The following is a 115,343-nucleotide window of genomic DNA, read 5'->3' as shown; positions in this document are numbered from 1 at the left end:
TACCAATGCTTATCAGCAACATTGCTATAAACTTCACCAAAATTACGCATAAATACCGAAAACTACTTTTTCACTACCACTTTTACCAAGGGGGATAGATGGCTAGCAGATTACCCTTAACTAAAGGGGAAGCCGAGAATTAGATGGATTATCAAGGAAAATACACTTTAGGAGAATCTAAAAAAGAGCGCGAATAAATAACAGATAATCCACTAGAAGCCTCGTTCAAATTTTTTATTTTTTGCGACATGAATTTATACAGTGCTAACTCACTCAAAGTTGAACTAAACCAGAGAGGCTGCCGCCTGACTCCCCAGCGAGAAACTATTTTGAGTGTCTTTCAAAATCTGCCCCAAGGCAATCATTTAAGTGCCGAAGAGTTATACAAGACTTTGCAGAATAAAGGAGAACGAATAGGCTTGTCTACTGTCTACCGAACCCTGCATTTATTAGCAAGAATTGGAATTTTGCGTGAACTAGAATTAGCAGAAGGACACAAACATTACGAACTGAATTTTCCCGAATTGCACCACCACCACCACCTGGTTTGCATTCAGTGTCACAAAACCTTTGAATTTAGCGATGAATCCATTTTAAAAATTGGCAAAAAGCAAGTTGAAAAAGCTGGGGTCGAACTGCTTGACTGTCAATTAACTGTGCGAGCTGTTTGTTTGGAAGCGCTGCGGGAGGGATGGCCTTCTTTGGTGCCGAGTAATTGGTTGTGTCCGAGGTATCATTCAAAAATTGAGGAGGAAATTAGTTGAGTTGGATAAAATACATTTGGGTAATGGGGAATTAGTAATTGGTAATTGGTAATTGGTCACTATTGAATTCAGGTAGGGCAATCGCGTTGCAAGTAATGCTAGCAAAGTGATTCTTAGGAAAGCAATCTCACCCATTGAAAACTCGCCGTCTTTCCCTTCCCCTTAATACCGCTCCAAAGAATGTTAGCGAAGAAATTATTAGGAAAGCAGTCTCACGCATTCAAAACTTGCTGCATTTCCCTTCCCCTTCCGTCAAGCAACCTCAGAATCGCCACGTTGGTGTTCCATCCGAAATATGTTAGCGTACAAACTAGCCACAATCTGTTTGCCTTCCTGCGTCAACTGCAAGTAACCTAGAGATTCGCTGATCTGAGGATAAATGCCACTCCAGTAAAACTTAGAGTAGCTTTGCAGCAAATCACCCGGATGTCGATAGCCCAAAACTTTAGTAGCACCGCTTTCTTCCAACTCATAAAACAGCGCGCCAATTTTCTGCAAATATTGCGGGTTGCTGAGCTGACCTATCAAGTCAGCACCGCGCACTAAACTAGAATAATTACCTGCATCCTCGTCAGTGTTACCGTCAAGCACCGAGAAACGAGTCTGTTCTATGTTCTGCTTAATTATCTCAGCATTAATTAGCTTGTGGTTGCCGAAGCGCTCGTCAATGAACAATTTAGCTCTGTCAACTCGGTAAGGAGCTAAGCTAGCCGCTGTTGCACCGGGAGCCAGTGCAATTCTCATGCCATCTTTTCCCGTAGCATACAATCCTTCTGATTCTTGGTCTTGCCGGCAAACTCCTTTGACATAGCCGATGTCTTGGCACAGCAAAGAAATGATGAAGTGCAGCCAATCTTCGCAGGAAACTCCGCCCTTGCGAATGTGTTTTCCCCGCAAGATTTCTTGCCCGACTAAGCTAATGCAAATGGCGTGTTCTACATTGTGATAAAGAGCGTCGCTGTTGGCGATGTTTTCTAACGCCATTGCCCCCACCCAGGCAATAATGTCAGCATAGTCTGATTTGTAGCCTCCGTAAGTGCGGCTGTACCCGTTCTGAAGTTGTTCGATGAAAGCCTCGATCAGCAGTTCTGTCGAATTAAACATACCCTGTCCTTTTACCTTAATATTTCTTTTTAAGTTAAGAGCGGTGCATCTATATGGGGAACCCTCTAATTTTGAGGAGATTTTAGCTCACAACTCATTCACCCCGCGTGCGTTGTGAGCTGTGGGTGGCAGGTGGGTGGTAATCTCAAAACTCATTGACGCAGCTACGCCTGGTGAGTCACCAAGCAATCTCGCGCCCTGAGTCAAAATTCCCAAGTAACTCAGTCCATCACTGACACCCATCCCCGCCGTACTGCATACAGCAGCCTGCTGACAATTTTTCGCTCCTCTGAACTTTTTAAACTGTGAGAATTAATTGCGTATTGAATTTGCTGGAACACAGTCCGATCGATCTTACCGGATTTCCAAATGTTCAAGTAAAGTTCGGAAATTTTATATTCAGGAATATAAGCTTTGGTTGTCATCTGCTGTCAACTCAATGTATATTTCTTATTATCCGGCAATTTTAGATAACTTTATGTGATGTAGATCGGCTATAGACTGTGATGCGATCGCAGGCAGGAGTTAATGCACTTCTCCTCACAATCGTAATTTGATCGAAAAAGCGCGATATTGCGATCGTCATAAATTTTGCTGACGGCTGTGACAATCATCATAGTTGCGCCTAAATTAGATGTCACATACCATTCTCCCGTTGCGCTCGCCCCTGGACAACTTGCAGCAAGGAAGGAATTTTGATCGCGGGTCGCGCAAATTTCTTGCCAAAGAAACACCCGTCGTGTACAATATAGAGTCTGGTATCCTCACTTACCCATAATTATTTTCATTCATCCCGTCCCCCCAGAGGGGAAGGGACTTTCAGTGCGGATACACCCAAATCACTATATTCAGCAAAAAGCTAGAAATGCCGTAACTCATGCCCACTATTCAGCAACTCATCCGTTCAGCACGGGAACAAACGCAGAAAAAAACCAAATCGCCAGCTCTCAAGAGTTGCCCCCAGCGCCGCGGAGTTTGCACCAGAGTGTACACGACCACCCCGAAAAAACCCAACTCGGCGCTGCGGAAGGTGGCTCGGGTACGGCTGACCTCTGGTTTTGAAGTGACCGCCTACATCCCAGGGATCGGTCACAACTTGCAAGAACACTCGGTAGTAATGATCCGGGGCGGTCGGGTAAAAGATTTGCCCGGAGTTAGATACCACATCATTCGGGGTACATTAGACACCGCTGGGGTGAAAGACCGCAAGCAGGGTCGTTCCAAATACGGGGCCAAGCGTCCTAAAGAGAAAAAATAACACGGAACTCGCCCGATCGTCGGGGTTGGGAAGCAAAAATAAATCCGATCGCGCCGATCAATTGCACCCTCGATCGTCATAAATCGAGATGTGACCCAAAAACCCCAAACTCAATCATTCAAAATCAAAAATCCCAAATAGAACTATGTCTCGCCGCACAGTTATTCAAAAACGTCCAGTTCCACCAGATCCAACCTACAACAGCCGGTTGGTAAGCATGATGGTGAGACGGATCATGCAGCACGGCAAAAAATCCGTTGCCTCCAGCATCGTCTACGACGCCCTCAAAACCATCCAAGAGCGCACAGGGGCTGAACCGTTAGACTTGTTTGAAAAAGCAGTCAAAAACGCGACACCCCTGGTAGAAGTCAAAGCCCGCCGGGTAGGTGGCGCCACCTACCAAGTGCCGATGGAAGTGCGTTCCGATCGCGGTACCACCCTCGCCCTCCGCTGGCTGATCAGATTTGCCCGCGCCCGCACCGGCCGCTCGATGGCAGCCAAGCTAGCCAACGAACTGATGGATGCAGCTAACGAAACAGGCAGTGCTATTCGCAAGCGCGAAGAAACACACCGCATGGCTGAAGCTAATAAGGCTTTTGCTCACTACCGCTACTAACTGCAACATCGGGCATGGAGAAGAGCGCGATCGTGCGGTATAAAAGCATCGGGTGAGAAATTGGAAAGTGTAAGTTTTGAGTGTTGAGATTGCTTCTCTTGGCGCAATTGCGATTCGTGAAGCAAACTCAAAACTCCTAAAATCAAAATTCACGCACTCAAAATTCACGCACTCTCTGAATCCTCCATGTCGCATCCTTAATATTTTTGTAAACAAATTTTGCAAAAAATATTAAAATGTAACAATAAGCTCCAGAGACTTTTGTAAGTCGCTGGGGAGTGCAAAATAGGGTTACTGTGTAGTATAATAGTATTATAACAGCAACACAAGATTAAGGAGGTAGCTGTGGCACGTACCGTCCCGCTAGAAAAAACTCGCAACATCGGCATCGCAGCCCACATCGACGCGGGCAAAACAACAACAACTGAAAGAATTCTGTTCTATTCAGGCATGGTTCACAAAATGGGTGAAGTGCACGAGGGAACAGCAGTCACTGACTGGATGGAGCAAGAGCGGGAGCGGGGAATTACGATTACTGCCGCTGCTATCACCACCAGTTGGAAAGATTACAAAATCAACATCATCGACACTCCCGGACACGTAGACTTCACGATCGAAGTCGAACGCTCGATGCGAGTGCTCGACGGAGTGATCGCAGTGTTTTGCTCGGTAGGGGGAGTGCAGCCGCAATCCGAAACAGTTTGGCGACAAGCCGACAGGTACAAAGTACCGAGGATCGTGTTCGTCAACAAAATGGATCGGATGGGCGCAAACTTCTACAAAGTCTACGGCCAAATTCGCGATCGAATGAGAGCGAACGCTGTACCCATCCAAATCCCGATCGGCAGTGAAGAAAACTTCCGGGGAATTGTAGACTTAGTGCAAATGAAAGCCTATATCTACAACAACGACATGGGAACCGACATCGAGGAAGTAGAAATCCCCGATGAAGTAAAGGATCTAGCCGTAGAATACCGCACCAAGCTGATCGAGTCGGTAGCAGAAACCAGCGACGCCCTGACGGAGAAATACCTCGAAGGCGAAGAGTTAACGGAAGACGAAATCCGCTTGGCCCTGCGTCACGGCACTGTCGAAGGTACGATCGTCCCCATGTTGTGCGGTTCGGCCTTCAAAAACAAAGGCGTTCAGTTGTTGTTGGATGCAGTCATCGACTACCTGCCGTCGCCATTGGAAGTTCCCCCAATTCAAGGACTCCTGCCGAACGGCGACACCGCAGAACGATTTGCAGACGACGGCGCGCCCCTGTCAGCCCTGGCATTCAAAATCATGGCTGATCCCTACGGTCGGCTGACCTTTGTTCGCGTCTACTCCGGTATCCTCAAAAAAGGAACCTACGTCCTGAACTCCACCAAAGACAAAAAAGAGCGGGTTTCTCGCCTAATTGTACTCAAAGCGGACGATCGGATAGAAGTTGAGGAACTGCGAGCCGGAGACTTGGGAGCAGCCTTGGGTTTGAAAGACACCTTCACCGGCGACACCCTCTGCGAAGAAGGAGCGCCAGTGATTCTGGAATCTCTGTTTATTCCAGAGCCAGTCATCTCGGTGGCTGTCGAACCCAAAACCAAACAAGACATGGAGAAGCTCTCCAAAGCCCTCCAGTCACTCTCGGAAGAAGACCCCACCTTCCGAGTCAACGTTGACCCAGAAACCAACCAGACAGTCATCGCCGGCATGGGCGAACTGCACCTGGAAATCCTGGTAGACAGGATGCTGCGGGAATTCAAAGTAGAAGCCAACGTGGGTCAGCCACAAGTAGCCTACCGTGAAACCATTCGCAAATCCGTCCGCGCCGAAGGTAAATTTATCCGCCAAAGTGGCGGTAAAGGTCAGTACGGTCACGTCGTGATCGAACTAGAACCCACCGAAGTCGGAAGCGGGTTTGAATTTGTCTCCAAAATTGTTGGTGGCACTGTACCCAAAGAGTACATCGGCCCGGCAGAACAAGGGATGAAAGAAGCCTGCGAATCAGGTATTGTAGCAGGATATCCCGTGATTGACCTCAAAGCTACTATGGTAGACGGGTCTTTCCACGACGTAGACTCCTCAGAAATGGCATTTAAGATCGCCGGTTCAATGGCGATCAAAGAAGCCGTCATGAAGGCGTCGCCAGTGCTGCTAGAGCCTATGATGAAAGTAGAGGTTGAAGTTCCCGAAGATTACATCGGGAACGTCATCGGAGACCTCAACTCGCGTCGGGGTCAGATCGAAGGTCAAGAGACGGATCAGGGGATAGCCAAAGTTTCTGTAAAAGTTCCACTAGCAGAAATGTTTGGTTACGCCACCGACATCCGCTCGAAAACCCAAGGTCGAGGCATCTTCACAATGGAATTCAGCCATTACGAAGAAGTGCCGCGAAACGTGGCTGAAGCCATTATCGCTAAGAACAAAGGAAACTAATGATTTTAGATTTTAGATTTTGGATTTTGGATTAAATCCAAAGTCTAGAATCTAAAATCTAAAGTCTAAAATCGCTAAAAGAAACAAGGAACAGATCAAGAATGGCACGCGCAAAATTTGAACGGAATAAACCCCACGTAAACATCGGCACGATCGGTCACGTTGACCACGGCAAAACAACTTTGACCGCCGCGATTACGATGACTCTCTCTGCACTAGGCCAAGCAAAGGCTAAGAACTACGCCGACATCGACGCTGCGCCAGAAGAAAAAGCACGGGGTATTACGATTAATACTGCTCACGTGGAATACGAAACCACAGGTCGGCACTATGCCCACGTAGATTGCCCCGGACACGCTGACTATGTGAAAAACATGATCACCGGTGCAGCTCAAATGGATGGCGGCATTCTAGTAGTGTCAGCAGCAGACGGTCCCATGCCTCAAACTCGCGAACACATCCTGCTAGCTAAGCAAGTTGGCGTTCCCAGCTTGGTTGTGTTCTTGAACAAAGAAGACATGGTGGATGATGCTGAACTGTTGGAATTGGTAGAACTGGAAGTTCGCGAACTTTTGAGCTCTTACGATTTTCCGGGCGATGACATCCCCATCGTCACAGGTTCGGGATTGAAAGCTCTCGAAGCGATGCTTGCTAATCCCAAGACTGTCAAGGGCGAAAATGAGTGGGTTGACAAAATTTACAAGCTGATGGAAGAAGTAGATGCTTACATCCCCACCCCAGAACGCGAAGTTGACAAGCCTTTCTTGATGGCAGTTGAAGACGTATTCTCGATTACTGGTCGGGGTACTGTCGCCACAGGCCGGATCGAGCGCGGAACCATCAAAGTCGGCGAAACAGTCGAATTGGTGGGTCTTAAGGACACTCGCAGCACTACAGTGACTGGTGTGGAAATGTTCACCAAGTCTCTGGAAGAAGGTTTGGCCGGCGACAACGTTGGTCTACTGCTGCGGGGGATTTTAAAGGCTGATATTGAACGCGGAATGGTGATTGCCAAGCCGAAAAGCATCATGCCTCACACTCAGTTTGAATCTGAAGTGTACATCCTGAAGAAGGAAGAAGGCGGCCGGCACACGCCCTTTTTCTCTGGATATCGCCCTCAATTCTACGTCCGTACCACTGACGTGACCGGCACGATCGCACAATTCACCGCTGATGACGGTAGTGAAGCAGAAATGGTGATGCCCGGTGACCGGATCAAAATGACTGTTGAGCTGATTCACCCGATCGCGATCGAACAAGGAATGCGCTTCGCTATCCGCGAAGGCGGCCGCACCGTCGGCGCCGGCGTTGTTTCCAAAATCCTTAAGTAGGAATCCCATAACAGCTTAAATAGCAGAAAAGCCACCAAATTTTATCAGGCTTTTCTGCTATTTAGTGATTAGTTATTACTCAGGAGTCTGCTGTTAGCAGTTAGCCCAAAAACAACTGCAAATAGACGACAGACGACAGACAACAGACAATAAACAACAAACTGAACCTCGAAAATTCAAGAAACAAAAATGGCAACAATTCAACAGCAAAAAATTCGCATTCGCCTCAAAGCTTTCGATCGCCGAATTCTAGACGCATCCTGCGAAAAAATTGTAGATACAGCAAATCGGACAGCAGCCACAGCGATCGGCCCAATTCCCCTACCGACAAAACGGCGGATTTACTGCTTGTTGCGATCGCCCCACGTAGACAAAGATTCTCGCGAACACTTTGAAACCCGCACGCACCGCCGCATCATCGACATTCACCAGCCATCGGCCAAAACAATTGACGCTTTGATGAAACTGGATTTGCCCGCCGGCGTAGATATCGAAGTCAAGCTGTAGATTGAGTTATCGAAAACTCGGAAAGAAGGAACAAAGATTAAAGAAATTGTTCCTTCTTTTTGTTGAAATTTTCTTAGTCATGAGTTATTAGGTATTAGTTATTAGTTAATAATTAGCAATAATTTCTGAGCCGGAACGAACTTAAACAATTATTCTTAATTAAGGCGCGACCACTACAAAAACGCTCCTTTAGCAGTCGCTATCATCGCCTTGGGACTCACTTAGTTTAGCAAAAAGGTATATTTAACATTTTGACAAAATAAGGCCTTTGTCAAGCTGCCAGCACCGGATATAGCTCGCCATCGCTTCCGTTGCCACCGAAAAAGCCCGATCGCTCCTGCCCCGGAATTGCCTTTCATCAGTTAAAGTAAGAAAAAGAAGCGCAAGTACCGTCACTTTTGACCGACAATGGCATCCTCTTCCTCTGTAGCAGTTCGCGAACTCCCCTTATTTCCTTTGCCGGAAGTGGTTCTATTTCCAGGTAGACCCCTGCCGCTGCAAATCTTCGAGTTTCGCTATCGAATCATGATGAATACGATTCTGGAGGGCGATCGGCGTTTCGGTGTTCTCATGTGGGACCCCAACCAAAACAAAGTCTCTGCCGTTGGCTGTTGCGCCGAAGTGATTCACTGCCAACGCCTGCCCGACGATCGCATGAAAATTATGACTCTCGGACAGCAGCGGTTCCGAGTGCTAGACGCCGTTCGAGAAAAACCGTATTTAGTCGGTCTAGTAGAATGGATGGAAGACGAACCGCCGCAACAAGACCTCAGACCTTTGGGAAAAGATGTCGAACAACTGCTGAGAGATGTAGTTCGCCTCTCCAGCAAATTGATGGATCAGCCGATCGACCTGCCCGAAGACATTCCCAGTTTGCCTACAGAATTGTCCTACTGGGTAGCCAGCTACCTTTACGGCGCAGCGACAGAACAGCAAACTCTTTTAGAATTGCAAGATACTGCTGCGAGATTGGAACGCGAAACCGAAATTTTGACTTCTACTCGCAATCACTTGGCAGCGAGGACTGTACTTAAAGATACCCTCAAGTAGTTAATTTGCCTAGGAAAAAGCACGATCGGTTTGACCTAAAGTGAAGAAAGAATTACACACAAATCATTCGATTTTCGATTTTTGATTTTCGATTGACTGATGAACTCAGGGCTTGGATCGCGGGCATACAGTTCCATTCTTTTTTGGAACAGGTATCTGTTTAATTCTTAACTTCAAACAGGTTGGGATAGGTTCCTTATAGCAGTAAATGCTTGTGTTAGACAATCACGACCAACCGAAACCATACGATGCAGTTAGAGGCGGTCAACTGCCACCTCCTGTGGGCGGTGTAGTGCTCGGCGGACTAGCAGGAGTTAAACATCGGCTGTCTAGTTCTGTCAGCGAACATCGAATCGCCGCCTTGAGAGAGACATTGAATTACGGCGATGCAGGCTTAAAAATAGTCATCAAGATTTGTCAAAGCGAAACAGGGCCAGTGCAGCGGGCAGCCTGCGATTTGCTTCGACAAAGGCTGAATTCGATCGCCCGCGAAAAATTACAGGCCTTTGTAGCTTCAAGTTCGGATTCACAAGTTAAGGTAGACAGCAAGGTAGACAGCACTGAAAAAATATTAAAGCACTCATCCGGTGCCGTCTCAGAAAAAAATTACGATCGGCAAATGTCCGAAGCACAGTTAATATTTGAGACAATTACGCAGCAGATGCAACCAAATTTGTTGCTGTTAGAAGCACTGGTAGCCTCTGTAGAACGCGAAGAATTTACCAGCGAACTGATGAATCTTTGGGAACTATTAATCTTAGAAATTCAGGAACCTCTCAAAGAACTGCGTCAGGCTGTTGGCAGTGCGATTTCCGCCCAACTGCGGATTCAGTGGCTGTACAATCAAGCTGAATCTCAAGCCAACCAGTGGCAGCAGCGAGCTTTGCTAGCTCTTCAGACACAGGATGAGAATTCAGTCCGCCTCGCCGTGGTTCGCAAGCAGGTTCAATTCGATCAGGCTGCAGAACTAAAAATTGACTTAGACTACCAAACTGTGCGAGTAGAAAATCTCAACCGCAACTTGCTGGCTTTGGAAAGTAAGATTGCTCAAGCTAATTCCAAGAAAGAGATCCTCAAGATGCAGCTTCATTTTGCTAAGGTACAGCAGCAAATAGACTTCACTTTCAGCCAAGTCAATAGTATATTTTTTAGTCCTTAGTTGTCGGATTCTCCGGTTATATATTGCCTGATATCAAACTTGTCTGACGCAAAAATGTATAGCCCCACTTAAAATTGCCTCATCTAGCTTAGCTCCCTCAAGATTAGCACCGCATAAAAATGCGCCGCTCAAATTAGCACCGCTCAAATCAGCTTCTCTCAAATCTGCGCCTTCAAGGTTACTTTCACACAAAAAAGCGCCTTTCAAGTTGGCTCTTCTCAGACTTGAGCCCCGCAGTTTTGCCTCGCTGAGATTTGCTTTTTCGAGGTTTGTATTGTCCAAGCAAGCATCTAAGAGATTCGCTTCCATCAGGTTTGCGGCGTACAAAGATGCTCCGCTCAAATTAACACCAATCATTTTGGTGTCGCTCAAGTTGGCGTTTTCCAAGTTTGCCTCAATCATGTCCGCTCCTGTTAATCGTGCGAAACTTAGATCGGCTCGGCTCAGGTTGGCCCCATTGAGTTTTGTCATCACCAGGCAAGCATTCTTGAGCTTGGCAGCTATTAAGTTTGCCCCCCTTAAGTTTGCCAAAGCAAAATTTATTTCTTTGAGATTCGCGCAGGCTAGATTAATATGAATTAGGAAAGCTTCTCGCAAAGAAGCCTCTTTCAAGTTTGTTTCATGAAAATTTCTTTCTCCGGCTGCGTATCGCTTGAGAAGTTCATCAGCATTCATCTCACCAGCCTCCTAAGCTTGACTTAAAAAGTATACTACATAAAATAAAATTATACTACTGACAGTACATTGTAGCAACCAAAGATTTTTAAAGTTTCTGTGTGATTTTTTAATTCTTCGAGTGCCGATCGAACAAATCCTTGGCAGGCGTTAGCCTCAACGTCCATAAAGAAAATATATTCTCCGAGCGATCTTTTAGTCGGTCTAGATTCAATCCGACTTAAATTAATACCGCGACTGGCAAATACTTGCAAAGGTTTTACCAGTGCTCCGGGCATATTGGCAGGTACGCTAAAAGCTAGTGAGGTATGGGTGCAATTAGACGGTGAAGCATCGAGGATCAACTTAGAAGCAGATTGTGTAATGGATTTAATGGATGAGCGCTCCCCTGATTCTACGTTAGCGATTTCTCCCCCACTCCTGCTGAGTACCCAAAATCGAGTGTAATTATCGGGATAATCATTAATGGGTTGAGCTAACACTGGCAAATGGTAAAGTTCAGCAGCTCTTGGCGAAGATATCGCTGCAACATTTGTATCTTCCAGATATTGCAATGCTTCCGTGGTAGAATTCGCCGGAATTAATTGAGCTGAGGGAATAAACTGCCCCAACCATACCTGACACTGAGCTAACGCTTGCGGGTGAGAGTAAACTTTTTGAATCTCGTTAAAATTTTTGGCATTAGACACCAGGGCGTGGGAAATTGGCAAAACTAAGGCGTGTTGAATGCGGAGTTGATCGAGTCGCCACAGTGTATCTAAGGTGACAGTCACGCTGCCTTCGATCGAATTTTCGACAGGTACAACTGAATAGTCAACCTGCCCTACGGCAGATGCCTCTAGCGCTTGGGAAATGGTGGAATAAGGACACAGGGTGCATTCCAAGTTAGTTTCTTGGCTCAACCAATTGACATAAGCTAGAGCCGCTGTTTCTGCATTTGTACCAACAGGGCCGAGATGTGCGATCCTCTTCGAGGGCTTCGCTAGCGAAATTTTCATTTAGAGGCAATTTTAGGTTACAAATGTTTGCTTTACTCTCATCAACTAGGAAGTATGATGAAAAATTAGCGATGTCCCGAAAGCTTTTATCAGTGATTTCTCCCATGACATTGCTGGGCGCGCGACTTAGTGCGCTACGTATGTCACCTTAAAAAAGGTGATAGTTTATTAAGATATGCTTAGGAATCCTATATTTTGATATTTTCTCATGTATATCCGCTTTAATTCTTCCCAATCCGTTGAGATCGCCGTACCAGACGAACGGGTCCCCATTCAACATTATCTGCGCCAACCGAGGCGACTGGTCAACGCCCTTGTCGATCAAAGTCGCACAGAACAGCTAAGCGATGACTGTTTCCGCCTGAAAATGCGACCGTTACAATTTATGATGCTGAGCATTCAACCCACAGTAGACATGAGGGTGTGGGCTGAGTCGGATGGCACAATCAATTTGGAGTCCGTCGGGTGCGAAATTCGTGGCGTGGGTTATATCAACGATCGCTTTGCTCTCAATCTCAAAGGAAAGCTTTGTGTACACCAAAGCAGCGGGGTAGCATACTTGAAAGGAAAAGCGGATTTGGAAGTGCAAGTAGAATTACCCCCGCCGTTTTGGCTGACGCCCAAACCCATTTTAGAAGCAACGGGGAATGCTTTGCTCAAGAGCGTACTGCTGAGCGTCAAACAGCGGTTGATGTACCAGTTGCTGTCCGATTACCGCCGCTGGGCAACCAGCGAAAGTGAGCTAATATCGCTCGATATCCCCCCAATCTTATCTTTAGAAGGGTGAAATCCTACTAGAGTTAAACTAAATCGCCAAATAGTTTGCCAAACTTGTCCATAATTTACCAAGCAAGGAACTCTAGGTAAGCTTAATAATGTTTGCTATAAAATGAGCGCTAAAATGGAATAACTGGGGATCGGAGCTTTGTTGGAACTAGCCTGCAAGAGATAGCTGCCGGTCACTCAAGATCGGTTTGAGTCAGCCCTGCAAGTTCATCGTCTTCGATGATTCCCACGCCCCCAGGCCAAGCTGTTGACCTGTCTTTTGAAACTTCGTCCTGTTGGCGGAGCTCGCGCTGTGGCGGCTTGATTATTTTGCCCGGTTGATTCGCTGCGCCCACCCGAATCCTGATTTTTGGCCCGGAATTGCCCAAGCGAATTGTCATCCCGTCCACAACTGACACCTGAGCGATCGGTCTATCATCTACATAAGTGCCGTTAGCACCAAAATTAATAATTTCCCAACCATTGGCGTGATTCCACAGCTGTACGTGGTGGCGGGAAACTACAGCGCTGTAAATAATTACATCATTGTCGTTCGATCGACCGATCCGAACCACCGCTTCTGATTCAAAACACCAACTTTGAACTGGGACAGACTGGATAGGATGTAAAAGAGTTAAGGTAATCACTGATGTTTTGACACTCCACCGCCAGACAGAAACGGGGATACTTCCAGAGAGATTTTTTGGGAGAAAACTGCAAAAAATTTGCTTTTTAAAGGCGTCGTCAGTGCGGCACTATTCCCTCTATCTGCCGTAAAAGTCGAACTTTTGCCGGCTTGAGGCATTGCCACCAACTTTTGAGGGTTAGCTTTTGGCGCAGGCGCAAATTTTTGCTGTCCTCGGTAACAACCACACACGATGTTATTAATCGGGTGAACTTCCCAGTGATGGACAGTGGTTAAAACCGCTTGATTAATTTGGTCTGTGAGGAGGCGATTGTGCCGATGGGTGAGCCGCTCAATTCGATCGGCTAAATAATCCTTTTCCCGCTGATGAACCAGAGAATTTAACTCAGACCCGTGCTGGTTGCACCGCTGATTCAAGTTCTCGATCGGGCGACAGTCAACGACCGACGAATCGCTGTTTGAAAAGAAAGAAGTTAACCAATTATTAATCCTGGGGTCTCTAGATAAAATACTTGTTGGTTGTATCAAACAGCCTAGGTCTTTTTGAGTTGCTAACATTTTCCTTATTGATGCGATATCTTTAAAATACAATGCTTTGAGTAGCACTGGAATTTTGAGCGACAACGCATCAATCTCTGATAGCCAAAATACAGATCGACCTTCCTCGCGCGCGCCGCCCCAGAATGTGCTAGGCAATTAGTCGCAGGGCGAGCGGGAAGGCCCAACTTCAGCTCAAATCTGACTCGGGCGGCTCCGGGTTGGGATCGGGCGGGACAGACTCTTGCCTTTGCCGCTTCAACTCTGCAACTTTTTCTTGAGCTACATCCCTGACTTCTAGAGCTTTATCTTGGAATTTTTCCGCCAGACTTTGAGCGCCCCGCTTCACACCTGCCACATTTTTGAGAGTTCTGTCGAAATCTTCATGTAAAAACTCTGCTACCAGACCGACTTTTTTGTGCAGTCCCTCCGCGTACTGCACTGGCTCCGATACAGCAGCTTCAGAGACGATCGCTCGCTTGCTGCCGATAGTCGAAATAGCTGCCACAGGTAACAAGTAAATGTCGTCTAAAACACCGCGCCAGCCGCTCGATTTAAATAGGTAGTGGGTGACTGAACCCGTGCGGACATCAAATAGGTAGTCAACCACTGCACCTGCCTTATTCCCAGCGTCCGTGAGCACCTCAAGGCCGATCGGACAAACAGCTTGTTCCGGCTGATGCAATTCCGGCAGTTCCGGGTTAATGGTGACAAAAACATTTTCCCCCACCGTATCAACTTGCGCCCAAGCGAACCAAGTTTTTTTGCTGCCCAAAAGTCCCGACTTGCAAGTAAAGCCGATCGCCCGCTGGGAGTGAGCATCGAGCCAAACTCGATCTACCCTGCCGACCTCTTCCGCCGTTCTGCGGTCGATCGTGCGTCGGTTGAGCAGTTCGCTGCGCCTAACAATCTGTGGTGATGTACTCATAAATAAACTCCTGAGTGCCGCCTTTGAAAAATGTCGATCGTCCAAAGAAGCCGATTTAATATTCTTCTTCCGAATAATGGCGATTATTATCTGCCTCGGTTAACTCCTCCTCTTCCCTGGAAGTGCCAACTTCTTTTTGGTCGGGAACAGGAATCGTGCTAATGTGCACGCCGCCCGAGGGAGCGTTAATTTCCTTAGCCTCCCTGGGCTTGACGCTAATTTGTCCTAACTGGACTGAGGACTGATTCGGGCCTACGTTGATTTGAATTTTCGGACCTGAGCGAGCCAAGTGAACGATCAGACCGTCCACAATGGGAACCTTAGCAATTGGCTTACCATCGAGGTAAGTGCCGTTGGTACCTAAATTGATCAGTTCCCAAGTTATGCCGCTGCGCCGCAATTCGATGTGGCGACGAGAAACCACAGCGCTAAAAAGAACGACGTGGTTTTCGGTCGAGCGCCCGATCCGGACGACCTGCTCGTCTTCAAAGATCCAACTGCGGACGGGTATAGACTGGAGTGGATGTAGCAAGGTCAGCTTAATCACATTGGCAGCATTGAGTTTTGGTAGAGCGCCTCAAGATGCGATTTTAGATTTTAGACTTTCGATCGCCCAATCCAAACTCGCTCTAAGAGATTTGAAATAAAAACGTAACCAGGTCTCCTTTGCCCAGAGAGATGCGGTCTCCCGGTCGTAACCGATGGCGGTTTCCCTTGGGTAACGGAGTATTGTTGACGTAAGTGCCGTTGGAACTGCCTACATCTTCTAGGTAGCAAGCATCTCCCTCCACCCGGAGATTTGCGTGTACCCGAGAAACTATCTCAGAATTAGCAAATCCCGAAACATCTATATCCGGCGGCACTAAGTCATTTGGCTTGCCTATGTGAACCACAGACAGACTGTGAGGCAATTCCATCGGCGTATTTGTCTGAACGTGTAGCAGCCGCGCCGACTGCTGTTGCAGTTGAGTTTTAGCTACACCTGCCGGCTGTGGACCCGGAACCGGAGGAGAGATATTTACTGGTGTTGCCACCGATTCAGTTGTAACAGGAACCGAGGGCGATGGCGGGGGATCGGGAATCGTCGGAATGCTGGCGGGAGTTTTTTCCAAGTTAAGCCCCTTATTAAGGGTAACTAGAGGTTCCATTGCCATCAGGGGATCGGGTGGGACTAAATCAGGCGCCGGTGACGATACCACTGTGGGGCCTACAGGCGAGGGGGACGGTACTGTCCCCTCAACTTCTGGAACTATGGAACCCGGACGCAAGTTAAAGCCACACTGACCGCAAAATGCTGCATCTGTCTGAACTGCTGCACCGCAGTTCGAGCAACTTGCGGTAACAGGTAAAGGCGTGTAGCAAGCCTCACACTGGCTGGCCCCGTCGGGGTTCTGGTGATTGCAATTGGGACAGACAATCATCGATTTCTCCTTGCTATCGGCCAGATTTTCAAATCAGCCTCATAAAAATACTCGTGTATATGGTCAAATTTTAACTTTAACCGCCACAATTCTTATATTGCTTCGCTAATACTAGCAACTGAGCTGACGCCGTGACGTTAGCTGTGATGGGCAAGATTGAGTTAGTGATAATGCTGACTGTGTTGGCACGCTTGCGGCTCTGTCGGCTATTTTACGGAGGAGCCAGCAGCCGCATCGAGCAGCCACCAAAGCTCGCCTTCTGGTTGAACGAGTCTGGCTGGATAAGTCATTTCGTCGGCTGCTGGGGCAAAAATTTGAGCTAGGGCGGGTTGTTTGCTGGCTCCTGCGACCATGAAGATGACGCACCGGGCCCGGTTGATTAAGGGGACTGTAAAGGTAATACGGGGTTGACCGTCTTTGTTGCCCACAGTTACTAGGGCGTCGCGGACTTCCAAGGCTGCTGTGCCGGGAAATAGAGATGCTGTGTGGGCGTCGTCTCCTATGCCCAATAGAATGATGTCGAAGGCAGGAAACTCGCCCTCGGATACTTTGAAGAACTGCTGCAATTCGGTTTGGTGCGCCGCAGCGTCGGCTGCGGGGTCGCCGGCGCCTGTGGGCATGGGGTGGATGTTGCTGGCGGGGATATTTACTCGATCGAGCCACGCGAGGCGCGCCATTTTTTGATTGCTGTCTGGGTGTTCTGGGGGAACGTAGCGTTCGTCGCCCCAGAAAACGTGAATTTTGTCCCAAGGCAGGTTTTGGGCTGCGATCGCTCTGTAGAGCGGTTCTGGTGTGCTTCCGCCCGCTAAGGCGATCGTACAAAGTCCGCGTTCTGCTATGGCTTGTGAGATTGTCGACAGCACAATTTCCAGCGATCGATCTATTAGTTGTTCCCGATTTGCTAATACTTCAACTACTTTTTTCATTAATTTCCTCTCAACTTTCCTTGGGTGTTGTTCTCAGCAATTGCCAATTTTACCTTGACATTTTGGTTTGAGGTCGATCTGCTGACAGACTCGGCAGACAGGACACCGCATCCCATAATATTTTATCATCTTATGCCCCTTGATTTAAGGCAAGCAAGACATATTTATACCAGTGCTTTATGGATATTTTCACCGATTGCATTGAGCTTTCGCAACTTTCAATCAAAATTTTGATCTTAGTCGGAGCATTTCTGCAGAAAGTAAAAAGCGTTTTTTGGGAGTGCGATCCGTCCCGCACAGCAAAGTCTATAAATATAGCGAGCCGGACGATCGCACACCGACAGTAAAAGTAAAACCGAGATGCTCCCGATCGCGCTTACCCCGGCATAGCAAAAATAATCAAGATTGATGTGGTAGACTAGGAAAAATAGTTTTAAATCCGCACGCTCGGATGAAAGCAAAACTATGTCAATTTTTAAGCGATTTCCTACATCTGTCCGCTATCTAATAGCGCGGTTGCGCCACTGGACCCAACCGGCGGTTTGGGCTCCCTTAGCCGTGCTGTGTGCGGGGGGGTTATTTATCTGGGAGGTCTCTGTAAACCCAGAAAGGTTGAGCATAGATGGCGAAGAAGAAGTAGCCACAAACAATCCAGCTTCGCTATCGGGACTATCTGCTGAAGATACCGCGATTGCGGCTGAAATCGACAGCTCACCAGTGCTAGTCAATCAGTTTAATGGCTCTACTGCTTCTGAACTGAACTTGTTAAATTCATCAGTAGTAAAAAGCCAAGGTTTATTCGAGGAACTTCGAGATCGGGGCTTAGAAACTCCTCAGCCATATTCCGCCCCCAAGCGAGTAGGAAGCAGCGGATTTTTCTCCTTGCCAAATTTAGCAAATCCTGCTGTCGAGACCGGAAACAATAACCCCCAAAATTCCAGCTTGCCAAGTTCCAACGCAACATCAGCATTGAGTTTATCTAGCAGTGGGAGACTGACTTCCGGGATAAAAACGATCGAGCCTGAGTCTGAGGGTACAGCGACAGCAACTTTATCGCAGGCGGCGAGTAATGCTAATTCAGGTAAACAAAAGGAAAATTCTCTGCCTTTGAGTCCGCTGCAAGCAGCTATGAAAAAATACGTCGTTGCTAACACTTCGGCAACGGCGGCTTCGGTTGAGAAAACAGCAGACTCGGCTACATTGCTCGATCGACCGGCTTCCGATCCGGCTGCAGTAAATGCGACAAATTTGCTCCCAACGACCGCTACAGCTCAAAGTAGAGCAAATCCTGTGAATGTTCCCACAGCACTTTCCCCACTTGTGGCTCCGACAAATACTGTGAGCAAGGAATCTCAAGAATTCTTACAACCGACAGCTACAGTCCCTGAACCATTGGCGGGGTTAACTTCCCGATTACCGACCCTCCCCGAAATTAATGCAGGGGCTCCAACGGTGGCTTTGCCAAAAAACCCCTACCAAACTAATTTATCGGGTTCAGGATTTGCACCTGAAGTTCAACCTGTGGCATTTCCAGTAGCCCTACCCTCGCCAACACCTCTACTGCCAAATGTCGCTCCATCTCCCTTTCCAAGTGGGATTGGGGGAAGCAAGATAATTAGCCCTCAATTCTCTCCCAATTCAGCCAATTCTCAATTTCAAACACCTCCACCGAGTCAGCTTAATTTGCCTGATCCACCTAACTTTGGAGTTGTTCCCCAAAATACAAATCAGGGCGTGCAGCCCATTCAACCTCAAACTTTTGCTACACCCCGCTCCCTGGCTCCAGGACGCTACATTGGCGGTGGCGAAATCAATACTTTTTCTAATCCTTAAAATGAAGGCAATTCGGTCATGAAAACGATATTATCAATTCCCAAGACTTAGGCTACGCGGTTCATGACCTTCGACTTCGGTTCTCCTCAGCGTAGTCGAAGGGAAGGGAGCCGAAGGCAGTGGAAGGGCAGTACAAGTTCCGAATTACCCATTCTCAATGTTAGCGGTAAAACTTACCTAGCGGCAGCCCGCACCAACAACAATCCCCCGATTCCCAAGCCAAACATAATCGGCAGCCAAGCCGACAGAATCGGAGTCAAAACAGCTTTCACGCCCATAGAACTGGTCATGAAAGAAAATACGTAGTAAGTGAAAATCACAACTACGCTAATACCAAAACTCGTTCCTCGACCGGAGCGGCGCGGTTGAGTTCCCAAAGCTGCTCCCACTAAACCAAAGACCATGCACACGAAAGGAAAAGCATATTTTTCTTGAATTCGCACCTTTAATTTGCGAATTTGCGGTTCGTCGCCACTGTTTTTAATGATATCCAAACGCTCTAAAGCTTGGGCAATGTTCATTTCCTTGAAATCCCGCACTCTAGCCGCTAAATCTAAGGGCGTGCGGGGGAGCTGCAATTGCTGGTGTTGAAACCTAACTATATTCCGGTAAGAGCCATCAGGAGCTACTATATAAGCGGTTCCGTTGAAAAAATCCCAGGTATTTTCTGAGGGATTCCAAGTAGCTGATTCTGAAGAAACGATTTGATTGAGGCCTGGGGTAGAGCGATCGATAATTGTTAAACCTTTCATTTGCTGGCCGTCAAATTGTTCTGCATAAAAAAAGCGGGCCAGGATTTCGTCGCCGCCTTTTTCGGGTTTGCGAAATTCTGTGTAGATAATATTTCTATCTTGAAATGTCGGTTTTTCTCGCTTCAGGGCTCTGTCTAAAGTCACAGTAGCTCTGTAGCTGGCGGCGGGTACAACTAACTCTTGCAAAGCAAAGGTGAAGCCTGCAACAACCAAACTCATTATCACAGCAGGCAGTATCAATCGGTATACGCTGACTCCGCAACTGCGGAGGGCGATGAGTTCGCTGTCGCTGGACATTCGGCTGTAGGCCATTAAGGTTGCTAGCAGCATCGACATCGGGAAAGCCAATACTACAAAGTAGGGAATTTGCAGGAGAAAAATTTCTATGGCTGCGCTGTAGGGGAGGCCGGATTCTGCTACTCTGCGGACTAATTCAAATAAAGCTCCAACTGTGACGGCGACGGATGTAAAGAGTCCGACGCCAAAGAGAAATGGCCCGATTAGTTCTTTGGTAATGTACCAGTCCATTACTGAAATTCTCGGCAGCCAGTTGATGGGATTCAAAGAATTGGATATTGCTATTTTCATAGTTTGGGCTTTTTGCAGTTTGCTCCTCAATCTAACATCTCAAATCTAAAATTATGGCCATGGGGAATGCCTTCAAAAGACTATCGCACGAAGTTGTCACCTAAGTAATACTGTCGCACTAAAGGGTTGCTGTAGAGTTCTTCTTCCGCCCCGGAGGCTAAAATTTGACCGTCTCGCATGATGTAGGCTCGATCGGTAATTTCGAGGGTTTCTCGGACGTTGTGATCTGTGATGAGGATGCCGATTTTACGATCGCGCAGTTTAGCAATAATGGTTTGAATTTCGTCTACGGCGATTGGATCGACGCCTGCAAACGGTTCGTCTAAAAATAGGAACATGGGCCCGTCTCGCCCTGCGGCTAATGCTCTGGCTAGTTCAGTCCGTCGCCTTTCTCCCCCCGATATTTGAATTCCCAAACTAGATGCTATTTTTTCTAAGCGAAATTCTTGCAATAGGAAATCGACTCGATCGCGCCATTCCCAGCGCGGCACTTGAGTTTGTTCTAGGACTAACAAAATGTTGTCGCGCACGCTCATGTTCCGGAAAATGCTTGCTTCTTGAGCGAGATAGCCAATTCCCAAATGCGCTCGCTGGTGCATCGCCAATTTAGTGATGTCTAAATCGTTTAGCCAAACAGTTCCTTGATTTGGTTTTTCTAATCCGGTTGCTATGTAAAATGTTGTGGTTTTGCCGGCACCGTTGGGGCCGAGCAGTCCTACGATTTCTCCTTGGCTTACCGAAAGATTGACGCGACTGACTACATTGCGTTTTCCGTAAGATTTGTGAATATTTTCGAGTACAATTTTCATTTTCGCCGAGGCAACCTCTACAAGCTAAATTTCAGACTGCGGGTTTGTGCGATCGAGTCTCTAATTTTAATTTTACCTTTTCAATTTTGTTAGTCTTATAAAGACGAAATTTCGCATCTATCCCAAGTAGTATGTTTTGGCTGAGGCGAAATTTCGCTGCTGCGAGCCACTGTTACCGGGGGGCTGTAGTTGGACGTTGGGAGCCAACTGCATTTTGGGCTGCCGCATCTTGTTCCGGGGCAACCAGATAGACAGATTCTACCTGTCCTGGGTTGTCTGGCAGGGCAATAAACCGCCCTTCGTCGATGAGGTATGTTATGGTTTCGCCGCGCAGGCTGTTGCCCTGCTGCAATACGTAAACATCTCCGCTGAGAATGATGCGGCGCTCGCGGCTGAAGTATTGAGCTTGAGCTGCGGTTGCTTGTATTTGGCGGGCTGGATAGTTGATTTGGACGTTGCCGCGGGCTGTCACGATGCCTGTTTTGGAGTCGGCTTCTTGAATGTCCGATCGCACGCTGAGAGTGCGGGGCGGCCCGGCTTGCGGGTAGGTGGGAGAGGCGATCGCGCCTGCCAGAGTGAGGGGCAAAAGCAGCGATAATCCTTTGAATATTCGGGAATTGAGTAGTTTAGCGGAGGGCATCATAAGCTTGGAGCCTCAAAATTTGTGAAATTGCTGAAGGGCACGATCTCCAGTTAGGTATTTTATCTTAACGGCCAGAAAGATTTTCGCGCTTGTCGATCGATTGACCCGAGAGTCTCAACCAATTATCCTAGCAAGACAACAGCGAATTTAATTCGCTATTTTGCTGAGTGGCTGCAACTGTCTTAACCGGGAACTGGCAAGATGCTTGTTCCACAGCCAATCAATCTGCTTGTACAGCGGGCAAGAAAGGCAGCCCTCCTCTGTGTAAAGGCCAAGTCTGCTGCACACCCTAATACCAACATTTATTTAACCTTTATTTAACTTTTTGGTACTTTTATAATTCGCGGCAATTGTAAGCCTGCCACTTCTCTACCTGCGAACAACGGTACAAATTTAGCTACTTCTTCCGGGCCAGCTTGTTGCAAAGCGCTCAAAAGTTTAGCACTTTTTCCGAGCAACTCTTCAACGGCAATTCCGGCATAACTCGGCTGATAATAACTGAGCCGATTTATTCCTTCTCCCAGCAAGATTACTGCACCGCGCCAGTTTTGATTTCCTAAGTGATAAAGCGCGACCGCAATTTGCAATATTCCCTGATAAAACTTTTTTTGTGGCTCGCCTGCTTCCATCCACAAAGCCTCTAAAGTATCGTGACAAGCGTAAAATTCTTGGCTGTTAAACTGTTCGATACCTTGGCCAAATTCGAGCGGGATTTCCTCTGTCATTCGATTGGGGATTGGGGATTTTCTATGGCGGATGTGTGTTTGAGTAGGCGGCGATCGATTGTTTTTTAATAGCTAAGTCTTAAAAATAGGAAAAATCACGACCTGTTTTCAAAACTACTGCCATTTAACGACCGCCTACTTAACCAATTACATAGTGTCTCTGACAGCTTGAATTTGATCCATTCCTATTTCCTGAGTAGTTCCCGCGAAATCGTTATCTGGCGTCAGAAATAACATACAGTGACACTCTTTGCGCTCGCGCATGGGAATGCACGGACAGTTCCAGTAGGCGGCTTTTACTTCGGCTTCTTTATCTTCGTAATGGCGACAAGGGCATAAGGGAGCGCCTAGTTCATCCTTGTGTTTTGCTAGTCCTTCTATGACCACAGCAGTGACAGAAGGTTCAGAACAAAAGTAAGTTCCGGTGCGCTTGGCGTAGGTTTCGGAGAAATTCTTCATCGCCTCCAAAGTTTTTTCGTTGGAGAGTTTAGATTTTTCTGTTGTGTTCATAGTTTAGGATCGGAGTTGAGGATGCTACGAGCTTTTGACAATTGTAGCGCAGAATAGGATTTTAAACACTTGTATATTTCTGTTTACTTACAAGGAGGAAAACCTTGACAAAGATTGAGTTTTAGGTTGTTGGTTTTTTAGTGGTTTTTGTCTATCCCGGACGGTGCGCGAAACTGGCGGCAGACCTGGTTTTTGGAGTACCCAAAAGATTGGGGCGGTCCATCGCCCTCAACAATCATCCCCCAAAGGGGATAAAAATCGGATAAAATAGCACAGCCCTGTCCCTGTTAGTGACATCTGATGGCTACTTCGCCGAACTGAACCGGCATCCGCGATCTAAAATCTTCTCCGTCTGGGCTGATTTGGCGGGCGGGCACCGAGTTAGTCGGATTAGTGTTTGAATTGGCTCCCCGCGCTGCTAGCTATCTGTACGCGCAGTATGCTATAGGTTTGCACGCTTGGTTTTTAGGTCAAGTACAGCAAACTGACCCGGATTTATCGCAACTTTTGCACGATGAACAGTCAGAAAAAGCCTTTACTATTTCGGGATTGGAAGGTGATTTGCTCCCTGGTGGCAAAGAATTTCAGCTTTTGGGCGATCGAATTTATCGCTGGTACGTAACAGGACTTTCAAAGCCAGTAGTGCAGTGGCTGAGTCAGTGGCTGCAAAATTTGCCCGAAGAGATAGATTTGCGAAATTCTCCCGTGCTAATTCGCTCTTGGGATATTGCTTTTGTGCCCACAACTTACCAGCAATTATTAACAGCAGAACCCCCATTTTCGCCAACCATCAAACTTAGTTTTGTTACTCCTACAAGCTTTCGTAGCAAAGGTCATCACTTCCCTTTGCCAGTTACCGAAAATGTTTTTCACAGCTATTTGCGCCGCTGGAATAACTTTTCGGTGGTAAATTTTGACCAAGCAGAATTTTTGAATTGGATTGATGAAAATGCAATTATTAGCCGCCACAAATTGGAGTCGCAAAAGGTAGCGGCGGGCAAAAAAGGCATGGTAACCGGGTTCACTGGGGCTGTGGAATTTGGGCTAGTGCGATCGGCTCACAATCGTCCTGATTTTGTACAATTATTTTATGCTTTGGGGCGGTTAGCGCCTTATTGCGGCACGGGCCACAAAACAACTTTTGGATTGGGACAAACGCGATCGCAATGGTTGACAGAAGCGCTACCTGAAGTATCGATACAAAGTGTATTGGCGGCGCGAATAGATGAATTGACACAGAAGTTTATGGCGCACAGAAAGCGTACAGGCGGAAGTCGCGCTGCTGAGATTGCTGAAACTTGGGTGACGATTTTGGCGCCCCGGGAATTGGGGGAATCTTTGTTGGATATTGCTGCTGATTTGGAAATGCCTTATGAAACTGTGAAAACTTACGTGAAGTTGGCAAGAAGGGCTTTGAAAGTGGAAGATTAGAGGGCATGGGGCATGGGGCATGGGGCATGGGGCATTGGACATTGGGAATGACTGTTGAATGTTGACTAATGACTGATGACTAATGACTCTTAGTAAATAGATATATGTCGTCTTGCTGATATTTGAGTTGAAATTTAGGGTTGTTTTTTAGTTTAGTTATGAGGTTTTCCATAAAAGCTCGATCGCTCATCCAGCCAGGATATCTGAGGTTCAGCAATACATAATCAAATTCTGCGAGATTTGCAGGCGGCGCGTTAGCCTGAGTTAATCTTACTACAGGGCGGTGCGCTAAGTGCGGAGCAATCTGAGCATTTGTTAAAACACTGCCTTTGGTTTCAACAAGAGAAATTGCTTCTCTGGTAGCGGGCAAAGTGTCGATCCCATTTAAATAAATAGTCCAAAAATAGCCGTATTTCGCTAAAGCTAAGAAAGCAATCAACGACCAAATTACAATGACTCTAGGCAATGGATAGTTAGGAAGTGGCAATCTATCAAATATTGTCTTTCCCTTTTGCTGATTGCTATATGCTAAACTGGAAATTACGGCCACCAACAAAAACGGCAATATCGGCACAGAATATTGATGAATTAAATCCCGCTGAGCGGGGATATCCGAAAGAATATTCATCGCCAACATCGGCACAGCACTAATTAAAGATGACAGATGACGCGGGGACAGCCACCAAATTACTGGTAATAGCAATAACGCTAAATATTCAAAAGTTTCTAAAGAAAAGAAACGCCCTAAAACTATATTGGGTTTCACTATTAAATTAATAGCAATTTCCAAAACCGAGTTTCCCAAATATTGATATCGCCCGATTCCCGCGTGTTCTCTTCCCTGATTAAAATACGGTATAACTGCCTGAGTAACTACCAGGAACCAGCCCGCGCCTAGAAATAAAGCTATGAGTCCACAATTGCGTTTTTTGTCAAAACACAATAACCACAAACCCATCGCAGCCACAGTTAAAGATAGCACGGCTTTGCAGCTCAAAACTAATACAATCGCAGCACAAAACCACAAGGTTTTATTCAGCCTCGCGGCTAAGATTGCTGCTAGCAGTGCTGGCAAAGCAATTACTTCTGGGTGAAAGTCGAAAAGATTGACATTAAATACTGCGGGATAAAGCAGATATACGGCTGAAATTGCAATTGCTTTTCGTTCGTTTAATCCCGCTTGACGTGCCAAACTCCAACTTGGCCAAGCGCCTAAAGCTAGGGAAACAGCTTGCACTAAAAAAAGCCAGTGAACATCTGGATATATTTTGTAAAGTAAAGCTAGTGGATAGAAAATAAAAGCAGCGTGATCCCCCCAAATATTTATTGCCATTAAAGAGGAAAATGGTGTTTGGTTTTGGGAGATTAAATAAATTGCTTGGTCAAAAATTGCTAAGTCGAATGCAGTTGACTGAAACAAAGCGTGCCGCGCGCTGCTGGTGGCAAATAAGACTATCGTTGTCACGACAATCATTAAAAATACTGGATGAGATTTTAGGGGTTTTAAAGTTAGCATTTTATTGGTTTAATCAGCCCTTCGTTTAAATAGCAGGACTTCGTTTTTTTGATAAGTCAATTTAAAATCGGGAGAAGTTTTAAGTTTATTTGCTAACGTAGCACCAAGTTTTTCAGTATCGGGCCAGGGATGGCGCAGGTTTAATAATATGTATTGAAATTCAGCTAAATTTGTTTGGGGAGAAATTTGTGACAGCAATTTTACTATGGGGCGGTGGGTAAAGTGAGGGGCAAGTCTATTATCTGTTAAAATACTGCTTTGGGGTTGAACTTGTGCGACTGCTTCGCGTGTAGCTTGCCAGGTATCTACTCTATTTAGGTACAGATAAAAATCTTTATATTCGCCCACACATAGGAAAATTAGTAATGACCAAATTATCATGATTCTCGGCAATTGAATTCCCTGCCAAAGTTGAGAAATTCGGAAGTTTTTAAATTGTGGCAAATTGACCCATGTTAAAAAATGTTGCTTATTTACTTTATCCTCTTCCTTGTTGCCTTTTATTTCTTCCCTTCTCCTTGTTTCTTCCTTCGCGATAACTGCTAAAAATAAAAATGGAATTACAGGCACTGAATACTGATAGGCTAAGCTGCGTTGAAATGACAAGTCAGAGAGGATATTGATCAGCAGGGTAGGGAGGGCAGGAATTAGCGCTGTTAAATATTGTAGGCGTAGTTTGCCAGAGAATGGCAATAGCAGCCAAATCACAGGTAAGGTGAGGAGAAATAAATATTTGAATGTATCGAATGAAAGAATTTTTCCTAATACTAACTGGGGTTTTAATATGAGATTGATGATAATTTCTAGTACGGATTTGCCTAAATAGCTGTAGCGCCCGACTCCAGCGACTTCGCTGCCGCTAAAGAAGGGGATGATTTTCTGGGAAGCTATCAAAAACCAAGCTGCACCTAGCAAAAGTGCGATCGCCCCACACCGTTGCTTTTTTTCGCAAAAAAACAGCCAGAAACCCATAGCAACAACGGTTAGGGACAAAACCGCCTTGCAACTGAGAACTAACACAATAGCGGTACAAAACCACACAATTTTATTTAAACGCGCCGCCAAAATTGCTGCCAAAAGTGCGGGTAAAGCGATTACTTCCGGATGAAAATCAAATAAATTGATGTTAAATACCACCGGATAGAGCAAATAAATTAATGCGATCGCACGGGATTGTTCTTGATTTAAACCTGCCAAACGCGCTAAACTCCAGCTAGGCCAAGCGCCCAGGGATAATGCAACTGCTTGTACCAACAGCAGCCAATGCACATCCGGGGAAATTTTGTACAGCCAAGCTAGCGGATAATAGATTACCGCTGCGTGATCGCCCAAAATATGAATCCCCATTAAAGAAGAAAGAGGCGTTTGGTTTTTGCTGATTAAGTAAATTGCTTGGTCAAAAATTCCCAAATCGAAAGCAGTGGATTGGAATAAAGCGTGCCGTAAACTGCTACACACAAAGAAAATTGCCGCAGCAGTAGCGATCGCCCAAACCAAACTCGACGGTAGCTGCGATCGACCTTCCTCTATATTTTCGGCGATCGAGACACTGATGTCCTCACGGTCATCAGCAAAATTTTCCCTATTCTGCATGAAATTTGGCACTAGGTGGTCACTCAAAATATGATTCCATCGAATGTGCTTTCCACGCAATAGTTAACCACTAATTTTTATCCCCGCAATCGTAATATTAGAATAATCCACAAAACATTAAAAAATTGTGAAAGCAATAACTCTTCTCGGTTCCACAGGCTCCATCGGCACTCAGACTCTGGATATTGTAGCTCAATACCCCGATCAATTTCGGATTGTCGGGTTAACCGCCGGACGAAATGTAACGTTGCTGGCCCAGCAAATTCGCCAATTTCGACCGGAAATTGTCGCTATTTGCGACGAAGATCAATTACAGGAATTGAAGGAGGCGATCGCAGATCTCGACCCTCAACCTATTTTACTTGCTGGCGAGTCAGGCGTTGTCGAAGTTGCCCAATACGGTGACGCTCAAGCCGTCGTCACGGGCATAGTTGGCTGTGCCGGTTTGCTGCCAACAATTGCGGCTATCAAAGCAGGCAAAGATATCGCCTTAGCCAATAAAGAAACATTAATCGCAGGGGGCCCCGTTGTCAACCCTTTAATCGAAAAATACGGCGTTAAAATATTGCCTGCTGACTCGGAACATTCAGCAATTTTTCAGTGTCTCCAAGGTGTTATGGTTGGCGGATTGCGGCGAATTATTCTCACTGCTTCGGGGGGTTCTTTTCGAGATTTGCCGATCGACAAATTAGCAGGAGTAACAGTAGCCGATGCTTTGAAACATCCGAATTGGTCGATGGGGCAGAAAATCACGATCGATTCTGCTACTTTGATGAATAAAGGATTAGAAGTAATAGAGGCTCATTACTTGTTCGGAATGGATTATGACGACATTGATATTGTCATCCATCCTCAGAGCATAATTCACTCGTTAATTGAGCTGCAAGATACCTCAGTTTTGGCGCAATTGGGATGGCCGGATATGCGTTTGCCGCTGCTTTATGCTTTGTCTTGGCCGGAGCGAATTCATACAGATTGGGAACGGCTGGATTTGGTAAAAGCTGGAGATTTAACTTTCCGAGAACCAGACCACGAAAAGTATCCTTGTATGCAGTTGGCTTATGCGGCGGGACGTGCGGGCGGTTCTATGCCGGCGGTACTCAATGCGGCAAACGAACAGGCAGTAGCGCTATTTTTGCAGGAGAAGATTCAGTTTTTGGATATTCCAAAGTTGATTGAAAAGGCGTGCGACAAACATCAAACCGATAACTGTGAAAGTCCTGGTTTAGACGATATTTTGGCCGCAGATAGGTGGGCGCGGCAGGAAGTTTTGGCAGATAGTATGGAATTGGGCGATCGGATTCTTTCGGTTCGCTAATGGTATCAGCAGATTGGTGCTTACCCACAAGCCCGCCGGGGAATTAATTCCCCGTCTCATAGCTAAAGTCGGTTGAAACCGACTGCCCAACCTTGATAAATATCCAGTCCTCTTTCAGAGGACTTTAGCTATGAGACAGGGGTTTTTAACCCCTGGCGGACTATGCCAAAAAGTGCAAGATATCGCCAAAACCTATAAAAAATTGACCTGATTTTAGCCTTTTATACACTAACTCCCAACTTGCGCCGCCAAATCAGCCGCACTCATCTTTTCGTACATTTCAAAAGGTTGGTGAATCCAAGGATTGTCAGCCAAATAATCTACATAATAATCCGGCTTCGCCACAGAACAAGCCTTGTACCAAAGCACAGCAGTCCGAATTTCCTGAATATCCTCGCCGTAGCGACTCTTGAGCCAAGCGATACCTTGATCCAAACTAATTCCCGAATCCACCAAATCGTCAACCAGGAGAATGCGGCTGCCCAAATTATCGCCCACCATTGTCAAATCGCGGGCAAACTCGATCGCACCCCGGACATTTCCGTCAGCCCCACCATAGGACGAGGCCGCTAAAATCGCCAGAGGTTTGCCGAAAATCCGCGACAGAGTATCCCCAACGCGCAGCCCTCCCCTCGCCAGACAGACAATTCGATCGAATTTCCACTGAGATTCCTCAATTTTTACAGCCAAATCCTCAATTTTCCGATGGTACTCAGACCAAGAAACGTAAAGGTCACTCATTCCTAATATTATTGAAATATCAAAGGTATTATTAATTATTTTGGGGAAAATGACATGGATGCAGATGAACTTCTCAGACGGTATGCAGCCGGAGAACGGGTTTTTCACAAAGTAGACCTAGCCGGGGTCAAGATGTCAAGGACAAATTTGCGTGATATTGACCTGAGTCACGCTAATTTAAAAGGTGCAAATTCGATCGGTCTCACCCTCTACAGAGCTAATCTGTATCAAGCAGATATTAGCCAAGCCAACCTCTCGCAAGCCAACCTCATGTCCGCTAATTTTGGCGAATGCGACGCGGTGGGAGCGAACTTGAGCGGAGCCATCTTGCGGAGTGTCGTGTTCAGCGGCGCAGATTTAACGGGGGCGAGTCTCAGGGGTGCAGACATGAGAGATGCCAACCTTCAGGGGGCAATTTTGATTCAAGTTTATGCAGTTAACGCTAACTTGCAAGGTGCAAACTTGACAGAAGTGAAACTTTGTGGAATCAACCTCAGTAAAGCAAATTTAACCGACGCGAACTTAACACAAGCTGACCTGAGCCGTGCTAACTTAACTCAAGCAAATCTGAGCTGGGCAAATTTGACGGAAGCAAATCTGGAAAAAGCGGATTTGAAGGGAGCCGATTTGAGCGGAGTTAACTTGAGCTGTGCAAATCTCCATCAAGCAGATTTGAGCGGAGTTTCCCTTAAGGGAGCAAATCTCCGGGGAGCAAACTTGCATCAAGCTTCTTTGCGCGGGACAAATTTGGATGAAGCGAATCTGAGAGATGCCATGATGCCTGACGGCACAATCTCTGACTAAATAAGCTGAAAAAATAGAAGTTAAAACCGCAGGGTGCTTGTGGTGCACCCTACATTTAGGCTAATGCCTGATTTTTTTAAGGGGATTTAATTCTGCGTTAATCTCAGGCGCGCAAAAATAGAGATAAGCCCCGGACTCGTGTTGTGGAGAGGCAAAAATTTTAGAGTCTTGTTCAAGCTCCCAGATTCATCAGTGGAGTAAGTCTAAAATCTCAAATTGTTCGAGTGAGCGGGACTCTACGGTTCGACTGAGCGCTTGCGGAAGTGTAAAATCCAAAATTCAATGACAGTTCATTTCAAGAGAGTGGCAAAAAAAATTGACGATAATTTAATCTACAACTTTCAGCCAGCCCCGACGAACGGCGTGGAGCAAGCGGTTGATGGCTGTTTGATCTTCTTCGGTAAGACAGTCATTTAACAGCGCTGTCTTGAGCTGTTGTCGGTGAGTGGGAGTCAGCAGACCGGAGTGATATACCTGAAAGACTAGCTCGGCAATAGTAAATTGAGGTAACAGCGTTTGGGTTCTCATCATGTGTTTTATTTTGAACTCACTTTTGACAGTATTAACTAATTTTTCCAAAATTTATGTGATTCAACTACGGGAGTAAATGTGATCGATTAGCTGTTGATTAGTGATTTGTGTCAGCGGGACATGGGGATCGGATATTTCCTCTATAGCTCTGCTACTTGAAATACAAACCCCGTCCCGATTCCTAGCTTCTGGCAACTCCCACATCTCTACTTTTGGTTAAGAAACGGTGACAAATAAACTAATATTTATCTATTAAGAGATTACTAATGACTGCTAGCGAAAGCGCTAGGCTTAATTCAGAGTAAAACGTTTAGCCTGTTTAGAAACCCGCTTTTACCTACATTTACCTAGTTTCTTGGTGTGGTCTTTGTTCCGTGAATATACTTAATAACCCGCCCAAAAACCGATACAAGTTTCCGACAGGAGCGGGCATCCGCCCTAAAATTTAAGCTCAAGTTCAAGCTCTAGATTCATCTGTGAAGTCAATCTAAAATCTAAAATCTAAAATCTAAAATCTAAAATCTACTGGCTGCTTCAAATCAAAAATCCCGGCTTCTTCAAGAAACCGGGTCAAGCTTTTCGATCGCAGTACAATTTTTTTTGGAGAGGGTTAATGGAGCGACCTATTCACGAAAATTTTATTGTTGCCAAAGCTTGACAGGAGAGAAAGTAAAAATACTCATCTCAACTTGGTGTGTGAGGGGACTAATCGGAAATCCTGACCCATCCGCGGCGGATGGCGTGCAGCAGGCGGTTGACTGCATCTCTGGCGTCTTCGCTGAGAGCGCTTTGGCAGAGTTCGCGCAGTCCGTGGCTGTCAATGCGAGTCAGATTGCCTGAATGAGTGACTTGATAGAACAGTTCAGCGATCGCGCGATCGGATTTTAAAGTCAGAGCTTGCATGAAATCTCGTTGAACTCGACTATTGCAATATCGAGCATTTGAGAAAAGAGTAGGGTGATTGCAGTCGGCTAAGCTGTGTGATCCTTCTTTGCTCGATTTGTGACCGAATTCTGCCAGTATACGTGATTTAAATCACAGAAAACCAAATACCTCGATCGCATAAGCTATGATTGGGGTGGTAGCCTCAAGGTTTGACAAAACCTCAAAAAGCCCTGAACGCAAGGCTTTGAGTTCCCAAAGCCGCCACGCAGCGGGAGTAAGTCCGCTCAACATCGCAGGATCTGGACTCGGAGATATGTGAAACTTTGGGTTTTAGACACTTGCAGCTTGCAGCTCAGGGCACAAAGTTGCGATCGGCGAGCCACGGCCTGAGATACAATAATTATAAATACTTCTATCCCATCTATAGGCAGGCAGGTAAAAAAATGATAATGATTAGCTACTTTTCGATTGCCTTAATCGTTTTTCTTGTTTGGTTCAAAAGTTTTTGGAATGATACAGCGACATCTAAAAAAGACGTGATATCTTGGATAGCCTTAATAATGGGGCCTTTGTTTTGGCCTGTTGTTCTGCCCCTATCCCTTTTGCAAATTACCAGCAAAAAGTCTGTTGTAAAAACAGCCCAATGCGATCAAGAATTATAATAAATTAGGGAAGGAGCAGGCTTCAAAACAGTCGCTTATCTCGTCCTAAATTATTCGGCGTGCATCGCTCCAGGCAACGAGTAATTTATATTTTTTTGATGAAAAAGATAAATTCAGCTAGAAGGTAGAATCCCAGAAAAATTCTGAATTCTAAAACAGTATTTTTTTACCGCTATCAAATTCTGCCTTCTGCTTTTTGACCCCGCCCAAAAACGTATACAAGTTTCCGACAGGAGTCTGCAGCAGCCCAAAACTTGAGGCTGTTGTTCAAGCTCTCAGATTCATCTGTGGAATAAATCTCCAATTTCCAATTGTTCAACTGAGCCAGATAGACTCAGCGCTCGCTGAACGTATCACACCGAAGTCTCCAATCGACTGAGGCCTAATTTTTTTGTCACATCGTGATTTAATGGTGCGGCTCAGTCAAAATTGTTCAGGCAAAATTGTCAGACTCAAATTATCGGACAGCGACCACAACATTTTTCCCCAAAAATTATCTGCCACCTCAACCAAGCTCAAAATTGATATGTAATTTAACATGGCCTGTTGCTTGCAAAAATATAACTTCAGACATATTTTCGCCTGCCGCTGACCAGCTTAAGAATTTTTATACTACCGGCGGCTACGTACCATTAATCGAATGTGGGAAAATCCTGGCCAGGCGTTGAAAAATAGCTAGGATCTTTGCCCTTTAACCTTTTCCAGCTCCCTTTTTTTAAATCGTAGCAGCTCTAAACGGAAAATTGTAGAGTTCGTTTGCGTCCAAATAGCCTAACTCTTACCGCAGTTAGATACACAATTCAAGGCAGAGACTGCAATATGAAATGGGCAACAAAAACAGTTTCAAATCTCAAGTACGACTTATTTTTCGCGATCGGGCATCAGGAGTGTATAACGGGAGCCAGCTAAATTTTTAGAGGTGCGAGATGTTTGGGAACTTCTAAAAAAAAGTGCCGTCACGGTATCCAAATTAGTTATTTGCATAAAAAGTAGGAGTCAAAATGAACCAAGTATCTGAGAAACCAATTTATAGAGTTCTTAATCTATTGTCGCTGCTAGCGCTGAGCTACTATGCAGCTACTTCCATCAATTATATTTTCGAGAGTGACGCTCACATCTACAAGTACGACAGCCAGAGTAATTCCAACGCATCACCAGCGCAACTAGAAGCACACCGCTCGGAATAAATAGTAGAGATTTTCTCGGAATTAATGCCGAACCAAATTTCGGATAATTTGCTAATCGTTAATGCTCGGCTCGAATTTAACAACAATTAGTAAACAACTCTTGGCTAAAAACTTAATATTTGAACTCACAGGTATTAGCCATGGAATCTACCACAAAAATTAACTATTTAGTTAGTTCTCAAAAGAGACCAGAGTGATGAAAGGATGGCAAAGCATTTTCATCAGTAAAAGCATTAATAGCTTTAGTCATCGCTTCATCAAGAACTTTTGAAGGTGGATATGCTTCTGAACGGAAAATCGCTTTGATTTTGGCCCACTACAACTCTATCGGACATAAATCCGGCGAGTAGGGAGGTAAGAATTTTACCTTGGCTCCGATAGATGCAATCAGAAAATTGATGGCTTCAGCATTATCAACAGGTAAATTATTCATAACTATAATTGCGCCAACCTCATAACTGGCGCTGGATTCGCCAGCAGCCCAAAATTTTATATCTTAGTTCCAGTTCCCAGATTCATCTCTGGAGTAAATTTAAAATCTAAAATCTAGTGACAGTACCGTCACAAATCTACCAGCTCACCTTTCATCCCAACTTCACCAAAAGACTAGCGCTGCATTGTCTGATTGTCCGGATGGATGTGGAGCACGGTGGAAATGACGGATTGGGGTTGAAAAACTGGGTTTTTTAGCCAAAAATCCTGTATGGATCGTGAGAGATTTTGGTGGAAACATCAAGGTGATAAGGCTCAAAAGTCCGTCCGGGACTGTGTTGGGACGCACTTTTGATTGAATCCGGCCTCCAGCGTGCACGGGCTTGCTTCCAAAGCTAGCTAAAAAATTTTGATTTTTGGGGAACTATTGGCGAAAATCAAAAGTCTGGTCAGGTACAGTGTACTTAAAAGAAATCGCAGCTCAGTTCCAGCCCCATTGCGGGCGATCGAACTCTCCGGCGATCGACAGTGCCAAGGACCCGGTGCAACTTCTCAATCTTGAGAGCATACTCCGATTAAAAATGGTCTCTGTGTATCTTCCGGGTATTGTTTTAATAATGACTAGCCATATCGACGGTCATTATGGTAAACTCGCAAACGTTTAAGTGGAATATTTTCGTGTTAGAGGAGGCAGTGGTGGAGTCGAGAGTCAAAAGCAGGAAACAACCGAGATTTGCTGCTCAACGAATACAGGATTCAACTCGCGCTCCGAGGCTCGCTGCTGACTATTTAAATTACATGACAGCTTATAGCAGCCGGGTCAATTAGGGTCTCAACCGATGTCCGGTTTCATTTATTGAATCCCTTTGGAGGGAAAAGTGTATTGTAGAAAAATGATTGATCTTTTAGGAGGAGTGTAAATGACACAGGTAACTAATCCAACACAGCCAGCAAGTTCACTACCAGGTGGTACTGGTGGCGGTGGCTCAACCGTTATCGGCATCGAAGGTCAAAACAGGCTGAACGGAAGCTCCGGCAGCGATATCATCTTGACTTTTGGGGGCGCTGATGTCATCGCTGGTGGCAGTGGCAACGAGCTGATTGTATCGGGTGGCGGAAATGACAGTATCGGCGGCGGCGACGGCAACGATACCATCCTTTCAGGCAGCGGCAGCGATGTGGTCGCTGGCGGTACCGGCGATGACTACATCTTTGGCGGCAAAGGTGATGACCTCGTAGACGGTGGTGATGGCAATGACTTAATTTCTGGCGACAACGGCAATGACACCGTACTCGGCGGATCGGGCAGCGATACAGTCTTTGGCGGCCGGGGCAACGATATTGTCGGCGGCGGCGACGGCAACGACAGCCTGTACGGCGGTAAAGACAACGATACTGTCGATGGCGGTGCTGGCAATGACTTTATCTCTGGCGACAGAGGCGCTGATGTCCTGACCGGCGGTGCTGGCAGCGATACGTTCTACTTCTTCTCCAGCGGTGGCGAATATGGCGTAGATACGATCACTGACTTTACCCCCGGCGAAGATAAGATCCGCTTGAAGCAGGGCGGTGTGTTCGCTGGTTTGGGCAGCAGCTTCGAAGCAAGCGAGTTTGTCGTCGTTTCTGGTTTCAACGCAGCTACTCCCGGAGCAGGCACGACCAACAAGTTGGTGTACGACCCAACAAGCGGTACGTTGTTCTTCAACGGCACCAGCGGAGTGCTAACTATTGCTCAGTTGCAGCCTGGCCTGACAATTACCTCGAACAACTTCGAGTTGTTCTAAAACAACTGGCTGTTGTGGGGCAGTACCGGATAAGATTCGGGGCTGTTCTCACAAAGCCGGTAGTTTTCAAGGATTTCAACCTCACTCTGCTACAAGCGGGGTGAGGTTGAAATATTCAATGCAGGAACTGAAGCAGGGGCAGTTAAAAAAAATCGATCGACAGTTATTGATAAAATTAATCGATCGCCCGATCGGGCAAAATATAAATACAAAGTTTTTAACTTAAAATTTCTAGGTTTTACTGAAGCGGTAAAGAAACCGCAACTGCTGGCTAGCAATGAGCACTGAAGAATATATCCGGCAAGCCCAAATTTATTTGAACCGGGGGAAGTTAACTGAGGCGATCGAGTTTTGCAAAAAGGCGATCGAACTTCAACCGTTTTCGCCCTCGGCTTACACGACTTTAGGCGAAATTCTCGAAGCTCAAGGCGATCCGACGGCGGCAAGAGACGCTTTTGTGCAAGCTTTGGAGATTTCGCCGCAGTTTTTTCTGGCTCATGCTTATTTGGGTCAACTTTACAGCGACTATGCGTGGCTGGATGAGGCGGTTTTTCACTACCGAAAAGCTCTGGATTTGAAACCAGATTGGGCGGAACTTCATTATAACTTGGGAAATATTCTTCACAATCAGGGTAATTTGCTGGGGGCGATCGACTGTTACCGAAATGCGATCGGCAAAAAACCCGATTATCTCAATGCTTTCTACAATCTGGCTGTGGTTTTAGATGAAAATAGTCAGCTCGAAGCGGCAATGGATACCTACCGACAGGTGATTGCTCTGAAGCCGGATTACGTGGAAGCTTACAGCAATCTGGGTGTGATTTTGCTCAAGGACGATCGGGCTGCTGAGGCGATCGAGCTTTACGAGCGGGCGATGGAAATTAAGCCGGATTGGGCGACACTGCACAATAATTTGGGTCAAGCCTTGCTGGACAAAAGTCCGGAAAGGGCGATCGCATCTTACCTCACAGCTATTGAGTTGGAGCCGGACATGGTTTTGGCTCACTACAATTTGGGGAAAGCGTGGCAGTTACAGGGGGAACATTCGGCGGCGCTTGCTTGTTTCGAGCGCGCGATCGATCTCAATTCCGACTATATTTCGGCCTATACAGATGCCGGGTTTTCTTTGATGGTTTTGGGTCAAGTGGCGGAAGCCATGCCTTATTTTGAGAAGGCAATAGCTCTGAAGCCTGATTTTGTTGAGGCTTACTGCCGCTTGGCACAAAGGCACAGGGTTGCGGCTGTAGAAGATGATGAATTGTCAAAGGCGATCGCTGCGTGCGATCGATTTCTCACAGCACTAACTGGAAGGAAGAAGGAAGAAGGAAGAGGGAAGAAGGAAGAAACAGAAACTATTCCCAATGCCCAATGCCCAATGCCCAATGCCCAATGCCCAATGCCCAACGCCCAATTACCAATTGCTGAAATTTGCGATAATTTAGCCGAAATTTACTTGCATTTAGGAAATGCTCTAACAGAGTACAGCGGATACGAATCTGCCGCCGCTTATTATCAAAAAGCTTTGCAAATTCAGCCACAAAATGCAGAGCTTTACTGGCGCGTGGGAAATTCCTTAGCCCAGCAACAGCGGTTCAGTGCAGCAATTGCAGTTTACCACATGGCTTTGACGATTCAACCTGCTTTACCGCAGGTTTATTTTGAGTTGGCAAAACTGCTGGAAAAACAGGGGCGCTGGGAACGGGCGATTGATTATTATCAAAAGGTTTTATATCTGCAATTGCACGGGTATGGGGATCAGAAACAGTGGAAAAAAGACAGTTTTATTTCGCCCGATAGCACTTCTATAAAACCTCCTCACGGTATTTATTTATCGAGTTGGGATTGGCTGGTTAATGCTAAGTTGGATGCTGACAATTATGTGGAAATATTTTGGAAATCTGCACCAGAAGCAAGGGCAGAAAATATTCCGAATTCCCAATTTGGGAGATCCAATTCCAAATTGGCTAATTCCGAGTGTGCCGGTTTAACTTGCGGGCTGTGTTTGCAGCGACTTTCTAAGTGGTTCGATCCGGTGCATTTGGGTTGGGGAGTGTGCCGTTTGTCCAACTCGCAACCGATACCTGTGCAGTCGCCCAAAACTTTTGTCGCTGCAATTCCCAACGGGCGAGTTTGGATTGTGCCGCAGGAAAATTATTGGCTGATTTGCAAGGCGATCGCTGTAATTACTCCTGACAATTATTTGTTGGGTGATGTGTCGAGAGATTATCCGGGGTTTTTACCTGGATGCGAAAAGCATGATATTAGAAAACACAGCGTTTTTAATTTAGAATCATTCCCGCCTCTCAAGCAAATTGACGGCAGAGTGGCGGTGCTTTCTGGTTTGTCTGGAAATGTCTATTTTCACTGGATGGTTGACGTTTTGCCGAGGATAGAATTGCTGTGGCACAGCGGTAGGGATTTGGCGGAAATTGATTGGTTTTTGGTGAATAGTTGTCAGCACCAATTTCAGCGGGAAAGTCTGAGAATTTTGGGCATTCCCGAAGAAAAAGTATTGGAGAGCGATCGCTTGCCTCACATACAAGCAACAGAGTTAATTGTGCCGTCTTTTGCGGGATATTTGGGCTGGCCTTCTGGGTGGGCGATGGATTTTTTGAGGCGCGAGTTTCTCAAGGGAATTATACCTAGTTCGAGCTATCCGAAACGCATTTATATCAGCCGCAGCAAAGCAAGATATCGACGAGTTTTGAACGAGGAAGATGTGGTTGAGGTTTTGGAGAAATTTGGCTTTGTTTCTATTTTACCTGAGTCGATGTCTTTGGCAGAGCAAATTGCTCATTTTTACCACGCTCAGGTGATAGTAGCAGCCCACGGCAGCGGCTTGACAAATACGATTTTTAGTCGCCAGGGAACTAAAGTAATTGAGTTAGTGTCGCCTCACTATATCAGTCATTATTACTGGGGAATCAGTCAATATTTGCAGTTGGAACATTACTTTTTAACGGGCGAGGCTTTTGAATGCTATCCTATTAGACAGTTGATGTATCAGAATTCCCTGACTGAGGATATTTTGGTGAACTTGAGTTCGCTGAAAAAGATGCTTGAAGTGGTGGGTTTGGGTTAGTTGGTGTCTGGAGCAAGTTTAATTATGCCCTCGATTGAGAAGATGGAAAAGGCAGCGGTTGATTTGAGTCGGCAAGCAGAAGTTTATTTAGCCGAAGGAAAGTTGAATGAGGCAGTTGCTGCTTGCGAGTCAGCGTTGAAAATTGAACCGAATTTGGCGACAGCTTGCCAGACGCTGGGAAAGGTGATGCAGGTGCGAGGGGAAATCGAGCAAGCTAAGCAGTGGTATGAATCGGCGATCGATCGCAATCCAAATTTGCCGGAAGTTTATGCTAATCTCGGCAGTTTGTATTCTCAGGGGAAACAGTGGGAAAAGGCGATCGTAAATTGTGAAAAAGCAATTTCGCTAGCGCCGAATTTTGCTGCTGTTTATCGGCAGTTGGCGAGAATTTGGACGCAGTTAGAGAAGCGAGAAGAGGCGGCTGACTGTTGGTATCAAGCTTTTAATATCGAGCCGAATTGGGCAACTGCTGAGGAAAACGTCACTCTGGGAAATAGTTTGGTTGAATTGGGAAAGTTCGATCGTGCTATTGAGTGTTATTCGCGGGCAATTAAGTTAAACCCGAAGCTGGCAATCGCTTATCACAATCTGGGAGAAATGCTGGTTGGTCAGAAGCGGTGGGATGAGGCGATCGCCAATTACCGACAAGCCATTGCCATCAATCCAAATTCGTTTGAATCTTACCACAGTTTGGGTAAAACTTGGGCGGAGCGAGGAGAATTCGATCGGGCGATCGCCTGTTACAACAAAAGCCTCGAACTCAACCCAAAATACGCTCGTGCTTACGTGGGTTTAGGTAATGTTTTCGCGCAAAAACAGGACTTTGATGCAGCAATTAAATGTTACCGTCAGACTCTGGAAATTAATGATAATTCCTACTGGGCATACAATTGCTTAGGGGACGCTTTGGCTCAAAAACAACTGTGGCCAGAAGCTATTAGTTGCTACCGCAAAGCTATTGAAATAAATCCAAATATTCCTTGGTTTTATGTCAATTTGGGAATAGCCTTCACCTGCGAACAATCCTGGGATGAAGCTGTGGCTGCTTTCCTGCACGCGGTTCAGATGGAGGCGAATTTGACGGGAATTAATCAGCGGTTGGGATATGTTTTGCGGAAGCGGAGCGAATCGGGTTTAGACAGCACAATCGCAACTTATTGTCAATCTATTGAGGTACTTGCAAGCGGGAAAAATTACCACAAATTGCTGGGAATTGAGTTAGATGGAGCGGAATTTTATATAAATTTAGGCAATAGTTTAGCAAAACAGAAGCAGTTGGAAGGCGCGAGCGTATTTTATAGCATGGCACTGCAAATTGAACCCAATGCTGCAGAAGTTGTCGCCCAACTCAATGATGTTCGGGCGAAACAACAGGAGTTGTACGCACAAATTGCCGCTTACCGCCGCCAAATAGAAATCGAGCCGACCAATTCTAAGCCTTACAACGATTTAGGAAATATTTTACCGCAATTAGGGGAATTAGAAGAAGCAATTATTTGCCACCAAAAAGCGAGCGAATTGAGGGGTTGGCCTGAGTGTGCGGCGAAAGATTATCAATTTACCCAAGATTGGTTTACCCACAATATTCCTATTTGGCAACGGCATTTGCAGCAATTTACCGGAATTGCGGATTTTCAAGTTGTGGAAATCGGCAGTTTTCAGGGAATGTCTGCTTGCTGGCTGCTGGATAATATTTTAACTCATCCGACGGCAAAGATTACTTGTATTGATTTGTATTTTCAACAACATTTTAAGGGCAATATTGTTAAAACGGGAGCAGCAGATCGGGTAATTGAATTAGAAGGTTACTCTCAAGATTTGTTAATTAATTTGGCTTCGGAATATTACGATGTTGCTTACATTGACGGCTGTCACAAACCTACCAGTGCTCTGCAAGATGCGATTTTATCTTGGAGGTTGGTGAAAGTTGGGGGATTGATGATTTTTGATGATTACGAGTTTACGTTTCCCGACAGCCCGGAGCAAGATACTAAAATTGGGATAGATGTTTTTTTGGAGATGTTTGGAAGTCAGTTAGAAGTTGTACACAAAGGCTATCAACTGATTGTTAAAAAAATCGGCAATCAAAGTTTGGGCGAAGAGCAAACTCTGTTGTCTCTGGGTTGGGAAAAGTTGGGGGATATTGCAACGAATTCCGGTTATTTGGATGAGGCGATAGCCCGCTATCAAACAGCTATTAAAATAAAGTCTGGCAACTACTTAACTTACCAAAAGTTGGGTAAAAGTTTGCAAAAGAAAGAACTATTTGACGAAGCTAGGGCAGCTTACCAACAGGCGATCGCACTCAACCCTCATTTTAGTTGGGCTTACCACTTTTTGGGGGAAACTTTGCAGGCGATTGAGCAACACGAGGAAGCCGCTTCTGCTTACCGCAAAGCTATTGAGTTAAATCCAGATTTTTGTTGGACTTACAACAATTTAGGCGATGTGCTGATGGAGCTTTCTGAGTGCGAGGAAGCTGCTGTTGCTTACCGCAAGTTAGTTGAACTCAATCCCGATTTCTGTTGGTCCTACGAGAGATTAGGTAGGGCTTTGGTTGCACTGGAAAATTGGGAAGAAGCGGCGGCGGCTTACCGCAAAGCTATTGAATTAAACCCCAATGATTGTTGGCTGTACAATAGTTTGGGGGAAGTTCTGGAATCACAAGAAAATTGGTTTGAAGCAGCAGGGGCTTTTGATCGTGCTATTGAGCTAGAACCCGATCATAGTTGGCTGTACAAAAAGTTGGGTGATGCACTGCGGAATCAAGGGGAATTAGAAAGGGCGATCGCCATTTACGAAAAAGGCATCAATCTCGAACCCAAATCCTGCTGGTGTTACGAAGGATTGGGTTTGAGTTTTCTTGCAAAACAGCAGTGGGAACCTGGAATCACTAATTTAGTTCAAGCCCTGCAAATTAAACCGGATTTGTTTGAAGCTTACGATAATATAGGTTATGCTCTGGAACAACAAGGAGAAGTCGATGAGAGCGATCTGGCAAAATGCAGTAATCAAAATTTACCCTTAAGTATTCTCAAAAAATACTGCGGATTTACAGAAGATTTGACCGTTGCACCAGAATCAAATCCTAACCTCACCTGCATTGACATCCATCCTGCGAGTCAAATCAATTTATCTGATTCCAAAACAATCGATAGCAGCCGTAGATTCTGGGAACATCAAAGTCATTCAAGAAAAGCTTTTGTTGCCGTATTGCCAAAAGGAAGAGCTTGGGCAGATGTTGTGACTAGCGCCGTCATTACTTCAGAAAATAAACTTGTTGCTGACATTTCAATGGGTTGTGCGGAATTGGTAATCACTTCCGACAAATTGCCTCCCGCTGAACACGTCGATGGAAATGTGGCTTTTTTATCTGCTCGCTGGGGTGGAGCAGCTTATTTTCATTGGATGTTTGATGTGATTACGCGATTTGACCTTTTGCAGCGGAGCGGATTGATAGAAACTATAGATAAGTTTGTTGTCAATGCCTCGGATTCTTCCTATCAAGCAGAAACTTTAAATACTTTAGGAATTTCTCAAGATAAACTTTTAGAAAGTCGCTGCAATTTACACATTACAGCAGATAAATTAATAGTTCCGTCAATATCTTATAACGGATCGGGAGCTGTTTCTAAATGGAAGTGTGAATACCTCAAACAGACATTTTTAAAGGAACAACAGCCACTAAACACAGACTATTCAGAGCGAATTTATATCAGCCGCCAACAAGCATCCTATAGGCGAATCGTCAACGATGAAGAAGTAATTAAATACTTAGAAAAATTTGGGTTTCGCAGTGTCAAATTGGAAACAATGTCTGTAGCGGAACAAGCATCGTGTTTGGCTGCTGCTAAAGTAGTTGTCGCACCTCACGGAGGGGGATTGACTAATCTAGTTTTTTGCAATCCAGGAACTAAGGTAATTGAGATTTTTTCTCCCCTTTACGTTCCGTATTGTTATTGGATGATTAGCAATTTATGCGGTTTGGAACATTACTATTTAATTGGCGATTTGGTTGATGATGGAACTCCGATCAAACCCTTACATAAAGATATGCAGTTGAATTTGAACTCGCTGGAAAAATTAATGACTGTTGCAGGAGTTTTGCATGGACAATGACTACCACGATTTGGGTAATTCCCTGCAAGAAAGCGGTCAGTTTGATGAGGCTGTTGCTGCTTACAAACAAGCTATTGAATTAAATCCTAATTTTTCTTGGTCTTATCACAGTTTGGGCGATGTTTTGCAGAAACTTGAAAAATGGGAGGAAGCTGTCGCTGCTTACAAAAAAGCTGTTGAGTTAAATCCAGATTTTTCTTGGTCTTATCACAACCTGGGCGATGCTTTGCTGAAACTTCGGCGATGGGAAGAGGCTGCTGCTGCTTACCGGTGCGAGATTGCCCTCAACTCGGATTTTGCCTGGTCTTTTTGCAATTTAGGCGACGCTTTAACTAAACTCAAACAGTGGGATGAAGCTATCGCCACCTATTTAAAAGCTGTTGAGATTGACCGAGATTTGCCGGGAATTTACGAGAAGTTGGGATACGCTCTCGGACAAACAGAGTCGGATTTAAACTTAGTGCTAGAACAATCTCAATTGCAAATTACACCGGAAAATTGGGAGTTTTATTTGCAGTTAGGAAAGAATTTAGCACAGTACGATCGCCCAAAAAGCGCAATAATTCTTTACAATTTGCTATTGACAAATATACCGAGTTATGCAAGAAATTCCGCGAAATTAGAGGATTTGTTGCAGCAGCAAGAAAAGTGCGTTAGCGCAGCCATCGAAGAGGATCGCGCATTAGCCTCATCTCGCGCAACTGTCGCCCAAAAACCGGATGATTGCTGGTCTTATTATAATTTAGGCGCTGTTCTGAGCCACCAAAAATATTGGGAGGAAGCGGCGGCGGCATTTTTCCAAGCTATAGAAATAAATCCTGATATTCCTTGGTGGTTTTATTACAATTTGTGGGAAGTTTTTGTTAGGCAAAACAAGCTAGATGAAGTTGAGAACTTGTGTCGCGAAGTTGTTGCAGCTCAACCGGAGGCTTTTTGGCCTTATCTGAATTTGGGAGAAGCTTTAACGAGGCAAGGTAAAATTGCTGAGGCGATTGATTTTTATCGAACTGTCAGTTACAAACAAAGTTTTGCATCTCTTGTTAGTAAGAGAACAGGCAAGATACCTGTTCCACAAGCAGATACAGGCAAGATGCCTGTTATACAAAATTGGAACTTAAAATCAGTCAAAGTTCCTAACTTTATAATTATTGGTTCTCAGCGGTGCGGGACGACTTCTCTGTATACTTATTTATCCAAACACCCGCAAATTTTGACTCCGATTAAAAAGGAGATGGATTTTTTTTCGTGGCACTTTGACAGAGGTATTGATTGGTATTTGGCTCATTTTCCGCCAATGCCGCAGGGAGAGCAATTTGTAACTGGCGAAGCAAGTCCGAGCTATTTTGACTGTCGGGAAGCACCGGAACGTCTTTACACCCTGTTTCCAGAGGCGAAACTGATTGTACTTTTGCGAAATCCCGTCGATCGGGCGATTTCTCAATTTTACCGCCTGACTGCCTTAAATTGGGAAGCGCTATCGCTCGATCGGGTAATTAGCAATGAAATTGAACGGTTGAATCAAAATCCCGAATACATCATCGGCGAGGAACCGGGGAATTATTTAGCTCGCGGTAGGTACATAGAATTTATTAAAAATTGGCGGACTTTCTTTCCTAGAGAACAGTTGTTAATTTTGAAAAGTGAAGATTTTTATGCAGGTGCGGCGGCTATAGTCCAGCAGGTTTTAGAATTTTTAGATTTGCCGGAATATCAATTGTCTGAGTACCAAAATGCTAATCCTGGTTCTTATCAGCGGGTAAATGATTCGGTTCGCGACAGGTTGAGCGATTATTTCCGACCTTACAATCAGGAATTAGAGGAATATTTGGGGAGGCAGTTTGATTGGGAATAAAGTTGAGCTAAGATTAGAACAACTTGTAAGGAGGTAATACCGATGCTGACGAGCGAGCTAGATACATTACTTAAAGAACAAGCACTCCCATGCCAAGATCCTGAAGAGTGCTACATCACGGATAGGGCAAACTGGGAACAATACGAAACACTGCTAAATCGAATAGGAGATGCTGCCTGCGGGATATCGAGTGACTTATTTAGATGGAGTTTTGGAAATTATGTCGGCTTCTCGCCGCCATGAAAGTAGAAAAACTCGCATTGGAGATCTGCTGCTTATTTATTTTGTAGAAGCTGACATCGAATATTTTCCTTTTGGGTCTACAACTCTGCGACAAGAGGAAAAAAGTGGCGGTACGGAACCGGGTGAAGCTTACTGTATTGGCAGAGATAAAGAATTTCCAGATTTGGTAATTGAAGTGATTGTTACCAGTGGCAGCATCAATAAACTAGAACTGTATAGAAGGTTGAATGTGCGAGAGGTTTGGTTCTGGCGAAATGACCGATTTTCTATCTACCATTTGCAAGAAGAAATTCCGGTTGAATTCGTGTCCAACTGCGGTTATGAATTAATCACACAAAGCGAATTGCTGCCAGGAATTGATATCGATGTGTTGACAGAATGTGTAAAAAATCCTCACCCGTTAGCAGCAGCAAAGGATTCGAGACAGAATTGCCGACCTACTTAAACAGCAAGTTTTAAATCTGCTAGCTGTCGCAAAGACAATGAACTGATCTCGCGCGCGCCGCGAGATTGATTCGGACTAAGATTCAAACTATCGTCGCAAAGACAATAAACTGAGATCGCGCGCCCAAGTCCGAGAAAAAAACTCGCCTCCCTTGACAAGTCATACTCGTTATGAGTACGCTATAATCAGCAAAGGAATTGAACCCAAGTACCCAAAAATTTAAAATCATGCTGACGAACCAAGAAGGTCAAAGAGTACCCAAAGTCACCTTTCGCACTCGCAAAGACAACGAGTGGGTGGATGTCACCACCGATGATATATTTGCAGGTAAAACTGTAGTAGTCTTCTCGCTGCCTGGGGCTTTTACGCCCACTTGTTCGTCAACGCACCTCCCTGGTTATAACGAATTGGCCAAAGTTTTCAAAGAAAACGGCGTAGATGAAATCGTTTGCATTTCCGTCAATGACACTTTTGTGATGAACGAGTGGGCAAAAGACCAAGAATCAGACAATGTGACGTTAATTCCCGACGGTAACGGCGAGTTTACTCAAGGCATGGGAATGCTGGTAGACAAAACAGATTTAGGCTTTGGCAAGCGGTCTTGGCGTTATTCGATGCTGGTAAAAGATGGCTTGGTTGAAAAAATGTTTATTGAGCCTGATGAACCGGGAGACCCTTTCAAAGTGTCCGATGCCGAGACGATGCTCAACTACATCAACTCCGCAGCAGCCAAGCCGAAGCTAGTGTCGCTCTTTACAAAAATGGGCTGTCCCTTCTGTGCTAAGGCTAAGGCAATGCTTAGTCAAAAGGGCTTCGATTATGAAGAAATCGTCTTGGGCCGGGAGATCACAACCCGATCGCTCCGGGCTATGACTGGGGCTACAACTGTGCCGCAAGTATTTATCGACGGCAAGTTGATCGGTGGTTCCGAAGCCCTAGAGTCTTATTTGGCAGTTGCTTAGTTAAACCAAAATACTTAACCGGCAGATGCCCGCGTGCACACCTTACAACGAGTAAGGTGTGCACTGTGCGCCTTTGCCGTATTTTGCGGTATTTAGCCAGATCGAGCTTCGGAGTCAAAAAGTTCGATTGGTCTATTGATCCATTCTCGTGCAACAATTACTGGGGAAGTAATATTAAAAACGCAAGAAATGGGAGTGACAGATCGTGGATTTGAGTTTAGTATCGTCAAATATCTTAAATCCCCCAATATTAGCTTTTTTCATGGGAATGCTGGCAATTTTTCTCAAATCTGATTTAGAAATTCCAGCGCCCATCCCTAAACTCTTTTCGCTGTACCTGCTGTTTGCGATCGGATTTAAAGGTGGGGTCGAACTGTCCAAAAGCGGAATTGACCAGCAAATAGCCCTGACAATTATGGCAGCGATGCTGATGTCAATGCTAGTACCAATTTATACTTTTTTCATACTGAGAATCAAACTCGACTCTTACAATGCCGCGGCGATCGCAGCCACCTACGGTTCCATCAGCGCCGTCACATTTATTACCGCAACCTCCTTCCTCACAGCACAGGGGATCGACTTTGACGGTTACATGGTAGCCGCGCTAGCATTAATGGAATCCCCGGCAATTATAGTAGGTCTCATTCTAGTCAGTGTATTTGGCGGGGAAGAAGGAAAACGCGAAATAGTTTGGCCAGAAGTGTTGCAAGAAGCATTCCTAAACAGCTCAGTTTTTCTGCTGATTGGCAGCCTAATTATGGGCGTACTGACAGGAGAACATGGTTGGGAAGTTATGAGTCCGTTTACTCAAGACTTGTTTTACGGAGTTCTGACTTTTTTCTTACTAGACATGGGGCTGGTTGCAGCCAGCAGAATTAAAGATTTGCAAGAAGCAGGAGTTTTTCTGATCGGCTTTGCAATCCTAATTCCGATACTCAACGCAGTAATTGCTTTGGTAATAGCCAAATTAATCGGAATGCCGCAAGGAGACACTTTGCTGTTTGCCGTACTGTGCGCGAGTGCTTCTTATATAGCAGTACCAGCAGCCATGCGCCTAACTGTTCCCGAAGCGAATCCAAGTCTTTACATTTCAACTGCCTTAGCAGTGACATTTCCATTTAATATCATTGTAGGCATTCCCCTGTATCTATACGGAATAAATATGTTTTGGAGGTGAGATGATGGAGTCAGTCAAAAGAGTAGAAATCATAGCCCACTCAGTCGAACTCGGCAAGATTTTAGACGGTTTAGACAAAGCTGGCGTACCCGGTTATTCGGTGATCCGTGATGTCGCTGGAAAAAGCACTAGGGATCACGTTTCCCGTGATTCATCAATGACGGCGCTGGATAACATTTATGTGCTTGCTTTTTGTTCACCAGCTCAAGTTTCAGCAGTTGCAGAAAACATTAGACCAGTGCTCAATAAATTTGGTGGGTCGTGTTTTATTTCAGATGCGGTGGAATTGCTAATTACTAGATGCGTCGGGTAGTCATTAGTTATTAGTGATTATACCAATTCGGCAAATTTGAGCTACACATAGATTCTACGCCATATGTTTAGGGACACGGCAATTCCGTGTCCTTGAGCGAATAGGCAACTTTCATCTTAGGCTTTGGTTCCGACAATCGCCACTGGTGATAAGACCAATCCGTTTCGGCTTTTGGATAAGTTTTTTATTATTACTTTAGCCTGATTTAAAAAAGGCAATTTTGAAAATAATTTCTGTCTATTATAGCACTTTTACAATTTGACAAAAAGCAGCCATTAGCCATTAGTCAGCGGTTATTTCACGATTAATTGCCCTTCCCAGCAGGGGCAGAATTCAGAATTCTTAAGAGATAGAAAAGAATCAGTTGCAAAAATCCGTTAGCGTGGTAAATTCTAAGCCACAACAGGCGATCCTCTTCGTTGGCGTAGCCCCCGTAGGGGCGGGCTTCGCTAACGCCCGATCGACTAACGATATTTTCAATAGGAGTTTAAACATGGCTGCATTAAAAGTCGGCATCAACGGATTTGGTCGCATCGGACGGCTAGTCATGCGTGCCGGCATCAAAAACCCCAACATCGAATTTGTCGGCATTAACGACTTAGTTTCGCCAGACAACCTGGCTTATCTTTTCAAATACGACTCTACCCACGGCATCTACGACGGCGAAGTGGAAAGCAAACCAGACGGCATTGTCATTGACGGAAATTTTATACCCTGCACAGCGATTAGAAATCCGGCAGAATTGCCTTGGGATAAAACGAGTGCAGACTATGTTGTAGAATCTACCGGATTGTTTACAGATTTTGAAGGCGCATCAAAACACTTGACGGCGGGAGCAAAACGAGTAATACTTTCAGCACCCACAAAAGACCCGGAAAAAGTTCCAACTTTTCTAGTAGGCGTCAACCACCACAAATTTGACCCGGCAAAAGATACGGTTGTTTCTAATGCTAGCTGTACGACGAATTGTTTAGCACCAATTGCCAAAGTAATTAACGATAACTTCGGTTTGGAAGAAGGTTTAATGACTACAGTTCACGCGATGACAGCTACTCAACCAACTGTAGACGGGCCCAGCCAAAAAGATTGGCGGGGAGGACGCGGTGCGGCTCAAAATATTATTCCATCTTCCACAGGTGCAGCAAAAGCTGTTACTTTGGTGTTGCCAGAATTGAAAGGAAAATTGACTGGAATGGCTTTGCGGGTGCCAACTCCCGACGTGTCTGTAGTTGACCTTACTTTCAAAACGGCGAAGGAAACTAGCTATAAAGAAATTTGTGAAGCAATGAAAAAAGCTTCGGAGGGCGAACTCAAAGGCATTCTGGGATATACTGAGGATGCGGTGGTTTCGACAGATTTTCAGGGCGACGCGCGATCGAGCATTTTCGATGCAGGTGCGGGAATTGAACTGAATTCTAAGTTTTTCAAAGTTGTTTCTTGGTACGACAACGAGTGGGGTTATTCTAGTCGCGTGATAGACTTAATGCTGTCTATGGCCGAGAAAGATGGAATTTTGAATAATTAATTTTTTTGGGGTGGCATTTTGGGCTGGCAAGCGTGTCCACCCCACACACCAATTCCTATGAATTTTTGTGGAACGCGCAAGATGCCCGTTCCTGATAATGTTATCTAATGTGAGTTGAACTTTTTTTATTTCCGATTCGATCGCGCTCATGTCTGAATTACCACCGCTGAATAACGAAACTATTTGGGCTATTCTCAACGAAGAAATCGACGATGGTGCTGTCAATCAGCTAGTTTGGCAGTATCTGGGCTACCGCTGCGATGCCGAGACTGGCAAGTGGAACAGTGCAGGGGTTGCACCCGAGTGGCGTCAAGAGTACCCGGAACCGCCGGATTTTATCGATTCTAGGCCGGCGACGGTGAAATTGACTCGATCGACTCCTCCAGAAAACAAGCAGTTGCTGAAGGAAAAATTGGGCTTTAAAGGCTATAAAATTGGGGAATTCGGACCCCGACAGACTCGCAGGGCGACGATGGCTAATTGGTTGATGGGTTTTATGGAATCTGGGGCGTAAGAGGAATTTTTGGATGGCTGTGCGGTTGTTGCCACCTTTAGTCTGTCTCCTCTGCGTGCTCTGCGGTTCATTAACAAAAATTAAGCCTCTTGAAAGTCAAAAAAGACTACAAATCACCAATTCCAACCTCCTCACCCCTAACCCTGACATCGGGCTGTTCCGTAAAGTATCCTAGAGTCGGCACAAAACAACTGTGAGGAAAGCTTTATGAAAACAATCACTATATCTCGCTTAACCAGCATTTCCCTGGCTACCCTAATGCTAGCAGGCGTTTCAGTCAATGCGACCGCCACACCAGCCACCACCCCACCCCTACCCCAACTCGCCCAAGCGACTGCCAAAAAGCGCCTCGTCGTCATGGACTTCGACTACGGCACCACCAACAGCTATTACACTTCCTACAGAGGAGTAGGCGCGGCCAAAGGCATCAGCGAACTGTTAATCAACGAACTCGTCAACAACGGCACTTATACAGTAGTCGATCGTAGCAAACTCGAACAAGTGCTCAAACAGCAAAATCGCAGCGGCGCGATGGATGCCGGCACAGCAGCCGAAATTGGCAAACAATTAGGAGTTGACGCCGTGCTCATCGGCACCATTACCAAGTTTAATATCGACAAACAATCCGGCGGCGGCAGTTTCATGGGAATCGGTGCCGGTTCACAAAAAACCAAAGCTACCGTTCAAATAGATGTGCGGTTAATCGGTACAGCTTCGGGAGATATTCTTGCCACCGCAAAAGCAGTTGGAGAAGCGGATCAAAGCGATTCTAATATTTCCGTTAGGGGTATTGGCGGCAATTCTGGCAGCAGCAATGAAGACTCACTTTTGAGCGCGGCAGTTGACAAAGCCGTATCCCAAATGGTGACTAAACTGGCAGAGGTATCTAAGAAATTAGGTTAGAAATTTTGAAAAATTTTTAGATTTTAGATTGGTAATTGTTAACTTTCCAATCTAAAATCTAAAAATTTTTCATATCCTTGAGCTGCAATTGTACCCGTTAATATTAGTTTTGTTTAGGAATCTGCATTTTCCTTTATACTAAACTCTATCCATTTCGCTCAACATACTCAAGCATTAGTAGTTTAATTAGCATTGGGACTTGAGGCAGCATCAACGCATTTTCCCTTTTGAGTTGGGTTTAAGGTTAGGTTAGAGACTACTTTAGAAACGCCAGCTTGTTCTTGAATCCATCCGATTTCCCCCGGTTGCAGCTTGGCGCTTTCTACTTCAACTGTTGGCTTAACTGCCGGGGAAGGCGAGGGAGTTGTCACACCGGGAGGCAGCTTGGCGCTTTCTACTTCAACTGTTGGCTTAACTGTCGGGGAAGGCGAGGGAGTTGTCACAGCGGGAGATGGATTCTGTGCCGGTTTTGAAACTGTAGAAAAATCTTTATTTGACTCGGGTTTGGGAGAGTTCGATGGCACTATTTCAGGAATCGAACAAACTTTTAATTCCAGCCAATTGCCTTGAGGTGTAAGCTGTTTGTTTGTCACCTGCAAAACGCTGCCGACTGGGACTGTTCCTTTGACAGTCAACTCACCGATTGCAACTCGCAAATCCAAGCGATCGCTCTCTTTTTCCACTTCCCCAGCCCCAGAACTTTTAATCTCTATAAACGAGCCGATTTCTAAAGATTTGACCGGAGAAGGTACAGATTCAACAGTTTTTTCTGGCTTGCTTCCAGGATTAATTAAACCGCCTTTGCCAAAAATCGACTCCCCGGCAGTATCGATCGCGCGACCCACCGGAGGGATGAAAAAATAAGCAAATACACCCCCCAAGCCTAATAAAAATAAAATTTTCAGCAGCAGCGAAAATGGGCTTTTGCTTTTGTCCGACTGTAACAACTGCGTTTTTCCTTCAGAATTCCCATCGCCAAGGCTTGTGGGCCCATTCAAATCCGTTGGCATATCCTCGCTGTCGGAAATTAGTTCGATCGGCGTATCTAAAGGTGCGACAGACAGTTCTGTCAAAGTATTGCCGTCTTCCCTCAAATGTGCTTGACAGTGAATTAAAGCAACAGTGACGTTATCGTGACCGTTTCTAGTATTAGCAATCTCAATCAGTCGATCGCGCGCCTTAGCCAAATTAATGCTACCGTCGAGAATTGGCAAAATCTCCGCTTCCCAACATTCCTCAACCCGGTCTTTATCACTCAAACCGTCGGAACACAGCAGCAAAACGCAGTCTTCATCCACCGGAAAACGCTGCACAGTCGGGTGCAAAGTGTTCGACGAAGTAATCCCCAAAGCTTGAATCAGAGCTCCGGCGGCCACTTGTTCCAAAGCATCCCGGTAGAGAGAGTAGCCCAAACGCACCTCGCGACAAGCCACATTATCATCGAGAGTAACTTGATAGCAGCCTGTGCGGGTAATCCAGTAAGCCCGACTGTCTCCGACGTGGGCGACGTAGAGCTCGTGAATGTGGGCTAAAGCCATAACTAGCGTAGTTCCCATCCGCTGGCGGCCTTGGCGGTGTTCGCTGTCGTTGCGACTGGCTATCTTGTCGTTAGCAGCACAAGCTGCCCGTTCCAGCTTGGAAGTCAGGCTCAACGGGTCCCAATTAGCCTGATGCAGGGGCATTTGCTGCAACTTGTCGCGCAGCACACCAATCGCTTCTTCCGAAGCGACTTCGCCACCATCTTGTCCACCGATACCGTCGCAGACGATCGCGCAAGCTTCCGCACCTGGGCTTCCTGCGAACAGCGTACCGCTGGGCGGATAGCAAGCATCTTCGTTGTGAGCCCGGGATCTGCCTACATCTGTGCCCGTGGCAATTTCAACGTGACGATCGTAATATCGGCCGCACTTTGCCAAAGCTTTATCCAACTGGCCCATCAATTGTTCGCCGTGGCGCACTTGACCGGCAACCATTTGCTGGCAAAGTTGCCTCAAAAAATTAGCAATAGCCGGGTGAGCATCTTCAAGCCACTGCTGCCACAATTTGCCCAACTGCGACAAATGAGGCGGTTTGCGATCGGGCTGCAATTCCAGAAACCGCACCAATTGCCCTTCCACCCGCAGCAGTTCCGGAGTCAGCAGCGTGGAAGCCACGCCCTGAGCGATACACGGCTGCCACAACTGGGCAATTTGCCACAGCCAATTGAGCTGCCGCATCGCTGCCGATCCTTTCCAGGAGTCCGCCAATTCCGGCATTAAAGATTCCGTCACTTTCAAAATCGGCCCGTTTTCCAGTAGCCAAATATCTCCCGATAGCTTGCTCATCTTGGACGATACCAGGCCGTATACTTGAGGTACGTGCAACTGATAGGCAAACAGTCTCAGATAAGGAGTGACAACACTCGGAATCTCATCGGGCAGTTCCGGCAAGTGTTCGGGTTGAGTATCGACAAGAAGTCGATCGCGCTTGACCAAGTAGCGACCAGCGATCAGATCGCCTGGCTTACACCCTTTGATCCCTTCACCTAAAGCCCATAAGTAGTGTTTTGCCACAGAGTTTTGCATAAGGGTTCCTGACGCCTTTGGGCAAGCGTGCTGATCTGAACTATTTTAGCGATTGAACCTCGACGGGTTGATACGTGGCGATTATTTGACACTCCCGCTTTCTCAACAGACGCAGATTCTTAAGACTTCGCAGTCCTAATATCCTGATTTTTCAGGTTCCCGGAATCACCACGTTTCCACTGTTGTGTGCGTAGTGATATCTGCTACACAAAACTTGGCTAAACTTATTTAAGTCTCACCATTCAATCGGGATTGCTCCTGAAGGGTCTGCTTCCTGCTTCACCCAAGGGAGTCGGCTCCTTCTTGTCCACAGGCGTTAATTCGGGTGTAGCCCACCCTAATCGAATTAATTTTAGTTGAAGATTTTAGCCGTGAGTCATCCAATATTTTCAACCTATTTAACGAAACGCGGACTCCCGTTCGACCTTGTGACAGGCTGGTCAGTTTTGACTTGCACGCTCGGTTTACTCTCCCAGATAATTAAGCCTTGGTTTTTGGCATCGCTCTAATTCTACCACCCACAAAGGTTAACCAGTCAAGTTAAGTATGACTAACTTTAGTAAATTTTTTTGCTGTTTAGTCCAACTCCTGACAATATTTTAGGCGTGACTTTCCCCCAGTCTAGGGGTAGGTTTTAATGTCTTGTACTGACACGAATAGTTTACCATTTTGTTGACGGCCGGATGAATCTTGCTATGAGCTTTCAGGGTTAGACGATCGCGCGACGCCCAAGTCCTCGGCTTGAAAGCACGCTGTTTTCAGCATATTCCTGACAGTGGCAGTTTCCGAAAAAATCGCAGCACTCAAGGGAATTAAGATTTTAGACTAACTATAATGGTATGATGCAGCTAGGTAGAAATCACCTGACCCGACAGGTATAAATAAATATCAATTCTCGGTTTTCTCGCCAAGGGTGTTAATTGCCTCGTGCCCGATTTTCGCAAGTAAAGTTAAATTTAACCTGGCCCAAAGACGGATAAAAGCCCCCAGATTCATCTGTGGAGTCCATCTAAAGTATAAAATCTACAATCTAACATCTCACATCTACTGACGGATGCAAGCCCCCGACAGGAGTGGTGGTGAGCCAAAAAAATTAGATATTAGTTCAAGCCCGCAGATCCATCTGTGGAGTCAATCTCAAATCTCAAATCTCAAATCTCAAATCGACTGACCGGCCTCTGCAAGCTGTTGAGTATTTAACCATGCCCCCACATGAACCCAGCGCCTTTTCCAAGAATTTGCCCGATCCGAAGCTACTGCCTGCAGTTGAAATAGACGAAATACTCACTAGCATTCAACATTCTCACAGTTTTTATTACAAAGTGATGAATCTTGAGGTTTGGGCGCTGGTGGAAACCTTGGATGGGCTGTTTCCCGGCGCTTGGGGTCAGTTTATGACCAACCGCCAACTGGCAGTTAAACAGTTTTTGGAACGCGATCGCGTTCCACATTCTCCGGTTGATGCTGGGAAGGCGCGGGAGAAATCCGAGGCCAGTGGGAAGAAGGAAGAAGCCGGGAGTCAGGAGTCAGGAGTCAGAAACAAGCAGGAAGAAGAATAAAAGCAGCTTTTTTCAATTCTCCCCATCTCCACCTTTCCTCGGTATCCAAGTCTAAATTCCCCTCAAGCCCGAAAGCGAGAGACGAAACAGAACCCTCTTTTCCCCCCGTACTCCCCTGATTAAAAGGAGTAGGAGGGATCGAAACTCAGCTACAAGCGACCTTTATTATGGGTTTCAATCTTAAGTTGACATAAATGCCGATCGCCCGATCGCCCTTACAGGTTAATTTTGGCATCAACTTGAGGCAATCCCATGCTGTAGTTAACAGCGCGGCTGTTGAGATTGTAGCTGATTTGGCCTTTTTGTAAGAGCGATCGTACCAAGTGTTCCAACTCAGAACCGATACGGCGGAGGTTGTACTCGGTCAAGTCTTCGCCCTCGTAAGCGTCTACGAGTTGGTCGAATTTGGCCTGTACCTGTTTGACTGACTCGTCGTTCCAGTTAAGTTCGTTATCTGGGTCAATGTCGAGGGTCAAAAGGTCGTTGCTGGGTACGAGTTCGTTGTCTTCGAGGATAGCGGTGTATATGCGAATATGGCGGGTTGTTGACTTGAGCTGCATGAGTTCTTATGTGTAAAGATTTTTTGCTGACTTAATTGTAAGGGCTGAGAGATGCGCGGGGAGGGCGGGCGATCGTCAATTTCTCGGAATCCCGAAATATTTTAGTTGTTCGACAGTCCAATTTTTGTAATATTCAGTTTTCTCTAAAGCATCGGAAGCTGGCTTCAGCTTAGAATTTACTTGAACGGTGAAGCCCGGATACGGCATTCTCCTAGTATGAAGCCCGTCAATATTAAAATCTTCTTCGGGATGGATGTGAAAAGCCAGCAAGCCCAACTCTGAAATCTGATTATTGAGTTTGTCTATCAATTCTTTAGTTTCTGGCGCACTAATTGCTGTTTTTTCGGGATTAATTACTACCATGATTTCAAATTCCGAATTGTAAAATTCATAAATTGATTTCATTATGGCAGAATCGCGATCGAACTCAGTCAGCGCTGAAAACCGCTCGATTTTGAATAAAATTTGATTAGCCAAGCGTGCCTTTTTAGCGAAGGGACAAATCGGTAAATCGCTGAAAACTGGATGCGGTAGCTCGACAAACTCCGTCATCCATCTGAGGGTCGATTCTATAATTTCTGTGTCAGATTCATTCATCTACAATCTATGTATTTGATATTTCACACTCATCATACTTTATTTTTATGGAGGGCGATGCACACCATTGGTGTCAATTTAACGCTATTTCCCTCAGTCCGCCAGGGGTTTAAACCCCTGCCTCATAGCAAAAGTCCTCGCTATGAGGACTGAAGAACTCATTAGTCCTCTGAAGAGGACTTAAGCTATTAGCCAGGGAATTCATTCCCTGGCGGAATTTCGGTTAAATTGACACCAACACATTGCCCACCTTGCTGTTTAATATTGGCGATCGAAATCATTCGTGAATTGTGCCATCTGGCATAATTGCACCGGCGAGTTTTGCCTTTTCCATATTTGCTCCCACCAATTTGGCATCTTTCAGGTTAGTTTTCTCTAAGTTTGCAGAACTTAAATTTGCCCCGCACAAGTTTACAGAAGTTAAGTCTGCTTTACTTAAGTTTGCTCCATTTAGGTTAACCCCAGAGAGATTAAACCCACTCAAGTTTTGCCCGCTCAGATTAACGCTCTGTAAGTTTACCCCAATCAAATTTACCCCTGTGAGGTTAGCACCATCCAAGTTAGCGCCTAAACAGTTTGCCCCACTCAAACTTGCTCCACTTAAGTTAATCCCAATCAACTTGGCATAACTTAGATTTGTACCTGTCAAATTTACCCCACTCAAATTCATGCCACTAAGGTTCACTCCTTGAAGGTTTGCCCCTGTCAAACTTACCCCTGTTAAGTTAACACCACTAAGGTTTGCACCACTAAGATTGACTTTAGTTACCTTCGATTGACTTAAATCTGATCCTGTCAGGTTAGCACTACTTAGACTTGCCTGAGTTAAGTTAGCTCTACTGAGGTTTGCTGTAGTCAGGTTTGCGCTATCTAACTTTGCTTCGCTTAAGTTGGCTTGACTAAAATTAGCCTGAATTAGTCTTGCAGAATACAATATTGCCTTGGTTAAGTTAGCTCCACTTAAATTAACTTCAATCAAATCAGCGTTTTGCAAGTTTGTTGAGTTCAAGTTCGCGCCTTGCAAGTTAGCTCCAATCAAATTTACCCCAGTCAATTTGGCATTTGCTAGATTGGCGCTGCTCAGGTTTGCTTGACTTAAACTGACATTAGAGTCGAGAGTTTTGCCACTTAGATCCACTCCCGCTAGGTTAATCCCTGTAAAGTCGCGTTCTCCGTCTTTATACCGTTTCCAAAATTCCTCAGCAGTAACAGCAGCTTCTTGACTTTTTTGACTAGAATCATCAGTTATTTTGTCAGCATCAGATTCCACAGTATCCGCATTTACAGAAGTAGCAACTGGCTGTTTTACCGCTTCCCTAGATACTGGAATCAGTGTCTGATCGATCGCCTCTTCCCGCAATAGCTGGTCCACCCGCTCGCTAAACCGCCTCACAACCTCAGCATCATCAACCTTCTCACCAACATTCGCGCTTTTCTCAACCGCATTCTCAACATAATACTTATCTACAAAACTTTGCAACCCAGCATTATATCCCTGTCCAACCGCCTGAAACCTCCATTCGCCATTCTTCTTATACAACCGTCCAAATTCTAAAGCCGTTTCTTGGGAAAAAATCTGATTTAAATTGTACCGAACCAATTCGCTAAGAGTCTCTGAATTGTAAAGCCGGATAAAAGCATTTTCAACTTGACTAAAACTTTGATTTTTTTCCTGTCCGTCGTGAATAGTCACCACAAACACAATTTCCTGAATCGCCGCATTGATTTTGCTCAAATCCAGATAAACCGTCTCATCATCTCCCTCAATTTGTCCATTCCTGCTATCTCCTGAATGTCGCACCGCACCGTCGGGGGATGTCAGATTGTTGTAAAATACAAAATACTTTTCATCGGGAATGCGACCGTCCGCCGCTAACATAAAAACTGATGCGTCAATGTCGCAGTTTTGGGCTGTCTGGCTGACTTGCCACCCCAGGGCGATCGCAATTTTACTGAAATTAGGAGTTTCTTTAGAAAGATTGAATCTTTCACCCTTAGTTAATTCGATACTCATATGCGATAATTCCCTTACCTCATAAATGGTATTAATTATCTCATCTATGTTAACCAGATCGCAAATTGGATTTTATCTCGAAGACATCGAAACCCCAATTGGCAGAACCGTCAATTTAACTCTTACCGGACTAATTCTCCTATCTTCGACCAGCTTCATCGCGGAAACTTACCCGATTTCGGAAACTGTTAGAATTAATTTGCAAACTCTCGATACAGCGCTTTTAGTTGTTTTTGTAGTTGAGTATTTATTGCGACTATGGTGTGCAGAAAATCGAGTTAAATTTATTTTTAGTTTTTTTTCAATTATTGATTTGCTGGCAATATTACCATTTTTGCTGGGATTTGTCAACGTTAGTTTTATCCGAATTTTTCGCTGGTTTAGAATTCTCCGACTTATCCGCTTTCTGGAATTAAAAATTTCTATTTTCCGCATCAGTAGCGAAGATGGGGTAATTTTTGCTCGGATTTTGTTTACTTTGCTGGCAATAATTTTTGTTTATTCTGGTTTGATTTATCAAGTCGAACATCCGGCAAATCCCGAAAGTTTTGGAACTTTTTTGGATGCTGTTTATTTCTCGGTTGTCACGATGACCACGGTGGGATTTGGCGATGTTACCCCGATTTCGGAATCCGGTCGTTTTCTGACTATTTTGATGATTTTGACAGGAATTGCTCTGATTCCTTGGCAATTGGGGGATTTGATTAAACAATTAGTTAAAAGTGCTAATCACGGAGAAGCTGTTTGTAAAGGTTGCGGTTGGTCTGTACACGATGCTAATGCTAGATTTTGTAAAATGTGCGGCAGTCAATTAGATAATGGTTGACTGTTGACTGTTGACTGTTGAGTGCAGTAAAGATAATCGGTAGGGAGACGGCATTGCCGTGTCCTATACTTCATAAATCAGGAATACACTGTAACTTCTTCCCTCTTCCCTCTTCCCTCTTCCTTCTTCCCTCTTCCCTCTTCCTTCTTCCCTCTTCCTTCTTTAAGCCAAGGGTAACAAAATTTCAAATTCAGTGCCGCTGCCTAACTCCGATCGCATTCTGAATGCACCGCCGTGTTTGCCCGTCACTATTTGATAGCTAACTGCTAAACTGGTTTCTTTGAGGGCGCGTTTTTCCGTAGAAAATGATTCTATAATTTTTTTGTACTTGCTAGGTGACATTCCTGGCCCGTTATCGGCTATGCAAATCGAAACCCAGCGAACATGAAGTTTATCTAAATCCGGCGCAGGTTCGGGACAGCAGACTTGAGTTGTGATTTCAATTTTAGGCTGGCGATCGCCGTCTCTGAGTCCTCCACCTTTGAACTCTTTCGCCAATTCTTGACCGACTGCTTCATTAATTAATGTATGAATAGCATTGGTTAAGATATTCATAAATACTTGGTTTAGCTGTCCTGCATAGCATGGCACTGGTGGCAGGTAGCCGTAGTTTTTCACTACTTGGATTTCCCTGGTCAAACGACTTTTGAGCAGCAAAAGTATGCTGTCTATGTTGGCGTGCAAGTCGGTTGGTTTGGGATAAACATCGTCTATGTGGCAAAAGTTTTGCAAACTGCTTGCCAGCTTGCTCAAACGTTCCGCTCCTGATTTGATGCTGGCAACAGTTCGGAGGAAATCGTTTTGCAAAAAGTCATAGTCGATCTCTTCCTTGAGCCGTGCTATTTCCGGCGGGGGGTCAGTACAGTATGCGTCGTAAACTGAGAGCAATTCCATCAAGTTTTTGCTGTAGTCGCTTACGTAAGTTAAATTCCCCCAGATAAAGCCTACCGGATCTAAAATTTCGTGGGCTACTCCGTTGACTAAACGCCCTAAACTAGCCATTTTTTCGCTTTGAATCATTTGAGTTTGAGCTCTTTCGTAGCGGACTTGAGTTTCTATGCCACGAATTTGCCAGTAGGCGATGTTTAGTGCATTAGGGTCTAACAGTCGGTAAGATTGGGAGTCTATTTGGACGACGATTGGTTCTGACTGCAATTCGGGCGATCGACGCAGAGCTTGGGGAGCTGCTGCCAAAATGGTTGTACTCTCTGGGACTAATAATATTTCGACGCGAGCGTAACTGTAGAGAACTTTTAGTGGCAGGTGCAAAAATAGCTCGGGACCTTGGGGTTTGAGCAAATATTCCAGCAGTTGCCTGCGGGATATCATGCCCGCAAACTCTCCTGCTTCCATCAAGACGACTCCCGGCACTAGGGGATGCTGTTCAAACATTTCGGCAACTGCCACGGCCAAGCAGCTCGATTTAACCTGAAAGTCATACAGGGGCAAATCCCAGAGGGTAGACTCTAGGGAAAGGTCTTGATGGCTGCCTTCGGAGAGTGAAGGGCTAATGAGTTTAGAACTGAATTTATTTGCCACTGGAACTTTTAGTTGCCGAAACGCTGGGAAAGTGAATTGAGAACCTACTACTAAGCTAGCCTATCACTTCAACGCAGGAGCGAACAACCGAGAATATTCTTGAGTTAATCATGTTGTGCCAACTATAGGCAGGAGAATTTCAAATTCAGTGTTCTTACCTGGTTGCGATCGCAATTTGAGTTGGCCGCCGTGCTTTTCTGTGACGATTTGATTGCAGATAGCCAGCCCCATACCGCTGCCTTTGCCTGCTGGTTTAGTGGTAAAAAAGGTGTCAAATATCTGCTGGTGATTTTCTGGAGGAATGCCGGGCCCGTTATCGGCAATGCAAATTGCCACCCGCTTGCCGTGTTCGGTTTCTATGACTTTAGTGGTAATTTCGATTTGGGGCTGCCAGTTGTCCGGGCACTGGGTGTGCATTTCTCGAACGGCTGCGTACTCTGTCAGGGCGTCTAGAGCATTAACTAACAAATTCAAAAACACCTGACTCAACTGACCGGAATAGCCGCTTACTAGCGGCAGTTCGCCGTAATTTTTAACCACTGCTATGCTATTTTTAAAGCGGTTTTTCAAAATTAATAGCGTCATCTCCACGCATTCGTGAATGTCTGTCTCCACTGGTTTTGTCTCGTCCATATGAGAGAAGTGGTGCAGCCCGTTAACTATTTTTAGCAATTGCGATGCCCCCAACTCCATCCCTTCTAAGGTGATAGGTAAATCTTCTTGTAAAAAATCAAATTCAATTTCTTCTTTGAGAGCGTCAATTCGGGGACATGGTTCCGAATATTCTTCTTCATAAACCGACATGAGCTGAAGCAAGTGTTCAAAATACGACAGCAGAAAAGTTAAATTTCCCCAAATACAGTTCAGCGGATTTCTGATTTCATGGGCTACTTCTGCTACAATTCTCCCCAAACTAGCCATTTTTTCTGTTTGGATGAGTTTGGCTTGGGTTTGTTTGTGGAGCAACTTATTTGTTAATTGATGAATTCTTGATTGAGCAACCATTAATTGGTGTACGTCTAAGAGTTTGTAGCTCTGAGGCGCTACTTCCACTACTACAGGTTCGTAAATTAATTCTCCTGACCTGTAAAGCGATTCCTCGGCGGCTTCTACTATTAATTTACTGCCGGGAAGTATCAGCGGCTCTGGCTTAGAAAACTTGTATAATACCTCTATTGGTCGCTTGAAAAACATTTCTAATCCGTAGCGGCGGTTAACTTTTTCAAAAAATAGACGCCTGGATATTATGCCGACAAAATTACCCCCCTCTGTCAAAATAACGCCGGGAAGCATGGAATTTTTTTCAAAAGCCTGGGCTACTTCTTTTGCCTGTTGAGTTAATTCAATTTGGCAGTTGTAGAGGGGCAGGTCTACGAGAGTTGATTCTAAGGAGATGTTCCAAGTACAAATTTCAGGTATATGCAACACTGATAACTCCGAGCTAGTCTCACGCACAGCAAACATAGATGAAACCCCTGTTAAATGTTGTATAGATGGATAACTTAAGTTGCTATTAATTGGTAATGGGTAATTGGAAGAGGGTAGTTGCTAGTTTGTTAAATTAGAATAGTACCCGGTAGCCTAACCCGATTACACTAGCATTGTGTGCTAAAGGTTTTGTTTCTCAATCAATGTTAAACGATCGAAGCTTTTGTGGATATTACGGAGTTCATCTGTAAACTTTTTACCATGATATACCTGCGATCGCGTGTTTTCCGAAAATTTTTAATATTTATAATTAATTATTGTGATAAATTATACCATTTTTCTAGTGATAGAAGGGAATTGGAGAACCGCCAGCGGCTTATCAGTGAATATACGGGTATCCTTCGAGGGTTGGATGGCCCGGATCAGCCATCGTCCAAGGGGCTTGAGGTTCCAACGGTATCGTCAAGACTGGGGGCCAGGCAACAATCGGCAGATTGTACAGCAGAAAGAAGTTCGGCCACGGATTCGCTTTCTTCAGATGTAACCGAATGTAACGGATGGAAGGCTTTAGTTATCGTCGCGAGAGAAGGAAGAAGCAATGTTCCGCAAGGGTTTGTGCAATTAAGAACGTTCTAACCGTATTGGTGGTTGCCATACCACTCAAAAGAAATGCAACTTTAGGCAACTTCCAACCTCGATGGTAGTCAGTTTTTTGCCATCTGCCATCTGCCATCTGCCATCTGCCGTCTCAAATCGTCTTAGGGTTCCACCTCCGGCCAGAGGCGTTCTAGCTGATACCGCCAAGCCGCGAGAGTATTTTCGCGAGACTCTCGCCCTAGTTCCATTTCACCCATCAATCCTTCTGCGTAGAAACGGTCTAAAGTCTGAAGGGTAGTTTCCACAGACTGTCCCTGCGCCTTCGCAGCTTTGATGATTTGACGGATGCGGCTTTCTATCAAACCGCCGAAAAAGTCGGACAAACCTCGCTCTTGCAAAGCCAGCACTCGGGCGACGGCTGCCGAGAAATCTGCGGCCGCGAGTGTGGCACAACTGTGCTGAAATACTCCCCACAAAACGTTTTGATGTAAGGCGTAGCGAGTTTCGAGGGTGGTGTCAAAGTTAGCTTCTAGCAGTTTATCAAGAAATGGTTGAGCTTCCTGGGCATCGGCGATCGGCAGCAAAATCCGCAGCCAACTCCCGTCTTCAGAAAGGAGGACTAACAGGCGAAAATTGGGCGTTTCTACTTGCCAAGAAGTGGCAGCAGGCATCTCAACACTGTCACCAAATAAGTCTTTAAGGGTATTGCTAATTTCTTCGGGAGTCATGAGAATTTTAGATTTTAGGTTTGAGGTTTGAGATGTGAAATTGCAGGCTGGTGAGTTCGTTTCAAAAGTTTGTAATATTTACCAGTATGGCTTAGTATCAACTCAATTTCAAATCAAAAATCTCAAATTTCAAATTTCAAATCAATTTAGTAGAAGTAGGCTGTGCACCACGCATATTTCAACGCTTAGTGTTTATGGGCGCACCTTAACCTATTGATATTTACCAATATCGGTCAATCTAAAATCTAAAATCTAAAATCTAAAATCGATTTAGGGGAGCCACCGGGGGTGATAGCCGGCAAAGGGAAGTTCTTCTGGCTGTAGTTTTGGGGGAGAACCGTCTGCGGGTATTTCTACTAAGGGTAGCAGCCAGAGGCGACTGGTGGCGATCGACTGTCCGCTATCGTTGCGGGGACTGTCTGCTGCTGAGGGAGTTGCTGCTGTGATTGATTGGTCGAAAATTAATGCCAGCCCGTCGGGAGATAAACTGATTTGGGTATCTAATTGGTTGGGCAAAATCAGCAGCGGTTTGATGGTTCCTACCAAACGAGTACCTTCTTTTTTGAGGTCGATGGTGGCGATGAAAGGCTGTTCTTTGTAGCTTTCTGTTTTGAGGCGTTGGGCTAACAAACAGTAGAGACGCTGAACTTGGTTGTCTTGGTTTTTGCGGGGGTCGAAATAAACGGCCATAATGCTGCCGGGAATACGCAATATTTCTTGTTCTACACCTTGGTTATCTAAGATGAAAAGCGATCGAGTAAAGTCGCTGTTGTATTTAACATAGGCGGCGGCAGAGTTGTCCCGGGCCATCCCCAATACTTGTTCGTATTTTGGCAAAAATTCTACTGGGTCTGCTTCTGGTTTGAGGGGGACGATCGCTAATCCTTGTTTTTGAGATATTACCATCGATTTGCTGTCGGGGCGAATCATAAAATCTCCGCCTTGTTCATTTTCCAAGGGTCTGGGCGGTACTTTTTCTTCCAAAATCCAAGGACTGAAATCGCCGGGATTGCTGCGGTTGACGCGCTGGACAACTATGATTTTTCCGTCGGCTGAGAGGTCGAATTTGAGGTTTTGGTAATCTTTGGAGTCTAAGATTTTGTCGATTCTACCGGCTGGATATTTTTGTTTAGTTCCTGAGCCCGATTGGGGGTTGAGGCCGGTGGTGACTGTGAATAGTTCTTGATTTAGAGTGCCGCGAGTACGGGCGATCGATCGATCTGTGGCTGAGAATAAAATGCGATCGCTGTCGGGATACGGTTTAAAATCGGTAACGACTAAATCTTTGGGAGTCAGCGCTATCGGTTTCGATTCGCTGCTGGTGAGATTGACTAGCATTAATCTGCTTTCTGTTTCGCCTTGGACACCGATGTAAGCAAAAGCTCGATCGCGGCTGCGAAAGGAACTGCTAAACGGTTGCATCGGCGTTCCTTTGTTTTGGTTTTTTTCTCCGAAATACTTGTCGGTTGCTCCGGCGAGTTTGACTGTGTAGGTAACGCCGTAGGGTGCTGGATCTTTGAGGGTGTAAGCCATGCGTCTTCCAGCCCAACTAAATTTACCGGGGAGGGGGGGTTCTAGCTTTAAGTTTTCCTCGACGGTGGATTGGTTCATCGGCCGAAAGAATGTGAGGATAAAGCCGGTATCTTCGGCGCCGATTTGTTTGTTTTCCCAGGTAAATTCTCGCACTCTGGGTGCTGTGCGATCGCCGCTCAGCAGCAGCAGTCCGATTAAGACGCTCAGCACTAGCATGAGGAAGATGGCCGTGCGGTCGATCGGCTGTTTGAATGGCAGATTAGCGAAGGGTGAAGGATTAATTTTTTTCTTAAAAATACTCACAAATCTTTCTCTCCTACTTTCTGCTGAAAATCAACTGCCAAATTTTCCCTCTTAAATTTTACTGTCTTGGGCGTACTTCCGACCCTTGGGAACGTTTTTTTTACCAGCGAGAAGGGCTGCAACGAAGTATGTTCAGCGCTAACTCGATTTCTGAAAGTGTTGATGCCTCCAGGACTGAATTAAACTCACGATCTTAAATCCGTGGAGTCTGCGGCACTTTCAACAGTATCAACCGAGTGGAGATGTGAAATTTGAGTTTTACCTTTTAGGATGCCTCAGAGCTAAAAATTGCTCGATGGAGAGAGGCTTTGAGGACAGTAGATCACCCTACAATTGTGCCATTTGCGTCCAGGAATATTAGCGATTTGAGATTTGAGATTTAATCTCAAATCTCAAATCGCTAATTCTTTTATAGGTTGAGAGTTAACCCTGGCGCTCTACCCATCCTCCTAATAATCATGACCCCTACTTAGATACCTTTCACGAATCCTTGACGATTAGGGGGTTGGAAATATTATTAACTGCTGACAGTGTATATGGCGATTCTGGTGCGGGATATAGCTTAGAATATTTGCTATCGTAATGTCTGACCTCAAAATAGTTTAAGTTTGACGGGTGAGGCTTATAGATTGAGAAACATTCCAAAATACAAAAAGTCGCTGCACTCTCTAAAGGCCCGACATTCACTACTTGATTTTTAAAGAGGCGACCTGATTTCATCCACTCTTTCATCTGCTTTCTTGACAAACAGTAAAATGCTGAATGAGGATTGCTAAACTCAGCAAATTTTACACCCTCTATATTTACACTAGATAGCTGATTCCATGATAGCTGCGAATCTATTGTCAAATCAATATATCTCTTGGTTCCTTGATACATTTCAAAACGGTTTGGGTAAAGAATAGCATTCTCATACCCGCTTTGTAGGTTAAATTTTTGTAATTTTTCTAGAATGAAAGCATCATACAAAACAATGTCATCTTCTATGAATAAAAACCAGTCAAATTTTTCTACTCTTTCGACAAATTCTTCCTGAAGCCTAAACTCTACAAACATGGGATCGCATTCAGGGCCTTCTTGTATCTGAATGCACTTAATTTGATATTCAGGTAAGTAGGCTGTAACGTGCCTGTTCGGTAGAGTTTGGATAGCAATACTCAGGTCGCAATGAGCAAAACTCGTCAACAGTCCATCTATTGTGTGCCTGAGTCTCTCTATTTTTTCTGCGCCTTTTTCTGGATTGTTAGATTCTTCAACTGATGTAATGTGTGCGACAGCAGCAAAGACTTTGGGACGTTCTTTTTCGGATTGTTCGATTTGTTTAAATAAATTTATAATATGATTTCTTTGATAAAAGAACATCAGTTTAGCATACCTCCTGGCCACTCGCAATATTTCTTGAAACAGAGCAATTTGTAAAAAGATAAAGTGAATTACTTTTCTTCTTGTATTGGGTTCGGCTGACATATAGACAATCTCCTTTTCCTTTACTTAAACAGTTGATTGATGGGAATTAAATCCATCGGTGATATTTTATCGATTGGCAGACCAAAATCAAAAGCCACTCTACACCAAATTAGAGTGGCTAGCACGCCTATAAACAGCCCTGTTAATTGAATATCCTGCCAAAAACAAGTTAGTCCTTCTTTCCACAAACCGTAGTTAGTTACTGCATAGGTAGGAAGGTCGCCGAGAGCTACAGCAATCACAGCACCTAAATTACCTTTTAAGTGGTATCCCAGCGGTATAGTTATACATAGATTCACAAAAGTCAGCAGATTACCCATAGCTGCGTACTGAGACTTTCCTACGGCTAACAGACAAGAACCCATCATATTGTGCAAGGTGGTGTGCCAGATACCTAAAGCCAAGATTGGCATCATCCAAGAAGCCGCCGTATACTCTTTCCGATAGAGTATTAAAATTAACTGATCGCCAAAGCTCACAAAAATTGCTAAACCTACGGCTAATGGTATTAGAATTAACTTGCGGTTGTTCAGGATCTTGGCGCGCAACTCCTGCCGCGGCAACGTGGCTAGCATAGAAATCGAGGGAAAAATCACCCGGCCACTAATGGCGATGATGACTTGGCGCGGCATATCTCCCAGGGTAAAAGCGATGCCGTAAATGCCCAACATTGTTAAAGTAAATATTTTGCCGAGAATGAGTCGATCGGCTTGAGAACACAGAAAAAATAAAATCGTAGACAAAAATATCCATTTGCCATAAGAAAATATTTCTTTTACTGCTTCTTTATCCCAAGCAAAGCGGTTTGACTTGCCGGGAATCAAAAAATGGCTCCATACTAACTCCACTACAGCTCCAGTCCAGCCGCCTACAACGATCGCCCAGATGCTGCGATCGAAGAAAGCCCACACAATCATCACTGTAGTAGAAATTATCTGTGTACCCAACTCAAAAAGCACTACTTCCTTAACGCTCATTTTGCGTTCTAGGGTGGATACGGAAGTCGATTTAAACCCTCCTATTAGGGTATTTATACTTAGGGCTGGAATCAACCACATCAGACGGGGTTCTTCATAGAATTGAGTAACTGGCCAAGTTATTAGAATTAAACACAACCAGACAAACAAGCTGCGAATAACTTGCATTGTCCAAGCAGTGTTGAGAAATTGAGGCTCGTCCCCGCGCTTGTTTTGAATGATACTTGGGCCCAGACCTATGTCTGTGAATAAGTTAATGCCTACGATGAAAACGTAGGCTAGACCCATTAGACCAAATAATTCAGGCAAAAGCAGGCGCGTCAGGATTAGGTTGCTACCAAATCGGATAATTTGACTGCTTCCATAACTTGCGATCGTCCAAACAGCACCTTTGATAGCTAATTTTTTTTCGGATGACATATACTCAGAATTTATTTCCTAATTACGAGTGTAGTTGCTGAATTTGTTATTTGCAACTCCTACAGGATGCTGCTGCCACTTTTATAGCTGACTGTACAGTATCTTTATTTGTATACGGAGAAGGGGTTCTCAGTGCCCATCTCGAAATAAATGTAAAATAGAATCTCATACTTCCTCCATACCTAATAATCATAAGGATTTTTGGGTTCGGGAATTGGTTGGAGGGAGGATGCTTGAATGATTAATTTGCGCTTGCCTTGGAGTTCTTCTACGATCGTTTCTCCTTCTATTTCTAGCCAACTATCTGGGGCAAAGGTGGTGCGGCTTTGACCGATCAGTAATTTTACCGGCAACCCGATCGGATAGGCGTCGGCCGCGCAGCAGGTAATGATAAAACGCCCGATCCACATATATTGTTCTGCTATGTTGGGGGGGTGAATTACAAATCCTTGAACTTTGACTTTTTGACCTCTGTATGTATCGGGCTCTGGATTGAAATTTAACAGTCGCACCCATTCGACGAGCGATCGCTGTTCGGGTTTTGTAGTATTGCGAAATTCTTGGGGTTGCAGTCTGGTGATTGGCAGGGATTCAGTGAGGCCTCGTTCTAATGCTGTCTGGCTGGTAAAAGTGCGTGGCGTTGTTAGTAAACCGATTAATGCGACGCTTAACATTAAGGTACTGCCGATGCTGGGGGGAAACAAAGTAACGTGTTCAACTTCTGTAATTCTGAGAGAGTTATTTGCTGGTGATGTTCGCGATTGCTTTGTGGTGCGATCGAGTTTTACGAGCTCCCAAGTTTTTAACCCGCCAATAACCATTAAGCCGATTCCTCCCGCTAAAGTCAAGCCAAAGTAATTGGGGTGAATGAGAATGCTTAATTTGCCTGTAATCCAATATTTGAGGAGCAGTATTCCCCACGCTAAGATAGCTAGGGCGTCCAGCCAGGGGCTAATTTTTTTAAGATTCATTTTGTAAGAGTCATTGAGAATTGGGAAGAGGGACTTTGAAGGAAGAAAAAGAAATAATAAGAGGAAATAAGGAAGAAAAAAGATTGAAAAAACAGCTATCCGTATATCCGTGAGTACCGTCGTGAATCAATGTACTTGAAAATCGCAACGGGTATTATTTATATGTCATATCTAATTTATTAACCTAAATGCAAGTTAACACCGAGGGTCATTAAAAAGGTTAACTGAGCTGCCAAGACAATTATGTAAACTACGGCTCGACTTTTAAAAATTGACAGCATTAAACCTATGCCTTTGAGGTCAATCATCGGGCCGAAAACGAGAAAGGCTAACAGCGAACCGCTGGTAAATGTGGAAGCAAAAGATAGGGCAAAAAAGGCATCTACTGTAGAACAAATGGATACGACTGCGGCTAATAGCAGCATGGCGAGAATTGAGGAAACGGGCCCTTGGCCGAGGTTGAGAATTAGTTCGCGGGGTGCGCCAACTTGAATGATGGCTGCGATCGCACTTCCGATTACCAACACTCCTCCCAATTCGCGCAACTCCTGTACCATAGTATCTAAAAGCAGGCGCAGACGCTCTTTAGAAACGCGGTGGAACATCGAGGAACGTTTCGAGGTTTTTTCTGTTTGGCCTGTTTGTAATGGCTTCCAGTCGTCTTGTAGCAAAGATTCGATCGGCACCGCCCCCCCCGGCTGACCGAGCATAAAAGTTCCCGACTGCAACAGCAGCGGAGTGTTGGCTTGGACGAGCTCTTGTTCGGAAAACTCTGGTTTTGGTAGAGGGATAGCGCGGGCTACAGCAGGTTGCAGCAGAGGTCGCAAGTCTTTTTGGGTGCTGAACACCCAGCCGATAATTGTGGCTGTGACTAGGGAAAATACCACCCGCAAAACTACAATTTCTGGCTGATCGCGAAATGCTGTCCAAGTCGCCCAAATTACCACGGGGTTGATGGTGGGGGCCGCAAGCAAAAAGCCGATCGCGGCTGGTGCGGGCACTCCCTGCATCAGTAGCCTGCGGGCTACGGGCACGTTACCGCACTCGCACACGGGAAACAAAAAGCCGATCGAACTGCCCATCAAAGCCCCCAGTAGCGGGTTTCGCGGGATGCGGGATACGAGTTTGCGTTCGTCTACAAACCCCAGCAGCAAACCTGAGAATAAAACTCCCAGCAGCAGAAAAGGTATTGCTTCTACTAACAAGCTGAGAAAAAGGGTAAAAGCATTGTTTAACTGATTCGTGAGGGCGGGTTGCATCGATCACCTACTGGTAAATTGCTATTTAGTTACACGTCTTTGGCAGAACCCCCTGTCGATCATACCAAAGCACAGCACTAAGTTAAAATTCAGTTGAAAATTTTTTCTTACAATCCTCTATCTTATAGCCATCATTAAAAGTCGCAGAGCCTGGTAAGGACACGGCCGTACCGTTTCTCTATAAATATGGCGTACAATATATATCCGTCCCTACTTTTCACCATGGTATATGATTAATTTTTAAATTTAATAAAGCCTTTTCTTGACTGGAATTGGTAGAGTTTATAATTTAATCAATGCTAGCTTGTGAATGATTTGGAATGGTTAAAGTTGTTTGAATTACACTCAATTTTTCTACCTGATATCTAATTCGGTGGCATCGGAATTGATATTACCCACAGTCAGGACACCGCGCCTGGCCGTTTCCCTACAATTAATCGGCAGCCGATGGTTAGAGCTTTCATCGAAAAAAAAGTGATTATTTTGGGGTAGGGAAACGGCATTGCCGTGTCCTCCGTTGTCTTCAGTATCAAAGGCCGTAGCTTGTGGGGGGGGACACCATCGCGGTTATGGTGCGACCTAAAACTCAGGGACGCGCACCCACGGGTACATTCGACCGCTAGGCGGGCGATCGGGCAATTCCGATTTTCCTCTATTGTCACTTTATTATATTTTGGAAAAATGTAACCTTATTATTAAAAATAGGTTAAGACCAGAATTCCAGGTTAATGAATAATTAAATAGTCGAACCAAGCGTTAATACCCCTCAAGTCAGTATAAAATAAAGTCAGGCCTAGCCAGGGCGCATTTATATCGGTGATACTTAATATTGCCTAATACTTTAAGTGGTAAAATTTTTCTTACTACAGTCAGTTTTTTGTGTAATTTAAAATGCAGTTTGCCAGGAGATGCCGGTCAAAGCACTCAGCAACTCACCTGCTGACCTTTGGTAGCTGAATGTCTGCTAGCAAATAGAACCCCAAAAAAGCGTACTGATGAATTTATGTTGAATACCTCCTGCGTAGAAAGACCAGTCCAACCCATCTCCGAGGCTGACCTAGGAGAACTTTGTTTAAACTCTACTCTCCAACAATTGTCGCTGTACGATTTTCAGGTAGAAGCTACGGATTGGGGAATGCGAATTTCTCAGATGTTAGAAGCTAATCCGCTGTTACCGGGAGTCATTGTGACCCATCAAGGTGAATTTGCCGGCATGATTTCCCGGCGGAGATTTTTAGAATTTATCAGCCGTCCTTTTGGGCGAGAATTATTTTTAAAGCGACCAGTGAGGGCTTTGTACCGCTTTGCCGAAACTGAGAGTTTAATTTTTCCCAGCAATACTTTAATCGTGGATGCAGCCAGGAAGTCGCTGCTGCGATCGAAAGAACTGCTTTACGAACCGATTGTGGTTCAATTGTCACCTCAAACTTATAGTTTGCTAGACGTGCACGAACTGTTAGTAGCACAGTCCAATATTCATGAACTAGCAACAAAATTGCTGAGGCAGCAAACTCAATCTCAACTAATTCAAACCGAAAAACTAGCGAGTTTGGGACAGATGGTAGCTGGAGTCGCCCACGAAATTAGAAATCCCGTCACCTGCATCAGCGGAAATCTAGGCTTTTTGTCTAACTACTCGAAAGACATCATGGAGTTGCTGTCTGCTTACGAACACATTGTGGGTAACAGCGAAAAAATTGACCAACTCAAAAAACACATAGAATTTGATTTTTTGCAAGAAGATTGGGTAGAAATTCTCAAAAGTATGAAAGTTTCATCGCAGAGGCTGGTCGAACTCGTCACCAGCCTGCACACCTTTTCTCACATGGACGAAACCCATTTGAAACAAGCTAACATCCACGAATGTATTGACAGTACGCTGCTAATTATGAAAAACCGTCTCAAGTACGGAATTGAAGTAGTTAAAAGCTATGGAGATTTGCCTTTGGTCAAGTGCTACTCTGGTCAGTTGAGCCAGGTATTTATGAATATTATCAGCAATGCAATCGACGCTTTGGAAGAGGTAAAAGAAGAAAAAGGTTTTATGCCTGCAATTACTATTGAAACCGAGGTAATAGACAGTTGTGACGGAGACTGCGTAAATTCGGAATTAATTCAAAATTATGTTATGGGCGATCGACAAAATGCAAAACCGCTATCATCCGCCAGCCAAAACGGCGACTTCTGCCCAGAAGCAGGGGCAAAAAATCAAAATAACGCTTGGATAGCAATCAGAATTGCCGATAACGGACCGGGAATTCCGCCAGAAATTCAACGGCGGATTTTTGAGACATTTTTCACCACTAAACCCGCTGGGAAAGGTACTGGTTTGGGGTTGGCAATTACCCATCAAATTGTTACGGAAAAGCATAAAGGCAAGTTAAATTTGCATTCTACTCCCGGTACAGGTACTGAATTTGAAATTTTGTTGCCGTTGATTTGAAGGAAGTCCGGCAACCGATGAGTGTAACGGATGTAAGGGATAGTAACGAATGGATGGAAGAGGGAATGCAGGACACGGATACACGGATTTAGATAAGGTGCGCATTGCGCACCCTACTGTTACGCTACTTTTACGCTCGAAGCTGAACTGGCATCACCAAGAATGTAGCATTGACTCCGCCCAAAGGCTGAAAAATTACAGGCGCAAGAGCACCGTTTAATTGCAGTTGAATTTCGGGAGACTGAGCAGTTTTCAAAATGTCAATTAAGTATTTCACGTTGAAAGCAATATCTATGCTGTCTCCAGAAATTTGTGCGGGCATTGACTCTTTACCACAGCCGACATCTTTAGCATCTACAGACAAAGTAATTTCCTGATTCTCCTCGTCGATGCTGCATTTGAGAATATTATTTTTTTGGTCTGCAAACACGGCAATTCTTTCTACTGCTGCTAAGAACGATCGCCTTTCTAAAGTAATTTGCCGCTCAAAAGACGGCGGAATCAACTGGCGGTATGCGGGATACTGCCCTTCCAAGGTGCGGGTTGTCAGCCGCTGGTCTGCCCATTCAAACACTACTTGACCGTGTTCGAAATGCAGAGTGACAGGTTCAGTCCACTGTCGCATCACCAGCATTCTTTCTACTTCCCGCAATGCTTTAGCGGGGACTGTCACCTCAAATTCTTCTTGGGTTTCTTCGCCTTCAGCGTTTTCATTTGCAGTTTGAACTACTGCCAATCTGTGGCCGTCTGTAGCTGCAAATTCCAAGCAATCTTGCAATACTTTTAAATGCACGCCTGCAAGTACCTGTTTTGCCTCGTCGGGGCTAGTAGCAAATAAAGTTCCTTTGAGTCCTTCTATCAAGGCTTCCGGTGGCAATTTGAGGATTGTTCCGGCTTCGATGGCGGGCAATTCTGGGAATTCTTCCGGGCCCATGCCTCTAACTTGGTAGCTACCAGAACTGCAAGTGAGATATGCTACGGTGTCTCCGGCTTCGTCTTCTAAAGTAATCTCTCCATCCGGGAGTCTCGAAACAATATCGTTGAGTAATTTAGCGGGTATGGTAAAACTGCCGCCGCCTGTTACTTCTGCTGCGAAGCTGGTACGAATGCCCAAACTGAGATCGAAAGCTGTCAAGCTAACCCGCTGATTTTCCTCATCCGCTACTAAGAGCACGTTGGCGAGTACCGGATGTGTCGGGCGGGAGGGAACGGCCCGACTTACCAACGAGAGGTTGGCGTTGAGGTCACTTTGGGTGCAAACCAATTTCATGGTACGAAGGTTAATTAACCGGATTTGAAACAGAAACAAATCGTATCACAGAAAGCCAGTGGGTCGGTTTTTCTGTGTGTAGGGGTTAACCATGGGGCGCTTATTCCCGATTTCTACGCAAAATTTTGCCTGTAAAAACGAGAAATCTTCGTAGAAACCGGGTTTCTGAGGTTAGCGCGCGTCGCGAACTATGTGTAGGGTGTGTAGGTCTCACCAGTTTTTTTTTAATTTATTTAATTATTTTTGTATCGATCGCCCTGTGGAAACTGTGGAAAAAAAAGCTAACTGCTGGCTGGGCGTCACCTCTAGGTAATAAATCCCTGTGGAAAACTTGTGGAAAAGCGGTTGCGGTCGATCGCCCGCCCATTTTTGTGCAAAAACTGTTTCTGGCGATCGAGTAAAGTTTTCCACAAACGGAGGGCAACTTTTCCACAGGTTTTTCCACAGGCAAGCTGCTACGCATAGAAATTGTCTGTTATCGGAGAGTTACCCGTTCGGTGATGCGGATCTTGAAATCGCTACATAGACTCATTGGTGTGACAACTGGCCACTGACTAATGACTTCTTCTCAAGTTTTGCGACTGACAACATTAATTCGATCGCTCAACTGACGCAAAGTTTGAGCCAAATTCGGGTCAGTGTTCCGCAACTGAGCAATTTTGTCGCAACTGTAAAGCACAGTCGTATGATCTTTGCCGCCGAACACTTCGCCAACTTTTGGCAAACTCAAACCAGTATGCTGCCTAATTAAATACATCCCTATTTGACGGGCAAGACTAATTTCTCGCCTGCGGGAAATGCCTTTCAAATCTTCCACAGAAACATCAAACTCCTCAGCCACAACTGCAATTACTGCATCTGGCGTCGCCTCTAAGCTTTCAGTTTGCTGGTTCAAAACCGGGGTAATATTCTCCACGGTCATTGGCAAACCAGTAATTGAAAGATATGCTACCGCCCGAATCAAAGCACCTTCCAATTCCCGAACGTTAGAAGTGTAACTAGAAGCAATGTATTCAATGACATCTCGCGGCAGCCGCATATTTTCATACTCAGCTTTTTTCTGCAAAATTGCCATCCGAGTTTCCAAGTCTGGCAATTGAATGTCGGCAATTAATCCCATGGAAAATCTGGAACACAAACGCTCTTGCAGGCGGGGGATTTGCTGCGGCGGGCGATCGGAAGCTAAAACTACTTGATTTCCGGCTTCGTGTAAAGTATTAAAAGTGTGGAAAAATTCTTCTTGAGTGTATTCTTTGCCTTCAATAAATTGGATGTCATCTATTAATAAAACATCGGCTGCTCGATAATGATCGCGGAAAGTTTGCATACTATCTTTCCTAATGGCGGCGATTAAATCGTTAGTAAATTTCTCAGTAGAAACGTAAAAAATCTTGGCGTTGGGGTCGATTTCCAAGCGATAATGACCGATCGCCTGCATCAAATGAGTTTTGCCCAAACCGACGCCACCGCACAAAAATAGGGGATTGAATTCTCGGCCCGGAGACTCAGCTACCGCGAGGGAGGCTGCGTGGGCCATGCGGTTGTTGGAACCGACAACAAAGCGGGAAAATACGTATTTCGGGTTTAAATTGGCGGGTTTGGGGGGGTGAAGCGAGTGGCTTTCCACATCGGCGATGGGGGAGGGCCAAATCATGGCCGAATCGCTGCTGCCACCTGTTTCGTTTCCTCCGGCAATGGTCAAGTAAATGTCTACGGGATAGCCGAGAATTTCGTAGACTGCATCGGCAATGGTTTTGACGTAATATTTTTGCAACCAATTGCGAGCAAAGGGGTTGGGGGCGCTGACAATCAAACAGTTATTTTCGAGTTGTTCGGCCCTGGCAGTTTTGATCCACGTCTCAAAGCTAGGTCTGCTCAGTTGTACCTGGAGACGTTCAAGTATCTGATTCCACAGACTTTCGAGGGGAATGTCCACTGCTCACCTCTGCCGATCGGCATTCAAGATATTAATTCTACAGTCTAGAGAGTTTAGTCCTCAGATGCTAAAGTTTAAGGGAGTCTGCCGATCGCCAAAATTTTTGCGGCTCTGCAGCCCAAACCAGGTATCGGGGAGCTGTTCAGCAAATATTTAGATTTGGCAGGAAAGCCTAAAAACGTGGCCATGAAGAGTTCTACTGGCAAATTTTGGAAGCAACCGGCAATTTACATATTGCTGCTGGTAACGGGAGCCGGGGCCGCCATGTTGGGCGATCGTCTGACGGTTTCTCAATTTCGTGCAAATTCTGGCGATTCGGGACAAAGGGCGCTGGAACCTAAATTGCAACTGCCTCCTAATACAAAGGATCGAGTTAGCAAAGTCTTGCCGCCGGCTTCCTTGTCGGGCGACGGGACTAATGTGAATTTTATTGTGGCTGCCGTGGCAAAAGTTGGCCCGGCAGTGGTTCGGATCGATGCTTCGCGCCGGGTGAAACCGGGAAATAGAGGGCTGTCGCCGGAAGATTTTTTGGGTATAGAACCGAATTCGGGCGGCAGGGGCGGGATCGAACGGGGCACTGGTTCGGGTTTTGTGATCGGTGCCGACGGCGTGATTCTCACTAACGCTCACGTTGTAGAGGGAGCCGATACAGTAAATGTAACTCTCAAGGACGGCCGCAGCTTTCAGGGGCGGGTGTTGGGGGCGGATAAGGTGACGGATGTGGCTGTGGTGAAGATTGAGGCGAATAATGTGCCTGTGGTGGCGATCGGCAATTCGGATAAACTGTTGTCTGGGGAATGGGCGATCGCGATCGGCAATCCTTTGGGTTTGGACAATTCCGTAACTGCGGGGATTATTAGCGCTACGGGACGATCGAGCACTGATGTGGGCGTACCCGACAAGCGGATCGGTTTTATTCAAACAGACGCTGCAATTAATCCGGGGAATTCCGGCGGCCCGCTGCTGAATGCTTCGGGCCAAGTTATTGGCATGAATACAGCGATTATTCAAGGTGCTCAAGGATTGGGGTTTGCGATTCCCATTCAGGCGGCGCAACAGGTGGCGAAGGAACTGATTTCGACGGGGAAAGTCGAACACGCTTATTTGGGAATTGAAATGGCGACGCTGAATCCAGAGGTTAAGGAGCAAATTAACAGCAACGCTAACAGCAGCCTGCGAGTTACAGTCGATCGTGGTGTGGCTATTGTTAGCGTTGTTCCTAATTCTCCCGCTGCGGCGGCAGGTTTGCGGGCTGGAGATGTGATTCAAAAAATTAACAATCAGCCGATTATTCAGTCGGAAGCTGTTCAGGAGTTCGTGCAAAATGCTAAGGTTGGCGGGCTGTTGCAAATGCAAATCAACCGCAACGGGCAAATAGTTAATTTGAGTGTTAAACCGGGGAGTTTGCCGGTTCAAAAAGTTCGATAAGAAGGAAGAAGGAAGAAGGAAGAAGGAAGAAGTAAGAAGGAAGAAAAAAATGGTTATTTGTCAGTAGTTAACCACTAACAAATGACCACTAACCAATAACGACTAACCAATAGCTATGGCAGAAATATTGCAAATCTCACAATTAGGAAATCCTGTACTGCGCCGCCAGTCGCAAGTTGTCGAGAATATTAAGGACGATCGCATTCAACAGTTGATTGACAGCTTAATCTGTACAGTACAGCAGGCAAACGGAGTGGGGATTGCCGCCCCTCAAGCGGCTCAGTCCGATCGCCTGTTCATTGTCGCATCCCGTCCCAATTTGCGGTATCCCCAAGCACCCCACATGGAACCCACAGCGATGATTAATCCCCGGATTGTGGCTGCATCAACAGAGACAGTCAAAGACTGGGAAGGCTGTTTGAGCATTCCGGGGATTCGGGGCTTGGTGCCCAGAAGTAGGGCGATCGAGATAGAATACACCAGTAGAGACGGCAAACTCCACCGACAAGAATTGACCGATTTTGTGGCTCGAATTTTTCAACACGAACACGACCATTTAGATGGAATCGTGTTTTTAGACAGGGTGGAAAATACCCGCGAACTGATGACAGAGGACGAGTACCAGCAGCAATTTGTCAAGCTCCTCTAATAATTGATATAATTGCGATCGATAACGCCAATGATGTTGTGAATAGGAGGGCGAATGTCTATCAATTTGGAAAAAGGCGGGAGAATAAATCTCTCTAAAGAAGCACCGGGGCTAAAAAATGCCGGAATTGGTTTGGGATGGGATATCAACGCTACAGACACCGGCGCAGCGTTTGACTTAGATGCTTCCGTGTTTATGTTGGGGGCTACTGGCAAAATCCCCGGCGAAAAATACTTTGTTTTCTACAACAACAAGGAGTCGCCGGACACTTCTGTAATACATCTGGGAGATAGCAGAACCGGAGAAGGATTTGGCGATGATGAAACAGTTACAGTCGATTTAACCAAAGTCGATCCGGGAGTGCAAGAAATTGTGTTTGTGGTAACTATCCACGAAGCAGAATCGAGAAGGCAAAACTTCGGTCAAGTGCGGAATGCTTTTATCAGGATTTACGACACTACTACTAACACAGAGGTAACGAAGTACGATTTGGACGAGGATTTTTCTAGGGAGACTGCGGTAGAATTTGGCAGACTTTACAAGAAAGACGGTGAGTGGAGGTTCCAAGCTGTAGGACAAGGCTACAATTCCGGCTTGCAAAGCTTTGTAGATAAGTATGCCTGATAAAAAGTCGATCGCTACTAGCTAAATAAATCGAGGGAAAATTCGGAAGTAGGAATGTTTCCCTCGATTTTAAGCCAGACTCATGAGGTGATAAACCAGATGGGAATTCAATTAAAGAAAGGCGAAAGATTTAATCTTTCTAAAACATCTCCAAGTTTAACAAAAGTTGCGATCGCCCTGGGATGGGAAATAGCAACTCAACAAGATTTATCCAACCCAAACCCGCAAAGCTGCGATATCGATGCCTCAGTTTTTGCGTTAGGTTCGGGCGGAAAAATTCCCGACGAAAGATACTTTATATTTTACAATAACTCGCAGTCACCGGACGGAGCGATCGCCCATTCGGGAGATAATCAAACAGGTCAAACTCAAGGAGATGACGAGACAATTTATGTAGACTTAGAAAAAGTAACGGCTGCAGTTGAGGAAATGGTTTTTGTGGTCACGATTCACGACGCACAAGCTAAACATCAAAATTTCAGCCAAATCAAAAATGCTTTTATCCGATTGTACGATCGCGAAACCGAAAGCGAACTAGCCCGGTATGATTTAACAGAAGGTTTTTCTGAAGAAACAGCAGTCGAGTTTGGACGGTTGTATAAAAAAGATGCAGCTTGGAGATTTCAGGCCGTAGGACAAGGATATAAAGCAGGATTGCAGAGTTTTGTTGACAAGTATCATTCAGAGATTAAACAGGAAGAAAAACCAGCACAACGTGCAGTAGAACTGCCTAAATTACCAGTTATTGAAGATAGCCACAAAAGTCAGAAAGCTATAGCATTAGACAAAAAGCTTGAGGAGAAAGCGCCGCACATTTTTAATCTTGCTAAGAAAGCCGATATCTCGCTCAAGAAAGCAAATCTCACAAATCACGATGCTCAAGTAGCGCTTTGCCTCGATATTTCTGGTTCCATGTCTTCGCTGTACAGTTCCGGAAAAATTCAGCGCTTGGCAGAGAAGATTTTGGCTTTGGGATGTCGGTTTGATGACAACGGATCGATCGACATATTTCTGTTTGGAGTCAACCCCCACAATCCCGGTGAAATGTCGATCGACAATTTCTCAAACTTCATCCACTATATACTGCAACAGTATCCTTTAGAAGGAGGTACTTACTACGGTAAAGTGATGAAGGAAATTAGAAAGTTCTATTTTCCTGACGGTCGCGGTAGCAGGCGCTACGCAGCTATTAAAGCCGATCGACCTGTCTACGTCATGTTTGTAACGGATGGAGAAACTGCGGACGAGTCGGAAAGCAAGCAGCAGCTACAATGGTCGTCCCACGAGCCGATATTTTGGCAGTTTATGGCGATCGGCAAGTCGCAGAAAGATGTCAAAAGTAAGGGAGTTCGAGGGTGGTTAGCAAGAGCCGCAGCGAGCGATTTTAGTTTTTTAGAGCAGCTTGACCAAATGGGCGATCGCTACCTAGACAACGCCGATTTCTTCAGTTTAGAAGACCCGGAACATATTGCCGATGAGGAATTATACGATTTGTTGACTGCCGAATATCCGCATTGGGTAAAATCAGCTCGAATCAAAAATCTCTTACCCTAGAAACAGCTTTTGCAGGCAAACAAAATGCTAGCTTAGAGCCATCATTCTACTTCAGAATAAACCTTACAAAATCACAAAACTATGGCTATTAACTTGACAAAAGGACAATCGATCGTTCTCAGCAAAAGCGAATACGACTTGTCCAGACTGACAATGGCTTTGGGCTGGGATGTTGCACAAGCTAAAAAAGGTCTTTTTGGCAGAAGCAGCGGTGCCAATTTTGACTTAGATTCCTACGCTCTGCTGCTGGGAGAAAATGGCAAAATAAAGAACTACAAAGAGGATGTAATTTATTACTCTCATTTGGAGTCAAAGGATAAAACAGTTGTTCACTCAGGCGACAATCTCACGGGGGCTGGAGATGGAGACGACGAACAAATCTTGGTTAAACTGAGTTCTTTGCCAGAACAATATCACAAAATTATTTTGGGCGTGAATATTTATGATGGGAAAGAGAGAAAACAGCATTTTGGCTTAGTAGAAAATGCTTTTGTGAGGGCGGTAGATGCGACTGGGAAAGAAATAGCTCGCTATCGCTTGTCAAATGACCCTTCTTATGAAGGAAAATTAAATATGTTGATGGGAGAAGTCTATCGAGAAGGCGGCGAGTGGAAGTTTAAGGCTTTGGGAAATCCTTTGTCTGAAGATTTGAACGGTGTTGTCGGTTCGTTTATGCGGTGATATGAAGGATGTTTTTTAACCGCAGATAAACGCAGATAAACGCAGATGTAATTTCATCTGCGTTTATCTGTGTTAATCCGCCGACATCTGCGGTTAAAAAAGCTACTCCAATCAATCTTTGACCGGCCGCATTGTCGGGAACATCACCGCATCGCGGATGCTTTGAGTATTAGTTAAAAGCATCACCAATCTGTCTACGCCGATGCCCATTCCGGCACAGTTAGGCATCCCCAAAGATAGCGCTTGAATAAAATCTTCATCCATTGGATGCGCTTCATCATCGCCCGCATTTTTCTGTGCTAACTGTTCCTCAAACCGCTTTCTTTGCTCCTTCGGATCGTTCAATTCTGAGAAGCCGTTCGAGTATTCTGTACCGTTGATAAATAGCTCGAAACGTTCTACAAATCCCGGCTTGCTGCGATGTCCTTTTGCTAAGGGGCTGACTTCAACAGGATAGTCGATGATGAATGTAGGTTGAATTAGTTTGGGAACAACTAATTTGTCAAAAACTGCATACAGCACGTACCCTAAACTCTGTTGTTCTAACTTAGACAGGTGCAGTTCGAGTTTGCTTGCAGATTCGATCGCACTTTCCAAGTCCAAACTGTCAAAATCCAGCCCAAACTCGTCTCTGACAGCTTCTACCATCGTTTTCACTTGCCAGTGTTTGCCGCTGAAACCGGGATATTTTTCGCTGTAGTCGAACTTGCGTTCTAAACTAATCGTTTCCCCCTGATTTTCAATTTCCTTGACATCCCCAAATACCGCCGCCGCTGCGAAACACATCACGTCTTCGACAACTCCTAAAATGTCGAAAACATCAGCATAAGCTTGGTAAACTTCTAAAGATGTAAACTCTGGATTGTGGGTGCTGTCAATTCCCTCATTTCTAAATGCTTTCCCTAGTTCAAAAACTCGCTCGAAACCGCCGCAAATTGCTCTTTTTAAGAATAATTCTGGAGCCACTCGCAAATATAAATCCACTTCCAAAGCATTATGGTGAGTGATGAAGGGTTTAGCAGCAGCACCGCCATAAATAGCTTGCAGTGTTGGCGTTTCTATTTCGTAAAAATTGGCTTGCCACAGATAGGAACGGATGCTTTGAACGATGCGGCTGCGAAGCATAAAACGGTTGAGCGCATCTTGGTTGCTTGCCAAATCCATTTCGCGGTGACGGCGGCAAACTTCGGGGTCGTTAATTCCATAATAAGAATCGGGAAATTGAATGGTAGCTTTTGATAAAAGCTTTAATTCCCTGACTAAAATAGAAAGTTCTCCCCTGGGGGTGCGGCATCCGATACCTTCGACGCCGACAAAATCGCCGACATCGAGCAATTTTTTAATTTGTTCAAAGCTCAAACCGACTTCGCCGGTGACGATTGCTTTCTCGATTTTGAGTTGAATCTTGTCTGTAGCGTCTTTTAAATCGATGAAACCAATTTTGCCGCTGTCTCGCTTGGAAGTGATGCGGCCGGCTAATCGCAGGGGAATTTCTTCGGGGTCAGTTTCTCCGTTTTCGAGTTCTTTTCCCGGCTGACTAAATATTTCGCGAACTTGCTTGGCTGTGTGCGATCGCGCGTAGGATTCACTGGGATAAGGTTCTATGCCTTGCGATCGCAGTTCGTCTACTTTTTGACTGCGGACTTCGGCTTCACTGAGAGTCATTAGTTATTGCCTGATTAAAATTACAAATATCTGACATCTTGCACTATTCTGGCGATCGTGCGATCGGGCGTTGCTTTGAGCAACGCCCCACAAGAAAATTCACTCTTTGTGGAACAGGCATCTTGCCTGTTCGTGACAAAGCTGCAAGATGTCAGAAACACCAAACTCTATCATAACAGGGGGGTTTTGAGAGCCAATTTGCCAAATAATAAGTTACACCCTCTCGTAGCCCGATCGCACAGAGCAGCACTCGCCCCAGAAATATCTCCGATAACAATTTACGATCGACTGCACAAAGCGACCGAAACATTAAAAAATTAAGTTGTCTGTCGATCGCAACAGGTGAGATGATATGTAGTGCAGCCTCACGGCAGTTCCACAGAAACTGAACAGCAGAAACGCGAGCGATCGAACTCGGCTCATCGCACCTCTGTCAGAATCGACCACACACACTCTCTCTTAACGTATAAAAACCAGAATTATGGCTGTTGCAACCCAATCACTCGAAGAACTCTGCATCAACTCTATCCGCTTTTTGGCCATCGATGCGGTAGAAAAAGCAAAATCAGGACACCCGGGACTGCCGATGGGCGCTGCCCCTATGGCTTTTGTGCTGTGGGATCGGTTCATGCGGTTCAACCCCAAAAACCCCAAGTGGTTTAATCGCGATCGTTTCGTCCTCTCCGCCGGGCACGGGTGTATGCTACAGTACGCCCTCCTGTACTTGACAGGCTACGATAGCGTCACCCTCGACGACATCAAGCAATTTCGCCAGTGGGAATCCAGAACCCCCGGACACCCCGAAAACTTCATGACCGAAGGCGTAGAAGTTACAACAGGCCCCCTGGGACAAGGAATTGCTAATGCCGTCGGTTTGGCAATGGCAGAAGCTCACCTCGCTGCTAAGTATAACAAGCCCGACCACACAATTGTTGACCACTACACCTATGTCATCATGGGTGACGGCTGCCACATGGAAGGCGTTTCTGGCGAAGCTTGTTCTTTGGCCGGACACCTCGGACTCGGCAAATTAATTGCCTTGTACGATGACAATCACATTTCTATTGAAGGCGACACAAGCTTGGCCTTTACTGAAGATGTGGGCAAGCGTTTTGAAGCTTACAATTGGCACGTAATTACAGTAGACAATACCGCTCTAGACGAAGATACTAACCTAGAAGCAGTTCACAAAGCTATTGAAGAAGCCAAAAAAGTCACGGACAAACCGTCCATGATTAAAGTCCGCACCATCATTGGTTACGGTTCTCCCAACAAGCGCAATTCTTACAGCGCTCACGGTGCTGCTTTGGGTAGCGATGAAGTGCAAGCAACTCGCGATTTCTTGAAGTGGGAACACGCACCGTTTGAGATTCCTGATGATGCTTTGTCACACTTCCGCAAAGCAGTCGAACGTGGCGCTCAATCTGAGCAAGAATGGCAGAAAGCTTTTGATGCTTATAAAGCAGCATATCCTGCAGAAGCAGCAGAATACGAGCGCACGGTTGCTGGCAAACTTCCTGAAGGTTGGGATCAAGTTTTGCCGACATACAAGCCGGAAGATAAGGCAGATTCGACTCGGAATCATTCTGGAAAATGTTTGAATGCTTTGGCAGGTGTCTTACCTGAATTGATCGGCGGTTCCGCTGACTTGGCATCTTCTAACATGACTTTGCTCAAGGGTGAAAAAGACTTCCAAAAAGGTCAATACGAAGGACGTAACCTGCGCTTTGGTGTGCGGGAACACGGCATGGGCGCGATCGCCAACGGTATGGTCCTCCACGGCGGTTTAATTCCTTACTGCGCAACGTTCTTGGTATTTGCTGACTATATGCGGGGAGCAATTCGCCTCTCGGCACTCTCGGAAGCTGGAGTTATTTATGTAATGACTCACGACTCCGTAGCCTTGGGCGAAGATGGTCCGACTCACCAACCCGTGGAAACTTTAGCTTCTCTGCGCGTAATTCCCGATTTGTTGGTAATGCGCCCTGCGGATGGTAATGAAACATCCGGCGCTTACAAAGTGGCAGTTGAAAGCCGCACCCGCCCAACTTTAATGGCTCTGTCTCGTCAAAACCTGCCCAATTTGGCTGGAAGTTCGATCGAAGGAACGGCCAAAGGCGCTTACATTTTGTCTGACGATGGCGGCACTCCCGACATCATTTTAATCGGCACCGGCGGCGAAACATACCTCTGCGTTGATGCCGCTGAAAAATTGCGCGCCGCAGGCAATAAAGTGCGGGTAGTTTCGATGCCTTGCTGGGAATTGTTCGACTTACAAGATGCCGCTTACCGCGAATCTGTACTGCCAAAAGCTGTTACTAAACGCTTGGCAGTTGAAGCGGCTGCTAGCTTCGGCTGGGGACGTTATTTGGGCTCCGAAGGCGATAGCGTCAGTATTGACAGATTCGGCGCTTCTGCACCGGGCCCCGTTGCTTTAGAAAAGTTTGGCTACACAGTTGATAATGTGGTAGCTAAGGCTCAGGCGCTGTTGGGCTAATAGCAGCAGCATAATTTTTGGTGGGGCGGGCTTCGAGCTCGCCCCATTTTTTATAGCAGAAGGAAGTTCGGCAACGGATTAGCTTTCTTCGGATGTAACAGATGTAACAGATAGATGGAAGAAGGCTTTAGCTATCTAGGAGAGAAGGCTTTAATTATCTAGAAGATAAGAAAGAAGGAAGGAAAAGCTAAAATCTAAAATCTAAAATCGGAATATTGGGTTTCACTTCGTTCTACCCAACCTAGAGCTCGCTAGAACTCGCGAATCATTAAGAATTGCTATATTAAGAGTTACGGAATAAAAACCAGTTTCTACGACAATATTCGGTTTGGCAACGAGGCATCTAACCAGAAACCGGGTTTTTAGCCCTCGGTGCGTTCAAGACTGTATCTTTCAAAAATTTGAGATAGGTTATAAGTCATTGGGTTAAATCACCAATTAGCAATTCCCGCTTACCAATTACGAATTACCAATTACTAATTCTCGATTACCCATTCCATTTATGATGATTTGGAATTTTTTAAATCAGTTGTTATTCACCGGGAATTATATTCCTCAAGGCTACTGTTACCTTTGGCAGCGAGAGCTAGTCGCGCTCCACATAGTGTCAGACTCTATAATTGCCCTGGCCTACTATTCAATACCGCTATCCCTAATTTATTTTATCGGTCAGCGAAAAGACTTGCCCTTCCGTAACATCTTTTGGCTGCTTGCAGCGTTTATTATCTCTTGCGGCACTACTCATATAATGGAAGTTTGGACGCTTTGGCATCCTGTTTATTGGGTGTCTGGCAGTCTGAAAATTATTACCGCCGCGATTTCTGCTTACACCGCTTTTGCATTAATTCCTTTTGTTCCCCAAGCATTAACTCTGCTGAGTCCAACTCAATTAGGGATGATCGATTCAATACTGCAAAAAGAAATAATAGAACGCCGAGCAACGGAAGCTCGCTATCAAACTTTAACTGAAGCTTCGCCGGTAGGAATATTTTATGCAGATGCTGAAGGAGACTGCTTGTATGTCAACGAGCGCTGGTGTCAAATTTCGGGAATTACCTGTGATGAAGCTTTGGGCAAAGGGTGGTTGCAAGGCATTCATCCAGACGACCGCGAGCGGGTTTTTTCTGAATGGTATGGCGCCGCGCAGGAGAAATTGCCTTTTAAATCTGAGTACCGCTTTCAAGGCATTAATCACACTCAAATCAGTTGGGTATTCGGTCAATCTGTCGGTCAAGTCGGAGAAAATGGGGATGTTAAAAGTTATGTGTGTACTATTACTGATATTACAGAACGCAAGCAGGTAGAAGAGGAAAATCGACGGCTCAATGAAACTCTGGAGCATCGAGTTGCTGAGCGCACTGCTCAAATTGAAATTTCTAACCAGACATTGCAAAAAGAAATAGCCTACCGCGAAAAAATTGCGCTAACTTTGTTGGAGTTGACGCAACTGCAAAATGCAATTCTTAATAGCGCTAACTACACAATTATTTCTACAGACCCAGACGGTACAATTAAAACATTTAATCGGGCGGCAGAGCAACTTTTAGGTTATTCGCTAGAAGAAGTGGTGGGTAAAGTCACGCTAGCAATAATTCACGATCCTCTGGAGATAGCTAAAAGAGCTGAAGTTCTTTCTGATAAATTGAGAGTGAAAATAGAGCCGGGAATTCAAGTATTATTTGCCTTGCCGTGCCGGCAAATCGCTGACGAAAATGAATGGACTTACATTCGCAAAGATGGTTTGCGGTTTCCGGTACTGCTGTCGGTGACGGCCTTATTTGATAGTAACGGAAATATTAACGGTTTTTTGGGTATCGGTCAGGATATTAGCGATCGCAAACAAGCGGAAAAAGAGCTGCGTGACCTAACCAGTGCCATGCAAAATGCGGTGGAAGGCATTTCACGGCTGGATATTCAGGGGCGCTACGTGAAGGTTAACCGAGCTTACGCTCATAAATGCGGTTACGAACCGGAACAAATGCTTGGCATGGAATGGCAGAGCACCGTACATCCGGGCGATGTTGAGATGATGCTCTCAGCTTATCAGGAAATGCTAATTTCTGGCAAAGTAGAAGTTGAAGCTAGAGGAGTCCGAAAAAATCGCTCGTTTTTTTATAAGCAATTAACGATGGTAAAAGCTTGCGACGCACAAGGGATATTTAACGGTCATCACTGTTTTATGAAAGATATCACTGAGCGGAAACTAACTGAAACTGCTTTGCTAGAAAGCGAATTCAAGTACAGGCAAATAGTTGAATTAGCAGAAGAAGGTATTTGGGTAATTGACAGAAATAGCCTCACGACTTACGTAAACCACGCAATGGCGCGAATGCTAGGTTATAGTGAATTAGAAATGTTCGGGCGGTCGCTTTTTGATTTCATGGACGAACGGGACAAACCACAAGCTATTGAAAATATCGAGCGGCGCAAGCAAGGTATTGGTGAACAACACGAATTTAAATTCAAAACCAAGGACGGCAAAGATATTTGGACTGATATGTCTACCAGTCCCGTCATGGACTCCCAGGGGAATTTGCTGTCTTGTTGCGCCTTGGTTTACAACATTACAGGCCGCAAAGAAGCAGAGCACCAAATGCTGCAACTTACAGAAGATTTGAAGCGTTCCAACGAGGAATTAGAACAATTTGCTTACGTGGCTTCCCACGATTTGCAAGAACCGCTCCGAGCCGTTACCAGTTACACTCAATTACTGGCCCAGCGCTATCAAGGAAATTTGGACGATCGCGCAGATAAGTATATTCATTATATTGTCGATGGCGCCACCAGAATGCAGCAGTTAATTAACGATTTGTTGGCGTATTCGCGCCTGGGAACGAGGGGTCAGGAGTTTGAGCAGGCGGACTGCAACGCTGTGGTTAAGCAAACTATCTGCAATTTGCAAATTGCGATCGCCGAAACAAAAGCTGTAATCACCTGCGACGCGATGCCAACCGTGATGGCGGATGAATTTCAACTGGTGCAATTATTCCAAAATTTGCTCGCCAACAGCATCAAATTTTGTCGCCAAGATATCCCGTTGATTCATATCGCTGCCTGCAGGCAAGAGAGCGAATGGGTGTTCAGCGTCCGCGATAACGGCATTGGCATCGATCCGCAGTATGCCGATCGCATTTTTATCATTTTTGCGCGCCTGCACTCCCGGCGCCAATATTCCGGTACTGGTATAGGTTTGGCGATGTGCAAGCGCATTGTTGAACGCCACGGCGGTCGGATATGGGTGGAATCTCAGGAGGGAAAAGGAGCGAATTTTTACTTCACTATTCCTATAATTAGTACCTGAAGCCTCAAAGTTCAATTTTGTTTTTATACTTTAAAGGATACGCCGGTTATGAGCGATCGAAGCACTGTTAGACCTATAGAGATTCTGCTGATTGAGGATTCTCCCAGCGATGCCGATTTGGCAATAGAAGTCCTCAGTCAGGGTAAAATATTGAATAACTTGCATTTTGTGGAGGATGGAGTCGAAGCAATCAAGTTTTTGCGGCAAAAAGAACCCTATCTCAGAGTACCTCGTCCCGATTTGATTTTGCTCGATTTGCATCTGCCGAAAAAAAGCGGTATAGAAGTGCTAGAAGAAATTAAAACTGATCCCAAGTTAAAATTAATTCCTGTAGTAATTCTCAGCACTTCAGCAGCGCCCGAAGATATTTTTAAGTCATACTCCCTCCACGCCAACTGTTACATAACAAAACCGGTAGACTTCGTTGAATTTACGAAAGTAGTCAGGTTAATTGAGGAATTCTGGCTGGCAGTCGTCAAACTTCCTCTAAATTAAACGAACAGATGCTTTGCTTATGAACGCTATAAAAGTTTTCAACCTATGGGAATTCGCCTGGTGGATGATTCGCTCATTGAGACTGAATGGACTTTATAAAAGCTGGCGACAAGCCAATTTTTAACAATTAGAAAGTTGTATCAAATATGGTATAAGAAATAATTTTGTTTATTGAATATAAAGCAGGTTTTTCTCTTCGCCTTCACGTCCAAATATAATTCTGCTTAGCTTAATTTTGCCTAAAAAAACGGTTAGAAATATTGATAGAAATCAACTCAGCCCTCAAGTTAAAAATGATTAGGGTGGTAATTATGACAACCTCAGCAGCAGATGAAGAGATGCTCAAGTTTTATTACCTGTAAGCCCGGTGCTACATCACTCAACCTATCGATTTTAGTCAAGTCGCTAAGCTGGTGAGATGGATTGAGGATTGGTGGCTGGTGGTGGTGACAGTTCCCAAATAATAATTTTCAAGTTGAAAATGGCAAGGGAAAGCAAAAAAGTTTAACCTAAGATTGGTAGAGTAAAATTTTTACAGTCAAAAACGTCTAAGCTATGTGGATTAAAATTCTGTTAGTAGAAGACAATCCGGCTGATGCTGATTTACTTGCAGAACTGTTAGAAGTATCTGTGGGCGTCGAGTGGGAACTGGTGTCTGTTGAGTTCTTGCATGAGGCGATCGCACAACTGTGCAAACAACCCTTTGATGTAGTTTTGCTCGACCTTTCTTTGCCGGACAGTCGCGGTTTGGAAACGCTAACTCGCCTGCGAGAAGTTGCTCCTGATGTGCCAATGGTGGTAATGACAGGCTTGGACGATGAGGCGATCGCCCTCGAATCAGTTCGCTTGGGAGCTCAAGACTATATTGTTAAAGGTCAAATTACTACTCAATTATTAGTGCGGACGATCCGCTATGCGATCGAACGCTCTCAAACCTTTCAAATGCTGCGGGAAAGCGAGCGCCGCTTTCGGGCGATTTTTGACTCATCATTTCAGCTAACCAAGCTGCTGACTCCCGAAGGAATTGTGCTGGAAGTGAACGAGACAGCCCTCGATTTTGCCGGATTGCGATCGGAGGGTATTGTGGGCCGCCCGATTTGGGATATGGCGATTTGGGCCCAGTCGCCACAGGTTTCCGAACAATTGCAATGCGCGATCGGCAAAGCAAGTCGCGGCGAGTTTTTCCGCAGCGAAATCGACTTGTTAGGCAAAAGTGGCCAGATTATGACAGTTGATTTCTCACTGAAACCTGTTAAAAATGAAACAGGACAAGTTTTGCTGCTGATTGCGGAAGCCCGTGACATTAGCGATCGCAAACGAGCCGAAGCGGAAATTCTCAAAGCCCTCGCACGAGAAAAGGAACTTTCACAACTGCGAGCTAAATTTGTCACAATGGTTTCCCACGAGTTTCGCACACCTTTGACAACCATCCAATTTTCCGCTGGATTGCTGCAAGATTACAGTTCTCAGTGGCCCCAAGATAAAAAATCTACTCATTTTGTGCGGATTCAATTAGCAATTAAACGCATGACAGAGTTATTAGAAGATATCCTCGTAATTGGCAAAATCGAAGCCAATACTTTGCAGTTTCAACCGGTTTCCTTAAACCTTGAAAAATTTTGCCGTCAACTGGTAGAAGAGCAGCAGCTCAACGACAGCAACCAACACCCGATCGCCTTTCAATACGAAGGCGACAACTGCGAGGCGCAAATGGATGAAAAACTGCTGCAGCAAATCTTGGGAAATGTCCTCTCAAATGCCATCAAATATTCCCCCGCCGGCAGTACAGTTTCCTTGCACCTCAACTGTCAAAACAAAGAAGCTGTTTTCCAAGTTCAAGACCAGGGCATCGGCATTCCCCAAGCCGATCGAGAGCGGATATTAGAAACTTTTTACCGAGCTACAAATGTCGGCACTATTTCGGGAACAGGTCTTGGCTTAGCAATTGTGAAGAGGGCTGTGGAACTTCACGGCGGCCAACTTGCGATCGACAGTCAAGAAGGAAAAGGTACAACTTTCACTATTACCTTGCCTCTCATTTGCCCTCCCAGTCAATAACAACTGAATTATCAACTATACATATCCGCTATTTAACGATTAATTAAGCGCCTAACAAACAAACTTATCAAGTGCTTGAACCCAGAATTTTCCAACAAACTACTAACTAAAAGGAGCTATCACCGTGGCTAAGATTTTGGTAATAGAAGACGAAGAAGCGATTAGAGAAAATATTTTAGAGTTGCTAGAAGCCGAAAATTTTGAAGGAATAGGAGCAATTAACGGCCAAGTCGGCATCAAATTGGCTATCGAACAAATCCCGGATTTAATTTTGTGCGACATGATGATGCCAGAAGTAGATGGTCACGGCGTCATCAAAGCTTTGCGCTCCGAACCCTTGACTGCCACAATTCCGTTTATTTTCCTCACAGCAAAAGCCGATAAAGTTGACATTCGCACGGGCATGGAACTGGGAGCGGACGATTACATTACTAAGCCGTGTACGCCGCAAGAACTTCTAAAAGCCATTGCTATTAGACTTGAAAAACAAAAAACAATTAGCCGACAATCTCAAAAGACGCTAGACGAATTACGCACTAATATTAGTATGTCGCTGCCCCACGAATTGCGGACTCCTTTGAATGCAATTCTGGGTTTTTCTGAGCTGATTCTGTCAGAATATCAGGTCTTAGAGGAATCAGATATCTTAGAGATGATCGGTCAAATCCAAACTTCCGGTCATCGCTTGTATCGACTAATTCAGAACTTTTTGCTGTATGCAGAATTGGAGATAGCAGCCACAAATCCCGAACTGCTAAAGGAGATGCGAAACAGCGAATTTAGCTGTGTAAAATCTTTGCTGAGTCAAAAAGCGAGGCAGCAAGCAAAACACGCGAATAGAACCGACGATTTACAATTAAACTTGCAAGATGCGTCAGTAGCTATGGATTCTGTCAGACTCGCAAAAATTGTTGAAGAACTCTTGGACAATGCCTTCAAATTTTCTTTAGAAGGAACGCCTGTTTTATTAAGCACTTTCGTCGAAAATCAGACTTTTATTCTGTCTGTCAAAGACCAAGGCCGCGGCATGACTGCCGATCAGATTGCACAGCTAGAAGCTTACAGGCAGTTCGATCGCAAACTGTACCAACAAGCAGGTTTGGGATTGGGCCTAGCCATCGTTCAACGCCTTGCAGAATTGCACGGAGGAGAATTTAAAATAGAAAGTTTGCCGCAGCAAGAAACAATAGTTTGCGTTTCTCTGCCTGTCTAAACAATGATTAGACCAGTTTCAAAATAAATCTAACTGTAGGCAAACTCCCAACCATTATGGAATAAATCATTCCCAATTCTAAACTCTAAAATTTAAAATTGTATTATGGAGGAGCGATCGGGTGCATCTCACTTTTGCAAATACATCAAGTGGAAAGTTCACCATTAAGATAAGCACAGCGAAGAGAAAGGATAGAGGAAACATTCTCGATATTCCACTGTGCCCCCGATAGTTTCACTCTTAGTCCAATTCGTTTAATCGTTGATTCAATGATTCCCGAACCGATTGAGCTTAGGGATTCTTCTTTATAAGATTGATAGTTAACTATTCGGCTGCGATGAGTTTCTAAATAATTACAAAATGTTTTAAATGATTTTTTTTTCAGATTTTTAAATAAATTGATAACTTCATTAACCTTCCCTGACCATAACAGACTTTCTGCTTGCTTTGAGCGTTTTATTGAACCTCCTGCTTTATAGAGATTTTCTTTCAGATGATACCAATCTAAAATTTCTTGTCTTTGTTCAGTCCCTCCAATTTCTTGAAAGAGGTTCCAAATTCCGGGATGACCATCTCCTATACAATATATAGGATGCAGAAGTTTTTGGCTATTACTCCAATCAATTAAATCTTGATTGTTTTGAAAAAATGCTCCACAATAAAGATTATCTAAGCAGAGGGCTTTATAATCTTTCCAATAACACGGCTCGTCTTTTTGTTCGTTATGTAGCCTGATTTTGCCTCCATCTAATGTAATTTCTTGGACCCCTTGTTTAGATGTAGGCAATTCAAATTCTTGTCGGCTTACTAATCTGTGTAATGTACTATGAGAAACTGGGATTACTGTGAAAATTTCTAAATCTTTTTCTCCTCTTTCATAAGATTCATTGGCACTAATTAAAAGAGCGCACTTATCCATTATGGGGCTGAGTTGAGTAGAGGATTTTAATCCAAAATATTCTGCCTGATTATCTGTAATATTCAGCAACCCGACTACGGATTTTATTTTTCGGGTTCTTCCTGTTTTAATTCCTGATACTGTTGAAAAAAAACGCTACCTAGTTCTGGGCCCACTTCTGCTAATATTTTTTGACGTAAAGATTTTTCGATACTTTCAAAATTTGACAGCTCGGTTGGAGCTGTATTTCTGTAAAGAATTTCTGCTACCTCTTTTAAGTGTGCTTTTAGGCGCTGTCGATCTTCGGGTGTCATTTTATTTACCTTATCCTTTTTTACTGTTTTACTAGCTTCTTCATTTTAGCTATTTTTTTATAGATTTGCCAAAGTGAGATGCACCCGAGCGATCGCCCCTTTCAGACACCGCTGCATATAAATTTGAGCTACCGTATCATTAGGGTTGATTTCCAAGCACGCCGAAAACAATCTTTTAGCTTCGCCACACTTGTCACTATAGTAGAGTACCAAAGCTTGCTCAAAGATTGTCTTTGTCTCTAACTTTTTCTGTCGTAACTCTGGCGGATCGGCCGCAAATACTTCATAAAGTGTTACCATTCGCGATTTGCCTTTAACTGTTACGCGATCGATCAACCTCAAATCATAAATATCGTTCAACTGTATAAAAGTATTGTGAGTAATTAACATCGAAACTCCATACTCTTTCGTCAAACTTTCCACGCGGGAGGCTAAGTTTACCGCATCGCTAATCACCGTGCTGTCCATCCGGCTTTGGCCACCCACCGTGCCTAACATCAAAGAACCCGTATTAATTCCAATGCCAATTTGCAGCGGCGGGCAATCGACCGGATTACGACTAATATTATACTCGTTAAGCTGTTCTAGCATGGCAATTCCAGCTTTCACAGCATCGTCCGCACTGCCATCAAACAGCGCCATAATCGCATCGCCAATATATTTATCAATAAAACCAAAATGGTCAGTAATTGCCGGTTCCATCCGCGACAAATAACCATTAATAAATTTAAAATTCTCTTCGGGATTCATCCTTTCCGAAAGAGAAGTGAAATCGCGGATATCTGAAAACAGCACCGACATTTCTTTCTGTACCTGATCGCCTAATTTGACTTCCAGAATACTTTCATATCCCAGAAAGTGGAGAAATTCGTGCGGCACAAACCGCCCGTAAGCATCTGTTAATTTTTCTTCCGCTGCTAAAGCTTTTTGCAACTCGTCTGTGAATTGGCGGCGCTCTGTTTCTACCTCTAGACGTTCTGTGATGTCTTGAAAAGCAGCTATGGCGTAAACTATGTTTTTCCGTTCGTCGTAGATTGGAGTCGCCCAAACCTCGATCGGCACAACGCGATCCGACCCATGAATTTCGAGATCGTCCATACGCACAAATTCTCCCCGCAACGCCCGAACAATCGGTTGGCTATCCCTCGGATACAATTGATTAGTGCCAGCGTCGTAAAAATGATAAGCTTCAGGAAATTGGTCAGTACCCCCATCAAAAATTAAACCTTGGGCTAGTATCCTTTCGCCCCAAGAATTCATGTAAAAAGGTTTACCCTTACCATCGACAACAAATATTCCCACTGGCATCGCTTCTAGGAATTGAGTCAATCGGCTTTCGTTTTCTGACAGTGCCTCATTTAACTTTTCTTCGGCTGCCAAAGCTTTTTCTAAATCATTAGTAAACCTGATTCGTTCTACTTCCACCTGTCTTTGCAAAGTAATATCCTTAGCAAAACCCTGATAGTAAAGAACTTCACCGTTAGCATCATAAACTGTGCGCGCATACTCAGAAATCCAGATAATGCTGCCATCTCGACAGTAAACCTGAGACTCAAACTCACACAGAGTACCGTGCTGTTTCATCAGCGCCAGAAACTCTTGACGGCGGTTCGGTTCCACGTACAATTGCTGCTGAATATCATTAATACTTTCTATCAATTCTGACGCGGAATCGTAGCCGTAAATTTCCGCCAGAGCAGGATTCGCACTAATAAAATGTCCGTCCGGCGTCGTCTGAAAAATACCTTCTAGAGCATTTTCAAATATCCCGCGATACTTCTCTTCAGCTTGAATTAGCGCCGCTTCAGCTTCCTTGCGTTCACTTATGTCACTAAAAGCAATAATTGCATAGGAAATGTCGCCTGTAGAATCATAAATTGGAGTTGCCCAACTCTCTACAGGAATAATCTTATTAGCTGTACGAATTTCTACACCCTCAGTCCGCACATTTTCACCCCGAAGCGCCCGCATAATTGGCAATTCTTCCACGGGGCATCTCTGATTAGTCCCGGTTTTATAGAATTGATAAATGGCTGCTTTTTGCTCTGAATTAATATGCGGCACAGTGCCTTTTCCAAATATATCCCGCGCTTTCTGGTTAGCGTAGAAAGATTGCCCGTTTGCATCAAGTACACACACGCCCAATGGCATAGCTTCTAGATATTGCGTCAAGCGACTTTCGTTTTCATGGAGTTTGGCAATCAGCATTGCCTGCTTGCGGTTTAATTTTACCAACTCCTGATTCATTTCCTGAAGTTCTCTTTGTTTTTCGGCTAATTGTTTATCTTGAAAATATTTATATATTGCCTCAGTGACAGTTAATTTTAAGTCATCACATTGCCAAGGTTTAGGTATATATCGGTACAATTTAGCATAGTTAATAGCATTGGCTACCGCCTCCAAATCTGCCTGCCCCGTCAGCATAATCTTGAGACAGTTCGGCGAGATAGCATGAACGCTCCTTAATAGTTCGTCTCCTTTCATACTAGGCATGATATGATCCGAAATAACCAAAGGAACTTCATACTGTTCTGCTAAAAGTTCGGACAGCAACTCTAAAGCTTCTTCGCCACTTTGAGCCGTTTCAATTAAATATTTATCTTCAAAGGCTTTTAGCAGGTCTATTTCCAGACTATCGAGTATAGTCTGCTCATCATCTACACAAATAATGACTGGTTTTTTCATAAATTTGCTAGACCAGACTTGATCGCTTCTATTAATTCTTGATTTCGCCAAGGTTTTTCTATGAAAGCATGAAGATTGGCTTGAGCTTTTGTGCGCTCGATTGCTTCTTGGTCTGCTTGTCCTGTCAGCATCACTGTCACAATTTGCGGATATTTTTGATGAATTTTAATCAGCAACTCATCTCCTTTCATTCCAGGCATCAACCAATCAGAGACAATTACTAAAATGTTAACCTCAGCTTCACATAGCTCTTCAATAATCTCTAGGGCTTCGGCAGCACTTTCAGCAAATTCCCAAAGATATTTACCGTTAAAAGCCTGTTGCAGTTCAATTTCCAGGCTTTCCAACACCCCTACTTCATCGTCCACACACAAAATTGCTGATTTAGACATCGCTAATTTCCTTCTTTAGTTTGGCAGGGTAAAGCCCGATGGGTAAGCACACCGTTTTCCAAATTCTACATTCCGCGCGGGTAGACTGCAAATTTTAGCCCCAGACTTCAGTCTCCGGCGCTTTACCTACTCAGTTAAATTAATCGGCAAAGACACGGTAAATTCTGTTTTACCGGGCATCGACTCCACATCTATTTTACCCTGATGTTTTTCAATTATTTTTTTGACAATATCCAGCCCCAACCCGCTGCCTTCTCCCGCAGGTTTAGTAGTAAAAAACGGCTCAAAAATTTTCGGAATAATCTCTGGTGGAATCCCCTTACCGCTGTCAATAATTTTTACCAAGACGTTGGAATCTTGTTGTCCCGCGTCAATTGTTAAAGTTCCTTGATTGTCCATCGCTTGTAAGGAATTGTGAATTAAATTTGTCCAAACTTGATTGAGTTCGTCGGGATAACAGAGTACCGCCGGCAATTGATCTTGATAGTTTCTGACAACTTCCACACCCTGCTTGATTTGGTTTTGATAAAGGGTTAATACCGTTTCAATTCCATCCGTAATATGAACCTGTATTTTTTCCCCATTTACATCGTAACGCGCATAATTTTTTAGAGCAAAGACGACTTTTGCAGCGCGTTCAGTAGCGGTAGCGATGGTTCGGGCGCTTCTGTGAATGCTAGCAAAGTCGTAGGCGGTTTTTATGATATTTTCGCTGTCGGGATCTTTGAGCAACGACAAGAATTCTTGCAGATTTCCTTGCAATCCGATATTGACTAAAATGCTAGCAAGGCTGTCAGCATTGTCAATGCCTTCCGAATCTAGTTGCTGCTTCACGCCTTTTTTCAATACCCGTTTTTCTCGCGTAGATAAAGAGTAATTTTGTTTACTAGAACTGTACATCAAGCGCAAGAAATCTTCCTGGCGTTCGGCTGACAGTTCTTTAAAAAAAACTGGCAAACTTTCGAGATTGTTATCCAAAAAGCTGGTAATATTTCCAATAGACGAGCGAATCGCCCCCAACGGCGTATTAATTTCGTGAGCAATGCCTGCAATCAGTTGCCCTAATGCAGCCATTTTTTCCGATTGCACTAATTGATTCTGAGTAGCTTGCAATTTGTTTAAAGTTAGTGTCAGTTCATCGTTTTTCTGTTGAAGCTTTTTTTGCAACTGGCACATTGCTAAATGGGTTTCTACCCTAACTAGAACCTCTTCCACCTGAAAGGGCTTGGTAATATAATCTACGCCGCCTACCGCAAAGGCTTTGACCTTATCAAGTACCTCATTAATCGCGCTAATAAAAATTACGGGGATGTCGCAAGTTCGTTTATCAGCTTTGATCTTTTGGCAGACTTCATACCCATTCATTTCAGGCATCATAATATCCAGCAAAATCAAATCTGGAGGCATACCTTTTGCCGCCGAAAGCGCTAACTCGCCGCTAGGTACCGGGCGCACTTTATAGCCCTTGGTGTTCAAAATTCCGGCTAGCAGCCGCAAATTAGCTGGGGTGTCGTCAACTACTAAAATATTACCGCGCTCGGTGCTAAGAATGTCGTTATTCATGTGATATTGCTTGAGATATTAACTTTAAAACTTTGTCGTACTCAAAATTTTCTATACAATTTGCGATCGCACCGGCCGTTACTGCATCCTTTAATCGAATTTGCTCTATCAAGGTATCAATTAAATCCATATCTGCATTCAGTATCGCCAGATTTAAATCAGCTACCAGTGAATCAGGCAATTTCACCAAATCAGTCGCAGTCATTGCGCGATCGCCCTCTTTGATTGCCGATAAATTAGTTTGACCCGGATCTTCATAAATATAGCGCACTCCGATATGTTTGTGCATAGCATCAAAAATATCGGCTTCCCGGAAAGGCTTCCTCATAAAAGCATCGCAGCCCGCCGATAAAATAACTGCCCGTTCTTCCTCCAAAACGCTCGCTGTCAGCGCAATAATAGCTGTAGCTTGACCTTTAATAGTGCTTTTAATGTATTGCGTCGCTTCGTAGCCGTCCATCACAGGCATTCTCATGTCCATCCAAATTAGATGCGGTTCCCAACTCTCCCAAATCTCAATAGCTTCTTGACCGTTAGTACCTTCTTTTAGCTCAAAACCCAGAGGAGAGAGGATTTTAAGTAACAGTTGGCGGTTGAGCGGTTTATCGTCTACTATCAAAATTCGATAGGTGGGTTGGTGGGGTTCCAGAGCAATAACATTGCGGGTCGGTTTTAGGCTTTCAATATCAGCCGCATCTACCGCAATAACTTGAATGTCAAACTTAAATTTAGTTCCCTTGCCAACAGCAGAACAGACGCTCATTTCGCCGCCCATTAATTCCACAAATTTGCGACTGATTGGCAATCCCAAGCCAGTACCTTCTTGCGAATCTTTGCCTGTCTTGGTTTGCACGAATGGTTCAAAAAGAGCGTCTAATTCATTGGTAGCAATACCTGGACCAGTATCTTCGACTTCAAAATGAAGGAAGAAGGAAGAGGTAGAAGCTGAATCGTCATTTGGCGTGGCAATAATCTGGTTGTTCGAATGACTGAATTGAGATATTTTAAGACCTTTAAGTGCTGAATTTTCTGTACTTAGTGATAGTTCTGGGTGAGCACAATTCCCCTTTTCTACCTGCTGATTGCTGCCTAATGACTGCTTGCTAACTCTGACGGCTACACCCCCATCATCGGTAAATTTAAGAGAGTTATTGAGCAGATTAATTAAGATTTGGCGCAACTTTATCTCGTCGGCTTCTACATATTGTGGCACCTCGGTGCTCCGATCAAAAACTAACTGCAACTGCTTGTCATGTGCCTTGAGTTCAAACATATCTTCCAAGTTGTTTAGCAGGCGATAGAGGTCAAATTTTTTGGGATTGAGGGTGGTGCGCCCGGATTCAATTTTAGATAAATCCAGTACGTTATTAATCAGGGTGAGCAGGTGTTCTCCGCTGCTGTTAATTATGCTAATGTTTTCTTGATGTTCTGGGGATAGAGTTGGGCTGCGAGTCATCAGTTGGGAAAAGCCAAGAATTGCATTGAGAGGCGATCGCAATTCGTGGCTCATGTTAGCAAGAAAGGTGCTTTTAGCTTGATTCGCTACCTCTGCTTTGTCTTTAGCTACAGCCAATTCTGCCGTCCGCTCTTGCACTCGGTTTTCTAAAGTTTCAAAAGATTGTTGCAGTTGTTGAGCCATGCTGTTAAATGACTTGGCTAATTCCCCCAATTCGTCCGAGCGTTCGCTTTCTACGGTTGTGTCCCATTCACCTTTAGCAATATTTTTTGCTGCTGCATTTAAGCGCAAAATAGGGTTTGTCACCCACCGAGAAGTCAGAATGCCGATCGCCACAGCTACTCCTAAAGCTGCGAAACAAAGCAAAACCGCTGTGCGGGTATTGGCATCGATTTCTTTGGTGAAATCTGCTTCGGGAACAACTACGACAATCAGCCAGTCTAAACCTTTGCCGTCTTGGAACGGCAAGACTTTTAAAAATTGTCGCTTGTGATTTATTTCAAAGCTCAATAACTCCGATTTTTTAATTAGGTCTAATTTTTGATACTGTGCAGTTAAATATTTAGCTGTAGAGCGAGTAAAAAGGTTGCTACTTTCTTCTACTTTAAACAATTGTCTTTGATTACCTTTAGTGCGAAACGGGTTTTCGTTTGTAGAAGTTGCTAACAAAGTACCCTGGCGATCTATAATAAATGTTTGACCGGATTTGCCAACTTTGAGACTGTTGAGAAATCTCCCAAGATGGTCGAGACGCAAGGCAGTAAATAAGACTCCTTCTAGCTGATTCTTTTCGCTGTATACTGGTTGGATAGCACTGATAAGTAATGTCGGTTCTAGTAAGGAAACAAAAACCGAACTCCAAGTAGGTTTGCCGACTTTTACGGCTTTTTGGTACGCAGGATGTTGCCGATTATCATAGTTTTTGGCAATGGTGGTAACTGTAGTGCGATCGCCTCGCTCGTTTGTATTGTAAGAATAAAAATTTAACCCAATAGATGTTTCTATCACATTAATGGTTCGGGAGCCGTTTGACAGTTGTTCACCGGCTCTATAATCTCCCTTATCGTTGCCAACGGAGGTAAAATTGATATATGGATATAATTGTACTTGGCGCCAAAGATATTTATCCCAAGCTGATAAGTTTTCCATCTTTAACAAGCCGATCTTGACAGCATCCAGCTTGGTTTGATTGATTTGATGGGGAGTTGTCAGGTAAACTTGCAGATTTTGCTCGACACGCAAACTCACCTCGCTCATTAACTGACTGGCAAGGTTATTAACTGCTTTTTGTCCGTTTCTAAAAGACAGATATCCTACGAGTCCCACGGCTCCCACGATTTGCAGTATAAATGGAACTATGAGAACAGTTCGCAGCGGTAATTTGTCTAAAATTTTATAAATCATAAAATTGAGAGATTTGGTGAACTTAGCCTACAACCGTCTTTGCAAAACCTGTCTTAACAGCATCACCATTTACTGCCGATTAGCTAGGAGGAATTGGTGCGGGCTATTTTAGCTGTGGTAGATGCTCGACCCCGATCGAATGTGAACCTAATGTTTGCTAGATTAAAGTCTCTTATTTTACCCATTTTCGTATTATTGTTGCCATTTAGGTAAAATTTGCAGTCTCTGGCTTCGACAACAGCCTCATGCTTGATTGCGCGAGCGAGTTTAACCCGCTTGACCCATGCGGTTTGGAGGCCGGCCAGGAAATTTGCGATCGGCACTCGCCATTTTCCGCAAGACGTGTTATACTCTAAACAGTAGAGGGCACGTAGCTCAGTGGATAGAGCATCAGGTTCCGGTCCTGAGGGTCGGGGGTTCAAATCCCTCCGTGCTCACTTAAATTTATAAAATGACTGATTTTGAGAGACCGGGGACAAATTTTTGTCCTCGGTCTCAATTATTTTGATTTAAGCGTCAGTGTCAAAAATCGAATCGCCGCTGTAGTCGCAGGTCGCCGACTGATTGCGCCCCTGTTGCTTCGCACGGTACAGTGAACGATCGGCGATCGCAATCAAGTCAGCCGATGATAGTTCCGAAATCGGAATCAAGTTAGCGATACCCATACTAATAGTAACTACATCGCTCACATCAGAGGTTTTGTGAGGAATATGTAAAGCTTTAATAGCAGCGTGAATCCGTTGGGCCACCGAACTCGCTCCTTCAAGATCGGTATTAGGCAAAATGATGGCAAATTCTTCTCCGCCGTAACGCGCCACCAAATCCGCTGGACGGTATACCACCTCTTGCACAATTTGAGCAAGTTTGAACAGACAACTATCCCCCATTTGATGACCGTAGCAATCATTATAACGTTTGAAATAATCCACATCAAACAACAAAAGAGAAATAGGTTTTTGTTCCCGGTATAGCCGCTGCCATTCATGCTCTAAGCGGTCATTAAAACAGCGGCGATTAGCAATTTGAGTCAACCCATCAATATTTACCACTTGTTCTAAGAGGTGAGTAGCGCGGGCTAGCTCTTCGTTAGAGAGTGCCAGTTGTTGATTAATTTCTCTCATGCGCGCTTGGGCCTGCTGCCTTTCTGCCAATTCCTTCTGCAACTTCTGAAAAATATCCGCTTGCTTAATGGCGAGCGCTAACTGATTAGCAATCTGTTTAACAAGGTCAACTTCAAATTCTTCCCATTGCCGAGGAGCAGAACATTGATGAATACATAACAACCCCCACAAATCTTGTCCATTGAGCAACGGCGCAACTAAATTAGCCCGAACCGGAAATTGTTTCCAAAGAGCGCGGTAACAGTGTTGAATGTCAATCTTATTAATATTTTCAACTACCTGCATTCTCCATTCTTTATATGAATCAATACCTTGTTCACCACCACACGGGTCGTTAAATTGATTTCGGCTTACCAATTTACATCCTTCGCCTACAGATTCTGAAACAAACTCACCATATCCAAATTTACTGTCAGGATCGAACTTAAATATGCCAACGCGCTCGGCATCAAGAAACAAGCGAATCTCTTGCGAAGCAATCTCAAAAATTGTAGACAAATCAAGAGATTGACGGATGTGTTGAGTAATCTCTTGGAGTAATATCGCCTTGTCGTACTGTTGCCGCAGAGCAATTTCCGCTTGCTTTTGGGCGAGAGTAGCTGCCTCTGCTGCTTTTTTTGCTTTAATAATTTCACCTTCGTATAGGATACGCTGGCGGATACAGATCAAGATGCAATTGTTGACGAAGTTTCCTCCCTGATTCCGCCGCACAGCGTTGATCAGCATGGGTATATCACTACCCTGCTTTGACCTTAAAGAAAAGTAAATTTCTTCTACTTTACCGTCGAGCTTCAACAGGGGGAAGAAATGGGTTTGAAAAAAAATCCGGCTGGCTATTGGCAGAATGGAGTCCATTTTCCGTTGCCGCAGTTCATCGGTTTCGTATCCGAGTAATTGCAGTAATGTGGCGTTGACCATTACGATCGTACCATCGTCAGCAAACGAGAGAAATCCACAGGGTGACGTGTTGAGTAGCTCGTCTATCTGGTAGGTCATGTTTGCCATACAAATCAAGTAGTATGAGGTATACTCAAATACTCCTTAATCATCTCGATCGTCTCTTGTGGATGACTCAGGTGCGGGCAATGTCCCGTAGCTTTCATCAGCCGTAGCGTACTTTTAGGTAGGTGGCGCTGAAGGTAATGCCCTACCTCGCTAGGAGCAATCACGTCCTCAGCGCATTGCAATATCAGTGAAGGTACTGATACCTTGGGTAAATCACTGCGATTGTCAGAGTAAAAAGTCACCTCGGCAAAGCGACTTGCAACCACCGGATCAGTGGAGCAAAAACTTGTCTCAAGTTCCTCACTTAACTCAGGACGATCCTGATTCTGCATCACCATTGGCGCCAGAAAGCTTGCCCAACCAATGTAATTTTTCTCCATGATATCGAGAAGATCCTCAATATCTTGGCGCTCAAACCCTCCGTAATAATTTGGTAAATCATTGATGTAGCAAGGTGAAGGCCCTAGGAGAATCAGGCGATTAAAGTAATTAGGAGCTTGAATAGAGGAGAGGATACCGATAATACTGCTGACCGAATGACCGACAAAAATCACATCTGTCAACGCCAATTCTTCACAAATATCGAGGACATCCTGAACATACCCATTGAGAACGCTGTACCGTTCATAACTGTAGGCACTAATATCAGACTGTCCCGAACCTACATAATCAAATAGGATGATTTTGTAGTCCTTCTCGAAAGCCGGTGTTACGAAACGCCACATATTTTGATCGCACCCAAATCCATGAGCAAACATCATCGTCTGGGTGCCTTGTCCAAACACTTTTATATTATTCCGTAAGAAAATTTTTTTAGTCATTTGAGCGACACGAGCATTAAATTAATTATAAGACTTTTGCGCGCTTTGATGAGGGAGGATTGCTGATTCCACATAGTGGTAGACAACAATTCAGGATGTCCGATTAATTGAGTGGCAACCTCAGCACTGACAGGCTTCCTCAACATATAATGCTGCCCAATTTCCTAGGCGCTAGCTTGTAACAATTCCCATTTCGCTGGGGTTTCCATTTCTTCGGCAATTGTGCTCAGATTTAAGCCATGTGTGATTACAACTGTGGGTTGGGCAATTCCGCGAGCGATCGCTCCCAACGCTGGCTAAATCGCGGACAAGTGAGGGATCAATTTTGAGCGACTTGACCAGAAAATTTTTCAGATTGTTAAAAACAGCATAGCCAGGCACAAAATAATCGACATAAATCCCAATACCACGCTTTGATAATTTGCTCAAAACATGGTATGTAATGTCAACATTAAGCCTCATTGCCGTTCCCGTAATCTCTAGCTATAGATATTTTGGCTTCGTATCGGTGCGCTCAAGGATGCGATCGCTCTTAGCGATTAAAGTCGGTTGGCTGACTTGACGTGCCGACAGATTCACCGTGATATTAGGCAGAATTAGTCCTGCTGCTAGCCACTGCTGATATTGCCAGCAAGCTTGCTCTAAAATCAATTTGCCCCATAGCCAAATCAATCCAGTTTTTTCGGCGATGGCAATACATCGATGGCGATGAATCCAACCTAGTTCAGAAGAACACCGTCCTACTATAACTTTAACACCAGCAAGGCTACCTGTTTGCCAATCGAGCTGAGGTCGATCGTACAGCAAGTATTGGCTTTCTAAGCACAATTCAAGAGATTTGCGATCGCCAGGGTATTAGATTTGGGCGAAGGTATTGTTGGTGTGTAAAAACTATAGGTATTGGGTACGAGAGGCAACAAAAGCTCCTATTTCCGCAATTAAGAACCTCCAAAACATTGTCGCGGTTGCTATAAATGTTCACAAACTCCTCAAATTAAAAAAGTTGGGTTTCCTAGCTCAACCCAACCTACTTTTAAGAACGATGAATTACTGCTAACCCTCAAATATCCTCATCGTCTTGACCTTGCACACCCTGGAGAATCCGCGATAGCTCACTCTTCTCATTAATCGTAATTCGAGTCGGAGAACCGCTGATAATCCGTTCGTAACCACGGAACGAATCTTTAATTTGTGGGCCTCTTTCAGTAATTGTGTATTCCCGAATTCCTTTGTCGTGCCACGAACCGCGCATCTTAAACACATTAATTGCCCGCGACATTTCTCCTCGAATCTCTACATACTGCAGCATAATAATCGTGTCAGTAATCGTAGAAATATGGGAGTCCGTAATCGAATTAGAACCCATAAACTGGTCGCTTGTATTCGTAAAAAAGCCGGTTATTTCTTCCTGCTTTGCAAAACCTGTCACTCCGATCACAAATTGCCTGAAAGCATTATTGCTGACACCTCTAGCTAAGGCCGACAGCGAGTCTATAGCAATTCGAGAAGGTTTGAACTCCGCAATTTCTGATTTAATAGTCTGCAAGTGGTCTTCCAAACCGGCAGATTCCGGGTAAGTACACAGCAGCTTCAGCATTCCTTTCTGTTCCATTTCCTCAAAATCAATGCCCCAAGAATAAGCATTGCGGAACAACTGAGCCCGCGACTCTTCATAGGCAAACAGCAGCGCCCGATTGCCGTTCATACAAGCATTCTGCAAGAACTTGCTCACTAAGAGCGTTTTGCCGGTTCCCGTTGCACCCGTAGCCAAAATAATCGAGTCTTTGAAGAAGCCGCCGCCACACATCTCGTCGAGAGTTTTATCGCCCGAAGAAACCCGCACGTTGGAAGACTTTTGAGTTAATCGCATCGCCCCCAATGGGAAGATATTAATTCCGTCATTAGTCATAGTAAAAGGATATTCGCCCTTCATATGAGTTGTACCCCGCAACTTCAAAATTTCGATGGTGCGGCGGCGGCGTTCTCCTTCCAATACATTGCGAACAATTACCACATTATCCGACACAAACTCTTCCACTCCAAACCGAGCTACCGGGCCGTATTCTTCCACCCGTTCCGTCGTCATAACTGTAGTTGCTCCGACTTGTTTGAGGCGCGCAACTAAGCGAAAAATTTCTCGGCGCACCACCGATGCAGCATCGTACTGCTGAAATACGGCGGTAACAGAATCTATTGAAACCCGCTTGGCTTTGTACTTGCGAATGGCGTACTGAATTCGCTCGATTAAGGCTGATAAATCAAAATTTCCTACGATATCTTGACCTTCTGGATCGGGGGAAGCGTCCAAAATAAATAGCTTGCCTTCCTCGATTAACTGTGCCAGATCCCAACCGAAACTGCAAGCATTTTTAATAATATCTGTCGGAGATTCTTCAAAAGTTACGAAAACTCCAGCTTCGTCAAAATGGGTAATTCCATTATAGAGAAATTGTACGGCAAATAAAGTTTTTCCCGTTCCTGATGTGCCACTGACTAGGGTGGTTCTGCCGAGCGGCATTCCGCCGTGACTGATGTCATCGAAACCCTCAATCATCGTGCGAATTTTTTCAACTCCTGCCGTTACCAATCCTTCTCGTTTAACCGTTTGACTAATTTCATTCATGTCGATTTTTGTCAACTCTCAGTATTCTTTAGTTGTCACTCATTAACCGCCGATCATGAGTCTTTGTACCCAGCTTTTAGTTTTGGCTCTTGCTCAATAACTAATGACTGCTGACTGCTGACTAATGACCCCGCCCAAAAACCGATACCGTGCCACGTACTCCTGTCGTGGAAAGATAAAAATTTTAGACTTGTGTTCAACCTCCCAGATTCATCTGTTGAGTAAATCTAAAATCTAAAATCGTTCGACTGAGCACGACTCGACGCTTCGACTGAGCGCTCGCCGAACGTTTCACGCCAAACCGAAGTCTTAAATCTAAAATCGACTGACTCTCACCTGATTATCTTATGAATTCAGGTCTTCTTCGCGAAGTTCTTCATAGAGCAAATCTAATCCTATCAGAACTTTCTCACGATCGGACAAATCGCCAATAATTTTTCGCACCGGTGGCGGCAGGATTTTTGCCAGCGTCGGGGTTGCCAATATTTTGTCCTCTTCTGCTAACTGAGGATTTTTGAGAACATCTATGACTTTCAGCGCGTAGACACCTTGAAATTCTTGTTCTAGGATGTCCTTTAGGGTTTTCAAAGCTCGCACTGAGTTGGGAGTATTCCCCGCAACGTACAGCTTCAGAACGTAGGTTTTCTTCAGAGGACTCATGAACTTTTTTAAATGTTGAGTATTAGTTGTCAGATGTTAGTTGTAGTTGTTATTTGTCTTAAATCCGCTGTTCTTTGTTATTTTATAATAATTTCCGCCTCGCCCTCGCGCGACAGTTTGTCGGCTTCTTTCTTTTTTGTTTGATTCTACCTTCTACCTTTTCTTTCTTAAATTATGCCGAATCCCTTCTACCTTCTACCTTGAGAGGTCTCTTTCGGAATCGATCGCCGATACATCTCGCACATATGAGCGATCGCGTCAATCAGGGTCAAGCGGTAATCGAGCAATATTTCCTCGCTGCGCCCTTCTATTTTTAGCTGTTTAGCAAACTCGTCCATCAATTCCATGTGAATCTCTACAATTTGAGTCACGGGAACGTCCGCAAAAAAAGCCAAATTCACAAATTCATCTATTTGATTGTTGACCGCAGCATCTTGAGAAAAATAATTCAAAACGATGTCGCGATAACTTGACTTGAGTTGGTCCAAAAACTTTTGCTTCTCTGGTACCGACAGATTTCTCAAAAAAATCTGGGAATTTCTTTTATAATACACACCTAAGTATCCTAATCGCTCCCGTAGTTTTTCCGCCAGTCGCCGCTGCTGTCGGCTGAGCAAACTTTGAGCAGTCAATTGGGCTGTCGCATCGACCGTTACGGATTGGTAATTGACAGGAACCGGAGTTGAAAGTTTCAGAAATTGTGCGATCGCCCGATCGATACCGGCAGCTATTTCGCTCAATCGAGCGATTGCCAGTTGCACCTCAGCAGGGTGATAAAAAAAAGCACAGCTTTCGTCTTGACTCTTGTTGGGGGTACTGGCTGCGGCCTCAAAACCCTCTGAATATGGTGCTTGGGGCCTGCAATCTTGGGGGTGAGGCGAAAAAATCACAGCAGGCAAAAAGATCGATCGTTCTTGCAGCTTGCCTAGAAGCGATCGCAGCTCCCCATCCACCTCCAAAACCAAACAATCAAGGTGATAATTGTGCTTAAGGAACCCCAAAAGCTCCACTGCCGAGTTAATGTGCGTTAAAGCATAGCGTTCGCCTCTCAAAAGCTCGATCGCAGAGGCTGCGATTTCCTCAGAGCGGACAAAAATACCGATAGACAGTTGAGGAAGCAAAGCTGTAGGTGCACCACCTAAGTTGCCTGAAAGTGCTGGCTCGCTCAGAGTTGATATCTCCTTTACAAAAAACTTAACATTTTAACAATCATCTCAATATTTATTTTAACCAATCTTAACCGCAAAATAAGTGATGCGCTTCTACCAAAGGAAGAATCAAAGTGTACTCTGTGGTTTTTGTGTCAAGCACCCTGAGCGTGATTTCTGCAATTAAGCTTAAGCCTTAAAATAATTGCTAGTCGCCTCAAATCAGGCGTAGGCATCCAACTCCCCGGTCTCGGTGCAGATATCGAGCCTGATAGCGAACTGATATAAAACTAATAAGATACAGAAATTCGCAGCTACATTGAGCATCAAAAATATTACTGCTCTCGCGAGCAGACTCTCAGGTTTGTTATGCTACTCACCACCCCCAGTCTCAAAAATTTTATCGAGCCAGTGCCGCTGTGCCACCAAACGGCTGCGCTAGAATCGCTGCAGTCAATTTTCAGCTCCTGCAACTGCGATCGAGTCGCAGTAGTCAACGAACAGCTACAGCCGCTGGGATTAGTGTACCTCCGGAGCCTTTGGGCTTGGGGAGCCGATCGCACAAACGACGGGCAGCAACCTTTGTCAGAAAGCCCGATCGCGATCGAACCAGTCAGGGCATTACCCGGCGCTATGAGCGTCAGGGAATTCTGGCAGTACATGCAAACAGAGGAACAGAACACCCCAGACGGGCCAAACCGCCAAACCGTCGGCATTTCCTCAAACACTCCGATCGCGCTCACAGATGCCAGCGGTCAATTTTTAGGAATGCTAGACAGCCTGAGCCTGCTGCAATTCGCCGCACTCAACAGCAGCTCGCTCTGCAGCCTCACAGAGCCGGCAACAGCCGTCAAAGAAATCGAATTAAAAAAACCAATTTCCGAAGCAATCGCCACGGTCCTAGACGCTCAAGTGCGCTTTCTAGAAGCAGGATTGAAACCTTCGGAAAACCTGAACTCCCTAGTCGAACTACTGGAAAAACTGCCCCTGCCCCTAAGATTGCAAACCCCCACCGCACAAATAGTCAGCCAAAACGCAGCGTGGCGGATTTTGCTGGGAGCAGGCCCAGAACCAGTTCCAGAACCAGCAGCAAATTTGGGTAAACACTCGCCCCGCAAACCAAGCCATTTAACAAGCGAATACAAGAGCGTGCAGTTAGAGGGCATCACCAAAGAATGCAGGAGCCTAGTAGGAGCAAGTAGATCGAGCGATTCCCTGCGGGATAGCTTCGCCGCGCGTGATTCAACAGCAGCCACCAGTTGCCCGCTGCCCCTGTACGCTGCCGCCTCCCCCTCAACATTAACCGCTCCAGCTTGGTGCCCCACCGCCGGCAAACCAGACACCTACATTTGCGAGTGCCCCGTACAAAAAGGTCAAGAACGGATCTGGCAATTTGTCAAACAGCCGCTCTCAGACAAGCTAATTTTAGTAATGGGCCAAGATGTCACCGAAGAACATTTAGTCGCCAAAGAACTAGCAGCGAAAAACGCAGATTTAATCCATCTCAACCGACTAAAAGACGAATTTTTATCCTGCATCAGCCACGAACTAAAAACCCCGCTCACCGCCGTCCTCGGTTTGTCCAGCCTCCTCAAAGATAAATTGATTGGAGAACTCAACGATCGCCAAACACGCTACGCCAAACTAATCCATAAAAGCGGGCGGCATTTGATGACAATAGTTAACGATATATTAGACTTGACCCGGATGGAAACCGGGCAGCTAGAACTAATTCCCGAACCAGTCGAAATAGCATCAACCTGCCAAAGAGCCTTTGAACAAGCAAAACAACTGCAACAGCAAGAAGAAAAAAACCCTCCCGCCCCGAGCAAAACGGACGGTACAGAAAACGCAGAACCCTCCGCCCAAATAGAATTTACACTCGAAATAGAACCGGGACTGAGCCACTTAATTGCCGACGAACTGCGACTGCGGCAAATGCTGGTTAACCTCCTTTCCAACGCCCTAAAATTCACCGAACTCGGCGGCAAAATCGGATTGAAAATAAATGTTTGGGAAGGCTGGATCGCATTCACGGTTTGGGACACGGGCATCGGCATCCCCGCCGAGAAACAACACCTAATCTTTCAGAAATTCCAACAGCTAGAAAGCCCCCTCACCAGGCGCTTTCAAGGAACCGGACTGGGACTGGTACTGACTCAACGCCTAGCTAGGCTCCACGGCGGGGACGTATCGTTTATTTCCTCAGAAAACCAAGGCTCTCAATTTACCCTGTTGCTGCCACCAAATCCTCCGGGAAATAGCAGCGAAGAAGTCTCGGCAGAGGAAGCCGCTGAGGAAGAATTATTACAACCCCAATATCCGACTCTGACCGCCAATTCTCGCTCTCGTTTAGTATTAATAGTCGAAGCAGTTCCCAAATATATCGAAGATTTAACCAACGTCATCTCAGGTTTGGGCTACCAAGTAATAGTCGCCCGTTCCGGCACCGAAGCGCTGGAAAAAGCTCGCAGGTTCAGTCCAGAAGCGATTTTCCTCAACCCGCTGCTGCCGCTGCTGTCGGGTTGGGACGTGCTGACGCTGCTCAAGAGTGACCCGGATACCCGATCGATTCCGGCGATCGTCACGGCCACCAGAGGCGAAAAAGAACGGGCCAGTGTCAACAGAGCCGAAGGCTTTTTGAGCTTGCCGGTGGAAGAACCCGCTTTGCGGCGCCTGCTGGCAGACTTGATCGGTCACAGTAATGCTAGTAGCCCCAAAGTAAGGAGTTCTTTAACTGTGTTGTGGCTCAGCCCGCAAAACGGTTCCTCTCAAGGTTCCGCTTTACTGCTCAACCCCAACTACTGCCGGGTTTTAGAAGCAGACGACCTCGGCCAAGCAGAACTCGTGGCCAGAATTTGGCGGCCCGACGCGATCGTCTTAGACGGTACAAGTCAACTGCAAAACCCCTTAGCTTTTATCGAACAGTTAAGTCGGTCTCGAAATTTGGGTTCTCTCCCCTTGGTGACTTTAGACCCTCGAACTACCCAACTGGCAAATCAAGTCAAAGGATTGTCGGTATTTCCATGTTTAGCCACTAGCAGTCCCGACGACAGTGAAACTTCACCAACCGGGTTAATGCCAAGTGCTTTGTGGCAAGTGATTCAAGTTGCTGCGGGCATGAGTTGGAAGCCCAGCATTTTATTTGCCGACATTTCGACTTTACCCGATTTGCACTCCTCTTCTGGGGGGAACCCGACGGAAGAATTGGAACATTGCGAGCGATCGACAAATGCCGAGATTCCCCTCCCCAATTCCCAGTTTTCTACTCCTAACTTTCAAGCTTTGATTCAGTACATCCACACAGCAGGATTTCGAGGGTCGATCGCTCCCTGCTGGACAGAAGTTTTGCAGCAGTTGCAATATCAAAGCGTTGACTTAGTTTTGCTGTGTTTGCGAGATGCCCCCTCAGAATCCCCCGCTATGTTGCAGGCGCTATCGAACCTGCGCCAAATGGCAGTAAAACTGCCAATTTTAGTCTGGGATTATCGGTCTGCTGTAAATTCGGAATCCGAGGCGATCGACTTTCTACTGCAAGAAGTATCTGCTAAAATTTTGCCTTCTTCCTTATCAGCAGCACAATTGTTAGACAAAATTCAACAGAGTTTATTAACGCATTCAAGTTCCTGAAAATAAACAATTTACCAGGTTTGTAGAGAGGAATTAACTCGTTTATTAACCAGGAAAAATTAACTATTATTTATGAGAGAAAACAGAATTTGGTAACTATTTAACTGTCAATCGCGAAGCGTTATTTGTTAACTCAGTCAAGTTTATACTAACTCATAATTTTGCCTATTTGTAGTGAGGCGATCGGTCCTCTATAAAACAGTGAATAAAAACGACTACCCTGAGTGTAAATATAATTTGAGAAGTATTTAAATGAAAACCCAGAAGTGTGGCGAGTCAAGAAGCAATATCAAAACTCAAAAATATGAGTTATTATAGGCGATCGAGAAACCCTTATATTTTTTTCTGGGGCTGTACAGTGCCTAATCGCATTCCTTTAATATCTCTGCTACTCGCACTCGGTTTGTGGACAATGCCCGAGCCTGCTGTCGCACAGGCACTCCTGCCTTACACCCTGCAAATCGACTCGGCCCAACTTGAACAAACAGCCTTGAGCCTTGCAGAAGAAGCCGTCCAGCTAGCCAGGCTGCAGCAGTACCAACTCGCCGTACCTAGAGCCGAACTCGCCACACAGTTAGCCCCCAAAAATGCTCAAACTTGGACTTTGTTAGGCAGCTTGTACCTTCAAGTCGAGCAGCTTGACAAAGGCATTGAAGCTTTGGGGCAAGCTCAATCTCTGTCACCAGAAAATCCATCTATTAAATTTGTCTTGGGAGAAGCTCACTTTCGGAAAGCGAACTACGAGAAAGCAGTCGAATATTTGCAAGCAGGGTTAAAGTTAAAACCAGACACTCCAGGTGCATTATTTGATTTAGGCAATGCTTTTTACAAGCTCAAGCGGTTCGATCAGGCGGTCGCCCAATACGAAAAAGCCTTTGCTTTAGAAAAAAACCTGTGGCCAGCTATTAACAATATCGGATTAGTCAAATACGAAATGGGAGATGTTGATAGCGCCATCAAACGCTGGGAACAAGCGATCGCGATCGACGACAAAGCAGCAGAATCAATGCTAGCTCTAGCAGTAGCACTCTACGGCAAAGGTGACAAAGAAAAAGGCTTAGCGATGGGAGAAGCAGCTCTAACGCTCGACAAACGCTATGCTACCGTAGAATATCTCAAAGAAAACCTCTGGGGCGATCGTTTAATCGCAGATACCCAAAAGTTGCTAGCAACTCCTGAAATGAAAGCAGCACTGGCTAAAATTCAAGACGCCCCACCGCCTGCCCAAATGTCGCCTTAATTGTAGTTAAGTTGGTAGTGAGGACTTCAGTCCTCAAAGCCTTTTTTAACTGATAACCAACTATCTTATTCAGGACTAAGACAAAAAAATAGTTGAATACGTTATGGGTAGGGGTAAGGTGCGCCCACAGCGCACCCTACAGATAGAGTTGGTGCGTAAGTTTATTATTGCCACAAAGCAGTTGCTGTCTTCAATTCTCCAATCTAAAATCTAAAATCTAAAATCGCATGACCCCCCTAAGCTGGACAGAATTAGAAGCCCTCACAGACTTTGAAGTCGATCGCGTCAACGGGCCAACCAACGCTCAATCCCGCTTGCGCCTCTTTGGTAAAACCGAATCCGATGTGCGAGTCATCCTGTACCGCGACAACCATGCTTGGTGTCCCTACTGCCAAAAAATCTGGTTGTGGTTAGAAGAAAAACAAATCCCCTACCGCATTGAGAAAGTTACTATGTTCTGCTATGGGGAAAAAGAAAGCTGGTACAAGCGCAAAGTGCCATCGGGAATGCTACCGGCGATCGAACTAGACGGCCGCATCATCACTGAAAGCGATGATATCTTAATCGCCCTCGAACGAGTCTATGGCCCCTTGGGTTTGGGCATGGAAAACCCCGCAGTAATACCCCTGCGGCGGTTAGAGCGACTGCTATTTAGAGCCTGGTGCTCTTGGCTGTGCTACCCAGCAAGTTCAGCAAAAGTAGAACAGCACAACCGCAACCAATTTATCAGCGTCGTCGCCCAGGTAGAAAAGGCTCTCGCCAGCACTCCGGGGCCTTATTTCCTCGATGAATTTGGGACTGCGGATGTGATCTTTACGCCCTACGTCGAACGCATGAATGCCAGTCTTTACTACTACAAAGGTTACTCGATGCGGGAAGAAAACCCGCGCTTTGCTGACTGGTTTGCGGCGATGGAAACCCGTCCTACCTATCGTGGCACTCAGAGCGATTTTCACACCCACGTCCACGATTTACCGCCTCAGATGGGCGGGTGTTATGAAAACGGCGAACCTCAGATGCTACTCAATAAAGCCCGCGTGGATAATGGGCCTTGGGCTGGACTGCCGGATGTGATGTATCCAGAACCGGAAACCTCCCGCGCTGAAGCACTTCACCGCGTCATTAAGCACCAGCGCAACATCGTTCGAGTCAATCCTGCTGATGACAAGTTATTCGATGAGGCTTTGCGTTGTGCTTTAACTTTGATGATGACTGGCGAAGTTTGTACGCCGCCGCCGGGTTCTGATGCGGCTTTGCGGTATTTGCGCGATCGGGTGAATGTGCCCCGCGATATGTCGATCTACGCGGCCAAGCGATTGAGGGAAGCTTTGGAGGAAACGGCGGCTTTGGTGGGTGATGGCCAAGGTTCTCCGATTCTGCTGAAGCATCGGCGAGATCAAGATCCGGCTAATTTTGTGTAGGGGGCGATCGGAATCAGACGGAATCGGCGTTGCTGCTGCTCTACTTCATCAGCTTGCTATCTGCTCGATCGATGAAACTAAAGGTTGATGTGATTTTTAATCGGGTTCTGTTTGAAGAGAAGAATACTGGGCTGGTGGAGTTGGCGATCGCTCCTGAAGATGAGAATAAATACCCATTCGTCTGTCCCAGTAGCGCTCCTGCGGATTTTATGGACAGACCGGGGAGGGTTATTGAGGAACATCAATCAGCCTTTAGCTATGGTTTAATGGGAGGATTTGCTTCAGCAAAACACTCATTCATTCTTGAAAGGAGGCATGAATACTTCTACTTTATGCTCATTAACATTTTCCGTAAAAATAAGCTGTGAACATTCAGAACGTAACGTTTTCCATAGCATGGTTTCTTCATAATGCTCAAGTTCTGCAGGAATGTAATCTAGGAGCGTTTTAGAGCAGACAACGATTAATCGTTCTTGAACGCGAGAAAATGCAACATTTGATCGATTGAGGTTGAGTATAAATTCCACATTTTTACTAATTGCAGAGGGATCGCTTGCTGTTGCAGAAACAATAATATTTGGACGTTCACCACCTTGTAATTTTTCGACAGTATCAATCACATCAACAGCTTTTCCATAATAATCTGCTAACTCTGTTTTAAGTAGCGTTCTTTGGGCGCGATGAGGGGTTACAATCGCAACAGAGCCATCATTAATTTGGCGTTGCTGAATTGATGTATGATATAGCGATCGAGAGCAAAGTTGACGAAAAACAATGAACAGCAAATTAGAGTCCCTCAAATGTCCTGAATGCAAGTCTAGTCG

General features: G+C 45.1%; 92 protein-coding genes, 1 tRNA gene and 1 pseudogene. 42 read left to right on the top strand and 52 right to left on the bottom strand.

What is annotated here, in order from left to right; all coding sequences use genetic code 11:
* Positions 1-248: 248 nt before the first annotated feature.
* Positions 249-764: a transcriptional repressor gene (locus QUA23_RS11105; protein ID WP_333075912.1), complete on the top strand. Its 516-nt coding sequence runs from the start codon at positions 249-251 to the stop codon at positions 762-764.
* Between the two features lie 252 nt (positions 765-1,016).
* On the opposite strand, the gene QUA23_RS11100 is transcribed toward QUA23_RS11105, so the two are convergent.
* From QUA23_RS11100 to QUA23_RS11090, 3 genes are all read right to left on the bottom strand, one after another.
* Positions 1,017-1,868 carry an Npun_R2479 family HD domain-containing metalloprotein gene (locus tag QUA23_RS11100; protein WP_333075913.1) on the bottom strand — a complete coding sequence of 284 codons (852 nt, stop codon included), beginning with the start codon at positions 1,866-1,868 and terminating at the stop codon, positions 1,017-1,019.
* 221 nt (positions 1,869-2,089) lie between these two features.
* On the bottom strand, positions 2,090-2,293 hold the full coding sequence (locus tag QUA23_RS11095) for a hypothetical protein (RefSeq protein ID WP_015174049.1): 204 nt from the start codon (positions 2,291-2,293) through the stop codon (positions 2,090-2,092).
* A 69-nt stretch (positions 2,294-2,362) separates the two neighbouring features.
* A complete protein-coding gene (locus tag QUA23_RS11090; protein WP_333075915.1) occupies positions 2,363-2,509 on the bottom strand; it encodes a hypothetical protein in 147 nt (48 codons plus the stop codon).
* A gap of 236 nt (positions 2,510-2,745) precedes the next feature.
* Between QUA23_RS11090 and rpsL the strand changes: the two genes are divergently transcribed.
* The 7 genes from rpsL to QUA23_RS11055 all read left to right on the top strand — a co-directional run bounded on the left by rpsL (position 2,746) and on the right by QUA23_RS11055 (position 10,207).
* Positions 2,746-3,126 (top strand): 30S ribosomal protein S12, encoded by a 381-nt coding sequence (gene rpsL, locus QUA23_RS11085; RefSeq protein ID WP_006632197.1) that lies wholly within the window; start codon positions 2,746-2,748, stop codon positions 3,124-3,126.
* Between the two features lie 145 nt (positions 3,127-3,271).
* Positions 3,272-3,742 carry a 30S ribosomal protein S7 gene (gene rpsG, locus QUA23_RS11080; RefSeq protein WP_006632196.1) on the top strand — a complete coding sequence of 157 codons (471 nt, stop codon included), beginning with the start codon at positions 3,272-3,274 and terminating at the stop codon, positions 3,740-3,742.
* Between the two features lie 345 nt (positions 3,743-4,087).
* A complete protein-coding gene (fusA, locus tag QUA23_RS11075) occupies positions 4,088-6,160 on the top strand; it encodes an elongation factor G (RefSeq protein ID WP_333034798.1) in 2,073 nt (690 codons plus the stop codon).
* 101 nt (positions 6,161-6,261) lie between these two features.
* Positions 6,262-7,491, top strand: coding sequence for an elongation factor Tu (tuf, locus tag QUA23_RS11070; protein ID WP_190660866.1), 1,230 nt, complete (start codon positions 6,262-6,264; stop codon positions 7,489-7,491).
* A gap of 189 nt (positions 7,492-7,680) precedes the next feature.
* Complete coding sequence (gene rpsJ / locus QUA23_RS11065; protein WP_006632193.1) at positions 7,681-7,998, top strand: 30S ribosomal protein S10; 318 nt, start codon at positions 7,681-7,683, stop codon at positions 7,996-7,998.
* 408 nt (positions 7,999-8,406) lie between these two features.
* On the top strand, positions 8,407-9,048 hold the full coding sequence (locus QUA23_RS11060; protein WP_333075917.1) for an LON peptidase substrate-binding domain-containing protein: 642 nt from the start codon (positions 8,407-8,409) through the stop codon (positions 9,046-9,048).
* A gap of 208 nt (positions 9,049-9,256) precedes the next feature.
* Positions 9,257-10,207, top strand: a complete 951-nt coding sequence (locus QUA23_RS11055) for a PspA/IM30 family protein (protein ID WP_333075918.1) — start codon at positions 9,257-9,259, stop codon at positions 10,205-10,207.
* Positions 10,208-10,240: 33 nt separating this feature from the next.
* On the opposite strand, the gene QUA23_RS11050 is transcribed toward QUA23_RS11055, so the two are convergent.
* Entirely contained in the window at positions 10,241-10,882 is a 642-nt protein-coding gene (locus QUA23_RS11050) for a pentapeptide repeat-containing protein (protein WP_333075920.1), read from the bottom strand.
* Between the two features lie 50 nt (positions 10,883-10,932).
* The gene (gene pheA, locus QUA23_RS11045) at positions 10,933-11,880 is read right to left on the bottom strand and encodes a prephenate dehydratase (protein WP_333075921.1); all 948 of its coding nucleotides are present in this window, start codon (positions 11,878-11,880) and stop codon (positions 10,933-10,935) included.
* Between the two features lie 208 nt (positions 11,881-12,088).
* Here pheA and QUA23_RS11040 point away from each other — a divergent pair, with 208 nt between their 5' ends.
* The gene (locus QUA23_RS11040) at positions 12,089-12,667 is read left to right on the top strand and encodes a DUF1997 domain-containing protein (protein ID WP_333075923.1); all 579 of its coding nucleotides are present in this window, start codon (positions 12,089-12,091) and stop codon (positions 12,665-12,667) included.
* Positions 12,668-12,839: 172 nt separating this feature from the next.
* Here QUA23_RS11040 and QUA23_RS11035 read toward each other — a convergent pair whose 3' ends face one another.
* The 6 genes from QUA23_RS11035 to pgl all read right to left on the bottom strand — a co-directional run bounded on the left by QUA23_RS11035 (position 12,840) and on the right by pgl (position 17,103).
* Complete coding sequence (locus QUA23_RS11035) at positions 12,840-13,292, bottom strand: FHA domain-containing protein (RefSeq protein WP_333075924.1); 453 nt, start codon at positions 13,290-13,292, stop codon at positions 12,840-12,842.
* Positions 13,289-13,849 carry a hypothetical protein gene (locus tag QUA23_RS11030; protein ID WP_333075926.1) on the bottom strand — a complete coding sequence of 187 codons (561 nt, stop codon included), beginning with the start codon at positions 13,847-13,849 and terminating at the stop codon, positions 13,289-13,291. The genes QUA23_RS11035 and QUA23_RS11030 overlap by 4 nt, the downstream gene beginning before the upstream one ends.
* A gap of 169 nt (positions 13,850-14,018) precedes the next feature.
* Positions 14,019-14,756: a PRC-barrel domain-containing protein gene (locus QUA23_RS11025; RefSeq protein WP_333075927.1), complete on the bottom strand. Its 738-nt coding sequence runs from the start codon at positions 14,754-14,756 to the stop codon at positions 14,019-14,021.
* Positions 14,757-14,811: 55 nt separating this feature from the next.
* Complete coding sequence (locus QUA23_RS11020) at positions 14,812-15,303, bottom strand: FHA domain-containing protein (RefSeq protein WP_333034787.1); 492 nt, start codon at positions 15,301-15,303, stop codon at positions 14,812-14,814.
* Between the two features lie 82 nt (positions 15,304-15,385).
* Complete coding sequence (locus QUA23_RS11015; protein WP_333075928.1) at positions 15,386-16,177, bottom strand: FHA domain-containing protein; 792 nt, start codon at positions 16,175-16,177, stop codon at positions 15,386-15,388.
* A 206-nt stretch (positions 16,178-16,383) separates the two neighbouring features.
* Positions 16,384-17,103, bottom strand: coding sequence for a 6-phosphogluconolactonase (gene pgl, locus QUA23_RS11010; RefSeq protein ID WP_333075929.1), 720 nt, complete (start codon positions 17,101-17,103; stop codon positions 16,384-16,386).
* Positions 17,104-17,568: 465 nt separating this feature from the next.
* Between pgl and QUA23_RS11005 the strand changes: the two genes are divergently transcribed.
* A complete protein-coding gene (locus QUA23_RS11005; protein ID WP_333075931.1) occupies positions 17,569-18,936 on the top strand; it encodes a hypothetical protein in 1,368 nt (455 codons plus the stop codon).
* A gap of 173 nt (positions 18,937-19,109) precedes the next feature.
* On the opposite strand, the gene QUA23_RS11000 is transcribed toward QUA23_RS11005, so the two are convergent.
* The 5 genes from QUA23_RS11000 to QUA23_RS10980 all read right to left on the bottom strand — a co-directional run bounded on the left by QUA23_RS11000 (position 19,110) and on the right by QUA23_RS10980 (position 22,963).
* On the bottom strand, positions 19,110-20,276 hold the full coding sequence (locus tag QUA23_RS11000; RefSeq protein WP_333075932.1) for an LptF/LptG family permease: 1,167 nt from the start codon (positions 20,274-20,276) through the stop codon (positions 19,110-19,112).
* Positions 20,277-20,356: 80 nt separating this feature from the next.
* On the bottom strand, positions 20,357-21,085 hold the full coding sequence (gene lptB / locus QUA23_RS10995) for an LPS export ABC transporter ATP-binding protein (protein WP_333075933.1): 729 nt from the start codon (positions 21,083-21,085) through the stop codon (positions 20,357-20,359).
* 172 nt (positions 21,086-21,257) lie between these two features.
* Complete coding sequence (locus tag QUA23_RS10990) at positions 21,258-21,728, bottom strand: LptA/OstA family protein (protein WP_333044586.1); 471 nt, start codon at positions 21,726-21,728, stop codon at positions 21,258-21,260.
* A 317-nt stretch (positions 21,729-22,045) separates the two neighbouring features.
* On the bottom strand, positions 22,046-22,453 hold the full coding sequence (locus QUA23_RS10985) for a DUF309 domain-containing protein (protein ID WP_333075935.1): 408 nt from the start codon (positions 22,451-22,453) through the stop codon (positions 22,046-22,048).
* 147 nt (positions 22,454-22,600) lie between these two features.
* Positions 22,601-22,963: a ferredoxin thioredoxin reductase catalytic beta subunit gene (locus QUA23_RS10980; protein WP_333068224.1), complete on the bottom strand. Its 363-nt coding sequence runs from the start codon at positions 22,961-22,963 to the stop codon at positions 22,601-22,603.
* 393 nt (positions 22,964-23,356) lie between these two features.
* On the opposite strand from QUA23_RS10980, the gene cas6 reads away from it, so the two are divergent.
* Positions 23,357-24,394 (top strand): CRISPR-associated endoribonuclease Cas6, encoded by a 1,038-nt coding sequence (gene cas6 / locus QUA23_RS10975; RefSeq protein ID WP_333075936.1) that lies wholly within the window; start codon positions 23,357-23,359, stop codon positions 24,392-24,394.
* A gap of 79 nt (positions 24,395-24,473) precedes the next feature.
* Here the strand turns inward: cas6 and QUA23_RS10970 are convergent, their stop codons facing one another.
* Complete coding sequence (locus QUA23_RS10970) at positions 24,474-25,910, bottom strand: DUF2079 domain-containing protein (RefSeq protein ID WP_333075938.1); 1,437 nt, start codon at positions 25,908-25,910, stop codon at positions 24,474-24,476.
* A 9-nt stretch (positions 25,911-25,919) separates the two neighbouring features.
* Positions 25,920-27,503, bottom strand: a complete 1,584-nt coding sequence (locus QUA23_RS10965) for a DUF2079 domain-containing protein (protein ID WP_333075940.1) — start codon at positions 27,501-27,503, stop codon at positions 25,920-25,922.
* A gap of 127 nt (positions 27,504-27,630) precedes the next feature.
* Between QUA23_RS10965 and dxr the strand changes: the two genes are divergently transcribed.
* Positions 27,631-28,821, top strand: a complete 1,191-nt coding sequence (gene dxr, locus QUA23_RS10960) for a 1-deoxy-D-xylulose-5-phosphate reductoisomerase (RefSeq protein ID WP_333075941.1) — start codon at positions 27,631-27,633, stop codon at positions 28,819-28,821.
* A 228-nt stretch (positions 28,822-29,049) separates the two neighbouring features.
* Here dxr and QUA23_RS10955 read toward each other — a convergent pair whose 3' ends face one another.
* Positions 29,050-29,562 (bottom strand): phosphoribosyltransferase, encoded by a 513-nt coding sequence (locus tag QUA23_RS10955; protein WP_333075942.1) that lies wholly within the window; start codon positions 29,560-29,562, stop codon positions 29,050-29,052.
* 54 nt (positions 29,563-29,616) lie between these two features.
* Between QUA23_RS10955 and QUA23_RS10950 the strand changes: the two genes are divergently transcribed.
* Positions 29,617-30,366, top strand: coding sequence for a pentapeptide repeat-containing protein (locus QUA23_RS10950; protein ID WP_333075944.1), 750 nt, complete (start codon positions 29,617-29,619; stop codon positions 30,364-30,366).
* Positions 30,367-30,693: 327 nt separating this feature from the next.
* Here the strand turns inward: QUA23_RS10950 and QUA23_RS10945 are convergent, their stop codons facing one another.
* From QUA23_RS10945 to QUA23_RS10935, 3 genes are all read right to left on the bottom strand, one after another.
* Positions 30,694-30,894 (bottom strand): hypothetical protein, encoded by a 201-nt coding sequence (locus QUA23_RS10945; protein ID WP_333076016.1) that lies wholly within the window; start codon positions 30,892-30,894, stop codon positions 30,694-30,696.
* A gap of 708 nt (positions 30,895-31,602) precedes the next feature.
* Positions 31,603-31,800 carry a hypothetical protein gene (locus QUA23_RS10940; protein WP_333075945.1) on the bottom strand — a complete coding sequence of 66 codons (198 nt, stop codon included), beginning with the start codon at positions 31,798-31,800 and terminating at the stop codon, positions 31,603-31,605.
* A gap of 132 nt (positions 31,801-31,932) precedes the next feature.
* On the bottom strand, positions 31,933-32,073 hold the full coding sequence (locus QUA23_RS10935; protein ID WP_333075947.1) for a hypothetical protein: 141 nt from the start codon (positions 32,071-32,073) through the stop codon (positions 31,933-31,935).
* Positions 32,074-33,445: 1,372 nt separating this feature from the next.
* Between QUA23_RS10935 and QUA23_RS10930 the strand changes: the two genes are divergently transcribed.
* Positions 33,446-33,631: a hypothetical protein gene (locus QUA23_RS10930; RefSeq protein ID WP_333068237.1), complete on the top strand. Its 186-nt coding sequence runs from the start codon at positions 33,446-33,448 to the stop codon at positions 33,629-33,631.
* A 316-nt stretch (positions 33,632-33,947) separates the two neighbouring features.
* Here the strand turns inward: QUA23_RS10930 and QUA23_RS10925 are convergent, their stop codons facing one another.
* On the bottom strand, positions 33,948-34,070 hold the full coding sequence (locus tag QUA23_RS10925; RefSeq protein ID WP_333110370.1) for a transposase: 123 nt from the start codon (positions 34,068-34,070) through the stop codon (positions 33,948-33,950).
* A 913-nt stretch (positions 34,071-34,983) separates the two neighbouring features.
* Between QUA23_RS10925 and QUA23_RS10920 the strand changes: the two genes are divergently transcribed.
* The 11 genes from QUA23_RS10920 (at position 34,984) to QUA23_RS10870 (ending at position 50,982) form a co-directional block, all read left to right on the top strand.
* Entirely contained in the window at positions 34,984-35,847 is an 864-nt protein-coding gene (locus QUA23_RS10920; RefSeq protein WP_333075948.1) for a calcium-binding protein, read from the top strand.
* A gap of 277 nt (positions 35,848-36,124) precedes the next feature.
* A complete protein-coding gene (locus QUA23_RS10915; RefSeq protein ID WP_333075949.1) occupies positions 36,125-38,929 on the top strand; it encodes a tetratricopeptide repeat protein in 2,805 nt (934 codons plus the stop codon).
* Positions 38,930-38,953: 24 nt separating this feature from the next.
* Entirely contained in the window at positions 38,954-43,048 is a 4,095-nt protein-coding gene (locus QUA23_RS10910) for a tetratricopeptide repeat protein (RefSeq protein WP_333075951.1), read from the top strand.
* Positions 43,038-44,900: a tetratricopeptide repeat protein gene (locus tag QUA23_RS10905; protein WP_333075952.1), complete on the top strand. Its 1,863-nt coding sequence runs from the start codon at positions 43,038-43,040 to the stop codon at positions 44,898-44,900. The genes QUA23_RS10910 and QUA23_RS10905 overlap by 11 nt, the downstream gene beginning before the upstream one ends.
* Before the next feature lie 190 nt (positions 44,901-45,090).
* Complete coding sequence (locus QUA23_RS10900; RefSeq protein WP_333075954.1) at positions 45,091-45,588, top strand: Uma2 family endonuclease; 498 nt, start codon at positions 45,091-45,093, stop codon at positions 45,586-45,588.
* 227 nt (positions 45,589-45,815) lie between these two features.
* Positions 45,816-46,550, top strand: coding sequence for a glutathione peroxidase (locus QUA23_RS10895; protein WP_333075956.1), 735 nt, complete (start codon positions 45,816-45,818; stop codon positions 46,548-46,550).
* A gap of 205 nt (positions 46,551-46,755) precedes the next feature.
* Complete coding sequence (locus QUA23_RS10890) at positions 46,756-47,727, top strand: sodium-dependent bicarbonate transport family permease (protein WP_333075957.1); 972 nt, start codon at positions 46,756-46,758, stop codon at positions 47,725-47,727.
* A 1-nt stretch (position 47,728) separates the two neighbouring features.
* Positions 47,729-48,040 (top strand): P-II family nitrogen regulator, encoded by a 312-nt coding sequence (locus QUA23_RS10885; protein ID WP_223300725.1) that lies wholly within the window; start codon positions 47,729-47,731, stop codon positions 48,038-48,040.
* Positions 48,041-48,533: 493 nt separating this feature from the next.
* Entirely contained in the window at positions 48,534-49,565 is a 1,032-nt protein-coding gene (gap, locus tag QUA23_RS10880) for a type I glyceraldehyde-3-phosphate dehydrogenase (protein ID WP_333075959.1), read from the top strand.
* A gap of 148 nt (positions 49,566-49,713) precedes the next feature.
* Positions 49,714-50,079 (top strand): DUF1823 family protein, encoded by a 366-nt coding sequence (locus QUA23_RS10875; RefSeq protein WP_333075961.1) that lies wholly within the window; start codon positions 49,714-49,716, stop codon positions 50,077-50,079.
* Between the two features lie 207 nt (positions 50,080-50,286).
* Positions 50,287-50,982 carry a CsgG/HfaB family protein gene (locus tag QUA23_RS10870; RefSeq protein WP_333075962.1) on the top strand — a complete coding sequence of 232 codons (696 nt, stop codon included), beginning with the start codon at positions 50,287-50,289 and terminating at the stop codon, positions 50,980-50,982.
* A 182-nt stretch (positions 50,983-51,164) separates the two neighbouring features.
* On the opposite strand, the gene QUA23_RS10865 is transcribed toward QUA23_RS10870, so the two are convergent.
* On the bottom strand, positions 51,165-53,546 hold the full coding sequence (locus QUA23_RS10865) for a protein phosphatase 2C domain-containing protein (protein ID WP_333075963.1): 2,382 nt from the start codon (positions 53,544-53,546) through the stop codon (positions 51,165-51,167).
* 1,202 nt (positions 53,547-54,748) lie between these two features.
* On the opposite strand from QUA23_RS10865, the gene QUA23_RS10860 reads away from it, so the two are divergent.
* Positions 54,749-55,105, top strand: a complete 357-nt coding sequence (locus tag QUA23_RS10860) for a hypothetical protein (RefSeq protein WP_333075964.1) — start codon at positions 54,749-54,751, stop codon at positions 55,103-55,105.
* A 215-nt stretch (positions 55,106-55,320) separates the two neighbouring features.
* On the opposite strand, the gene QUA23_RS10855 is transcribed toward QUA23_RS10860, so the two are convergent.
* From QUA23_RS10855 to QUA23_RS10845, 3 genes are all read right to left on the bottom strand, one after another.
* Positions 55,321-55,665, bottom strand: coding sequence for an NAD(P)H-quinone oxidoreductase subunit M (locus QUA23_RS10855; RefSeq protein WP_333075965.1), 345 nt, complete (start codon positions 55,663-55,665; stop codon positions 55,321-55,323).
* Between the two features lie 75 nt (positions 55,666-55,740).
* Positions 55,741-56,262: a hypothetical protein gene (locus QUA23_RS10850; RefSeq protein ID WP_333075967.1), complete on the bottom strand. Its 522-nt coding sequence runs from the start codon at positions 56,260-56,262 to the stop codon at positions 55,741-55,743.
* Between the two features lie 277 nt (positions 56,263-56,539).
* Entirely contained in the window at positions 56,540-58,276 is a 1,737-nt protein-coding gene (locus QUA23_RS10845) for a pentapeptide repeat-containing protein (protein ID WP_333075969.1), read from the bottom strand.
* 46 nt (positions 58,277-58,322) lie between these two features.
* On the opposite strand from QUA23_RS10845, the gene QUA23_RS10840 reads away from it, so the two are divergent.
* A complete protein-coding gene (locus QUA23_RS10840; RefSeq protein WP_333075970.1) occupies positions 58,323-59,102 on the top strand; it encodes an ion transporter in 780 nt (259 codons plus the stop codon).
* 162 nt (positions 59,103-59,264) lie between these two features.
* On the opposite strand, the gene QUA23_RS10835 is transcribed toward QUA23_RS10840, so the two are convergent.
* The 8 genes from QUA23_RS10835 to QUA23_RS10800 all read right to left on the bottom strand — a co-directional run bounded on the left by QUA23_RS10835 (position 59,265) and on the right by QUA23_RS10800 (position 70,324).
* Entirely contained in the window at positions 59,265-60,641 is a 1,377-nt protein-coding gene (locus tag QUA23_RS10835) for an ATP-binding protein (RefSeq protein WP_333075972.1), read from the bottom strand.
* 108 nt (positions 60,642-60,749) lie between these two features.
* Positions 60,750-62,105: an ATP-binding protein gene (locus QUA23_RS10830; protein ID WP_333093872.1), complete on the bottom strand. Its 1,356-nt coding sequence runs from the start codon at positions 62,103-62,105 to the stop codon at positions 60,750-60,752.
* Between the two features lie 722 nt (positions 62,106-62,827).
* The gene (locus QUA23_RS10825; protein WP_333059077.1) at positions 62,828-63,394 is read right to left on the bottom strand and encodes a hypothetical protein; all 567 of its coding nucleotides are present in this window, start codon (positions 63,392-63,394) and stop codon (positions 62,828-62,830) included.
* Positions 63,395-63,664: 270 nt separating this feature from the next.
* The gene (locus QUA23_RS10820) at positions 63,665-65,230 is read right to left on the bottom strand and encodes a hypothetical protein (protein WP_333075974.1); all 1,566 of its coding nucleotides are present in this window, start codon (positions 65,228-65,230) and stop codon (positions 63,665-63,667) included.
* Between the two features lie 480 nt (positions 65,231-65,710).
* Positions 65,711-66,697 carry a hypothetical protein gene (locus QUA23_RS10815; RefSeq protein ID WP_333075975.1) on the bottom strand — a complete coding sequence of 329 codons (987 nt, stop codon included), beginning with the start codon at positions 66,695-66,697 and terminating at the stop codon, positions 65,711-65,713.
* A gap of 20 nt (positions 66,698-66,717) precedes the next feature.
* A complete protein-coding gene (locus QUA23_RS10810; RefSeq protein ID WP_333075976.1) occupies positions 66,718-68,094 on the bottom strand; it encodes an oligosaccharide flippase family protein in 1,377 nt (458 codons plus the stop codon).
* A gap of 182 nt (positions 68,095-68,276) precedes the next feature.
* A complete protein-coding gene (locus QUA23_RS10805; protein WP_333075977.1) occupies positions 68,277-69,065 on the bottom strand; it encodes a TIGR03943 family putative permease subunit in 789 nt (262 codons plus the stop codon).
* Between the two features lie 179 nt (positions 69,066-69,244).
* Positions 69,245-70,324, bottom strand: a complete 1,080-nt coding sequence (locus tag QUA23_RS10800; protein ID WP_333075978.1) for a permease — start codon at positions 70,322-70,324, stop codon at positions 69,245-69,247.
* 1,003 nt (positions 70,325-71,327) lie between these two features.
* Between QUA23_RS10800 and QUA23_RS10795 the strand changes: the two genes are divergently transcribed.
* Positions 71,328-72,767, top strand: coding sequence for a HAMP domain-containing sensor histidine kinase (locus QUA23_RS10795; RefSeq protein ID WP_333075979.1), 1,440 nt, complete (start codon positions 71,328-71,330; stop codon positions 72,765-72,767).
* A gap of 130 nt (positions 72,768-72,897) precedes the next feature.
* Here QUA23_RS10795 and dnaN read toward each other — a convergent pair whose 3' ends face one another.
* From dnaN to dnaA, 3 genes are all read right to left on the bottom strand, one after another.
* Positions 72,898-74,037 (bottom strand): DNA polymerase III subunit beta, encoded by a 1,140-nt coding sequence (gene dnaN / locus QUA23_RS10790; protein ID WP_333075980.1) that lies wholly within the window; start codon positions 74,035-74,037, stop codon positions 72,898-72,900.
* Positions 74,038-74,274: 237 nt separating this feature from the next.
* Complete coding sequence (locus tag QUA23_RS10785; protein WP_333075982.1) at positions 74,275-74,448, bottom strand: hypothetical protein; 174 nt, start codon at positions 74,446-74,448, stop codon at positions 74,275-74,277.
* A gap of 157 nt (positions 74,449-74,605) precedes the next feature.
* On the bottom strand, positions 74,606-75,973 hold the full coding sequence (dnaA, locus tag QUA23_RS10780; RefSeq protein ID WP_333075984.1) for a chromosomal replication initiator protein DnaA: 1,368 nt from the start codon (positions 75,971-75,973) through the stop codon (positions 74,606-74,608).
* Between the two features lie 186 nt (positions 75,974-76,159).
* On the opposite strand from dnaA, the gene QUA23_RS10775 reads away from it, so the two are divergent.
* The 5 genes from QUA23_RS10775 to QUA23_RS10755 all read left to right on the top strand — a co-directional run bounded on the left by QUA23_RS10775 (position 76,160) and on the right by QUA23_RS10755 (position 80,909).
* On the top strand, positions 76,160-77,401 hold the full coding sequence (locus tag QUA23_RS10775; protein WP_333075986.1) for an HhoA/HhoB/HtrA family serine endopeptidase: 1,242 nt from the start codon (positions 76,160-76,162) through the stop codon (positions 77,399-77,401).
* Between the two features lie 115 nt (positions 77,402-77,516).
* Positions 77,517-78,050: a peptide deformylase gene (def, locus tag QUA23_RS10770; protein ID WP_333075987.1), complete on the top strand. Its 534-nt coding sequence runs from the start codon at positions 77,517-77,519 to the stop codon at positions 78,048-78,050.
* A gap of 54 nt (positions 78,051-78,104) precedes the next feature.
* Positions 78,105-78,674 carry a TerD family protein gene (locus QUA23_RS10765; RefSeq protein ID WP_333075989.1) on the top strand — a complete coding sequence of 190 codons (570 nt, stop codon included), beginning with the start codon at positions 78,105-78,107 and terminating at the stop codon, positions 78,672-78,674.
* A gap of 99 nt (positions 78,675-78,773) precedes the next feature.
* Complete coding sequence (locus tag QUA23_RS10760) at positions 78,774-80,228, top strand: TerD family protein (RefSeq protein WP_333075991.1); 1,455 nt, start codon at positions 78,774-78,776, stop codon at positions 80,226-80,228.
* 81 nt (positions 80,229-80,309) lie between these two features.
* The gene (locus tag QUA23_RS10755; RefSeq protein WP_333075992.1) at positions 80,310-80,909 is read left to right on the top strand and encodes a TerD family protein; all 600 of its coding nucleotides are present in this window, start codon (positions 80,310-80,312) and stop codon (positions 80,907-80,909) included.
* Between the two features lie 111 nt (positions 80,910-81,020).
* Here QUA23_RS10755 and lysS read toward each other — a convergent pair whose 3' ends face one another.
* Both lysS and QUA23_RS10745 read right to left on the bottom strand, forming a co-directional pair.
* On the bottom strand, positions 81,021-82,574 hold the full coding sequence (lysS, locus tag QUA23_RS10750) for a lysine--tRNA ligase (protein ID WP_333075994.1): 1,554 nt from the start codon (positions 82,572-82,574) through the stop codon (positions 81,021-81,023).
* A gap of 309 nt (positions 82,575-82,883) precedes the next feature.
* On the bottom strand, positions 82,884-83,021 hold the full coding sequence (locus QUA23_RS10745) for a hypothetical protein (protein WP_333110366.1): 138 nt from the start codon (positions 83,019-83,021) through the stop codon (positions 82,884-82,886).
* A gap of 34 nt (positions 83,022-83,055) precedes the next feature.
* Between QUA23_RS10745 and tkt the strand changes: the two genes are divergently transcribed.
* From tkt to QUA23_RS10720, 5 genes are all read left to right on the top strand, one after another.
* Positions 83,056-85,071 carry a transketolase gene (gene tkt, locus QUA23_RS10740; RefSeq protein ID WP_333075995.1) on the top strand — a complete coding sequence of 672 codons (2,016 nt, stop codon included), beginning with the start codon at positions 83,056-83,058 and terminating at the stop codon, positions 85,069-85,071.
* A 502-nt stretch (positions 85,072-85,573) separates the two neighbouring features.
* Complete coding sequence (locus QUA23_RS10735) at positions 85,574-88,372, top strand: PAS domain S-box protein (RefSeq protein ID WP_333075997.1); 2,799 nt, start codon at positions 85,574-85,576, stop codon at positions 88,370-88,372.
* 48 nt (positions 88,373-88,420) lie between these two features.
* Complete coding sequence (locus QUA23_RS10730; protein ID WP_333034689.1) at positions 88,421-88,867, top strand: response regulator; 447 nt, start codon at positions 88,421-88,423, stop codon at positions 88,865-88,867.
* Positions 88,868-89,422: 555 nt separating this feature from the next.
* Positions 89,423-90,925, top strand: coding sequence for an ATP-binding protein (locus tag QUA23_RS10725; RefSeq protein WP_333075998.1), 1,503 nt, complete (start codon positions 89,423-89,425; stop codon positions 90,923-90,925).
* A gap of 124 nt (positions 90,926-91,049) precedes the next feature.
* Positions 91,050-92,138, top strand: coding sequence for a response regulator (locus QUA23_RS10720; protein ID WP_333075999.1), 1,089 nt, complete (start codon positions 91,050-91,052; stop codon positions 92,136-92,138).
* Positions 92,139-92,283: 145 nt separating this feature from the next.
* Here the strand turns inward: QUA23_RS10720 and QUA23_RS10715 are convergent.
* The 5 genes from QUA23_RS10715 to QUA23_RS10695 form a co-directional block, all read right to left on the bottom strand.
* Positions 92,284-93,350, bottom strand: a protein-coding gene (locus QUA23_RS10715; protein ID WP_333076000.1) for an ISKra4 family transposase whose coding sequence is annotated in 2 segments (ribosomal slippage) — positions 92,284-93,191 and positions 93,191-93,350 — 1,068 coding nt in all. Because the reading frame shifts where the segments join, the coding sequence is not laid out codon by codon here.
* Between the two features lie 57 nt (positions 93,351-93,407).
* A complete protein-coding gene (locus QUA23_RS10710) occupies positions 93,408-96,035 on the bottom strand; it encodes a PAS domain S-box protein (protein WP_333076001.1) in 2,628 nt (875 codons plus the stop codon).
* Positions 96,032-96,427, bottom strand: coding sequence for a response regulator (locus QUA23_RS10705; RefSeq protein ID WP_333076002.1), 396 nt, complete (start codon positions 96,425-96,427; stop codon positions 96,032-96,034). The genes QUA23_RS10710 and QUA23_RS10705 overlap by 4 nt, the downstream gene beginning before the upstream one ends.
* Before the next feature lie 126 nt (positions 96,428-96,553).
* Positions 96,554-97,990, bottom strand: coding sequence for a response regulator (locus tag QUA23_RS10700; RefSeq protein ID WP_333076003.1), 1,437 nt, complete (start codon positions 97,988-97,990; stop codon positions 96,554-96,556).
* Positions 97,983-100,850 carry an ATP-binding protein gene (locus tag QUA23_RS10695; RefSeq protein ID WP_333076004.1) on the bottom strand — a complete coding sequence of 956 codons (2,868 nt, stop codon included), beginning with the start codon at positions 100,848-100,850 and terminating at the stop codon, positions 97,983-97,985. The genes QUA23_RS10700 and QUA23_RS10695 overlap by 8 nt, the downstream gene beginning before the upstream one ends.
* A 364-nt stretch (positions 100,851-101,214) precedes the next feature.
* On the opposite strand from QUA23_RS10695, the gene QUA23_RS10690 reads away from it, so the two are divergent.
* A tRNA-Arg gene (locus QUA23_RS10690) sits at positions 101,215-101,287 on the top strand.
* A 72-nt stretch (positions 101,288-101,359) separates the two neighbouring features.
* Here QUA23_RS10690 and QUA23_RS10685 read toward each other — a convergent pair.
* The 6 genes and pseudogenes from QUA23_RS10685 to QUA23_RS10660 form a co-directional block, all read right to left on the bottom strand.
* Positions 101,360-102,976: a diguanylate cyclase domain-containing protein gene (locus tag QUA23_RS10685; RefSeq protein ID WP_333076005.1), complete on the bottom strand. Its 1,617-nt coding sequence runs from the start codon at positions 102,974-102,976 to the stop codon at positions 101,360-101,362.
* A 5-nt stretch (positions 102,977-102,981) separates the two neighbouring features.
* Complete coding sequence (locus QUA23_RS10680; RefSeq protein ID WP_333110368.1) at positions 102,982-103,737, bottom strand: alpha/beta hydrolase; 756 nt, start codon at positions 103,735-103,737, stop codon at positions 102,982-102,984.
* A gap of 231 nt (positions 103,738-103,968) precedes the next feature.
* Positions 103,969-104,604 (bottom strand): annotated as a pseudogene (locus QUA23_RS10675) (EAL domain-containing protein).
* A gap of 253 nt (positions 104,605-104,857) precedes the next feature.
* Complete coding sequence (gene kaiC / locus QUA23_RS10670; RefSeq protein ID WP_333068315.1) at positions 104,858-106,420, bottom strand: circadian clock protein KaiC; 1,563 nt, start codon at positions 106,418-106,420, stop codon at positions 104,858-104,860.
* 345 nt (positions 106,421-106,765) lie between these two features.
* Positions 106,766-107,080: a circadian clock protein KaiB gene (kaiB, locus tag QUA23_RS10665; RefSeq protein ID WP_006632119.1), complete on the bottom strand. Its 315-nt coding sequence runs from the start codon at positions 107,078-107,080 to the stop codon at positions 106,766-106,768.
* A 188-nt stretch (positions 107,081-107,268) separates the two neighbouring features.
* Positions 107,269-108,201: a circadian clock protein KaiA gene (locus tag QUA23_RS10660; protein ID WP_333076009.1), complete on the bottom strand. Its 933-nt coding sequence runs from the start codon at positions 108,199-108,201 to the stop codon at positions 107,269-107,271.
* Positions 108,202-108,597: 396 nt separating this feature from the next.
* On the opposite strand from QUA23_RS10660, the gene QUA23_RS10655 reads away from it, so the two are divergent.
* From QUA23_RS10655 to QUA23_RS10645, 3 genes are all read left to right on the top strand, one after another.
* Entirely contained in the window at positions 108,598-111,858 is a 3,261-nt protein-coding gene (locus QUA23_RS10655; protein ID WP_333076010.1) for a hybrid sensor histidine kinase/response regulator, read from the top strand.
* A gap of 358 nt (positions 111,859-112,216) precedes the next feature.
* Entirely contained in the window at positions 112,217-113,098 is an 882-nt protein-coding gene (locus QUA23_RS10650) for a tetratricopeptide repeat protein (protein WP_445243489.1), read from the top strand.
* A 227-nt stretch (positions 113,099-113,325) separates the two neighbouring features.
* Positions 113,326-114,519 (top strand): glutathione S-transferase family protein, encoded by a 1,194-nt coding sequence (locus QUA23_RS10645; RefSeq protein WP_333076013.1) that lies wholly within the window; start codon positions 113,326-113,328, stop codon positions 114,517-114,519.
* 293 nt (positions 114,520-114,812) lie between these two features.
* On the opposite strand, the gene QUA23_RS10640 is transcribed toward QUA23_RS10645, so the two are convergent.
* Positions 114,813-115,343 (bottom strand): AAA domain-containing protein (locus QUA23_RS10640; RefSeq protein WP_333076014.1); only part of this gene is annotated, 531 nt, incomplete at its 5' end.

The sequence above is a fragment of the Microcoleus sp. Pol1C5 genome, from assembly GCF_036701115.1.
GTDB lineage: Bacteria > Cyanobacteriota > Cyanobacteriia > Cyanobacteriales > Microcoleaceae > Microcoleus.
Note: the sequence above shows the minus strand (reverse complement) of the source record. Positions and strands in the feature narration are given on the sequence as shown.

Excerpts from the sequence above, each read along its gene's own strand:
- QUA23_RS11105 (WP_333075912.1), top strand. The coding sequence starts at position 249 with ATGAATTTATACAGTGCTAACTCACTCAAAGTTGAACTAAACCAGAGA.
- QUA23_RS11100 (WP_333075913.1), bottom strand. The coding sequence starts at position 1,868 with ATGTTTAATTCGACAGAACTGCTGATCGAGGCTTTCATCGAACAACTT.
- QUA23_RS11095 (WP_015174049.1), bottom strand. The coding sequence starts at position 2,293 with ATGACAACCAAAGCTTATATTCCTGAATATAAAATTTCCGAACTTTAC.
- rpsL (WP_006632197.1), top strand. The coding sequence starts at position 2,746 with ATGCCCACTATTCAGCAACTCATCCGTTCAGCACGGGAACAAACGCAG.
- rpsG (WP_006632196.1), top strand. The coding sequence starts at position 3,272 with ATGTCTCGCCGCACAGTTATTCAAAAACGTCCAGTTCCACCAGATCCA.
- tuf (WP_190660866.1), top strand. The coding sequence starts at position 6,262 with ATGGCACGCGCAAAATTTGAACGGAATAAACCCCACGTAAACATCGGC.
- rpsJ (WP_006632193.1), top strand. The coding sequence starts at position 7,681 with ATGGCAACAATTCAACAGCAAAAAATTCGCATTCGCCTCAAAGCTTTC.
- QUA23_RS11060 (WP_333075917.1), top strand. The coding sequence starts at position 8,407 with ATGGCATCCTCTTCCTCTGTAGCAGTTCGCGAACTCCCCTTATTTCCT.
- QUA23_RS11055 (WP_333075918.1), top strand. The coding sequence starts at position 9,257 with ATGCTTGTGTTAGACAATCACGACCAACCGAAACCATACGATGCAGTT.
- QUA23_RS11050 (WP_333075920.1), bottom strand. The coding sequence starts at position 10,882 with ATGAATGCTGATGAACTTCTCAAGCGATACGCAGCCGGAGAAAGAAAT.
- pheA (WP_333075921.1), bottom strand. The coding sequence starts at position 11,880 with ATGAAAATTTCGCTAGCGAAGCCCTCGAAGAGGATCGCACATCTCGGC.
- QUA23_RS11040 (WP_333075923.1), top strand. The coding sequence starts at position 12,089 with ATGTATATCCGCTTTAATTCTTCCCAATCCGTTGAGATCGCCGTACCA.
- QUA23_RS11030 (WP_333075926.1), bottom strand. The coding sequence starts at position 13,849 with ATGTTAGCAACTCAAAAAGACCTAGGCTGTTTGATACAACCAACAAGT.
- QUA23_RS11025 (WP_333075927.1), bottom strand. The coding sequence starts at position 14,756 with ATGAGTACATCACCACAGATTGTTAGGCGCAGCGAACTGCTCAACCGA.
- QUA23_RS11015 (WP_333075928.1), bottom strand. The coding sequence starts at position 16,177 with ATGATTGTCTGTCCCAATTGCAATCACCAGAACCCCGACGGGGCCAGC.
- pgl (WP_333075929.1), bottom strand. The coding sequence starts at position 17,103 with ATGAAAAAAGTAGTTGAAGTATTAGCAAATCGGGAACAACTAATAGAT.
- QUA23_RS11005 (WP_333075931.1), top strand. The coding sequence starts at position 17,569 with ATGTCAATTTTTAAGCGATTTCCTACATCTGTCCGCTATCTAATAGCG.
- QUA23_RS11000 (WP_333075932.1), bottom strand. The coding sequence starts at position 20,276 with ATGAAAATAGCAATATCCAATTCTTTGAATCCCATCAACTGGCTGCCG.
- lptB (WP_333075933.1), bottom strand. The coding sequence starts at position 21,085 with ATGAAAATTGTACTCGAAAATATTCACAAATCTTACGGAAAACGCAAT.
- QUA23_RS10990 (WP_333044586.1), bottom strand. The coding sequence starts at position 21,728 with ATGATGCCCTCCGCTAAACTACTCAATTCCCGAATATTCAAAGGATTA.
- QUA23_RS10985 (WP_333075935.1), bottom strand. The coding sequence starts at position 22,453 with ATGACAGAGGAAATCCCGCTCGAATTTGGCCAAGGTATCGAACAGTTT.
- QUA23_RS10980 (WP_333068224.1), bottom strand. The coding sequence starts at position 22,963 with ATGAACACAACAGAAAAATCTAAACTCTCCAACGAAAAAACTTTGGAG.
- QUA23_RS10970 (WP_333075938.1), bottom strand. The coding sequence starts at position 25,910 with ATGCTAACTTTAAAACCCCTAAAATCTCATCCAGTATTTTTAATGATT.
- QUA23_RS10965 (WP_333075940.1), bottom strand. The coding sequence starts at position 27,503 with ATGCAGAATAGGGAAAATTTTGCTGATGACCGTGAGGACATCAGTGTC.
- QUA23_RS10955 (WP_333075942.1), bottom strand. The coding sequence starts at position 29,562 with ATGAGTGACCTTTACGTTTCTTGGTCTGAGTACCATCGGAAAATTGAG.
- QUA23_RS10950 (WP_333075944.1), top strand. The coding sequence starts at position 29,617 with ATGGATGCAGATGAACTTCTCAGACGGTATGCAGCCGGAGAACGGGTT.
- QUA23_RS10945 (WP_333076016.1), bottom strand. The coding sequence starts at position 30,894 with ATGAGAACCCAAACGCTGTTACCTCAATTTACTATTGCCGAGCTAGTC.
- QUA23_RS10940 (WP_333075945.1), bottom strand. The coding sequence starts at position 31,800 with ATGCAAGCTCTGACTTTAAAATCCGATCGCGCGATCGCTGAACTGTTC.
- QUA23_RS10935 (WP_333075947.1), bottom strand. The coding sequence starts at position 32,073 with ATGTTGAGCGGACTTACTCCCGCTGCGTGGCGGCTTTGGGAACTCAAA.
- QUA23_RS10930 (WP_333068237.1), top strand. The coding sequence starts at position 33,446 with ATGAACCAAGTATCTGAGAAACCAATTTATAGAGTTCTTAATCTATTG.
- QUA23_RS10920 (WP_333075948.1), top strand. The coding sequence starts at position 34,984 with ATGACACAGGTAACTAATCCAACACAGCCAGCAAGTTCACTACCAGGT.
- QUA23_RS10915 (WP_333075949.1), top strand. The coding sequence starts at position 36,125 with ATGAGCACTGAAGAATATATCCGGCAAGCCCAAATTTATTTGAACCGG.
- QUA23_RS10910 (WP_333075951.1), top strand. The coding sequence starts at position 38,954 with ATGCCCTCGATTGAGAAGATGGAAAAGGCAGCGGTTGATTTGAGTCGG.
- QUA23_RS10905 (WP_333075952.1), top strand. The coding sequence starts at position 43,038 with ATGGACAATGACTACCACGATTTGGGTAATTCCCTGCAAGAAAGCGGT.
- QUA23_RS10895 (WP_333075956.1), top strand. The coding sequence starts at position 45,816 with ATGCTGACGAACCAAGAAGGTCAAAGAGTACCCAAAGTCACCTTTCGC.
- QUA23_RS10885 (WP_223300725.1), top strand. The coding sequence starts at position 47,729 with ATGATGGAGTCAGTCAAAAGAGTAGAAATCATAGCCCACTCAGTCGAA.
- gap (WP_333075959.1), top strand. The coding sequence starts at position 48,534 with ATGGCTGCATTAAAAGTCGGCATCAACGGATTTGGTCGCATCGGACGG.
- QUA23_RS10875 (WP_333075961.1), top strand. The coding sequence starts at position 49,714 with ATGTCTGAATTACCACCGCTGAATAACGAAACTATTTGGGCTATTCTC.
- QUA23_RS10870 (WP_333075962.1), top strand. The coding sequence starts at position 50,287 with ATGAAAACAATCACTATATCTCGCTTAACCAGCATTTCCCTGGCTACC.
- QUA23_RS10865 (WP_333075963.1), bottom strand. The coding sequence starts at position 53,546 with ATGCAAAACTCTGTGGCAAAACACTACTTATGGGCTTTAGGTGAAGGG.
- QUA23_RS10860 (WP_333075964.1), top strand. The coding sequence starts at position 54,749 with ATGCCCCCACATGAACCCAGCGCCTTTTCCAAGAATTTGCCCGATCCG.
- QUA23_RS10855 (WP_333075965.1), bottom strand. The coding sequence starts at position 55,665 with ATGCAGCTCAAGTCAACAACCCGCCATATTCGCATATACACCGCTATC.
- QUA23_RS10850 (WP_333075967.1), bottom strand. The coding sequence starts at position 56,262 with ATGAATGAATCTGACACAGAAATTATAGAATCGACCCTCAGATGGATG.
- QUA23_RS10845 (WP_333075969.1), bottom strand. The coding sequence starts at position 58,276 with ATGAGTATCGAATTAACTAAGGGTGAAAGATTCAATCTTTCTAAAGAA.
- QUA23_RS10840 (WP_333075970.1), top strand. The coding sequence starts at position 58,323 with ATGTTAACCAGATCGCAAATTGGATTTTATCTCGAAGACATCGAAACC.
- QUA23_RS10830 (WP_333093872.1), bottom strand. The coding sequence starts at position 62,105 with ATGTTTGCTGTGCGTGAGACTAGCTCGGAGTTATCAGTGTTGCATATA.
- QUA23_RS10825 (WP_333059077.1), bottom strand. The coding sequence starts at position 63,394 with ATGACTCCCGAAGAAATTAGCAATACCCTTAAAGACTTATTTGGTGAC.
- QUA23_RS10815 (WP_333075975.1), bottom strand. The coding sequence starts at position 66,697 with ATGTCAGCCGAACCCAATACAAGAAGAAAAGTAATTCACTTTATCTTT.
- QUA23_RS10810 (WP_333075976.1), bottom strand. The coding sequence starts at position 68,094 with ATGTCATCCGAAAAAAAATTAGCTATCAAAGGTGCTGTTTGGACGATC.
- QUA23_RS10805 (WP_333075977.1), bottom strand. The coding sequence starts at position 69,065 with ATGAATCTTAAAAAAATTAGCCCCTGGCTGGACGCCCTAGCTATCTTA.
- QUA23_RS10800 (WP_333075978.1), bottom strand. The coding sequence starts at position 70,324 with ATGCAACCCGCCCTCACGAATCAGTTAAACAATGCTTTTACCCTTTTT.
- QUA23_RS10795 (WP_333075979.1), top strand. The coding sequence starts at position 71,328 with ATGTTGAATACCTCCTGCGTAGAAAGACCAGTCCAACCCATCTCCGAG.
- dnaN (WP_333075980.1), bottom strand. The coding sequence starts at position 74,037 with ATGAAATTGGTTTGCACCCAAAGTGACCTCAACGCCAACCTCTCGTTG.
- QUA23_RS10775 (WP_333075986.1), top strand. The coding sequence starts at position 76,160 with ATGAAGAGTTCTACTGGCAAATTTTGGAAGCAACCGGCAATTTACATA.
- def (WP_333075987.1), top strand. The coding sequence starts at position 77,517 with ATGGCAGAAATATTGCAAATCTCACAATTAGGAAATCCTGTACTGCGC.
- QUA23_RS10765 (WP_333075989.1), top strand. The coding sequence starts at position 78,105 with ATGTCTATCAATTTGGAAAAAGGCGGGAGAATAAATCTCTCTAAAGAA.
- QUA23_RS10760 (WP_333075991.1), top strand. The coding sequence starts at position 78,774 with ATGGGAATTCAATTAAAGAAAGGCGAAAGATTTAATCTTTCTAAAACA.
- QUA23_RS10755 (WP_333075992.1), top strand. The coding sequence starts at position 80,310 with ATGGCTATTAACTTGACAAAAGGACAATCGATCGTTCTCAGCAAAAGC.
- lysS (WP_333075994.1), bottom strand. The coding sequence starts at position 82,574 with ATGACTCTCAGTGAAGCCGAAGTCCGCAGTCAAAAAGTAGACGAACTG.
- tkt (WP_333075995.1), top strand. The coding sequence starts at position 83,056 with ATGGCTGTTGCAACCCAATCACTCGAAGAACTCTGCATCAACTCTATC.
- QUA23_RS10735 (WP_333075997.1), top strand. The coding sequence starts at position 85,574 with ATGATGATTTGGAATTTTTTAAATCAGTTGTTATTCACCGGGAATTAT.
- QUA23_RS10730 (WP_333034689.1), top strand. The coding sequence starts at position 88,421 with ATGAGCGATCGAAGCACTGTTAGACCTATAGAGATTCTGCTGATTGAG.
- QUA23_RS10725 (WP_333075998.1), top strand. The coding sequence starts at position 89,423 with ATGTGGATTAAAATTCTGTTAGTAGAAGACAATCCGGCTGATGCTGAT.
- QUA23_RS10710 (WP_333076001.1), bottom strand. The coding sequence starts at position 96,035 with ATGAAAAAACCAGTCATTATTTGTGTAGATGATGAGCAGACTATACTC.
- QUA23_RS10705 (WP_333076002.1), bottom strand. The coding sequence starts at position 96,427 with ATGTCTAAATCAGCAATTTTGTGTGTGGACGATGAAGTAGGGGTGTTG.
- QUA23_RS10700 (WP_333076003.1), bottom strand. The coding sequence starts at position 97,990 with ATGAATAACGACATTCTTAGCACCGAGCGCGGTAATATTTTAGTAGTT.
- QUA23_RS10695 (WP_333076004.1), bottom strand. The coding sequence starts at position 100,850 with ATGATTTATAAAATTTTAGACAAATTACCGCTGCGAACTGTTCTCATA.
- QUA23_RS10685 (WP_333076005.1), bottom strand. The coding sequence starts at position 102,976 with ATGGCAAACATGACCTACCAGATAGACGAGCTACTCAACACGTCACCC.
- QUA23_RS10680 (WP_333110368.1), bottom strand. The coding sequence starts at position 103,737 with ATGATGTTTGCTCATGGATTTGGGTGCGATCAAAATATGTGGCGTTTC.
- kaiC (WP_333068315.1), bottom strand. The coding sequence starts at position 106,420 with ATGAATGAAATTAGTCAAACGGTTAAACGAGAAGGATTGGTAACGGCA.
- kaiB (WP_006632119.1), bottom strand. The coding sequence starts at position 107,080 with ATGAGTCCTCTGAAGAAAACCTACGTTCTGAAGCTGTACGTTGCGGGG.
- QUA23_RS10655 (WP_333076010.1), top strand. The coding sequence starts at position 108,598 with ATGCTACTCACCACCCCCAGTCTCAAAAATTTTATCGAGCCAGTGCCG.
- QUA23_RS10645 (WP_333076013.1), top strand. The coding sequence starts at position 113,326 with ATGACCCCCCTAAGCTGGACAGAATTAGAAGCCCTCACAGACTTTGAA.